Origin of the sequence: Pantoea sp. ACRSC (assembly GCF_022346785.1) — a bacterium.
GTDB lineage: Bacteria > Pseudomonadota > Gammaproteobacteria > Enterobacterales > Enterobacteriaceae > Pantoea > Pantoea alvi.
On sequence record NZ_JAKRNN010000013.1, the window covers coordinates 1 to 113,927 of the forward strand.

Annotated in this window: 109 protein-coding genes and 3 pseudogenes; 77 read left to right on the top strand and 35 right to left on the bottom strand. The window is 57.1% G+C overall.

The window, feature by feature from the left end; genetic code table 11:
* Window positions 1-188 precede the first annotated feature (188 nt).
* From fliB to MHZ97_RS13675, 9 genes are all read left to right on the top strand, one after another.
* Window positions 189-1,256 carry a flagellin lysine-N-methylase gene (gene fliB / locus MHZ97_RS13635; RefSeq protein WP_239315607.1) on the top strand — a complete coding sequence of 356 codons (1,068 nt, stop codon included), beginning with the start codon at window positions 189-191 and terminating at the stop codon, window positions 1,254-1,256.
* 294 nt (window positions 1,257-1,550) lie between these two features.
* A complete protein-coding gene (locus tag MHZ97_RS13640) occupies window positions 1,551-2,519 on the top strand; it encodes an HNH endonuclease signature motif containing protein (RefSeq protein WP_103796161.1) in 969 nt (322 codons plus the stop codon).
* 143 nt (window positions 2,520-2,662) lie between these two features.
* Window positions 2,663-3,385 (top strand): RNA polymerase sigma factor FliA, encoded by a 723-nt coding sequence (locus tag MHZ97_RS13645; protein WP_103796160.1) that lies wholly within the window; start codon window positions 2,663-2,665, stop codon window positions 3,383-3,385.
* Window positions 3,386-3,434: 49 nt separating this feature from the next.
* Complete coding sequence (fliZ, locus tag MHZ97_RS13650) at window positions 3,435-3,938, top strand: flagella biosynthesis regulatory protein FliZ (protein ID WP_033749773.1); 504 nt, start codon at window positions 3,435-3,437, stop codon at window positions 3,936-3,938.
* A 249-nt stretch (window positions 3,939-4,187) separates the two neighbouring features.
* Window positions 4,188-5,174: a D-cysteine desulfhydrase gene (locus tag MHZ97_RS13655; RefSeq protein ID WP_239315608.1), complete on the top strand. Its 987-nt coding sequence runs from the start codon at window positions 4,188-4,190 to the stop codon at window positions 5,172-5,174.
* Window positions 5,175-5,281: 107 nt separating this feature from the next.
* Entirely contained in the window at window positions 5,282-6,082 is an 801-nt protein-coding gene (gene tcyJ / locus MHZ97_RS13660) for a cystine ABC transporter substrate-binding protein (protein ID WP_103796158.1), read from the top strand.
* On the top strand, window positions 6,082-6,750 hold the full coding sequence (gene tcyL / locus MHZ97_RS13665) for a cystine ABC transporter permease (RefSeq protein ID WP_103796157.1): 669 nt from the start codon (window positions 6,082-6,084) through the stop codon (window positions 6,748-6,750). Before tcyJ ends, tcyL begins: the two co-directional genes overlap by 1 nt.
* Window positions 6,747-7,499, top strand: coding sequence for an L-cystine ABC transporter ATP-binding protein TcyN (gene tcyN / locus MHZ97_RS13670; protein WP_103796156.1), 753 nt, complete (start codon window positions 6,747-6,749; stop codon window positions 7,497-7,499). Before tcyL ends, tcyN begins: the two co-directional genes overlap by 4 nt.
* 452 nt (window positions 7,500-7,951) lie before the next feature.
* The gene (locus MHZ97_RS13675; RefSeq protein ID WP_239315609.1) at window positions 7,952-9,034 is read left to right on the top strand and encodes an acyltransferase family protein; all 1,083 of its coding nucleotides are present in this window, start codon (window positions 7,952-7,954) and stop codon (window positions 9,032-9,034) included.
* A 65-nt stretch (window positions 9,035-9,099) separates the two neighbouring features.
* On the opposite strand, the gene msrA is transcribed toward MHZ97_RS13675, so the two are convergent.
* The 4 genes from msrA to hpxD all read right to left on the bottom strand — a co-directional run bounded on the left by msrA (window position 9,100) and on the right by hpxD (window position 12,343).
* Entirely contained in the window at window positions 9,100-9,633 is a 534-nt protein-coding gene (gene msrA / locus MHZ97_RS13680) for a peptide-methionine (S)-S-oxide reductase MsrA (protein ID WP_103796154.1), read from the bottom strand.
* A 92-nt stretch (window positions 9,634-9,725) separates the two neighbouring features.
* Window positions 9,726-10,292, bottom strand: coding sequence for a flavin reductase family protein (locus MHZ97_RS13685; protein ID WP_239315610.1), 567 nt, complete (start codon window positions 10,290-10,292; stop codon window positions 9,726-9,728).
* Between the two features lie 41 nt (window positions 10,293-10,333).
* Window positions 10,334-11,299: a PDR/VanB family oxidoreductase gene (locus MHZ97_RS13690; RefSeq protein WP_103796153.1), complete on the bottom strand. Its 966-nt coding sequence runs from the start codon at window positions 11,297-11,299 to the stop codon at window positions 10,334-10,336.
* 12 nt (window positions 11,300-11,311) lie between these two features.
* Complete coding sequence (gene hpxD / locus MHZ97_RS13695; RefSeq protein ID WP_103796152.1) at window positions 11,312-12,343, bottom strand: molybdenum cofactor-independent xanthine hydroxylase subunit HpxD; 1,032 nt, start codon at window positions 12,341-12,343, stop codon at window positions 11,312-11,314.
* 115 nt (window positions 12,344-12,458) lie between these two features.
* Between hpxD and MHZ97_RS13700 the strand changes: the two genes are divergently transcribed.
* Both MHZ97_RS13700 and MHZ97_RS13705 read left to right on the top strand, forming a co-directional pair.
* Window positions 12,459-13,370 carry a LysR family transcriptional regulator gene (locus tag MHZ97_RS13700; RefSeq protein WP_103796151.1) on the top strand — a complete coding sequence of 304 codons (912 nt, stop codon included), beginning with the start codon at window positions 12,459-12,461 and terminating at the stop codon, window positions 13,368-13,370.
* Between the two features lie 162 nt (window positions 13,371-13,532).
* Entirely contained in the window at window positions 13,533-14,093 is a 561-nt protein-coding gene (locus tag MHZ97_RS13705) for an NlpC/P60 family protein (protein WP_374044250.1), read from the top strand.
* 70 nt (window positions 14,094-14,163) lie between these two features.
* Here the strand turns inward: MHZ97_RS13705 and MHZ97_RS13710 are convergent, their stop codons facing one another.
* Both MHZ97_RS13710 and pdxK read right to left on the bottom strand, forming a co-directional pair.
* The gene (locus MHZ97_RS13710) at window positions 14,164-14,985 is read right to left on the bottom strand and encodes a substrate-binding domain-containing protein (RefSeq protein WP_103796149.1); all 822 of its coding nucleotides are present in this window, start codon (window positions 14,983-14,985) and stop codon (window positions 14,164-14,166) included.
* A 60-nt stretch (window positions 14,986-15,045) separates the two neighbouring features.
* A complete protein-coding gene (pdxK, locus tag MHZ97_RS13715; protein WP_239315611.1) occupies window positions 15,046-15,888 on the bottom strand; it encodes a pyridoxine/pyridoxal/pyridoxamine kinase in 843 nt (280 codons plus the stop codon).
* Window positions 15,889-16,358: 470 nt separating this feature from the next.
* Here pdxK and otsB point away from each other — a divergent pair, with 470 nt between their 5' ends.
* From otsB to MHZ97_RS13805, 18 genes are all read left to right on the top strand, one after another.
* Window positions 16,359-17,138: a trehalose-phosphatase gene (gene otsB / locus MHZ97_RS13720; RefSeq protein WP_103796147.1), complete on the top strand. Its 780-nt coding sequence runs from the start codon at window positions 16,359-16,361 to the stop codon at window positions 17,136-17,138.
* A gap of 5 nt (window positions 17,139-17,143) precedes the next feature.
* The gene (gene otsA / locus MHZ97_RS13725; RefSeq protein WP_239315612.1) at window positions 17,144-18,580 is read left to right on the top strand and encodes an alpha,alpha-trehalose-phosphate synthase; all 1,437 of its coding nucleotides are present in this window, start codon (window positions 17,144-17,146) and stop codon (window positions 18,578-18,580) included.
* Window positions 18,581-19,541: 961 nt separating this feature from the next.
* A complete protein-coding gene (gene flhD, locus MHZ97_RS13730; protein ID WP_103796145.1) occupies window positions 19,542-19,892 on the top strand; it encodes a flagellar transcriptional regulator FlhD in 351 nt (116 codons plus the stop codon).
* Window positions 19,893-20,471 (top strand): flagellar transcriptional regulator FlhC, encoded by a 579-nt coding sequence (flhC, locus tag MHZ97_RS13735; RefSeq protein ID WP_033749746.1) that lies wholly within the window; start codon window positions 19,893-19,895, stop codon window positions 20,469-20,471. It abuts the gene before it with no gap.
* A gap of 133 nt (window positions 20,472-20,604) precedes the next feature.
* The gene (gene motA / locus MHZ97_RS13740; protein ID WP_103796144.1) at window positions 20,605-21,492 is read left to right on the top strand and encodes a flagellar motor stator protein MotA; all 888 of its coding nucleotides are present in this window, start codon (window positions 20,605-20,607) and stop codon (window positions 21,490-21,492) included.
* Window positions 21,489-22,436 carry a flagellar motor protein MotB gene (gene motB, locus MHZ97_RS13745; protein WP_103796143.1) on the top strand — a complete coding sequence of 316 codons (948 nt, stop codon included), beginning with the start codon at window positions 21,489-21,491 and terminating at the stop codon, window positions 22,434-22,436. Before motA ends, motB begins: the two co-directional genes overlap by 4 nt.
* A 10-nt stretch (window positions 22,437-22,446) precedes the next feature.
* Window positions 22,447-24,450, top strand: coding sequence for a chemotaxis protein CheA (gene cheA / locus MHZ97_RS13750; protein WP_239315613.1), 2,004 nt, complete (start codon window positions 22,447-22,449; stop codon window positions 24,448-24,450).
* A 22-nt stretch (window positions 24,451-24,472) separates the two neighbouring features.
* Window positions 24,473-24,970, top strand: a complete 498-nt coding sequence (gene cheW / locus MHZ97_RS13755; RefSeq protein ID WP_081142815.1) for a chemotaxis protein CheW — start codon at window positions 24,473-24,475, stop codon at window positions 24,968-24,970.
* 157 nt (window positions 24,971-25,127) lie between these two features.
* Window positions 25,128-26,801 (top strand): methyl-accepting chemotaxis protein, encoded by a 1,674-nt coding sequence (locus tag MHZ97_RS13760; RefSeq protein WP_239323771.1) that lies wholly within the window; start codon window positions 25,128-25,130, stop codon window positions 26,799-26,801.
* 191 nt (window positions 26,802-26,992) lie between these two features.
* A complete protein-coding gene (locus tag MHZ97_RS13765; protein ID WP_103796140.1) occupies window positions 26,993-28,651 on the top strand; it encodes a methyl-accepting chemotaxis protein in 1,659 nt (552 codons plus the stop codon).
* Between the two features lie 192 nt (window positions 28,652-28,843).
* Window positions 28,844-30,520 carry a methyl-accepting chemotaxis protein gene (locus tag MHZ97_RS13770; RefSeq protein ID WP_239314908.1) on the top strand — a complete coding sequence of 559 codons (1,677 nt, stop codon included), beginning with the start codon at window positions 28,844-28,846 and terminating at the stop codon, window positions 30,518-30,520.
* 85 nt (window positions 30,521-30,605) lie between these two features.
* The gene (gene cheR, locus MHZ97_RS13775; RefSeq protein ID WP_103796138.1) at window positions 30,606-31,478 is read left to right on the top strand and encodes a protein-glutamate O-methyltransferase CheR; all 873 of its coding nucleotides are present in this window, start codon (window positions 30,606-30,608) and stop codon (window positions 31,476-31,478) included.
* Entirely contained in the window at window positions 31,478-32,527 is a 1,050-nt protein-coding gene (locus MHZ97_RS13780; RefSeq protein ID WP_239314909.1) for a chemotaxis response regulator protein-glutamate methylesterase, read from the top strand. The genes cheR and MHZ97_RS13780 overlap by 1 nt, the downstream gene beginning before the upstream one ends.
* 39 nt (window positions 32,528-32,566) lie before the next feature.
* Complete coding sequence (gene cheY, locus MHZ97_RS13785; RefSeq protein ID WP_033749727.1) at window positions 32,567-32,956, top strand: chemotaxis response regulator CheY; 390 nt, start codon at window positions 32,567-32,569, stop codon at window positions 32,954-32,956.
* Window positions 32,957-32,965: 9 nt separating this feature from the next.
* Window positions 32,966-33,607, top strand: coding sequence for a protein phosphatase CheZ (cheZ, locus tag MHZ97_RS13790; RefSeq protein WP_103796136.1), 642 nt, complete (start codon window positions 32,966-32,968; stop codon window positions 33,605-33,607).
* Window positions 33,608-33,790: 183 nt separating this feature from the next.
* Entirely contained in the window at window positions 33,791-34,942 is a 1,152-nt protein-coding gene (flhB, locus tag MHZ97_RS13795) for a flagellar biosynthesis protein FlhB (RefSeq protein WP_103796135.1), read from the top strand.
* The gene (flhA, locus tag MHZ97_RS13800; RefSeq protein WP_239314910.1) at window positions 34,935-37,028 is read left to right on the top strand and encodes a flagellar biosynthesis protein FlhA; all 2,094 of its coding nucleotides are present in this window, start codon (window positions 34,935-34,937) and stop codon (window positions 37,026-37,028) included. Before flhB ends, flhA begins: the two co-directional genes overlap by 8 nt.
* Window positions 37,028-37,432, top strand: a complete 405-nt coding sequence (locus tag MHZ97_RS13805) for a flagellar protein FlhE (protein ID WP_239314911.1) — start codon at window positions 37,028-37,030, stop codon at window positions 37,430-37,432. The genes flhA and MHZ97_RS13805 overlap by 1 nt, the downstream gene beginning before the upstream one ends.
* A gap of 189 nt (window positions 37,433-37,621) precedes the next feature.
* Here the strand turns inward: MHZ97_RS13805 and argS are convergent, their stop codons facing one another.
* Both argS and MHZ97_RS22305 read right to left on the bottom strand, forming a co-directional pair.
* Window positions 37,622-39,352, bottom strand: a complete 1,731-nt coding sequence (gene argS, locus MHZ97_RS13810) for an arginine--tRNA ligase (protein ID WP_239314968.1) — start codon at window positions 39,350-39,352, stop codon at window positions 37,622-37,624.
* Window positions 39,353-39,551: 199 nt separating this feature from the next.
* Entirely contained in the window at window positions 39,552-39,674 is a 123-nt protein-coding gene (locus tag MHZ97_RS22305; RefSeq protein WP_255729570.1) for a hypothetical protein, read from the bottom strand.
* 308 nt (window positions 39,675-39,982) lie between these two features.
* On the opposite strand from MHZ97_RS22305, the gene MHZ97_RS13815 reads away from it, so the two are divergent.
* Window positions 39,983-40,549 carry a VOC family protein gene (locus tag MHZ97_RS13815; RefSeq protein WP_103796131.1) on the top strand — a complete coding sequence of 189 codons (567 nt, stop codon included), beginning with the start codon at window positions 39,983-39,985 and terminating at the stop codon, window positions 40,547-40,549.
* Here the strand turns inward: MHZ97_RS13815 and MHZ97_RS13820 are convergent.
* A complete protein-coding gene (locus MHZ97_RS13820) occupies window positions 40,546-41,691 on the bottom strand; it encodes a MalY/PatB family protein (RefSeq protein ID WP_103796130.1) in 1,146 nt (381 codons plus the stop codon). The genes MHZ97_RS13815 and MHZ97_RS13820 overlap by 4 nt on opposite strands.
* A gap of 85 nt (window positions 41,692-41,776) precedes the next feature.
* On the opposite strand from MHZ97_RS13820, the gene cutC reads away from it, so the two are divergent.
* The 3 genes from cutC to MHZ97_RS13835 all read left to right on the top strand — a co-directional run bounded on the left by cutC (window position 41,777) and on the right by MHZ97_RS13835 (window position 44,236).
* Window positions 41,777-42,529, top strand: a complete 753-nt coding sequence (cutC, locus tag MHZ97_RS13825; RefSeq protein ID WP_103796129.1) for a copper homeostasis protein CutC — start codon at window positions 41,777-41,779, stop codon at window positions 42,527-42,529.
* Between the two features lie 167 nt (window positions 42,530-42,696).
* Window positions 42,697-43,542 (top strand): hypothetical protein, encoded by an 846-nt coding sequence (locus MHZ97_RS13830; protein WP_103796084.1) that lies wholly within the window; start codon window positions 42,697-42,699, stop codon window positions 43,540-43,542.
* 67 nt (window positions 43,543-43,609) lie between these two features.
* Window positions 43,610-44,236, top strand: a complete 627-nt coding sequence (locus tag MHZ97_RS13835) for a LysE family translocator (RefSeq protein WP_239314912.1) — start codon at window positions 43,610-43,612, stop codon at window positions 44,234-44,236.
* Window positions 44,237-44,238: 2 nt separating this feature from the next.
* On the opposite strand, the gene cmoB is transcribed toward MHZ97_RS13835, so the two are convergent.
* The 4 genes and pseudogenes from cmoB to MHZ97_RS13855 form a co-directional block, all read right to left on the bottom strand.
* Entirely contained in the window at window positions 44,239-45,207 is a 969-nt protein-coding gene (gene cmoB / locus MHZ97_RS13840; RefSeq protein ID WP_239314913.1) for a tRNA 5-methoxyuridine(34)/uridine 5-oxyacetic acid(34) synthase CmoB, read from the bottom strand.
* Window positions 45,204-45,932 carry a carboxy-S-adenosyl-L-methionine synthase CmoA gene (gene cmoA / locus MHZ97_RS13845; protein WP_103796081.1) on the bottom strand — a complete coding sequence of 243 codons (729 nt, stop codon included), beginning with the start codon at window positions 45,930-45,932 and terminating at the stop codon, window positions 45,204-45,206. Before cmoA ends, cmoB begins: the two co-directional genes overlap by 4 nt.
* 80 nt (window positions 45,933-46,012) lie before the next feature.
* Window positions 46,013-46,408 (bottom strand): MAPEG family protein, encoded by a 396-nt coding sequence (locus tag MHZ97_RS13850; protein WP_103796080.1) that lies wholly within the window; start codon window positions 46,406-46,408, stop codon window positions 46,013-46,015.
* Between the two features lie 22 nt (window positions 46,409-46,430).
* Window positions 46,431-46,772, bottom strand: a pseudogene (locus tag MHZ97_RS13855) (hypothetical protein); the annotation flags it as partial.
* A 15-nt stretch (window positions 46,773-46,787) separates the two neighbouring features.
* Here MHZ97_RS13855 and MHZ97_RS13860 point away from each other — a divergent pair.
* From MHZ97_RS13860 to MHZ97_RS13910, 11 genes are all read left to right on the top strand, one after another.
* Entirely contained in the window at window positions 46,788-47,558 is a 771-nt protein-coding gene (locus tag MHZ97_RS13860) for a hypothetical protein (RefSeq protein ID WP_239314914.1), read from the top strand.
* Window positions 47,559-48,201: 643 nt separating this feature from the next.
* The gene (locus tag MHZ97_RS13865) at window positions 48,202-49,071 is read left to right on the top strand and encodes a hypothetical protein (protein ID WP_239314915.1); all 870 of its coding nucleotides are present in this window, start codon (window positions 48,202-48,204) and stop codon (window positions 49,069-49,071) included.
* A 51-nt stretch (window positions 49,072-49,122) separates the two neighbouring features.
* On the top strand, window positions 49,123-49,410 hold the full coding sequence (locus MHZ97_RS13870; RefSeq protein ID WP_239314916.1) for a hypothetical protein: 288 nt from the start codon (window positions 49,123-49,125) through the stop codon (window positions 49,408-49,410).
* 455 nt (window positions 49,411-49,865) lie between these two features.
* Window positions 49,866-50,279 (top strand): hypothetical protein, encoded by a 414-nt coding sequence (locus MHZ97_RS13875; protein ID WP_239314917.1) that lies wholly within the window; start codon window positions 49,866-49,868, stop codon window positions 50,277-50,279.
* A gap of 139 nt (window positions 50,280-50,418) precedes the next feature.
* Window positions 50,419-51,033 (top strand): recombinase family protein, encoded by a 615-nt coding sequence (locus MHZ97_RS13880; RefSeq protein ID WP_239314918.1) that lies wholly within the window; start codon window positions 50,419-50,421, stop codon window positions 51,031-51,033.
* 258 nt (window positions 51,034-51,291) lie between these two features.
* Complete coding sequence (locus MHZ97_RS13885; RefSeq protein WP_239314919.1) at window positions 51,292-51,504, top strand: hypothetical protein; 213 nt, start codon at window positions 51,292-51,294, stop codon at window positions 51,502-51,504.
* A gap of 405 nt (window positions 51,505-51,909) precedes the next feature.
* Entirely contained in the window at window positions 51,910-52,257 is a 348-nt protein-coding gene (locus MHZ97_RS13890) for a hypothetical protein (RefSeq protein WP_239314920.1), read from the top strand.
* Window positions 52,254-52,544 (top strand): hypothetical protein, encoded by a 291-nt coding sequence (locus MHZ97_RS13895; protein WP_239314921.1) that lies wholly within the window; start codon window positions 52,254-52,256, stop codon window positions 52,542-52,544. The genes MHZ97_RS13890 and MHZ97_RS13895 overlap by 4 nt, the downstream gene beginning before the upstream one ends.
* A complete protein-coding gene (locus MHZ97_RS13900; protein WP_239314922.1) occupies window positions 52,544-53,350 on the top strand; it encodes a hypothetical protein in 807 nt (268 codons plus the stop codon). Before MHZ97_RS13895 ends, MHZ97_RS13900 begins: the two co-directional genes overlap by 1 nt.
* Before the next feature lie 79 nt (window positions 53,351-53,429).
* Window positions 53,430-55,628: a hypothetical protein gene (locus tag MHZ97_RS13905; RefSeq protein ID WP_239314923.1), complete on the top strand. Its 2,199-nt coding sequence runs from the start codon at window positions 53,430-53,432 to the stop codon at window positions 55,626-55,628.
* A gap of 448 nt (window positions 55,629-56,076) precedes the next feature.
* The gene (locus MHZ97_RS13910) at window positions 56,077-56,454 is read left to right on the top strand and encodes a hypothetical protein (RefSeq protein WP_239314924.1); all 378 of its coding nucleotides are present in this window, start codon (window positions 56,077-56,079) and stop codon (window positions 56,452-56,454) included.
* A 50-nt stretch (window positions 56,455-56,504) separates the two neighbouring features.
* Here MHZ97_RS13910 and MHZ97_RS13915 read toward each other — a convergent pair whose 3' ends face one another.
* The 4 genes and pseudogenes from MHZ97_RS13915 to MHZ97_RS13930 all read right to left on the bottom strand — a co-directional run.
* Window positions 56,505-57,014: a hypothetical protein gene (locus MHZ97_RS13915; protein ID WP_239314925.1), complete on the bottom strand. Its 510-nt coding sequence runs from the start codon at window positions 57,012-57,014 to the stop codon at window positions 56,505-56,507.
* 15 nt (window positions 57,015-57,029) lie between these two features.
* Complete coding sequence (locus tag MHZ97_RS13920; RefSeq protein WP_239314926.1) at window positions 57,030-57,230, bottom strand: hypothetical protein; 201 nt, start codon at window positions 57,228-57,230, stop codon at window positions 57,030-57,032.
* Complete coding sequence (locus tag MHZ97_RS13925; protein ID WP_239314927.1) at window positions 57,227-58,840, bottom strand: recombinase family protein; 1,614 nt, start codon at window positions 58,838-58,840, stop codon at window positions 57,227-57,229. Before MHZ97_RS13925 ends, MHZ97_RS13920 begins: the two co-directional genes overlap by 4 nt.
* Before the next feature lie 55 nt (window positions 58,841-58,895).
* Window positions 58,896-59,378, bottom strand: a pseudogene (locus MHZ97_RS13930) (DUF72 domain-containing protein); the annotation flags it as partial.
* Window positions 59,379-59,587: 209 nt separating this feature from the next.
* Here MHZ97_RS13930 and aspS point away from each other — a divergent pair.
* The 6 genes from aspS (at window position 59,588) to ruvB (ending at window position 65,059) form a co-directional block, all read left to right on the top strand.
* Window positions 59,588-61,369 (top strand): aspartate--tRNA ligase, encoded by a 1,782-nt coding sequence (gene aspS, locus MHZ97_RS13935; protein WP_239314928.1) that lies wholly within the window; start codon window positions 59,588-59,590, stop codon window positions 61,367-61,369.
* Entirely contained in the window at window positions 61,369-61,797 is a 429-nt protein-coding gene (gene nudB / locus MHZ97_RS13940) for a dihydroneopterin triphosphate diphosphatase (protein WP_103796078.1), read from the top strand. Before aspS ends, nudB begins: the two co-directional genes overlap by 1 nt.
* A gap of 231 nt (window positions 61,798-62,028) precedes the next feature.
* Window positions 62,029-62,772 carry a YebC/PmpR family DNA-binding transcriptional regulator gene (locus tag MHZ97_RS13945; RefSeq protein WP_103796077.1) on the top strand — a complete coding sequence of 248 codons (744 nt, stop codon included), beginning with the start codon at window positions 62,029-62,031 and terminating at the stop codon, window positions 62,770-62,772.
* Between the two features lie 37 nt (window positions 62,773-62,809).
* Window positions 62,810-63,337, top strand: coding sequence for a crossover junction endodeoxyribonuclease RuvC (ruvC, locus tag MHZ97_RS13950; protein WP_103796076.1), 528 nt, complete (start codon window positions 62,810-62,812; stop codon window positions 63,335-63,337).
* A 94-nt stretch (window positions 63,338-63,431) separates the two neighbouring features.
* Entirely contained in the window at window positions 63,432-64,046 is a 615-nt protein-coding gene (gene ruvA / locus MHZ97_RS13955; protein WP_033746510.1) for a Holliday junction branch migration protein RuvA, read from the top strand.
* An 8-nt stretch (window positions 64,047-64,054) separates the two neighbouring features.
* On the top strand, window positions 64,055-65,059 hold the full coding sequence (ruvB, locus tag MHZ97_RS13960) for a Holliday junction branch migration DNA helicase RuvB (protein WP_103796075.1): 1,005 nt from the start codon (window positions 64,055-64,057) through the stop codon (window positions 65,057-65,059).
* 10 nt (window positions 65,060-65,069) lie between these two features.
* Here ruvB and znuB read toward each other — a convergent pair whose 3' ends face one another.
* Window positions 65,070-65,855, bottom strand: a complete 786-nt coding sequence (gene znuB / locus MHZ97_RS13965) for a zinc ABC transporter permease subunit ZnuB (protein WP_239314929.1) — start codon at window positions 65,853-65,855, stop codon at window positions 65,070-65,072.
* Window positions 65,852-66,607: a zinc ABC transporter ATP-binding protein ZnuC gene (gene znuC, locus MHZ97_RS13970; RefSeq protein WP_239314930.1), complete on the bottom strand. Its 756-nt coding sequence runs from the start codon at window positions 66,605-66,607 to the stop codon at window positions 65,852-65,854. The genes znuB and znuC overlap by 4 nt, the downstream gene beginning before the upstream one ends.
* 77 nt (window positions 66,608-66,684) lie before the next feature.
* Between znuC and znuA the strand changes: the two genes are divergently transcribed.
* From znuA to lpxM, 3 genes are all read left to right on the top strand, one after another.
* Window positions 66,685-67,644, top strand: a complete 960-nt coding sequence (gene znuA, locus MHZ97_RS13975) for a zinc ABC transporter substrate-binding protein ZnuA (protein ID WP_239314931.1) — start codon at window positions 66,685-66,687, stop codon at window positions 67,642-67,644.
* Between the two features lie 13 nt (window positions 67,645-67,657).
* Complete coding sequence (gene mepM, locus MHZ97_RS13980) at window positions 67,658-68,989, top strand: murein DD-endopeptidase MepM (protein WP_239314932.1); 1,332 nt, start codon at window positions 67,658-67,660, stop codon at window positions 68,987-68,989.
* A gap of 120 nt (window positions 68,990-69,109) precedes the next feature.
* Window positions 69,110-70,084: a lauroyl-Kdo(2)-lipid IV(A) myristoyltransferase gene (lpxM, locus tag MHZ97_RS13985; protein ID WP_103796070.1), complete on the top strand. Its 975-nt coding sequence runs from the start codon at window positions 69,110-69,112 to the stop codon at window positions 70,082-70,084.
* Window positions 70,085-70,349: 265 nt separating this feature from the next.
* Here the strand turns inward: lpxM and MHZ97_RS13990 are convergent, their stop codons facing one another.
* Both MHZ97_RS13990 and pyk read right to left on the bottom strand, forming a co-directional pair.
* The gene (locus MHZ97_RS13990; protein WP_103796069.1) at window positions 70,350-71,585 is read right to left on the bottom strand and encodes an MFS transporter; all 1,236 of its coding nucleotides are present in this window, start codon (window positions 71,583-71,585) and stop codon (window positions 70,350-70,352) included.
* Window positions 71,586-71,665: 80 nt separating this feature from the next.
* Entirely contained in the window at window positions 71,666-73,108 is a 1,443-nt protein-coding gene (gene pyk / locus MHZ97_RS13995; protein ID WP_239314933.1) for a pyruvate kinase, read from the bottom strand.
* 489 nt (window positions 73,109-73,597) lie between these two features.
* Between pyk and MHZ97_RS14000 the strand changes: the two genes are divergently transcribed.
* The 4 genes from MHZ97_RS14000 (at window position 73,598) to MHZ97_RS14015 (ending at window position 79,038) form a co-directional block, all read left to right on the top strand.
* Entirely contained in the window at window positions 73,598-74,872 is a 1,275-nt protein-coding gene (locus MHZ97_RS14000) for a tyrosine-type recombinase/integrase (RefSeq protein WP_239314934.1), read from the top strand.
* A 1,530-nt stretch (window positions 74,873-76,402) separates the two neighbouring features.
* On the top strand, window positions 76,403-76,963 hold the full coding sequence (locus tag MHZ97_RS14005; protein ID WP_239314935.1) for a BRO family protein: 561 nt from the start codon (window positions 76,403-76,405) through the stop codon (window positions 76,961-76,963).
* A gap of 415 nt (window positions 76,964-77,378) precedes the next feature.
* Window positions 77,379-77,792 carry a DUF6971 family protein gene (locus MHZ97_RS14010; RefSeq protein WP_239314936.1) on the top strand — a complete coding sequence of 138 codons (414 nt, stop codon included), beginning with the start codon at window positions 77,379-77,381 and terminating at the stop codon, window positions 77,790-77,792.
* A 103-nt stretch (window positions 77,793-77,895) separates the two neighbouring features.
* Entirely contained in the window at window positions 77,896-79,038 is a 1,143-nt protein-coding gene (locus tag MHZ97_RS14015; protein WP_239314937.1) for a hypothetical protein, read from the top strand.
* Between the two features lie 719 nt (window positions 79,039-79,757).
* On the opposite strand, the gene hexR is transcribed toward MHZ97_RS14015, so the two are convergent.
* Window positions 79,758-80,636 (bottom strand): transcriptional regulator HexR, encoded by an 879-nt coding sequence (gene hexR / locus MHZ97_RS14020; protein WP_239314938.1) that lies wholly within the window; start codon window positions 80,634-80,636, stop codon window positions 79,758-79,760.
* Between the two features lie 369 nt (window positions 80,637-81,005).
* On the opposite strand from hexR, the gene zwf reads away from it, so the two are divergent.
* Window positions 81,006-82,481: a glucose-6-phosphate dehydrogenase gene (gene zwf, locus MHZ97_RS14025; RefSeq protein WP_033746536.1), complete on the top strand. Its 1,476-nt coding sequence runs from the start codon at window positions 81,006-81,008 to the stop codon at window positions 82,479-82,481.
* Between the two features lie 176 nt (window positions 82,482-82,657).
* Complete coding sequence (locus tag MHZ97_RS14030) at window positions 82,658-83,296, top strand: bifunctional 4-hydroxy-2-oxoglutarate aldolase/2-dehydro-3-deoxy-phosphogluconate aldolase (RefSeq protein ID WP_103796192.1); 639 nt, start codon at window positions 82,658-82,660, stop codon at window positions 83,294-83,296.
* 51 nt (window positions 83,297-83,347) lie between these two features.
* On the opposite strand, the gene purT is transcribed toward MHZ97_RS14030, so the two are convergent.
* Window positions 83,348-84,526 carry a formate-dependent phosphoribosylglycinamide formyltransferase gene (purT, locus tag MHZ97_RS14035; protein ID WP_239314939.1) on the bottom strand — a complete coding sequence of 393 codons (1,179 nt, stop codon included), beginning with the start codon at window positions 84,524-84,526 and terminating at the stop codon, window positions 83,348-83,350.
* A 152-nt stretch (window positions 84,527-84,678) separates the two neighbouring features.
* Here purT and MHZ97_RS14040 point away from each other — a divergent pair, with 152 nt between their 5' ends.
* The gene (locus tag MHZ97_RS14040) at window positions 84,679-85,332 is read left to right on the top strand and encodes a tellurite resistance TerB family protein (RefSeq protein ID WP_103796065.1); all 654 of its coding nucleotides are present in this window, start codon (window positions 84,679-84,681) and stop codon (window positions 85,330-85,332) included.
* A 113-nt stretch (window positions 85,333-85,445) separates the two neighbouring features.
* Window positions 85,446-87,509, top strand: a complete 2,064-nt coding sequence (locus MHZ97_RS14045) for a prolyl oligopeptidase family serine peptidase (RefSeq protein ID WP_103796064.1) — start codon at window positions 85,446-85,448, stop codon at window positions 87,507-87,509.
* Here MHZ97_RS14045 and exoX read toward each other — a convergent pair.
* Together exoX and MHZ97_RS14055 are read right to left on the bottom strand one after the other, a co-directional pair.
* Window positions 87,503-88,171: an exodeoxyribonuclease X gene (gene exoX / locus MHZ97_RS14050; protein WP_103796063.1), complete on the bottom strand. Its 669-nt coding sequence runs from the start codon at window positions 88,169-88,171 to the stop codon at window positions 87,503-87,505. The two genes, MHZ97_RS14045 and exoX, sit on opposite strands and share 7 nt — an antisense overlap.
* Window positions 88,172-88,174: 3 nt before the next feature.
* Window positions 88,175-88,405, bottom strand: a complete 231-nt coding sequence (locus MHZ97_RS14055; RefSeq protein WP_239314940.1) for a DNA polymerase III subunit theta — start codon at window positions 88,403-88,405, stop codon at window positions 88,175-88,177.
* A 151-nt stretch (window positions 88,406-88,556) separates the two neighbouring features.
* On the opposite strand from MHZ97_RS14055, the gene copC reads away from it, so the two are divergent.
* From copC to MHZ97_RS14080, 5 genes are all read left to right on the top strand, one after another.
* On the top strand, window positions 88,557-88,922 hold the full coding sequence (copC, locus tag MHZ97_RS14060) for a copper homeostasis periplasmic binding protein CopC (protein WP_103796061.1): 366 nt from the start codon (window positions 88,557-88,559) through the stop codon (window positions 88,920-88,922).
* Between the two features lie 3 nt (window positions 88,923-88,925).
* Window positions 88,926-89,801, top strand: coding sequence for a copper homeostasis membrane protein CopD (gene copD, locus MHZ97_RS14065; protein ID WP_239314941.1), 876 nt, complete (start codon window positions 88,926-88,928; stop codon window positions 89,799-89,801).
* Window positions 89,802-89,836: 35 nt separating this feature from the next.
* Window positions 89,837-90,184: a YebY family protein gene (locus MHZ97_RS14070; RefSeq protein WP_103796060.1), complete on the top strand. Its 348-nt coding sequence runs from the start codon at window positions 89,837-89,839 to the stop codon at window positions 90,182-90,184.
* Window positions 90,185-90,828: 644 nt separating this feature from the next.
* Complete coding sequence (locus MHZ97_RS14075; protein ID WP_239314942.1) at window positions 90,829-91,719, top strand: benzoate transporter; 891 nt, start codon at window positions 90,829-90,831, stop codon at window positions 91,717-91,719.
* 346 nt (window positions 91,720-92,065) lie between these two features.
* Window positions 92,066-92,923 (top strand): manganese catalase family protein, encoded by an 858-nt coding sequence (locus tag MHZ97_RS14080; RefSeq protein WP_103796056.1) that lies wholly within the window; start codon window positions 92,066-92,068, stop codon window positions 92,921-92,923.
* A gap of 237 nt (window positions 92,924-93,160) precedes the next feature.
* Here MHZ97_RS14080 and MHZ97_RS14085 read toward each other — a convergent pair whose 3' ends face one another.
* Window positions 93,161-93,367: a hypothetical protein gene (locus tag MHZ97_RS14085; RefSeq protein ID WP_103796055.1), complete on the bottom strand. Its 207-nt coding sequence runs from the start codon at window positions 93,365-93,367 to the stop codon at window positions 93,161-93,163.
* Window positions 93,368-93,762: 395 nt separating this feature from the next.
* On the opposite strand from MHZ97_RS14085, the gene MHZ97_RS14090 reads away from it, so the two are divergent.
* Window positions 93,763-94,410: a metallophosphoesterase gene (locus MHZ97_RS14090; RefSeq protein WP_103796054.1), complete on the top strand. Its 648-nt coding sequence runs from the start codon at window positions 93,763-93,765 to the stop codon at window positions 94,408-94,410.
* Between the two features lie 3 nt (window positions 94,411-94,413).
* Here the strand turns inward: MHZ97_RS14090 and rsmF are convergent, their stop codons facing one another.
* The 3 genes from rsmF to yebS all read right to left on the bottom strand — a co-directional run bounded on the left by rsmF (window position 94,414) and on the right by yebS (window position 99,945).
* Window positions 94,414-95,832 carry a 16S rRNA (cytosine(1407)-C(5))-methyltransferase RsmF gene (gene rsmF / locus MHZ97_RS14095; RefSeq protein WP_293649131.1) on the bottom strand — a complete coding sequence of 473 codons (1,419 nt, stop codon included), beginning with the start codon at window positions 95,830-95,832 and terminating at the stop codon, window positions 94,414-94,416.
* A 263-nt stretch (window positions 95,833-96,095) separates the two neighbouring features.
* Complete coding sequence (locus tag MHZ97_RS14100) at window positions 96,096-98,732, bottom strand: PqiB family protein (RefSeq protein WP_103796052.1); 2,637 nt, start codon at window positions 98,730-98,732, stop codon at window positions 96,096-96,098.
* The gene (gene yebS, locus MHZ97_RS14105) at window positions 98,701-99,945 is read right to left on the bottom strand and encodes a membrane integrity lipid transport subunit YebS (protein WP_239314943.1); all 1,245 of its coding nucleotides are present in this window, start codon (window positions 99,943-99,945) and stop codon (window positions 98,701-98,703) included. The genes MHZ97_RS14100 and yebS overlap by 32 nt, the downstream gene beginning before the upstream one ends.
* Before the next feature lie 233 nt (window positions 99,946-100,178).
* Here yebS and MHZ97_RS14110 point away from each other — a divergent pair, with 233 nt between their 5' ends.
* The 4 genes from MHZ97_RS14110 to htpX all read left to right on the top strand — a co-directional run bounded on the left by MHZ97_RS14110 (window position 100,179) and on the right by htpX (window position 104,616).
* Window positions 100,179-100,679, top strand: a complete 501-nt coding sequence (locus tag MHZ97_RS14110) for a GAF domain-containing protein (RefSeq protein WP_103796050.1) — start codon at window positions 100,179-100,181, stop codon at window positions 100,677-100,679.
* Window positions 100,680-100,775: 96 nt separating this feature from the next.
* A complete protein-coding gene (gene proQ, locus MHZ97_RS14115) occupies window positions 100,776-101,462 on the top strand; it encodes an RNA chaperone ProQ (protein ID WP_103796049.1) in 687 nt (228 codons plus the stop codon).
* A 19-nt stretch (window positions 101,463-101,481) separates the two neighbouring features.
* Complete coding sequence (gene prc, locus MHZ97_RS14120) at window positions 101,482-103,527, top strand: carboxy terminal-processing peptidase (protein WP_239314944.1); 2,046 nt, start codon at window positions 101,482-101,484, stop codon at window positions 103,525-103,527.
* A 207-nt stretch (window positions 103,528-103,734) separates the two neighbouring features.
* Window positions 103,735-104,616 carry a protease HtpX gene (gene htpX / locus MHZ97_RS14125; protein WP_033746579.1) on the top strand — a complete coding sequence of 294 codons (882 nt, stop codon included), beginning with the start codon at window positions 103,735-103,737 and terminating at the stop codon, window positions 104,614-104,616.
* Window positions 104,617-104,669: 53 nt separating this feature from the next.
* Here the strand turns inward: htpX and MHZ97_RS14130 are convergent, their stop codons facing one another.
* Window positions 104,670-106,049 (bottom strand): MFS transporter, encoded by a 1,380-nt coding sequence (locus tag MHZ97_RS14130; RefSeq protein ID WP_239314970.1) that lies wholly within the window; start codon window positions 106,047-106,049, stop codon window positions 104,670-104,672.
* A 188-nt stretch (window positions 106,050-106,237) separates the two neighbouring features.
* Here MHZ97_RS14130 and kdgR point away from each other — a divergent pair, with 188 nt between their 5' ends.
* Window positions 106,238-107,029, top strand: a complete 792-nt coding sequence (kdgR, locus tag MHZ97_RS14135; protein WP_103796047.1) for a DNA-binding transcriptional regulator KdgR — start codon at window positions 106,238-106,240, stop codon at window positions 107,027-107,029.
* A gap of 70 nt (window positions 107,030-107,099) precedes the next feature.
* Here the strand turns inward: kdgR and MHZ97_RS14140 are convergent, their stop codons facing one another.
* Window positions 107,100-107,336, bottom strand: a complete 237-nt coding sequence (locus MHZ97_RS14140; protein ID WP_103796046.1) for a YobH family protein — start codon at window positions 107,334-107,336, stop codon at window positions 107,100-107,102.
* A gap of 208 nt (window positions 107,337-107,544) precedes the next feature.
* Between MHZ97_RS14140 and MHZ97_RS14145 the strand changes: the two genes are divergently transcribed.
* The 5 genes and pseudogenes from MHZ97_RS14145 to rlmA all read left to right on the top strand — a co-directional run bounded on the left by MHZ97_RS14145 (window position 107,545) and on the right by rlmA (window position 110,672).
* Window positions 107,545-107,811, top strand: coding sequence for a YebO family protein (locus MHZ97_RS14145; protein ID WP_103796045.1), 267 nt, complete (start codon window positions 107,545-107,547; stop codon window positions 107,809-107,811).
* 26 nt (window positions 107,812-107,837) lie between these two features.
* Window positions 107,838-108,848 carry an MBL fold metallo-hydrolase gene (locus tag MHZ97_RS14150; protein WP_239314945.1) on the top strand — a complete coding sequence of 337 codons (1,011 nt, stop codon included), beginning with the start codon at window positions 107,838-107,840 and terminating at the stop codon, window positions 108,846-108,848.
* Between the two features lie 523 nt (window positions 108,849-109,371).
* Window positions 109,372-109,505: pseudogene (locus MHZ97_RS14155) on the top strand (DUF2627 domain-containing protein).
* A gap of 21 nt (window positions 109,506-109,526) precedes the next feature.
* Window positions 109,527-109,736 (top strand): transcription antiterminator/RNA stability regulator CspE, encoded by a 210-nt coding sequence (gene cspE / locus MHZ97_RS14160; RefSeq protein WP_003852684.1) that lies wholly within the window; start codon window positions 109,527-109,529, stop codon window positions 109,734-109,736.
* A gap of 138 nt (window positions 109,737-109,874) precedes the next feature.
* Window positions 109,875-110,672 carry a 23S rRNA (guanine(745)-N(1))-methyltransferase gene (gene rlmA, locus MHZ97_RS14165; protein ID WP_103796043.1) on the top strand — a complete coding sequence of 266 codons (798 nt, stop codon included), beginning with the start codon at window positions 109,875-109,877 and terminating at the stop codon, window positions 110,670-110,672.
* Here rlmA and MHZ97_RS14170 read toward each other — a convergent pair.
* The 4 genes from MHZ97_RS14170 to manX form a co-directional block, all read right to left on the bottom strand.
* Window positions 110,669-111,127 (bottom strand): DUF986 family protein, encoded by a 459-nt coding sequence (locus tag MHZ97_RS14170; protein ID WP_103796042.1) that lies wholly within the window; start codon window positions 111,125-111,127, stop codon window positions 110,669-110,671. The two genes, rlmA and MHZ97_RS14170, sit on opposite strands and share 4 nt — an antisense overlap.
* Before the next feature lie 69 nt (window positions 111,128-111,196).
* The gene (locus tag MHZ97_RS14175; protein ID WP_103796041.1) at window positions 111,197-112,042 is read right to left on the bottom strand and encodes a PTS mannose transporter subunit IID; all 846 of its coding nucleotides are present in this window, start codon (window positions 112,040-112,042) and stop codon (window positions 111,197-111,199) included.
* A gap of 15 nt (window positions 112,043-112,057) precedes the next feature.
* The gene (locus tag MHZ97_RS14180) at window positions 112,058-112,858 is read right to left on the bottom strand and encodes a PTS mannose/fructose/sorbose transporter subunit IIC (protein ID WP_103796189.1); all 801 of its coding nucleotides are present in this window, start codon (window positions 112,856-112,858) and stop codon (window positions 112,058-112,060) included.
* Between the two features lie 60 nt (window positions 112,859-112,918).
* Window positions 112,919-113,893, bottom strand: coding sequence for a PTS mannose transporter subunit IIAB (gene manX / locus MHZ97_RS14185; RefSeq protein WP_103796040.1), 975 nt, complete (start codon window positions 113,891-113,893; stop codon window positions 112,919-112,921).
* Window positions 113,894-113,927: the final 34 nt, after the last annotated feature.

The window sequence follows — 113,927 nt, forward strand, 5'->3', positions numbered from 1 at the left end:
CTGAGCGGATTCGCGTTTAAACTCTGCGCTGAAATTTCTTTTTTTCATTGAGGCACCTGTAATGTTCTGAGGTGAGCATATCACCTCTGTTCAGGTGGCCAAATTCAGTAAACCACTTCACTGACTGCTGATAGGCTGGTGGCTGACAATGTGTTTTTACCGTTTTAACGCCATCAACAGGTAAGATCATGAAAGAGATTTCTGTAGTTGAACCGCTATTTTTCAGCGAATTTAAGTGCGCCGGCAGCGAATGCCTGGACCATTGCTGTAAAGGCTGGGATATCTATTTAGATAAGCCCACCGTCAACCGCTATTTAAAGAGCGGGGACATTAAGGTGCGCCAGCTGGCGGAAGAAAATATTATCAAAACCAAAAAAAGTTTTGATAACTGGGGCACCATGAAGTTCTCCGCCAGTGGAAACTGCAGTTTCCTTGATGAGAACAGCCTCTGCACTATCCATAAAAAAATGGGTGAGAAGGCGCTGAGCCCCACCTGTTCCACTTATCCTCGCGCGCAGAAAAAAACCAAATATGAGATCAGGAACAGCCTGACGCTCTCCTGCCCGGAAGCGGTAAAAGGCCTGCTGGCCAGCCCTGAGGCGATGCTACTGAATGAACATAAATCGCTGCGTATCTCCGCCCTGAACGCGCCGGAGATCGATCAGCCGTCGCGCTTTATTAATCTGCTGTGCAGCAATCTGCTGCTGGCCAGCGGCGCCAGTATTGAGCAGGGGCTTTACGGCATTGCGATGCTGTTTCTTTTTGCCGAGAAAACAGGCGACAGCGCGGATAAATATACCCGGCTTGAAGAGTACTTTTTCTCTGTTCTGAATCTTATCCAGCAGGGGGAGATGGCGGCCAATATCGACAGCATCAAGCCTGACTATCAGCTGCAGTGGGCCTTGCTGCTGCGTCTGCAGGCCTATCTGGGGAGCCACAAGGCGATTCGCGGGTCGGCAACGCTCTATCATTACGTCAATAAGCTGATTTACATCCAGAGCGATGTCGCTGAGGGCAACGACGTCACGGTATCGATGAAGCGTCTGGCCAGCGTCTGGCAGGATAAACTTAAACCCTGGCTGGCGGAGCGCCCGCATATTATGGGCAATTATCTGCAGTACCGGATGTATCACGACAGTTTCCCCTCCCACAACGGGCAGAGCGCACTCGCTACCCTCTATCTGTTAACGGCGGAGTGGTTCCTGCTGAGATCGCTGCTGTCAGCCAGCATGGAGCTGGTGGGCACCATCAGCTAACAAGACGTCATTAATATTATTTACAGCTACCACTCAGTCACGAAACACGATCAGATTTCCGATAAAGCTTTTATGCGTGAAATTGAAAAAAGCAAAGTTAACGACGATCTCTCGCTGCTTCATCTGCTGCGATAATTGCGGCAGGCGTACTGTCTGAATCAGTACGCCTGACCTTAGCCCTTCTCCTCTCCTGGCGCCGGCACTTTGCTTGTTGCGTTACAGATCCCCGCGCGCCTGCCGATAACTCTCTGCAGAACAACACACTACTTTCAGAACGACTTTTCTGGAGTGTCTATGCGCTTCAATTATGACTTGTTACCCGGCGAGCAGCTGACCTTCGACGAGATCGCGCTGCGTTACGCGCGGCAGCATCCCGACGAGAAGGCGCTCACCGTGCGCGGGTTGCTGAGCCCGTCCACCAGCTATCGCACCTTACGCATCCGCGCGGTATTCGCCAGCGAAGAGAGCAACAGTCCACTGGCGGAGCTACTGTTTATCTCTGACGACAACGAGCGCAAAAACTACCTGCGCCGCTTTGAGCACTATCTCAAGTCGCAGCAGCCTTTTGCCTATTTCCGGCGTAGCAGCGAGGCGCAGCGCGACAACCTCTGGCAGGTGATGGGCGAAAGCCGCGTCTATGCGATGATCGATCCCCATTCCGCCGCCGCGCAGAACCTGCTCGCCAGCCGTGGCTATCAGCTGGTGTTGATGCGGGAGGATGAGAGCGAGGCCTGCTGGCAGCTCTTCGATCCCCAGTCGAACCCCTGTTTTCCGCTCTCGCGTCCTGTTCAGTTCATCGTGGTGCTGAGCACGCCGCAGCATAAGGCCCCTGCAGCGGTCATGGCGGGCATGGAGGTGGGGAGGCGGGTCAAGGCGAGCCTGCTCCAGCGCGCCAGTCAGGCCGAGTTTCTGGCGGCCCTGAAAGCGCGCTACGGCGGCTGCGTGATGACCGGCACGCGCCTTACCGACCGTCATAGCTGGCCCTGGGTAGAGGCCTGCCATATCGATACGCGGGAAAACGAAGAGGGCGGCCTTGCGGATAACAGCGCCGACAACGGCCTGTTTCTGCGCAGCGACCTGCAGCGACTGTTTCTCAATAAACTGATAAGCATCGATGGTGAATCGGGCCAGATACGCTTTCATCCCGACGCGGAAACCCGGCAAAGCATAAGCCCCTATTACCAGGATCTTGAGGGCCAGGTGTGCGCGCTATGGGAAGCGGTGCCGCTCGCCACGCGGCAGCGGCTGCGCGCGTCTGATTAAGCGGCGTCACGAGAGCGGGGCGATCCGCTCTCTGACATAACAAAAATGAAATAACCTCGCTTTTGCCCGCCTATTCAGCCAATCGATCCCCCTACAGAATTGGATAATCCTGCCGATAACTTCATTAACGCAGGGTAGTCAACGTGAACGATTTCTATACCGCCGAAGGCGTGATGGATAAACATTCTCTCTGGCAGCGCTACGTCCCGCTGGTGCGCCATGAAGCGTTGCGTCTGCAGGTGCGTCTGCCAGCCAGCGTTGAGCTTGACGATCTGCTGCAGGCCGGGGGAATTGGCTTGCTGAATGCTGTGGAGCGTTACGACGCCCTGCAGGGGACAGCATTTACCACCTACGCCGTGCAGCGCATCCGAGGCGCAATGCTGGATGAGCTTCGCAGCCGGGACTGGGCGCCGCGCAGCGTGCGACGTAACGCACGCGAAGTGGCGGGCGCAATGCACCAGGTCGAGCAGACGATGGGGCGTGCGGCCACCGAGCAGGAGGTAGCCGATCGGCTGAATGTTTCGATGGAAGAGTACCGGCAAATTCTGCTGGATACCAACAACAGCCAGCTTTTCTCCTACGACGAGTATCGGGAAGAACACGGCGACAGCGCGGAGCTGGTGACGGATGGCCATGAAGAGGCCAACCCGCTGCATCAGCTACTTGAAGGGAATCTGCGTGAACGCGTCATTGAAGCGATCGAAGCGTTACCCGATCGCGAAAAAATGGTGCTGACACTGTACTACCAGGAAGAACTGAACCTGAAAGAGATTGGAGCGGTACTCGACGTGGGAGAATCACGCGTCAGCCAACTGCACAGTCAGGCGATTAAACGCCTGCGTGCCCGACTTACGGGAGCGCGCTGACGGCCTCAGTTCCTGGCGATCTAAAAATAATAAAACCGGGGACTCAGCAATGGGAGCCAAATCCAAGGCCAGACCTTTAAGCCGTTATCTTAAAGACTACAAACATAGCCAGAGCCACTGTTCACACTGTGGCAAAGTACTGGACCGCATGGCGTTGGTCTTTCGCGGTCAGATCATCAATAAAGAGGCCATTGCGCGCATGGACCAAATGATTGATGAGCAGCTGTGGCTGAAATTACAGCCAGAACTGACCGCGCTGTGCCGTTTCTGTAGTGATATTTTTTGCAATACGCATCCTAATTACTTCGACATTATGGCATTCAAGCAGTACCTGTTTGAGCAGACGGAAATGAGCCACAGCACTATCCGCGAATATGTGGTAAGGCTGCGTCGTCTGGACGATATGCTTAAGGCCAAAAATTTCCCGGCTGACCGCTTAAGCGGCAACAGCTGGCACGCCTGCCTGGAGAATGATTTGCCCGATGCGGGAAATAACAACTACCGGATTGCGCTGCGCAAATACGATCAGTTTCTGGGGTGGCAGCGCAGCTAGCTGCTAAAGCGCTGGCAGGGTGACGCGTTCTGTACAGGGGGAGCGCGTCAGAGCGTGCCAGCAACGCGTTAAGTATGCCGCCGCCGCGCATTCAGCAGGCGGCGCATTGCTAAGCAGGCACCGCTCACCCTGACGGTGAGCGAGCGGTAGCAGGCCGCTCGCCCCTTTCTTTTCTGCGCGATGGCAGATGATCCTGCGCGCAACTTCTGCAACACTGTAAAGATTACTGTGACTGCCCTGGAGGCCGCATTGTCTTTACATCTTGTTCATCAGTATCCGCGTCTTGAACTGCTCGGCGCGCCCACGCCGCTGGAGCACCTGCCGCGCCTCTCCGATTACGCCGGCCGCGATATCTTTATCAAACGTGACGATGTCACGCCCATCGCCCTGGGCGGCAACAAGCTGCGCAAGCTGGAGTTCCTGGCGGCGGAGGCGCTGCGCGAAGGCGCAGACGTCTTGCTCACGGCGGGCGCTATCCAGTCCAACCATGTGCGTCAGACCGCCGCCGTCGCCGCGAAACTCGGCCTGAAGTGCGTCGCGCTGCTGGAAAACCCAATCAACACCCAGGCGGAAAACTACCTCAGCAACGGCAACCGGCTGCTGCTGGATCTGTTTGACTGCGAAATCGTGCTGGTCGAGGCGCTGCACAATCCGGCGGCACAGCTGGCGGAGCAGGCAGAGCGGCTTGAGGCGCAGGGCTTTCGCCCCTTTGTGGTGCCGGTGGGCGGCTCTAACTGGCTCGGCGCGCTCGGCTATATCGAATGCGCGCAGGAGATTGCGCACCAGAGCGAAGGCGTGGTCGACTACGCCGCAGTGGTGGTCGCTTCCGGCAGCGCCGGTACCCATGCCGGACTGGCGGTCGGCCTTGAGCAGCTGCTGCCGCAAACAGAGGTCGTCGGCGTCACCGTCTCGCGCAAAGCGGAGCAGCAGCTGCCGGTGGTGGACAGCCTGCGTCAGCAGCTGGTGGCCAGACTAGAGCTGACCAGCACGGCGCCCGTTACCCTGTGGGACGACTACTTCGGCCCGCGCTACGGCGAGCCAAACGAAGAGGGAATGGAGGCGGTAAAACTGCTGGCGCGGCTGGAGGGCATCCTGCTGGATCCGGTCTACACCGGCAAAGCGATGGCCGGACTGCTGGACGGCATCAGCCAGAACCGTTTCCGCCGCGACGGGCCGCTGCTCTTCATACACACCGGCGGCGCACCGGCGTTATTTGCTTATCATCCTTCGGTCTGAGCAGTCAGAAGAAAAACGTTTATACTTCGCGGGTTAATACCGCAGTACCGGGCGGCGCAGACGCCGCCTGACAACACACACATCACATACTAATAAATGGGGTAGATATGATTTTTTCTCGTGTTGGTCGCCATCTGGCGATGGGCGTGATGGCGGCGGCGCTGATTGCCGGCGTTAACCTGAAGACGCACGCAGCGGAAAACCTGCTGGCAAAGGTCAAAGATAAAGGCGAGCTGCGCGTGGGTCTCGAGGGCACCTATCCGCCGTTCAGCTTTCAGGATGAAAACGGCAAACTCACCGGATTTGAAGTGGAGTTCGCGCAGCAGCTGGCGCAGCATCTGGGCGTGAAGGCCAAACTGCAGCCGACCAAATGGGACGGCATGCTGGCGTCGCTGGACTCAAAGCGCATTGATGTGGTGATCAACCAGGTGACCATCTCCGACGAGCGCAAGAAGAAGTATGACTTCTCTACGCCGTATACCATCTCCGGCGTGCAGGCGCTGACGATGAAGGCGAAAGCGGGCACCATCAGCAAGCCGGACGATCTGGCGGGTAAAAAAGTCGGCGTTGGCCTGGGCTCTAACTATGAGCAGTGGCTGCGCGACAACGTTAAAGGCGTCGATATCCGTACCTATGACGACGACCCGACAAAATATCAGGATCTGCGCTCTGGCCGTCTGGATGCGATCCTCGTCGATCGTCTGGCCGCGCTGGATCTGGTGAAGAAAACCGGCAACACCATGGCGGTTGCAGGCGCGCCGTTCTCCCGTCTTGAGTCAGGCGTCGCGCTGCGTAAAGGCAACGACGATCTGCTCAACGCCGTTAACCAGGCGATCGCCGCCATGCAGAAAGATGGTTCGCTGACCAAACTCTCTGAAAAATGGTTCGGCGCGGATGTGACTAAGTAATGCAGGAAAGTCTCCAACTGGTGCTGGATTCAGCACCTTTTTTATTAAAAGGCGCGCTGTTTACGCTGCAGCTCAGCATCGGCGGCATGTTTTTCGGGCTGGTGCTGGGCTTTGTGCTGGCGCTGATGCGGCTGTCGCACTTCTGGCCGGTTAGCCTGCTGTCACGCTTCTACGTATCGGTGTTTCGCGGCACGCCGCTGATCGCCCAGCTGTTTATGATCTACTACGGTCTGCCGCAGTTCGGCATCGAGCTCGATCCCATTCCCTCCGCCATGATTGGCCTGTCGCTGAATACCGCCGCCTACGCCTCGGAATCGCTGCGCGGCGCGATTGCGGCTATTGAGCGCGGTCAGTGGGAAGCGGCGGCGAGTATCGGCATGACGCGCTGGCAGACGCTGCGCCGCGTTATTCTGCCCCAGGCGGCCCGTACGGCGCTGCCGCCGCTCGGCAACAGCTTTATCAGCCTGGTGAAGGATACCTCGCTGGCGGCGACCATCCAGGTGCCGGAGCTGTTCCGCCAGGCGCAGTTGATCACTTCGCGCACGCTGGAGGTTTTCACCATGTATCTGGCGGCCTCGCTGATCTACTGGGTTATGGCGACCGTTCTGTCGGCGCTGCAAAACCGGCTGGAAAAACGGGTCAATCGTCAGGATGAGGAGGCGAAATGAGCGCCATCGAAATCAGCAAGCTGGTGAAAACCTTTAACGGCCAGAGGGTGCTGCACGGCATTGACCTTGAGGTCGCTTCCGGCGAAGTGGTGGCGATTATCGGGCCGAGCGGATCGGGGAAAACCACGCTGCTGCGCTGCATCAACCTGCTGGAAACGCCGGACAGCGGCACCATCAAGGTTGGCGAGATCGCTATCGACGCCACGCTGGCGCAGACGAAGCAGAAAGAGCAGGTGCGCAAGCTGCGCCAGCAGGTCGGCTTTGTGTTCCAGAACTTCAATCTGTTTCCCCATCGCTCGGTGCTGGAAAATATCATTGAAGGGCCGGTGATCGTCAAAGGCGAGCCGAAAGGGGAAGCCGAAGCGCGCGCGCGTGCGCTGCTGGAGAAAGTAGGACTGCAGGGCAGGGAGAGCAGTTTCCCGCGCCGGCTTTCCGGCGGCCAGCAGCAGCGCGTCGCTATTGCTCGCGCGCTGGCGATGCGTCCGCAGGTGATCCTGTTCGACGAGCCGACGTCGGCGCTCGATCCCGAGCTGGTGGGCGAGGTGCTTAACACCATCCGCGCGCTGGCTCAGGAGAAGCGCACCATGGTCATCGTTACCCATGAGATGAGCTTTGCCCGCGATGTGGCGGACCGGGCGATTTTTATGGACCAGGGCCGCATCGTTGAGCAGGGCGCGGCGAAAGCACTGTTCAGCAATCCTCAGCAGGCGCGCACCCGACAGTTCCTCGAGAAATTTCTCAATCAGTAATCAATACGCCTCTCAGGAGGCGTATTTCTCTTTCCTGCTGCGCACGGGCCAGCGCTGGACATTATTCTCTTATTCGCCCTACCACAGCTAATTATTTATGCTTAACCCATTTGGTGCAAAAGCTTTAAATTTTTTTGCGCTTATGAATATTGCTCTGGTTTTACTGCTTCAGGTTTTCTCCTATTTACTCAGCTAAATAAGCTTTGCCAGCGCTGACCGATTTCCTTGCTTAGTCTTTACCAGCTAACTAAAAAAGTGCTGCATAAAAGAAATGTAAAGAAAAAGCGAGACGAGTAAAGCCTTGTTAATTCAGGGCCAGCTAAAAACTTTTAAGACTTTCGCTAGAGTCAGCGGCAGGGGAATGGCGAATAATCGCCAGATAATCCTAAAAGTATCATTTCGCTTATTCTCCTTTCCTTTTAAATTCTGACCTACACAGCAGGAGTCAAATTATGAACAAGGCTAAGTCAGAGGAAATATCCTGGGTTAATACCCTAAAGGGGGCCTGCATATTGCTGGTGGTGCTCTATCACACGGTGCTGCCCGGCTTTGAAGGCACGCTAAAGTATCTCTCCGCAGGCTGGCTCCCGGCGGAAATATGGGTGCAGTTTAATACCATACTCTCGCCGCTGCGCATGCCCGCCTTTTTCTTTGTCTCTGGCCTGCTGGCGACCAATGGCATTCTTAATCGCCCCTGGAAACAGGTTTTCACCAGCCGTATCACTAATCTCTTTTATCTCTACATTCTGTGGGGGTTTATTCAGTGGTGGTCGATTGTCGGCATCTCTACTGAAATTACCGGCCAGCGTATTTCGCAAAATCTTAACGCCGCCTATGCCGGCTCGCTGCTTGAGTTTTTAAAGCTGACCTTTATGGCGATGAGCACCTCCTGGTATCTCTACGGGCTTGGCTTATATTTCCTCTGCGCCAAACTCTTTCGCCAGCATAAAGTGGCCCTGCTGGCGGTTGCAGTGCTGCTTAATTACCTTGCGGTAGAGAAGATTATTCCCTTCTGGGGGCCGCAAAGCGTGGCGCAATATTTTCTGTTTTTCCTGCTGGGGGTATTCTGGAGTCCGATGATGCTGCGGCTGAGCGAATGGCGCCGGGAAAATATCGTGCCCTGGGCGATCCTGGCGGCGCTGGCGGGCATCCACGTTATTTTCGGCCTCGACAGAAGCCTGTTTATGTGTGTGCTCGCCGTGCTGGCGAGCGTGGCGGCCTGCCGCTGGCTTAATCAGCGCTTCAACATGAGCTATATGAACTGGATAGGGCGTAACACGCTGCAGATTTACGTGATTCACCGCATCTTTATCGAGTTCTTCGGCATGTCGGCGATTCTGTTCGCCCAGCGCCACCATCTGTTTGAGCAGGCCTGGTTTTCGTTTCTGTGGGCCTGCCTCTATCCGGTGGCGATAGTCGGCCTCTGTTCACTCTGTTCGGTGGCGGTATGGTCGGTAACCAACCGCGGCCTGGGGCAGTCGCTGTTTATCTTCCCGACGCTGATTGGCCTGAAGCGCACCCGTTCCGCCGCCTGAAAAAAAGCCCCGCACGGGCGGGGCTGAGTCAGTATGCGGCAGCGGGCGCGACGCCCGCTGCTGGCTTAGTTCTTCACGCGGTTAGCGAAGCTTTTGCGCAGCTTCTGCAGCTTCGGCGGGATAACCGCCATGCAGTAGCCGTTGCGCTGGCCCGCGCCTTCCCAGTAATCCTGATGATAAGCCTCGGCGGGATACCACTCTTTCAGCGGCTCGATGGTGGTGACCACCGGGTCCTGATGATCCTGCTGCGCGCGCGCAATGGCGGCAACCGCCTCCGCTTCCTGCTCCGGCGTGGCCGGGAAGATGGCAGAGCGGTACTGCGTGCCGATATCGTTGCCCTGGCGGTTAAGCTGCGTCGGATCGTGGGTGGCGAAGCTGATATCCAGCAGATCGCCGTAGCTCACTTTTTCAGGGTCAAATCCGATGCGAATCGCTTCTGCATGACCGGTCGCGCCGCTGCAGACCTGCTCATAGGTCGGATTAGGACGCGCGCCGCCTGTATAGCCGCTTTCAACCGACTCCACGCCGATCACATCTTTAAAAACCGCTTCGGTACACCAGAAACAGCCGCCTGCGATCACTGCGTATTCGATTGTCATAATGCTTAACTCCTGTCGAGGTCGAGTATGAGAGAGTAGGGACGGCGGCGATCCTTTTCAACCCGCGCACGGCGAGATTCGTCGGCGACAGGCTAAATCAGCATCTCAGGTTTAAACTGGCCGCTGCGATCCAGCACGCGGTCGCCCATAATGGTAAAGCGGCCTTCGCCAGTGTAGTGCAGGGTCGGCGGGAATTCCGGCTCGTCGGCGACGTGGGCCTTTACGATCTCGAAGATAAACAGGTTGTAGTTATCCACCATCGAATCGTCATAGAGCTGGCACTCAAAGCTGGCGAAACACTCACTGATAAGCGGGGCGTTTACCACGCTGGCGGGTTCGGCGGTCAGGCCGAAGGCGTCGAACTTATCCAGTTTGTCGCCGTGGCTGTTGCCGATAGCGACCACTTCATCGATTAAATCCGCCGAGGGGACGTTAAGCACGCACTGGCCGCTGTCGCGGATCAGTGCATGGCTGTGGTTCATGCTGGAAATCATGCAGCCGACCAGCGACGGCGAGAATTCCAGCACCGTATGCCAGCCGAGCGTCATGATGTCGCTGTGCGTGTCGAACTGCGAACTGAGCAGCAGCACCGGGCCTGGCTCGAGATACTTGCGCGCCTTGCTGACCGGAAAGGCGGTTTTGTGCAGACGTTGACTCATGACATCTCCTTGTTTCGGGGCGATGTCTTTAAGTGTAGAAGCTACAGGTCGATCACCAGCGCTTTACTGCGGCTGCGCGAGCAGCAGAGCGCGATTTGTTGAAGCGGCGCAGACTTTTCCGTCTCCGTCTGTACGGTGTCGCGATGGTCCGGCTCCCCGGATACCACCGGCGTAAGGCAGGCGCCGCACAGCCCCATTTCGCAGGAGAGCGGCACCTCGACGCCGTTTTCCAGCAGCACGCGGGCGATGGTCTTATCCGCAGGCACCGGCCAGCTGGCGCCGGAAGAGGCCAGGGTAACGGTAAAGCACTCATCGTCACCCTGCGCCGGCGTCGGCGCGGCGGCGCTAAAAGCTTCCGTATGCAGCTGTTCCTCACGCCAGCCGAGCGCCTGCGCCCGCTGCTGCAGGTGCGTCATAAAGCCCTGCGGCCCGCAGAGGTAGAGATGCGTTCCCGGCTCAGGCGCACGCAGCGCCTCGGGCAGATGCTGGCGCGGGCTATGCCCCTCGGCGCTGCAGAGGATCTCGCCGTAGCCGTGGCGGAACGGCTGCAGCAGCTGGCGCGTCAGGGCGGCGTCCTGACGCTGCTTCACATAGTAGTGCAGCGAGAAGGGCACCGCATCCGCCTCAAGCTGCGCCGCCATCGCCAGCAGCGGCGTCAAACCGATACCGGCGGCGATAAGCACCACGCGCTGCGCCGGCACCAGCGGAAAGAGGTTGCGCGGCGCGGAAATGGTCAGCTGCTGGCCGAGGCGCAGCTGCTGATGGATATAGCGCGAGCCGCCGCGCGAGTCGGCGGCCAGCCCGACGCAGATCAGATAGCGATCCTGGCGCAGCGGCGAGCCGGTAAGCGAATATTGCCGCATCAGGCCGTTGCCCAGCTGCAGGTCGATATGGGCGCCCGCCTCCCAGCGCGGCAGCGGCTGCCCGTCGTCGCGCACCAGGCTCAGCGCAACGGCGTGGCGTCCCTGACGCGACAGGCCATCAATGGTTACCGTAAAGGTTGTCATCTCATCTCCTCGCTAAACCAGGAAAAAGTCGCCGTAGCCCTGTTTTTTCAGGCCGCGGCGATAGGCGATCGAGCTGCGGTCGGCGGGAATATGCGCCTCCAGCGTCAGGTCGAGGGGCAGGCGCTCCGGCATCTGCGTCTCAACCATCAGCCGATCCTCTTCGAACACCCGGTGGTTGAAGGCGTGAACCTCCTCGACCGGAATATGCAGGTCAAAGTTGCGCGCGATGGGTGCGAACATGCGCGTTTTACGCGCCGAGACCGGCGAGGCGGCGTTCATAATGACCAGGCGCGCGGCGTCAGGGAAATGCACCGTCAGCGTGGCGGTAAAGGGCAGATGCATCTCAAAATGGCGCAGCCACTGGAAGCCCTCCGGCGCCTGCTGTTCGGCACCCGCCGCGAAGTTGGAAACCGAACTCCAGTAATCCACCGCAAAGCCATACTCGGTTTCAACCGGATTGTAGGGCGGCACCTCCTGGTTATCGGGATCGGCGAAGGTTTCGCTGTGTACCCAGGCGAAATGGGCGACGTCGAGAAAGCCCTCTACCTGACGCCCGGCAAAGCCGGCGACGTCGAAAGGAGGACAGACGATCTGCTGAAAACCGGCGTCTTGCCAGTGCGGCATCTGCGGCAGCGCGGCAGGATTGTCCGCGTCCGGCGCGAGACAGACCCACACCAGGCCAAAGCGCACCTCAACCGGAAAGCTAATAAGATTGAGTTTGGCGGGCACCGGCTGGTTGGGGCTGGAGGGAATACGGTTGCAGCGGCCATCCTCGCCGAAGCGCAGCCCGTGATAGGGGCAGATAATGCCGTGCTCGTCGTGAAAGCCGAGCGTCAGCGGCACGCCGCGGTGCGGGCAGACATCTCTGGCGGCGACGATCTGCTCATTAATTCGGTAGATCACCAGCTGCTCGTCAAGCAGCACCGCTTTCATCGGCGCGGGGCCTACGTCGCACAGGCGCGCCACCGGATGCCAGCAGCGCGCCAGCCGCAGCCAGTCGTCAGGTTCAAAGGTACAATGAGCGGGAGGCGTAGGTTGTTTCATGGCGATTACCTGTCTGGGGCGCGAAAGAAGATAGCGACATTGTGGACAAAGAGGGGTGTAACGATCCATCATCGTTTTTTCAGCAAACTGTTGCATTAAACAGTACAGGTCACCCATGCTTCCTTTTTCACGGTTCTCTCACTACTTTCTGGAGCTGGCGCGCAGCGGCAGCCTGCGTAAGGCGGCGGAGCGGCTGCACGTCTCCGCCTCGGCGATTAACCGGCAGATTTTGCAGGCGGAGGAGGAGCTTGGCATGCGGCTGTTCGAGCGGCTGCCGGACGGTATGCGCCTGACCAGCGCCGGCGAGCTGCTGCTGGACGACCTGCGTCGCTGGCAGCGGGAGTACCAGCGCACCCGCCAGCGCTTCGATGAGATTCAGGGGCTGCGGCGCGGCCACGTCAGCCTCGGCCTGATCCAGGCGCTGAACGAAGGGGCGATTGCCGATGCGCTGTCGCAGATCGCGCAGGCGCACCCCTGGCTGCGGCTCGATCTCAGCGTCCACGACAGCGCGCAGATTGGCGAGCAGGTGCGGCTGGCGGAGCTGGACGCCGGACTGGTGCTGGATCCGCAGGCGCAGGCCGGACTGAGCGTCATGGCCTTCGCCGAGCTGCCAGTTGGCGTGGTGCTGCCCGCCGGGCACGCGCTCAGCGGGCGGGAGACGCTCTCTACCGGCCAGCTCAGCGCGGAGCGGCATATTATTCCCGGCGCGCCGCTGGTGGTGCATGAGCGGGTCGAGATGCTCTACCGGCGGCACAGCCTGCAGCCGGAGAACCTTATTACCTGTAACGATATTCGCCTGATTAAATCGCTTATCAAGCAGGGCAGCGGCATCAGCATTCTAAGCCTGCTCGACGTGATGGATGAGGTGGAGCGGGGCGCGCTCAGCTTCGTTCCGCTGCGCGATCCCAACGTGCGGCCATTAACCCTGGCATTATGCTGCGCGCCTGCGCGACAGCTGTCACGCGCTGCACAGCAGGTGATCCAGCATCTTACCGGCGTTATCGAGTCGCTTAATGCGCCACGCTAGAGAGTAATATTTGTCTTAAAATCAGCATATAGCGCGCCACTACCGCACTTTTTGTAAATTAACGTAAAGCGAGCGCCAGCCTGGTTTAGCGGAAAGCGTAATTAGGCTATAAGTCCTCTACCGTGCCAACCTGCTCAGGCCTCACCCTACACGATGATGACTCTGCGACCTCTGCTGACGCTTGTGTTAGCTTCTGCTTTTCTGCTTGGCGGCTGCTCGCGCCATTCGACTGATACCTCCGCACAAAACGATACGCAGGTCATTGATGAGAGCCAGGGCGATCAGGGCGATCTGATTCCGGTCGTCGCCGCGCTGCACGATCAGATGCATACCTGGCACGGCACGCAATATCAGTGGGGCGGCACCGAGCTTTCCGGCGTCGACTGCTCAGGTTTTGTCTGGCGCACCCTGAAGGATCGTTTCAATCTGCCAATGGATCGCGTGACCACCACCGAACTGCTGAAGATGGGCAAACGCATCGCGCCGCGCGATCTGCAGCCGGGGGATCTGGTCTTTTTCCGCATTAAAGGCGGCATGCACGTCGGCTTCTATGATACCGATCGACACTTCTTCCACGCCTCGGTCAGCCAGGGCGTCGTGCGCTCCGAGCTGGACAATCCCTACTGGCAAAAAGTTTTCTATCAGGCGCGGCGGCTGCCGAAAGAGTACAACGCGCAGATCACCCTCAATAAAGGCAGCGGCATGACGCTGGCGCGTAAGTAGTTTTTTCCGGGCGTGAACGGCCCGGCAGAACGCTAAGGGATAAAGCCCGCCTCACGGCGGGCTTTTTTTATCAGTGCCGGATGGCGCAGCCGCACTGGCCCATTTCGCCCAGTGCCGCCTTGCCCTGATGGGAGTGGCGCACCCGCAGTTCGCCGCGACGCCATGCGCCATCCTCCTGCGCGCGATTAAGCAGCAGCCGGTTTAGCGCCTCGGTTATCCGCAGCGCGTGCGGCTGCGCCCAGCTGGTCAGGTGCCAGGTCGAGGTGCCTGCCTCGTGGCAGTCGCCGAACCCTACGACGGCAACGTGCGCGCCCTGGCCAAAATCCCGCACCGCCTGCAGCGCACCGAACGCCAGCCGATCGCTATCGCAGAACAGCGCCTGAATGCGTTCCGAGGCGCGGGCGCGTTTCAGATAAGCGAGCATCGCCTGATAGCCGCTGTCGCGCTCATCGCCCGTGTCGCAAGCGATCAGCGAGTGGCCGAGGGGTTTATCCGCCGCCGCCAGAACGCTGCCAAAGCCATCAAGGCGCGCGGGATCGGCGCAGGAGGCGAGCTGCAGATAGCCGAAGCGCTGGTGGCCCTGCGCCAGCAGCAGCCGACCCATCTCTTCGCCGGCGGTAAAGCCGTCCTGATTAAGCGTATCCAGCGCAACCAGCGGAATCGGCCCGGCAGCGGCGCGAAAGGCGTCGCTAAAGCGTCCGGAAAGATGCAGCGCGGCGCTCAGCAGCGGCGCCAGCTGGCGCGCACGCTCCTCCGCGGCGGCGTCGATAAGCAGCGCCGCGCAGCCGCGCGCGTTAAGCTGCCGGTTAACCTCCTGCAGCAGCATTGCCGTCTGCGGATGGCTGAAATCATGGCTCAGCACGCCAATGGTTTTACAGGTGTTGTTATACATTCAGAAGACCCTGTTGAGGTGAGTAGAGGTCTCCTTACCATAAAGGAAGCGGCCCGCGTTTCACAGCGGCGCTGAGGTCGCCAGCTGCAGTTCGCGCCTGCCCAGCGTGCGGGTCGCCAGCACCGACTGCTGGGCGAACAGGCTCGCCTGCTCAACCGCCTGGCTGAGAGGCACGCCGCGCAGCAGACGGGCAGTCAGCTCGGCGGTAAAGAGATCGCCGGTGCCTTTAGGCGGATTATCGTAGCGCGGATGCTCGGTAATAAAGGTCTCTTGCGCCGTCACGCAAAAGACCTGCATGCTGCGACGCGTGCTGTCGTGGGTGGCACTGGTGACCACGACCCATTCGGTCTGTGCGCCGAGCAGCGAGCGCGCGGCGTCGATGATCTCATCGTCGCTCTCCAGCGGCGCGTCGCACAGGCAGCTCAGCTCAAAGCGGTTCGGCGTCAGGCCGGTCGCCAGCGGCGCAAGATGTTGACGATAGTGCATTGCCAGCTGCGGATCGACGTAGAAGCCGCTGTCGTCATCCCCCAGCACCGGATCGATAATCACTGGCATCCGGGGATTTTTCTCACGCATCAGCCGCAGCCAGCGCGCCAGCGACGCCGCCTTATCGGTGGATTTCAGATAGCCCAGCACCACGGCGCGCGCGGCACCGTCCAGATTCCGCTCCGCCAGCGCGGTCAGGTAGCCCTCAAACCAGGGCTGCGGGATCTCGCCGCCGTAGCAGCTGGCATAGTGCGGCGTGTTGCTCAGCAGCACGGTCGGCACCGCCACAACCTGTAATCCGTGGCGACGCAGGGCGGGCACGGCGATGCTGTTACCTACGCTGCCGTAAACCACCTGAGATTGTATAGATATGACGTCGATGATTTCGCCGTCTGAGGCGTCAGATACCTGAAACACAGGGCGCTCCTTATTAGCACTTTCTCGCCAGTATACCCCCTGTGCAGCGCGATGCGATCGGCGGCGGCTCGCCGCGCCGCTTCCCTTAACTGCTGCAGCCCTTGCGGGACAAAGGATGGCGCAGAGGTAAGCGAAGCGTTAAAGGCAGAATAATCTGCTAAGAACAGTCAAATAATGGTGTGCCGACTGGCAAATTCGGCCGGGCCGTCTACACTTAATCGCGACGATGTTTTCAGTCAGGTTGATATGTCTGTGATGGTTTTAAAACGTAGTGGCGTTTTATCTGAGTTAACTTGCTGGTATCCGCAGTTTTTGCCCTGCACTTTACCCCGCGTTCAGCCGTTCCGGCTGCCGATCCCGCAGACGTTCATCCTCGCGAAAACATCCTGCAATGGCGCGTTGACGAGCCAGGCCTCTGACCTGACAAGCCGCGAACCGTACGCGCCCCAATCAACTACAGGAGAAGACACGTGACCCAAGCGGCGAATGAACATGCCTCGCTTCCTGCGCTAAGCGGCGGTCTTTATGCCTTCTTTTTTGACGTAGACGGCACGCTTGCCGCTATTCAACCGCAGCCTGACGCGGTCTTTATCCCGGAAAAGATCCGTCAGCAGCTGCAGCAGCTCACCTCCCTCTGCCACGGCGCGCTGGCGCTGGTATCGGGACGGCCAATTGCCCAGCTCGACGCGCTGGCCGCGCCGTTAATCGCGCCTGCCGCGGGCGTACACGGCGCAGAGCGGCGCGATGCGCAGGGCGAGCAGCACCTTATCAGCCTGGACCCCGACGTCGCCGAGGCGTTGCGGCAGCAGCTGCAAGAGGCGATGTCGCGCTGGCCAGGTACGCTACTGGAGGCCAAAGGCATGGCCTTTGCGCTGCATTACCGCCAGGCGATGCAGCATGAGCAGGATGTGCTCAATCTGGCCGAACAGGCCGTGAAACGCTTTCCGGCGCTGGCGCTTCAGCCGGGGAAATGCGTTGTGGAGATTAAACCGCAGGGAGTCGATAAAGGCGAAGCAGTACGCGCCTTTATGCGCGAAGCACCCTTTGCCGGTCGTATCCCGGTATTTGTCGGAGACGATCTGACGGATGAGAAAGGATTTATCGCTGTAAACGCCATGCAGGGCATTTCCGTGAAGATTGGACAAGGTTCCAGTCAGGCGCGCTATCGGCTGCCAGACGTCGAGGCGGTTTACGCGTGGCTGGAGCGATTACTATTACAAATAAAACAAGACAATGTCGGTAAGGAGTAAAGGTTATGAGTCGTTTAGTGGTCGTATCTAACCGAATCGCCATTCCTGATGGGAAAAAAGCCAGCGCAGGCGGCCTCGCCGTTGGTATTCTTGACGCGCTGAAAAGCACCGGCGGCCTGTGGTTTGGCTGGAACGGGGAAATCAGCGAATTTTCCGGAGAAGAGGAAGACGAACTGGTGCAGGTAGAGCATGACGGCATCTCCTACGCCGCGCTGCCGCTGAGCCAGAACGATTACGATCTGTATTACTGCCAGTTTTCCAATACCGTTATCTGGCCCGCGTTCCACTACCGCCTTGATCTGGTCCAGTTCCAGCGCGAAGCCTGGGAGGGCTACTGCAGCGTCAATGAGATGCTGGCGCAGCGCCTGAAGCCGCTGATCAAGCCGGACGACACCCTGTGGATCCACGATTATCATCTGCTGCCGTTTGCGGCCGCGCTGCGTAAGGCGGGCATCAATAACCGCATCGGCTTCTTCCTGCATATCCCGTTCCCGACGCCGGAAATTTTCAACGCGCTGCCGCCGCATAAAGAGCTGCTGGAGATGCTGTGCGAGTACGATCTGCTGGGCTTCCAGACCGAATCGGATCGCGTCGCCTTCCTCGACTGCCTCAGCCAGCTGACGCAGCTGCAGAACAAAGGCGAGAAAAAGCATCGCGCCTTTGGCAACACCTTTATGACCGAGGTCTATCCGATCGGCATCGAGCCGGACAGCATCAAAGAGATGGCCGAAGGCCCACTGCCGCCGAAAATGGCGGCGATGAAACGCGAACTGGGCGATGCGAAAAACATTATCGCCTGTGAGCGCCTCGACTACTCGAAAGGGCTGCCGGAGCGATTCCTGGCCTATGAAGCGCTGCTGGAGAACTTCCCTGAGCATCGCGGTAAAATCCGCTATTCGCAGATTGCGCCCACCTCGCGCGGGGATGTGCAAGCCTATCAGGATATTCGTCATCAGCTGGAAACCGAGGCTGGACGCATCAACGGCAAGTACGGCACGCTGGGCTGGACGCCGCTCTACTATCTCAACCAGCATTTCGACCGCCGTCTGCTGATGAAAATCTTCCGTCTGACCGATGTCGGGCTGGTGACGCCGCTGCGCGACGGTATGAACCTGGTGGCGAAAGAGTATATTGCTGCGCAGGACCCGGACGATCCGGGCGTGCTGGTGCTGTCACGCTTTGCCGGTGCCGCCAACGAGCTGACCTCGGCGCTGATCGTCAACCCGTACGATCGTGACGAAGTGGCGGCGGCGTTGAATCAGGCGCTGACCATGCCGCGCACCGAGCGTATTTCGCGCTACAACGATATGATGGCCGTGCTGCGCAAGCATGACATCACCCACTGGCGCGAGAGCTTCCTGAAGGATTTGTGGGCGATTCCGCCCCGCAGCGAAGATCACAGCACAGTAAATAAAGTGGCGACCTTCCCGAAACTCGCCTGATTATCACGGCGGCCTGCCTGTGCGGGCCGCCGTTTTTACGCCTTTCCGCCTTTGCTCGCCTCTCTCCAGTACCGCTAAAGCGTTGGGTTGTCGCTTGACAACACCATTTGCCGTTTTATGCATCAGTCGCTAAAAAAAACGCTTTTTTTCTGCACGCAGCTCTAAAGTCTGACGCTGAACTGCCGATAGTTGTGACTCATCAAAGTGTCAAATGTACTATTCATTCATATTCCTAATGTAACATCCTGTTACATTCGCTTTCTTCTCACTTACACCCATTCTAAATCGTTAACGCTTCGTTGTTAAAACGCGACGAATATGCGCGATCGTTCTTTACGCTTCGCTTACTCACTCTAAAAAATATTTGCCCTAAGTAACTAATTTTTCAGTGGTTAACAGATCGTCGTTTCAGCATTTTGTGCTGGCTTATCGTGCCCCAGTAGCGCCTTATAGGGTGCTAAAAGGAATGTTAAAAATAATAGATCGATCGTAACACTTAGGGAAAGATACATCTGGTCCATAAGGGGAATAAGCACTTTGTTAGGACAAAATATTAATGAAACAGAGATAATTTGTGCAAAAAACAGACAATCCAAAAGCGTATCTGAAGGGTTAGCGAAAAAATTTGCCTTAAAAGTGTGACGCAGATCACACTTTATCTAAAATTTCGCCTCCCTGTCGTTGTATGTGCAAATCAGACGGGATAGATTTGCGTTGTTTTAGGAATAGTCTTAAAAGAATGTAAAAAGACGTCACGGAAGAGCGCAATAATTTAAAAAAGAATGGCCCTGGGGTTTTGACTAACACTGTAATTATGTCGTTCAGGACATGAGGCAGACTTCAGAGTACGTTTGGTTTTTGGCTGTAAATTTTTGCCATCTTTAGATTCAACAACCAGCAACCCGTAACGCAGAGGGTTTTTCTGCGATGCTCTTAAGTCGCGTCTGTCAGGATGGAAAAAATGGGTACATCTGATTTACTAAAACATATTTATGATATCAATCTGTCGTATTTACTGCTTGCACAGCGATTAATTAACCAGGAAAAAGCTTCTGCAATGTTTCGTCTTGGAATTGATGAAGAGATGGCTAACGCATTGTCGCAATTAACTCTGCCGGAAATGGTAAAGTTAGCGGAAACCAATCAGTTGGTTTGCCAGTTTCGCTTTAACGATCACGCCATTATTAATCGCCTGACGCAGGAGTCTCGCGTGGATGATTTACAACAAATCCACACGGGAATTTTATTATCCAGCCGTTTACTGCGTAATGTTTCTAAAGAAGAGACGCCGGCGAAGAAGAGGGCGATGTAAATGTCGGAAAAGAGCATTGTTCAGGAAGCGCGTGATATTCAACTCGCGATGGAGTTAATTACGCTGGGCGCGCGTTTGCAAATGCTGGAAAGCGAAACCCAGTTAAGTCGCGGCCGTCTGATTAAACTTTATAAAGAGCTGCGCGGCAGCCCGCCGCCGAAGGGCATGCTGCCTTTTTCAACCGACTGGTTTATGACGTGGGAGCAGAATATCCACGCCTCTATGTTCTGCAACGCCTGGCAGTTTATGCTGAAAACCGGCATGGCGACCGGCGTTGACGCGGTAATCAAAGCTTACCGCCTCTATCTCGAACAGTGTCCGCAATCGGACGAGGGCCCGCTGTTGGCGCTGACGCGCGCATGGACCCTGGTGCGATTCGTTGAAAGTAATATGCTGGAACTGGCCGACTGCAAAAGCTGCAACGGCAGTTTTATTAACCATGCGCATCAGCCGGTTGGCAGCTTTGTCTGCAGCCTGTGCCAGCCGCCGTCGCGCGCGGTAAAAAGACGTAAACTTTCTGCAGATTCTGCCGATACCTTTCCACAACTGCTGGATGAACAGGTTAAACACGCCGTTTAAGTTTGTTCGCATCGTGGAAAGTCATCCAGCAGCGGGTAACCCCCGCTGCTTTTTTTTTGCCCACGATTTGAATAGCGCCTGCGGCTCTCTGGCTTAACTTCCACCAACACGTTACGGACGTAAGGATGTTCTTGTGCTGATCTTATTGGGTTATATCATTGTTGTCGCATCCGTGTTGGGCGGATATGCGCTGGTGGGCGGTCATCTCGGTGCTCTTTATCAGCCTTCCGAGCTGTTAATTATCGGCGGTGCTGCCCTTGGCGCTTTTTTCGTCGGCAACAACGGTAAGTCGATTAAAAAGACGTTAAAAGCGCTGCCGAAGCTGATGCGCGGCTCAAAATATAATAAAGCCCTCTATATGGATTTGATGGCGCTGCTCTATCGCCTGATGGCCAAATCACGCCAGCAGGGCATGCTGTCGCTGGAACGCGATATTGAAGATCCCACGCAGAGCGAAATTTTTGCTAATTATCCGCGCATTCTCGCCGATAAACAGCTTGTGGATTTTATTACCGATTATTTGCGTCTGATGGTCAGCGGCAACATGAACGCCTTTGAGATTGAGGCGCTGATGGATGAAGAGATCGAGACCTACGAACATGAATGCGAAGTGCCAGCGCAGAGCTTATCTGCCGTCGGCGACGGCCTGCCTGCTTTCGGCATCGTGGCGGCGGTAATGGGCGTGGTACACGCGCTGGCATCGGCCGATCGTCCCGCCGCCGAGCTGGGCGCGCTGGTGGCACACGCGATGGTGGGGACCTTCCTTGGCATTCTGCTGGCCTACGGTTTTATTTCGCCGCTGGCGTCGGTGCTGCGTCAGAAGTGCGCTGAAACCACCAAGATGATGCAGTGCATCAAGGTAACGCTGCTCTCCAGCCTGAACGGCTATGCGCCGCAGATTGCGGTGGAGTTTGGCCGTAAGACGCTTTACTCCACCGAGCGCCCGTCGTTCAGCGAACTGGAGGAGCACGTACGTAACGCGAAGAATCCGGCGAAACAGACCTCGGACGAAAATGCATGAAGAACAGTAACCGGCCCATCATCGTCGTCAAAAAGCGCAAGCATAAAGGACACGAGGGCGGCCATGGCTCCTGGAAGATCGCCTATGCCGACTTTATGACGGCGATGATGGCCTTCTTTATGGTGATGTGGCTGATCTCTATCTCCAGCCCGCAGGAGCTGGTGCAGATCGCCGAATATTTTAAAACGCCGCTGAAGGTAGCGATGACCGGCGGCAAGCGCAGCAGCGACAGCGAAAGCCCGATCCCCGGCGGTGGCGACGATGCGACGCGCATCAAGGGAGAGGTGAAGAAAGTCGTCGATATGGATGCGCAGAAGCGCAAGCTGGACGATATTCGCCTCAATCGCCTGCGCGAAAAGCTGGACCAGCTGATTGAGGCGGATCCGCGTCTGAAGGCGCTGCGTCCGCACCTGATTATTAATATGGTGGAAGAGGGGCTGCGCATTCAGATTATCGACAGCCAGAACCGGCCGATGTTTAAGACCGGCAGCGCCGAGGTCGAACCCTATATGCGCGACATCCTGCGCGGCATTGCGCCGCTGCTAAACAATATTCCGAACCGCATCAGCCTGGCGGGCCATACCGACGACTTTCAGTACGCGAATGGCGATCGCGGCTACAGCAACTGGGAGCTTTCCGCCGATCGCGCCAACGCCTCGCGTCGCGAGCTGGTGATGGGCGGGCTCGACGGCGGCAAAGTACTGCGCGTGGTCGGCATGGCCGACACCATGAAACTGAAAAATCGCGTCGGCAACGACGCGGTTAACCGCCGCATTAGCCTGCTGGTGTTGAACCATGACACCGAAGCGGCGATTGAAAAAGAGAACGCCGAGAGCGACGCCGTCCAGGTGAGCGATCCGGCGGCAATAGAAAAGATTACCGCGCCGCCTGTGCCGCAAAGCAGCAGCCCGGTAACCACAACAGCCCCCTCACAGCCGAGGTGACCCCGTGAGCATGGACATCAGCGATTTTTACCAGACGTTTTTCGATGAGGCCGATGAGCTGTTAGCCGATATGGAGCAGCATCTGCTGGGACTCGATCCCCAGGAGCCGGACTCCGAGCAGCTAAATGCCATCTTCCGCGCCGCCCACTCGATAAAAGGCGGAGCCGGAACCTTTGGTTTTACGGTTTTGCAGGAAACAACCCACATTCTGGAAAATATTCTGGATGGTGCTCGTCGCGGCGAGATGCAGCTCAGCACCGACATCATCAACCTGTTTTTGGAAACCAAAGATATTATGCAGGAACAGCTCGATGCCTATAAAACCGCGCAGGAGCCGAACGCGGAAAGCTTTAACTACATCTGCGAAGCGCTGCGCCAGCTGGCGTTAGAGGCGAAAGGCCTGCCGGTCGCCGCGCCGGTCGTCGCCGCCGTGCCGGCGGAGCCTGCCGTGCAGAGCGCATCGGCCGCCAGCAGTGGCCTGCGCGTGAAGCTGATTGACCTGAAAGAGAAAGAGGTCGATCTGATGCTGGAGGAGCTGGGCAATCTCGGCGGCCTGAGCAACGTGGTTAAAGGCCCTAATTTCCTTGAGGCGAGCATCGACGGCGTCAGCAAAGACGATATCGTGGCGGTGCTCTGCTTTGTGATTGAAGAGGCGCAGATTCGCTTCCCGGAGGCTGACGCAGAAAGCGCGCCTGCTGTTGCAGCCGCCCCGGTCGCCGAAGCGGCGCCGGTCGTCGAGGCCGCGGCGGTGCAGAGCGCCAGCGTCAGCGAACTGCCGGTGGCGAAGCGCGAAGCCAAACGCGCCGCTGCGCCCGCTAAAAGCAGCGAATCAAGCAGCATCCGCGTTGCGGTAGAGAAGGTCGATCAGCTGATCAACCTGGTCGGCGAGCTGGTGATCACCCAGTCGATGCTGGCGCAGCGTTCGGGCGAACTCGACCCGGTGGCGCACGGCGACCTGCTGAACAGCATGGGTCAGCTGGAGCGCAACGCGCGCGACCTGCAGGAGTCGGTGATGTCGATTCGTATGATGCCGATGGAGTATGTCTTTAGCCGCTTCCCGCGCCTGGTGCGCGACCTGGCGAGCAAGCTGGGCAAAGAGGTGGAGCTGACGCTGCTCGGCAGCTCTACCGAACTCGACAAGAGCCTGATCGAACGCATTATCGATCCGTTAACGCATCTGGTACGTAACAGCCTGGATCACGGCATCGAATCGCCGGAAAAACGCCTGGCAGCAGGCAAGGTTGCCACCGGCAACCTGACGCTGTCGGCGGAACACCAGGGCGGCAATATCTGTATTGAAGTCTCTGACGACGGCGCTGGCCTGAACCGCGAGCGCATCCTCGCCAAAGCGCTCTCCTCTGGCCTGCCGGTCAGCGAAAACATGAGCGACGAAGAGGTCGGCATGCTGATCTTCGCTCCGGGCTTCTCTACCGCCGAGCAGGTAACCGACGTATCGGGCCGCGGCGTCGGCATGGATGTGGTCAAGCGAAACATTCAGGAGATGGGCGGCCACGTAGAGATCGCCTCGAAGCAGGGCAAAGGCACCACCATCCGTATCCTGCTGCCGCTGACGCTGGCTATCCTCGACGGCATGTCAGTACGCGTAGCGGACGAAGTCTTTATCCTGCCGCTCAACGCGGTAATGGAGTCCCTGCAGCCGCGCAGCGAAGAGCTGAAGCCGCTGGCGGGTGGCGAATGCGTGCTGGAAGTGCGCGGCGAATACCTGCCGCTGGTCGAGCTGTGGAATGTGTTTGACGTGCAGGGCGCGAAAACCGAGGCGACGCAGGGCATCGTGGTGATCCTGCAGAGCGCGGGCAAACGCTACGCGCTGCTGGTCGATCAGCTTATTGGCCAGCATCAGGTGGTAGTGAAAAACCTCGAGAGCAACTATCGCAAGGTGCCTGGCATCTCCGCCGCCACCATCCTCGGCGACGGCAGCGTCGCGCTGATCGTTGACGTGTCGGCGCTGCAATCGCTCAACCGTGAAAAACGTGTGGCCGGCGCGGCCGCCTGACTGATAACAAAAGGGTAGAAACATGACTGGAATGGCAACCGTGACCAAAATCGCCGGCGAAACCGTCGGCCAGGAGTTCCTGGTATTTACGCTGGGAGACGAAGAGTACGGTATCGATATTCTTAAGGTGCAGGAGATCCGCGGCTACGATCAGGTGACGCGCATCGCCAACACGCCTGAGTTTATTAAGGGCGTTACCAATCTGCGCGGCGTTATCGTGCCGATTATCGATCTGCGCGTGAAGTTCTCACAGCCGGACGTCGAGTATAACGACAACACCGTGGTGATCGTGCTGAACCTGGAGCATCGCGTGGTTGGTATCGTGGTGGACGGCGTTTCTGACGTGCTGTCGCTGACGCAGGATCAGATCCGTCCGGCGCCGGAATTCGCCGTCACCATGTCGACCGAATATCTGACCGGTCTCGGCGCGCTCGGTGAGCGTATGCTGATTCTGGTGGATATCGAGAAGCTGCTGAGCAGCGAAGAGATGGCGCTGATGGATACGCTGCGCAGCGCGTAAGCCGCTTTTTTCACGAGCCGGCATAAATCCCGGCTCGTGACTATTTCCTTTTAAAATCAAAAAGAAACCCCTTTTAATTCTCCTGCCTTGCTCTAAATATATCCAGCGCGCGGTCGATACCTGTACTGCTTGATCTTCTACTTTTCCAGGGCCTCCTATGTTAACCAAAATTCGTGTCGTCACCAGCTTGCTGCTGGTGTTACTGATGTTCGGCCTGTTCCAGGCCTTCTCCGGGGCGGTGTTTTTCTCTGCCCTGAGCGACGATAAAACCAGCTTTAACGTCTCCCAGCTCGCCGGTAAGAATCTGCAGGCGCTTAACGATGCCTATATGAGTCTGAACCAGAGCCGCGTGGTGCTGACGCGTATCCAGCTGCGTATCGCCACCAGCAAGCTGGATGGTAAGACGCCGGATATTGCAACGCTGTTCACCGACAGCGAGCAGTTCCAGAAAACAGCGGCCACCAACTTCGAGCTGTTTAAAGCCACCCCGGACACCCCTGGGCAAGACGCAGCGCTGAATGAGCGTCTGATGAATGCCTACGGCACCTATGCTGCGGCGCTGGCACAGCTGCACACTGCGCTACTGGGCAACAATCTCGACGAAGCGGGCAAAGCGCCGGTGGCGCCGAGCCAGAGTGCCTTCCTGAAAGTCTATACCGAGTGGCGCGCTAATCAGGCGCATCTGACCGAGCTGGGCGTGGAGAAAAACGCTAACGCCTATACGCGCATGATCTGGATCCTCGGAACCATTATGGTGCTGGTGGTGCTGGCTATCGCGCTCTGCTGGGTCGGCCTGCGTCGCGTGCTGATCAACCCGCTCAACGCCAGCATCACGCACATCCAGCAGATTGCGCAGGGTGACCTGACGCAGCGTATCCAGGTGGAAGGGCGTAACGAAATGAGCCAGCTGGCCGCCAGCCTGCATGAGATGCAGCAGGCGCTGGTCAGCACCGTCAGCAACGTGCGCGACGGCTCCGACGCCATCTTTACCGGCGCCAGCGAAATCTCTGCGGGCAACAACGATCTCTCCGCCCGCACTGAAGAGCAGGCGGCGTCGCTGGAGCAGACCGCCGCCAGCATGGAGCAGCTGACTGCCACCGTGAAGCAGAACGCCGAAAACGCCCGTCAGGCGTCGCAGCTGGCGCTGAGCGCCTCGGAAACCGCGCAGAAGGGCGGCAGCGTGGTGGATGGCGTGGTGAAGACCATGAGCGACATCGCCGGCAGCTCGAAGAAGATCGCTGACATTACCGGCGTTATCGACGGCATCGCTTTCCAGACCAATATCCTGGCGCTTAACGCGGCGGTGGAAGCGGCGCGCGCTGGGGAACAGGGCCGCGGCTTTGCCGTGGTGGCGGGCGAGGTGCGCAGCCTGGCACAGCGCAGCGCGCAGGCGGCGAAAGAGATTAAATCGCTGATCGAAGATTCGGTGAACCGCGTTAATACCGGCTCGCAGCTGGTGGGCACCGCGGGCGAGACCATGAGCGATATCGTCAATGCAGTCACGCGCGTCACCGACATTATGGGCGAAATCGCCTCGGCGTCGGACGAGCAGAGCCGCGGCATCGACCAGGTGGGTCAGGCGGTAACGGAGATGGATCGCGTTACCCAGCAGAACGCCTCGCTGGTGGAGGAGTCTGCGGCGGCGGCCGCCTCGCTGGAGTCACAGGCGAGTCGCCTGAGCCAGTCGGTAGCGGTCTTCAGGATCCCGCGCGCGGCAGCGGGCGGCACCCGACACGTCCAGATTGCGGCACCTGCCGTCAGCACGGCCTCTGTCGCGCCGCGTAAAGCGCTGGCCGCCCCCGGCAGCGACGCCAACTGGGAAACATTCTGATTTGGCTTGCCGCCAGCACACCCTTTAACAGGCCGGGCATCCGCCCGGCCTGTTATTTTCTCTGCACTATTCAGCAACAAACCGCACTTTTAATAACTACATAACTGTAAAAACCGTTAATCAGGCTCAAATCTGGCGGTCGCACGCCGATAGAGAGCCTGAACGTTTATTTATGACTCTCGGGAAAATATATGTTGAAACGAATCAAAGTGGTGACCAGCCTGATCGCCGTGCTGGCTATCTTTAGCCTGCTGCAGCTGACGTCGGGCGGACTGTTCTGGTCCGCCCTTCAGAAAGATAAAGACGCCTTCGCACTGGCGCAGGTCTCCACCGGCAACGTAACGGCGATGACTGACGCCTGGATCGCGCTGAACCAGACGCGCATTACCCTGAACCGCGCCATGCTGCGGCTGCAGAGCACGACGGCGACGCAGATGAACGGCGGCCCGTTAGATGACCTGGTGAAGCAGACCGAGCAGCAGCTGGCGCAGGCCGACCGCCACTTCAAGATCTATTACGATCTTCCTTCAACGCCGGGCCTTGATACCGCGCTGCGTGACCGTCTTGAAGCCGAGTACGCCCGCTATCACGACGGTCTGGCCGGTATGCTGGAACGTCTGAAGGCGCGCGATCTGCAGGGAATGTTCCGCCTGAATATTGAGCAGGCCCAGAACAGCATGCAGGACGCCTACGGCGAATGGCGTGCGAAGCAGACCATGCTCGCCGCGCAGGGCGCAGAGCAGAATCAGCGCGCCTTTACGCAGATGATGTGGCTGCTGGCGGCGATAGCGCTGCTGGTGATCGCCGTGGTGACCGCCTGCTGGTTCGGCCTGCGTCATGTACTGATCCAGCCGCTGCGCCTGCTGCTGACCCACATTCGCGCCATTGCGGCGGGCGATCTTACCCAGCCGATTGTGGTGGAAGGACGCAATGAGATGAGCCAGCTGGCAAACGGCCTGCATGAGATGCAGCAGGCGCTGGTCAGCACCGTCAGCAACGTGCGCGACGGCTCCGACGCCATTCTGAGCGGCGCCAGCGAAATTGCCGCGGGCAACAACGATCTCTCCGCCCGCACTGAAGAGCAGGCGGCGTCGCTGGAGCAGACCGCGGCCAGCATGGAGCAGCTGACGGCTACCGTGAAGCAGAACGCCGAAAACGCCCGTCAGGCGTCGCAGCTGGCGCTGAGCGCCTCGGAAACCGCCCGCAAAGGCGGCGACGTGGTGGATGGCGTGGTGAAGACCATGAGCGACATCGCCGGCAGCTCGAAGAAGATCGCTGACATTACCGGCGTTATCGACGGCATCGCTTTCCAGACCAATATCCTGGCGCTTAACGCGGCGGTGGAAGCGGCGCGCGCTGGGGAACAGGGCCGCGGCTTTGCCGTGGTGGCGGGCGAGGTGCGCAGCCTGGCACAGCGCAGCGCGCAGGCGGCGAAAGAGATTAAATCGCTGATTGAGGATTCGGTAAATCGCGTTAATGCCGGCTCGCAGCTGGTGGGCACCGCGGGCGAGACCATGAGCGAGATCGTCGGCGCGGTAACGCGCGTGACCGACATTATGGGCGAAATCGCCTCGGCGTCGGACGAGCAGAGCCGCGGCATCGACCAGGTGGGTCAGGCGGTGACGGAGATGGATCGCGTTACCCAGCAGAACGCCTCGCTGGTGGAGGAGTCCGCCTCGGCGGCCGCCTCGCTGGAAGATCAGGCGAGCCGTCTGAGCCAGTCAGTCGCGGTATTTAACATCCCTCGCGCCGCGCAGGCGGTTCGCGCGACGGGGCGCGCGGTGCCGGTTGCGCCGGTACGCAAGGCGCTGGCCGCGCCCGTAAGCGGTGATAACTGGGAAACCTTTTAACCCGTAATGCATTGCCCGCAGGGAAGCGGGCCTGTTCTGTTCGCCACGCCCGCACGCCCGCACGCCCGCACGCCAGCACGCCAACACGTCAACACGCCGCTGCATCTTTGCTGCTTGACTCCGCGTTCCCTGCATAAAGATCTCATCGCTCAGGCCGATAAAGAGTGAGTTCCGCCAACCAATGAGGTGTTTATGTTTAATCGAGTACGCGTTATTTCCGGGCTGCTGGGTGTGCTGGCGCTCTTTGTTCTGCTACAGCTGATTTCCGGAAGCGCTTTTTTCAGTACGGTGAAAGCCGACAAAGAGAATTTTGCTTATAACCAGCGTCTCGCGACGCTACAGCGGGCGATGGGCACCTCATGGGTCTCCCTGGTTCAGGCGCGCAACACCCTGAACCGCGCCGGGATCCGCTATCTGCTCGACAGCCAGCAGGCGGGTTCAGGCGCAACCGTACAGGATCTGGTGGCGCTGGCCAACCGGGAGCTGAAGGTCGCCGATCAGGGCTTCGCCGACTTCAACGCCAACCTGTCGGAAAAAGGCAAGACCGCCGAGAACGTACTGACGCTGCAGGCGAACTATAAAGCCTACCGCGACGCGCTGACCGAGCTGACCGGCTTCCTTGGCACAGGCAACTTCAAGGGGTTCGTTGACCAGCCGACGCAGAGTTTTCAGGATAAGTTTGAAAACGATTACAACGCCTGGCAGAGTCAAAACCAGCTGCTGGCGCAGCAGGGCATCGACGCCAATAACACCGCCTATCGACACGCCATTATGATGGCTGCTGGCTTGGTCATCGGCTCACTGCTCATCAGCCTGCTGGTCTGGACGGTATTGCGCAGCGCGCTGTTCGGTCCGCTGAAGCAGAGCATCGAGCATATCCGCCATATCGCACGCGGCGACCTGACGCAGCCGATTACCTGTAGCGTACGCAACGAGCTGGGCGACCTGCTTGCGGCCCTGCAGGATATGCAGCAGGAGCTGGCGCGCACCGTCAGCACCGTGCGCGACGGCGCGGACGCCATCTACACCGGCGCCAGCGAAATCGCCATCGGCAATAACGACCTCTCATCCCGCACCGAAGAGCAGGCGGCATCGCTGGAGCAGACCGCCGCCAGCATGGAGCAGCTCACCGCCACCGTGAAGCAGAACGCCGAAAACGCCCGTCAGGCGTCGCAGCTGGCGCTGAGCGCCTCGGAAACCGCGCAGAAGGGCGGCAAAGTGGTGGATGGCGTGGTGAAAACCATGAGCGACATCGCCGGCAGCTCGAAGAAGATTGCCGATATCACCAGCGTCATCGACGGCATCGCCTTCCAGACCAACATTCTGGCGCTTAACGCGGCGGTAGAAGCGGCGCGCGCTGGCGAACAGGGCCGCGGCTTCGCCGTGGTAGCGGGCGAGGTGCGCAGCCTGGCGCAGCGCAGCGCGCAGGCGGCGAAAGAGATTAAAGCCCTGATCGAGGACTCGGTGGCGCGCGTTGATACCGGCTCGGTGCTGGTAGAGAGCGCCGGCGAAACCATGAATGACATCGTCAGCGCAGTCACGCGCGTGACCGACATTATGGGCGAAATCGCCTCGGCGTCGGACGAGCAGAGCCGCGGCATCGATCAGGTCGGCCTGGCGGTAACGGAGATGGATCGCGTCACGCAGCAGAACGCCGCGCTGGTGGAAGAGTCTGCTTCAGCGGCTGCCTCGCTGGAAGATCAGGCCAGCCGACTGAAACAGGCAGTTTCTGTGTTCAATATTGGTAAAGAATTTGTCGCCCAGGCCGTTAACAGAACTACGGCGTCGAAAAGTTTACGGCTGGACGCGCCGGCTGCGGCCTCACGCGCACCGCCGGCTCGCAGCGACGACAACTGGGAAACCTTTTAATCGCCTGGATGGTCGGGCTGGCGGCAGCGCCGCCCGACACAGCAGCAGAATTTAATCAGTGAAGTACAGTGCCAGGTGACCTGAAATGAAGAAATCGACGTTACTGGATCAAAACGAAGCGACAACGCTGCTCTCGCAGATGGTGCAGCGCCTGCCGCTCTCGGATACACACTTTCGTCGTATCAGCCAGCTGATCTATCAGCGCGCTGGCATTGTGCTGGCCGACCACAAGCGCGAAATGGTCTACAACCGACTGGTGCGCCGTCTGCGTACGCTGAACATTGATGACTTTGGCCGCTATCTGGCGCTGCTGGAGAACGACGTCAACAGCGCAGAGTGGCAGGCCTTTATCAACGCGCTGACCACCAACCTGACGGCGTTTTTCCGCGAGGCGCACCACTTCCCCATTCTGGCGGAACATGCGCGCAAGCGCGCGGGCAGCTTTAACGTCTGGTGTGCGGCGGCCTCAACCGGCGAAGAGCCTTACTCCATCGCTATGACGCTGGCGGAAACGCTCGGCACCGGGCCGGGCAAGTTTCAGGTTCACGCCAGCGATATCGACACCCAGGTGCTGGAGAAGGCGATTTCCGGCGTCTATCGCCAGGAAGAGCTGCGCACCCTGTCGCAGCAGCAGATGCAGCGCTTTTTCCTGCGCGGCACCGGCCCGCACAGCGGCATGGTGCGCGTGCGTCCGGAACTGGCGAACAGCGTTAACTTCGCCCAGCTCAACCTGCTGGCGAACGAGTGGGCGCTGCCGGGGCCGTTCGATGCAATCTTCTGCCGCAACGTAATGATCTATTTCGATAAAGAGACGCAGGAGAAAATTCTGCGCCGTTTTGTTCCCCTGCTGAAGCCGGGCGGACTGCTGTTTGCCGGTCATTCAGAGAACTTTAGTCAGATCAGCAAAGAGTTCTGGCTGCGTGGACAAACCGTCTATGGACTGACGAAGGAAAGATGATGAGCAAAATCACCGTAATGTGCGTGGATGATTCCGCGCTGATGCGCCAGTTGATGACCGAAATCATTAACAGTCATCCCGATATGGAGATGGTGGCTACGGCACCCGATCCGCTGGTCGCCCGCGATTTAATTAAACAGTATAACCCGCAGGTGCTGACGCTGGACGTGGAGATGCCACGTATGGATGGCCTCGACTTCCTGGAGAAGCTGATGCGTCTGCGCCCGATGCCGGTGGTGATGGTGTCGTCGCTGACCGGTAAAGGCTCGGAGATTACGCTGCGCGCGCTGGAGCTGGGGGCGGTGGATTTCGTCACCAAGCCGCAGCTCGGTATTCGCGAAGGGATGCTGGGCTACAGCCAGACGATCGCCGACAAGATCCGCGCGGCGGCGCGTGCGCAGCTGCACGCCCGTCCAGTGATGGCGGCGCCGGTGACCCTGAAGGCGGGTCCGCTGCTCAGCAGCGAAAAGCTGATTGCCATTGGCTCTTCGACCGGCGGCACCGAAGCGATTCGCCACGTGCTGCAGCCGCTGCCGCCGACCAGCCCGGCGCTGATGATCACTCAGCATATGCCGCCGGGCTTTACCAAATCTTTCGCCGATCGCCTTAACAAGCTCTGTCAGATCACCGTGAAAGAGGCGGAGGACGGCGAGCGCATCCTGCCCGGGCATGCCTATATCGCCCCTGGTGCGATGCATATGGAGCTGGCGCGCAGCGGTGCCAACTATGTGGTGAAACTGAATGAAGGGCCACCGGTAAACCGCCACAAGCCCTCGGTGGATGTGCTGTTCAGATCGGTGGCCGTCAATGCCGGACGAAATGCGGTGGGCGTCATCCTCACCGGCATGGGTAACGACGGCGCGGCGGGCATGCTGGAAATGCATCGCGCCGGCGCCTGGACTATCGCGCAGAGCGAAGCCTCCTGCGTGGTCTTTGGAATGCCGCGAGAAGCCATCGCCAGCGGCGGTGTGAGCGAAGTCGTGGATTTAGGCAACATCAGCCAGCATATGCTGGCAAAAATTAGCGCCGGACAGGCACTGCGTATTTAACAGGCCCGTCCTGCCGGGCGAGATAACACAGGAGTAATTATGGCTGATAAAAACATGCGCTTTTTGGTGGTGGACGACTTCAACACGATGCGTCGTATTGTGCGTAACCTGCTGAAAGAGCTGGGCTTCAATAACGTCGAAGAAGCGGAAGATGGCGTAGACGCCCTCGGCAAGCTGAAAGCGGGCGGTTTCGACTTCGTCATTTCTGACTGGAACATGCCGAACATGGATGGCCTGCAGCTGCTGCAGACCATTCGTGCGGACGCCGCGCTGGGCAAGCTGCCGGTACTGATGGTCACCGCTGAAGCGAAGAAAGAGAACATTATCGCCGCCGCGCAGGCGGGCGCCAGCGGCTACGTGGTGAAGCCATTCACCGCCGCCACGCTGGAAGAGAAATTAGGCAAGATCTTCGAAAAACTGGGCATGTAAGGAGATGTGATGAGCGACCTTCCGAAATCAACTGAGGATGCCTCGGCACACGATATCATTGCTCGCATTGGCTCTCTGACGCGCATGCTGCGCGACAGTCTGCGCGAGCTGGGGCTGGATAAAGCCATTGCCGATGCGGCTGAAGCCATTCCCGATGCCCGCGATCGTCTGGATTATGTGGTACAGATGACGGCGCAGGCTGCCGATCGTGCGCTGAACTGCGTCGAAGCGGCGCAGCCGCATCAGGATAAAATGGAAGCCGGGGCGACCCAGCTGAAAGGGCGTTGGGACCAATGGTTTGAGAACCCGATTGAGCTGGCCGATGCGCGAGAGTTGGTGACGGATACGCGCGAATTCCTCAGTGCAGTGCCAGAGCATACCGCCTTTACCAACAAGCAGCTGCTTGAAATTATGATGGCGCAGGATTTCCAGGACCTGACCGGTCAGGTGATCAAGCGCATGATGGATGTGATTCAGGAGATTGAGCGCCAGCTGTTGATGGTGCTGCTGGAGAACATGCCGGAAGTCAGCGCCGAGAAGCGTCAGGAGGGCACCAGCCTGCTGAACGGTCCGCAGATCCACGCCGATGCGCCGGGCGTGGTAGCGAACCAGGATCAGGTTGATGACCTGCTGGATAGCTTAGGGTTCTGACCCTGCGCCGCCGGCCGCCAGGCTGGCGGCATTCTGTTTTCAGCGGGACTGCCAGCCGGCGGTCCCGTTCCCCTTTGCCTGCTCATCCGCCAAAAAACGCCTGTTTTCTTCTTCTTATCTTCGCTTTAACCAAAGCCAAATTTGGCATTCTATGCTCAGAATTCCTACCCACAGAGGTTTGTCGTGGCTGAAGAGAGCGACGAGGACAAAACAGAATCGCCCACACCCCACCGACTTGAAAAAGCGCGTGAAGAGGGGCAGATCCCGCGTTCCCGCGAGCTGACGTCGGTGCTGATGCTGCTGGCCGGCCTGATGATCCTCTGGCTGGGCGGCACGCTGATGGCGCGCCAGCTGGCCGCGATGGTCGCTTCCGGGCTGCGCTTCGACCACAGCATGGTAAACGACAGCAAGCTGATTATCGGCCATATCAGCAGCCTGATCGGCCAGGCGGTGATGGCGCTGCTGCCGCTGATGGGCGGGCTGGTGCTGGTGGCGATCGCCGCGCCGATGCTGCTGGGCGGTATCGTCATCAGCGGCAAATCGATCAAGATGGACTTTAAAAAGCTCAATCCGCTGCCCGGCTTCGCCCGCATGTTCGCCGCGCAGGCCTGGACCGAACTGTTCAAGGGGATCCTGAAGGCGATTCTGGTGGGCTGCGTCGGCGGCTGGTACATCTGGTCGCACTGGCCGGAGATGCTGCGGCTGATCGCCCAGTCGCCGAGCAGTGCGCTGATGCACGGCCTGGGAATGGTCGCCGCCTGCTGCGCGCTGGTGATCCTCGGCCTGATCCCGATGGTGGGCTACGACGTGTTCTGGCAGCTCTACAGCTACTACAAAAAGCTGCGCATGTCGCGCCAGGAGATCCGCGACGAATTTAAACAGCAGGAAGGCGACCCGCACGTTAAAGGGCGCATTCGCCAGGCGATGCGCGCCGCCGCACGCCGCCGCATGATGTCTGACGTGCCCAAAGCGGACGTTATCGTGACCAACCCGACGCACTACTCGGTGGCGCTGCAGTACAACGAAAACAAGATGAGCGCGCCGAAAGTGGTGGCGAAGGGCGCAGGCGAGGTGGCGTTAAAAATCCGCGAAATCGCCGCAGAGCACCGCATTCCGCTGCTGGAGGCGCCGCCGCTGGCGCGCGCCCTCTACCGGCATACCGAAATTGGCCAGCAGATCCCCGGCGCGCTCTATGCGGCGGTGGCGGAAGTGCTGGCCTGGGTCTGGCAGCTGCGCCGCTGGAAGCGCGAAGGCGGCCTGATACCGAACAAACCGAAGAACCTGCCGGTCCCGGCAGAGATGGACTTTGCAGGAGAGAAGCGAAACGATGGCTAACCTGGCCGCAAAACTGCGTTTACCGAACAATCTGAAAGATACACAGTGGCAGGTGCTTGCCGGCCCCGTGTTGATCATGATGATCCTGTCGATGATGGTGCTGCCGTTGCCCGCCTTCATCCTCGATCTGCTGTTCACCTTTAATATCGCGCTCTCGATTATGGTGCTGCTGGTGGCGATGTTCACCCAGCGCACGCTGGAGTTCGCCGCCTTTCCCACCATTCTGCTCTTCTCGACGCTGCTGCGTCTGGCGCTGAACGTCGCCTCGACGCGTATCATCCTGATGGAAGGCCATACCGGCGCAGGCGCGGCGGGGCGGGTGGTCGAGGCGTTCGGCCACTTCCTCGTTGGCGGCAACTTCGCCATCGGTATCGTGGTGTTCGTTATCCTGGTGGTCATCAACTTTATGGTTATCACCAAGGGTGCGGGGCGTATCGCGGAAGTTGGCGCGCGCTTCGTGCTCGACGGCATGCCCGGTAAACAGATGGCGATCGACGCCGACCTTAACGCCGGTCTGATCGGCGAACAGGAGGCGAAAAAGCGCCGTACCGAGGTGAGCCAGGAGGCGGACTTCTACGGCTCGATGGATGGTGCCAGTAAGTTTGTGCGCGGCGACGCCATCGCCGGCATTCTTATTATGGTGATCAACATTATCGGCGGCCTGCTGGTGGGCGTGGTGCAGCACAGCATGGATATCGGTCATGCCGCTGAGACCTATACGCTGCTGACCATTGGTGACGGCCTGGTGGCGCAGATCCCGGCGCTGGTGATCTCCACCGCAGCGGGCGTAATCGTAACGCGCGTCGGCACCGATCAGGATGTCGGCGAGCAGATGGTGGGGCAGCTGTTTAAGAACCCGCGCGTTATGCTGCTGAGCGCCGGCGTGCTCGGCCTGCTGGGTCTGGTTCCGGGGATGCCGAACTTTGTGTTCCTGCTGTTTACCGGCGCGCTGCTCGGTCTGGCCTGGTGGATGCGCGGCCGCGAGATGGAGGGGCAGAAGAACCCGGAAGCGGCCAGCAGCACGATAATGAAAGCGGCCGATACCCCGGCCAATACCGAAGCCTCCTGGACCGACGTGCAGCTGGAGGACACGCTGGGCATGGAGGTCGGCTACCGCCTGATCCCGATGGTGGACAGCACCCAGAACGGCGAGCTGCTGGGCCGTATCCGCAGCATCCGTAAAAAGGTGGCGCAGGATGTCGGCTTTCTGCCGCCGGTGGTGCATATCCGCGACAATATGGAGCTGCCGCCTGCGCGCTACCGCATTCTGATGAAAGGGGTCGAGATCGGCAGCGGCGACGCCTATCCTGGCCGCTGGATGGCGATCAACCCCGGCACGGCGGCGGGCACGCTGCCGGGCGAGGCGACGGTGGATCCCGCTTTTGGCCTGGCGGCCATCTGGATCGACAGCGCGCTGAAAGAGCAGGCCCAGATCCAGGGCTATACCGTGGTGGAAGCGAGTACCGTGGTGGCGACCCACCTGAACCACCTGATTGGCCAGCACGCCAGCGAGCTATTTGGTCGTCAGGAGGCGCAGCAGCTGCTCGATCGCGTCACTCAGGAGATGCCGAAGCTGACGGAAGATCTGGTGCCGGGCGTTATCACCCTGACCACGCTGCACAAGGTGCTGCAGAACCTGCTTACCGAGCGCGTCTCTATCCGCGATATGCGCACCATTATTGAAACCCTGGCGGAGCACGCGCCGGTGCAGAGCGATCCACAGGAGCTGACCAGCGTGGTGCGCGTGGCGCTGGGCCGCGCCATTACGCAGCAGTGGTTCCCTGGCAATGACGAAGTGCAGGTGATCGGTCTGGATGCCACGCTGGAGCGTCTGCTGCTGCAGGCGCTGCAGGGCGGCGGCGGGCTGGAGCCGGGCCTGGCCGACCGACTGCTGGAGCAGGCGCAGGCCGCGCTGCAGCGTCAGGAGATGCTGGGCGCGCCGCCGGTGCTGCTGGTTAACCATCCGCTGCGAGCGCTGCTGGCGCGCTTCCTGCGCCGCAATCTGCCGCAGCTGGTGGTGCTCTCCAATATGGAGCTGACCGATAACCGTCATATCCGTATGACCTCTACCATCGGAGGCAAGTAATGCGTCGCTGGTGCTGGGGGCTGGCGCTGCTCTCGCTGACGGCACAGCCGCTTTACGCCGCCTCGGGCGCATGGCACGCCAGCGTCAGCGGCCCGCCGCTGAGCAATCGCGGCGGCTGGGTGACCTCAAAGCCGTTGCGCGCGCCGCCGGGCGCTACCGGCGCGGTGAGCCTGATTAGCTGGCGCTATCAGCTGACCGGTGCTGCGCCGTCAGGATTACAGGTGAAGCTGTGCGGCGCGCAGCGCTGCGCCTCGCTGGAGGGCGGCAGCGGCACCACGCGCGAGCTGGCCTCGCTGGACGCGGGCGAGACGCTGCATATGGTGTTCGGCGTAGCGGGCAAGGGGGCGCTGCCGCCGGGTCTGCGGGTGCTGAGCAGCGAAGTGATGGTGAATTATCAGAATTAAAAGCGGGGAAGGGGGAACCTGAAGCGCGCGCACAAGTTAACTGTACGGATAGTCTGGCCCGAAGAGCCAGGCGTCCCGCCGCGGGCCGAGCGCGTATGGATGCCTTGAGCGACGTTGCGATCGGGCCAGACTATCTGTCCCTGCACAAGCCGTAACAAAAAACCCCGCTTTGGCGGGGTTTTTTGTTTGTTACATACGCTCGACGGTTTTGATGCCGAGGGTATCCAGACCCTGCTTCAGCGTCTTCGCCGTCAGCGCGGCCAGCTGCAGGCGGCTCTGGCGCGTTGCCTCGTCCTCTGCGCTGAGAATCGGACAGTGCTCGTAGAAGCCGGAGAAAAGACCCGCCAGATCGTAAAGATAGGCGCACATTACGTGCGGCGTGCCGTCGCGCGCCACCTGGGTAATGGTCTCTTCGAACTGCAGCAGGCGCGTCGCCAGCTGCGCTTCGCGATCCTCGGTAATTGCCAGCGGCCCGTCGATGCTGTCGACGTCGACGCCCGCTTTACGGAACACAGAGAGCACGCGGGTATAGGCGTACTGCATATAGGGCGCCGTATTGCCCTCAAACGCCAGCATATTGTCCCAGTCGAAGATGTAATCGGTGGTGCGGCTCTTGGAGAGATCGGCATACTTCACCGCGCCGATACCGACCACTTCCGCCAGCTGCTGCAGCTCCGCTTCGCTCATTTCCGGGTTTTTCTCGCGCACCAGCGTCAGCGCGCGATCGTGCGCCTCTTCCAGCAGATCGGCGAGCTTGATGGTGCCGCCGCTGCGGGTTTTAAACGGACGGCCATCTTTGCCCAGCATCATGCCGAAGGCGTGATGTTCCAGCGGAACCGATTCCGGCACGTAGCCCGCTTTGCGGACGATAGTCCACGCCTGCTGCAGGTGCTGATGCTGGCGCGAATCGATGTAGTAGAGCACGCGATCGGCCTTCAGCGTCTCATAGCGATATTTGGCGCAGGCGATATCGGTGGTGGTGTAGAGGTAGCCGCCATCCTTCTTCTGAATGATGACCCCCATCGGTTCGCCTTCTTTATTTTTGAACTCGTCGAGGAACACCACGGTCGCGCCTTCGCTGGTCACCGCCAGCCCTTTGGCGCGCAGATCTTCAACGATGCCCGGCAGCATATCGTTATAGAGGCTCTCGCCCATGACATCTTTGCGCGTCAGCGTCACGTTCAGACGATCGTAGATCAGCTGATTCTGGCCCATGGTGATATCGACCAGCTTCTTCCACATAGTGCGGCAATATTCATCGCCGCCCTGCAGCTTGACCACATAGGCGCGCGCGCGCTCGGCGAAGGCTTCATCTTCGTCATAGGTGCGTTTCGCTTCGCGGTAGAAGGCTTCCAGATCGGCCAGCGCAATCGCCTCATGATGCTCGTTCTGCTGCTTTTCGAGGTAGGCGATCAGCATGCCGAACTGCGTGCCCCAGTCGCCTACGTGGTTGGCGCGGATAACGTTATGGCCGAGAAACGACAGGGTGCGCACCGCAGCGTCGCCGATAATGGTGGAGCGTACGTGGCCAACATGCATCTCTTTCGCCACGTTCGGCGCGGAGTAGTCGACGACAATGGTTTGCGGCTCAACGGTGGCAACGCCCAGACGCGGCTGCGTCAGCGCCAGCTTCGCCTGCGCGGCCAGCCAGTCGCGATCGAGGTAGATATTGATGAAGCCCGGCCCGGCGATCTCTACCTTGCTGGCGATGCCGTTCAGGTCAAGATGCGCAATCACGCTTTCAGCCAGCTGTCGCGGCGCCTGGCCCAGCTTTTTCGCGACGGCCATAATGCCGTTCGCCTGATAGTCCCCAAACTGAATCCTGGCGGACTGGCGAACCTGGGGTTCACAGTCGGCCGGCGCACCGGCTAAAATCATCGCCTGACTGACTTTTTCGGAAAGAAGAGCCTGAATATTCACCGCATTACCTTCATGTGCTAAAAGGCTCATCTGCCGCGCAGAGAGCCGTTGTCCTCACCCTGCCGACGCGCCCGCAGGCCGCGCAGAATGGAAAAAAGAAGAGGGGAAGTATACGTGAATTGTCGCGTTGCGTCAGCAGCCGCCGCGCAAGAGAGAGTGCGGGGAAACGGCGTGAGGCCGGTTTCCCGAAATAAAGCGATCAGCGACGGCGAAGATGGCGACGAGGATTTTTGACGCTTTTGTCTTCACGCACCTTCCAGTGGCGGGAAATTGCAAATCCCATCAGTGCGATCAGGACTGCGACAACAATGAGCATGAACATAGAGCCATTCCTTGTAGTTGTGTTAGGTCAAATTTATAAGAAAGGCGGTTTGGCTGCAATTGTTTGGCGGGCAAATAAGAGTTATCTTATTGTATTAATGAATATCATAAATATCAGTAAGTTAACTAACTTTCATCCAGCAACTACTGGACCTGAAGAGGGAATAAATCCGAATTAAAAGGGCAAATTACGTGGTTTTGCTGCAAAATTACGGCCAAATCGGATGATTCTTATCATTTTGCCCCGTTCAAAGCAGTGCTGACGGGGCTTTGCATTTGTTAAAAACCTTAAATAAACAGAGACGTTTTATGAGCTTAAACCCGGAATTCCCCTCTGAATTACAGGACTTAGAGAGAGATTTGGCGCGCTTCAGCGCGTCGCTGCAACAATTCGCTGAACGCCTCGGATTAAACTTAGCGGCCCTTGAGGCGGACCATATTGCGGTGCGTTGCCACCAGAACAGCACCGCCGAGCGCTGGAAGCAGGGACTGCTGAAAATCGGCACGCAATTCTCCGAAGCGATGATCAACGGGCGGCCAATCTGCCTGTTTAAGCTGCACCAGCCGCTGCGCCTCAACGGCTGGGCGCTGGACGTTATCGAGCTGCCCTGGCCGGGCGAAAAGCGCTATCGCCATGAGGGATTTGAGCATGTGGAAATTGTGCTGCGCGGCGATCATCAGACGCTGGGCGTGCGCGCCATGGCGCTGCTCAGCGACGACGCGCTGACGCAGCCGGGCATCTCTTTTAAGACCAGCTCGCCTAAGGGCGAAAATGAGCGGCTGCCCAATCCGACCCTGGCGGTCACCGACGGGCAGACCACGATAAAATTTCATCCGTGGCGACTGGAGGAGATTGTCGCCAGCGAGGCGGATTAAGCGCGCGCGTCCACGGCGGCGCGCAGCCGCGCGATCGCCTCTTCCAGCGTGGCGTGGGTGCAGCCAAAATTCATACGCACGAAGCGGTCGTCGCCGAAATCGCGACCGGGAGAGAAGCCTAATCCCCACTTCTCAAAATAGAGCGCCGGGCTGGCGACATCCAGCCCGCTGCAATCTATCCAGCCTAAATAGGTAGCCTCCGGGCTGGCCATTGACAACCCCGGCAGCGCGTTAACGGCGGCATGCAGCCGATTGCGGCTGACGCGCAGGTAGGCGAGCTGCGCCTCCAGCCACGCGTCGCCGCCGCGCCAGGCCGCCTCGGCGGCGACCAGCGCCAGAATATCGGCATCGGGCACGATGCCGTAGCGCGCCTGCTTAAAGCGCGCCCGCAGATCGGCGTTGGGGATAATCGCCAGCGACGCGCCGAGTCCGGCGATGTTAAAGCTCTTCGAAGGGGAAATCAGCGTGACGCTGCGCTGCGCGGCGTCTTCGCTCAGGCTGGCGAAGGGTATATGCCGTACGCCAGGCTCCAGCAGCAGATCGCAATGGATCTCATCGGAACAGACGATCAGATCGTGCTGGCGGGCAAAGGCGAGCTGCGCCTCCAGCTCGTCGCGGCGATAGACGGTGCCGCCGGGGTTTTGCGGGTTGCACAGCAGCAGCAGTTTCTCTTTACCGTTAAGCAGGGAAGGCGCCTGAGTGAGATCGACCACCCAGCGCCCCGACTGCAGCGTCAGCGGCAGGGCGATCTGCTCGCGCGCCGCCAGCTTCGCCGCGCCGCGAAACGGCGGATAGATAGGCGAAGGTGTAACAGAGCGCTCGTCGGGCGCGGTAAGCGCGCGCACCGTCAGATTCAGGCCGCACACCACGCCAGGCAGTACCACTATCCATTCCGGCTCTACTTTCCACTGGTAGCGTTGTTCGAAGCGCGCAATGGCGGCGTCGATCAATCCCGTCGGTCGGTCGCCGTAACCAAAAACACCATGTTCTGCGCGGGTTTTTATCGCGTCGATAACGCAATCAGGCGAGCGAAAATCGGTGTCCGCTACCCACAAAGGAAGGACGTCGCGGTCACTGTATTTGTTCCATTTGAGGCTATCGGTGTGACGACGGTCTATCCCTTGGTCAAAATTAAATGTCATGTGCTGGTTTCCACGTAAACTCAGTTTGTAGTCAGACTAACTTATCGCCCTGTGTCGAGCCAGACGTCATGTAAAGGAGGAATAGATGACCTTACTGGAAATTTGCTGCTACGGCGTCGATTGCGCGATGACGGCGCAGCAGGCCGGTGCCGACCGCGTTGAGCTGTGCGCCGGACCGCGCGAGGGCGGCCTGACGCCTTCGGCCGGCTCGCTGGAGGCAGCGCGCCGTGAAATATCGATTCCGGTTCATCCTATCGTCCGACCGCGCGGCGGTGATTTCTGCTACACCGCGCGGGAATTTGAGATAATGAAGTCCGACGTGGCGAGAATACGCGAGATGGGCTTTCCCGGCCTGGTGATCGGCATGCTTGATGAAGAGGCGCATATCGACCGCTCGCGCATGCGGCAGATTATGGCGCTGTGCGACGGGATGCAGGTGACCTTTCATCGCGCCTTCGATCTTTGCCACAGTCCGAATCGCGCGCTGGAGGAACTAACCGCGCTGGGGGTGGCGCGTATCCTGACATCTGGCCAGCAGCAGAGCGCGGAAAACGGAATTGCACTATTAAAGGAACTTAATGAACAGAGCGAAGGTCCAATCATTATGGCTGGTGCTGGCGTACGTTTGAGTAACCTGCAAAAGTTCCTGGATAGCGGACTTAGCGAGGTTCACAGCTCAGCCAGCCGCCTCGTGACGTCACCGATGCGTTATCGTAAAGCCGGTGTCTCCATGTGTTCCGAAGCCGAAATGGATGAGTTCAGCCGCTACTGCGTGGATAGCGATGTGGTGGAAGCCATGAAAAGCGTGATGCAGCTTAATACCGTCAGGGTAGCCTGAATCACCACAGATTTTGCCGCGCAGCACGCCTTATGACGTGATGTTTGCAAGTACCAAACCCCAGTTATCTTGCTGGGGTTCTTTTTGTCCGCACTATTTCAGCAGGCCGCGCCAGATGCCGCCAATAGGGTTACACTCAGGTTATTGAGATCTCTGGGAGTTACACCATGAAACGCTCTCTGATTACGGCGCTTGCTCTGGGTGCGCTCTGCCTCTCTCCCGCGCTGTGGGCCGCCACCTGCGGCCCGCACAGCAAAGCCGTCGCCAGCAGCAACAGCTGGATTATGCTGGGCGGCAGCGCGAAAGGCGCGGTGCGCCAGGTGATCGCCGGCGAGTTCGGTAAAGATGTCGATTCGCAAAAGCGGGTGCTGGGGCAGTTCGATCCCTGCGGCATCCTGCTGGTGGCGGACGTCTCCTTTGATAAAAAAGAGCACAACGTCGTTCTCAGCATGGAGCAGCATATTGCGCGGGTGCAGGGCGGCTGGGTGGCGGAGTACGCGTACCTGGTGAAGGTGCTGAAAGAGGGCAAAGAGCAGGTGATCGATAATCGGCAGGGCACCATCAGCTGGCTCACCGGTCGACACGGCAATATCGTCACCGCCTCCGATAAATTCACCAGCATGGGCAAAAGCGGCTTTACTGACACCACCTACCGCTATGACGCGCAGCTGCGGCTGACGAAAAGCGTCTCGCGCGGCACCGACGCGCTAACCAACGGCGAAAGCAGCTGGCGCTGGAACCCGCAGGGGCAGGTGATCAGCGCGGTGACGGCGCGCAGCAAGGACCGCTATACCTACGATAAAGATTTTCGCGAATGGCAGCTGCACGGCACGGCAACTACGCCGGTCAGTTCGCTGCGTTCGGTCGATGAGTGCCAGCTGTGGGATGAGGTGGGCAACTGCACCTTAAGCTATCTGCACGAAACGGAAGTGTTTGATAAAGGCACCATTGAGCGCCATCTCAGCGCCGCCTATAAATATCAGTACTGGGATCGTCCTGCGGAGGCGGAGTAGCGCGCAAAACAGCGCGCCCGCGTTAAAAATTTGTTAATGTAGGCGGCACCATATCAGGGAGATAATCATGACCGCCACGCTGCTCTTCTCGTTTTTATTCGCTATTACTATTTTGACGCTGACGCCCGGCTTCGATACCGCGCTGGTGCTACGCACCGCCGCCGCGCAGGGCTGGCGACGCGGCAGCGCGACGGCGCTGGGCATCAACCTCGGCTGTCTGGTGTGGGGCGTCGCGGTGGGATATGGTCTGGGCGCGCTGCTGCTGGCGTCTGAAATGGCCTATAACCTGCTGAAGTGGGCTGGCGCGGCCTATTTGCTCTGGCTGGGCGTCAGGCTGCTGCTCAATCCGCGCACGCAGCCGCAGGAAGAGGCGCCGAATGAAACCGCGCCGCAAAGTTATCTCAGCTGCTTTAACCGCGGCCTGTTCGGTAATTTACTTAACCCCAAAATGGGCGTGTTCTACGTTACCTTTCTGCCGCAGTTTATTCCGCCGGGGGCATCGGTGCCGCTCTGGTGCAGCCTGCTGGCACTGATGCATATTGCCATTGGGCTGCTGTGGAACGCTATCCTTATCGGCGGCAGCCACTACTTCGCCGCACACCTGCGCCGTCCGGCGGTGCTCAAGGTGATGGACCGCCTGACGGGCATGGTGTTTATCGGCTTTGCGGCGAAGCTGGCGCTTTCGCGCCGCTAGCCTCAGGGTTTGGTGGCGACCAGCACGGCGCGCAGCGGCGCCGGATAGCCTTCCACCGTTTTGCCGGCGTCCTGCGGATCGAGGAAGTCGGCCAGCGATTCGCTGGTCATCCAGCTGGTGCGGCGCTGCTCATCAGTGGAGGTGACCGCATAGTCGACGATCTTCACGTCAACAAAGCCGCACTTCTCCAGCCAGTTTTTCAGCGCCAGGGCCGAAGGAATAAAGTAGACGTTGCGCATCTGCGCGTAGCGTTCGCCCGGCACCAGCACGTCCCGCTCATCTCCCTCAATAACCAGCGTTTCCAGCACCAGCTCGCCGCCGCTGACCAGCTGATTTTTCAGCTGCAGCAGATGATCGAGCGGCGAACGGCGATGGTAGAGCACGCCCATGGAGAAAACGGTGTCGAACGCCTGCAGCGTCGGCAGCTGTTCTATGCCGAGCGGCAGCAGATGGGCGCGTCGATCGTCGCCCAGCAGCTTGCGCACCGCTTCGAACTGGCAGAGAAAGAGCTGCATTGGGTCGATACCGACCACCAGCTGCGCGCCTGCGCCAACCATACGCCACATGTGATAGCCGCTGCCGCAGCCGACGTCCAGCACGGTGCGGCCCGACAGCGACGAGATATGGGGCGCAACGCGCTGCCATTTCCAGTCGGAGCGCCACTCGGTATCGATCTCGGTGCCGTAGAGCGAGTAGGGGCCTTTACGCCAGGGCATCAGATTGCGCAGCAGCTTCTCAATGCCCTGACGCTGGCGATCGCTGAGGTCGTCGCGCTGCGCGCTGACGCTGTGCAGCAGGTCGAGCTGCTGCGGCTGCAGCAGCGGCAGATGCTCAACCGACTTCTCCCAGTTGCGAAACAGGCCATGCAGATTCTCTTTTTGCCAGGCGGCGATCTGCGCCGGCAGCACCTCCAGCCAGCTGGCGAGCGGACCGGTGGCTATTTGCTGATAAAAACGGCCAAACTCAATCATTTCAACGCCACCAGCGAGCCAAAGTTAAAGCACTGGAACCAGAGTTCCGCGTGAGAGAAGCCCGCCTGCTTCAGGCGCGCCTTGTGCGTCTCGACGCTGTCGGTCAGCATCACATTCTCCAGCATGCTGCGCTTCTGGCTGATCTCCAGCTCGCTGTAGCCGTTTGCGCGCTTGAAATCGTGGTGCATGTTGAACAGCAGCTCGCCTACCTCGGCGTCTTCGAAGCTGAACTTCTCCGACAGCACCAGCGCGCCGCCGGGCTTCAGGCCCTGCCAGATCTTCTCCAGCAGCTGCAGCCGCGCGGGAGGATCGAGAAACTGCAGCGTAAAGTTCAGCACCACCATCGAGGCGTTTTCGATGGCGATATCGCGGATATCGGCTTCGATGACGTTCACCGGCGTCTCGGCGCGAAAGGCGTCGATATGGCGGCGGCAGCGCTCAACCATCGCCGGTGAATTATCTACGGCAATGATGGTGCAGCCGGGCGCCTTGATATTGCGGCGAACCGAGAGCGTGGCGGCCCCCAGCGAGCAGCCCAGATCGTACACCTGGCTGTCGGGCGTGACGAAGCGCTCGGCGAGCATGCCGATCATGGAGATGATATTCGAGTAGCCGGGCACGGAGCGCTGAATCATATCGGGGAAGACTTCAGCCACGCGCTCGTCAAAGGTCCAGTCGCCCAGTTTATCGATGGGCGCGGAAAATAGCGTATCGCGGTCAGACATAGTAAATCCGGAAAGACAACGGAAAGGGCGCTATTCTGGCAGAAAGTGCGGCGGGCTGCACCCATTACGCCCGCAGCCGCTTAATGCAGCGTCAGCACCAGCTCCCAGGGCAGATAGATAAGGTTAAATACCGCCATGCCGCACAGCGCGAACAGCGTCAGCATCATGCCATATTTTCGTCCGGCGAGCGCGCTGCGGCGCAGCCCCTGCGCGTGAAGGAGACGGCCGACAAAAAAGATCAGGGCGGTGAGATGCACCATCCATATATCGGCGCCGTTCATCTCCATCATTACCAGCAGCAGCAGCGCCAGCGGAATGGTCTCAACCGCGTTGCCGTGAATGCGTATCGCCACGCGCAGATCGTGAAACCCGCCGTCGCCAAAGGCGACTCGATAGTGGCGGCGGAAGCGCACCACGTCCAGCGCGAACTTCATCACCATCAATACGCCCACTACCACATATAACGCGCTTACCATGCTTATCCTCTTTGATCGTCTGTCAGAACAGCGACGCCTGCTGCGGCCAGGCGGGGCCGCTGCCGATACCGGCGTCAATCGCCTGCAGCTGCGGCCATAAGCGCTGCACCAGCGGGAAGACCTGGCCCATATCGGGCGTATGAATAAAAAACAGCGTGTCGCCTTCCGCCTGCCATTGTGCCAGCTTTTCACGCCAGACCTGAAAAAAAACCTCGCTCTCGTCCACGTCGTCGCTGCCGATAAAGCGCACCATCGGCTGCTCGCCGGTGCGCACCGCGTGGGGCGGCACGCGCGGCTTTTGCTGGCGCGCGTGCAGGGCGGCGGGGCTTTGTGAGGTAGAGGCGTGCGCCGGACGGCTGTCTAAGAATTCAACCTTCCAATGATACACCTGATTGATTTCATGTGTGGTCGTAAGCGCCTGGATCATTCTGAAGACTGTTCTAAAAGAGGTTTTATCACTACTATTGGCTGGATTTTCAAGCTGATCGCAGAGAGCACAATGTCAAACACAATCAGGAATAAAAGCACTTGGGTCACAGCATTTTTCAGCTTCGTAGTTGGGTGTGTTACTGGAGCTAGCGGGTTCTTGGATGGGCTTAACAAGATTCCTGAATCATACGCTCAGTTCAAAAAAGTATATCTGTACGACTCTGAGTTTCTGAAAGGTGATTGGTCTACGAACGCTGAATATGTTGTCAACTCGCACGATCTTGGCCTGGATTTTGAACAGCCCAAAATTGTCATGAGTATGGAAACAGACAAGGATGGCAGTATCTCAGGTGCAATAATGAGTGAACAAATCTGTGATGCCTTACCCCTGACATGGTACATAAATTTTCAGAGCGAGACACCTTCACTATTGAACATCTTCACAGACAGAAGGTTTTATATCACTCAGTTGCATAATGGAGAAACAGAGACAGTAGCAACCTTAAAACTCATCAACGAAAACAAGAAATATGGTTCTCTAACGTTCAAAGTAATCAGTGACGAGACCAGAGTGCTACCTGAAAAAATTACTTTCGGTAAAAACCTCCCTGCCTTCAAAGACGACAAAAAACAGCTTCGAGACTATTGCGGTGACTCATCACGAAAGTTCTGGAGTCAGTATTTTGGGAAAGAAATACCTAAACCCTCAGCTAATCATTAATGCCTGTTAAGAAGGGGCAGGGTGCATATTCTGTCACCTTAACCAGCTTATGCTCGTACTGCTGTTTAGACAAGACAATCAGCTTAAAATAATTGTTGACAAAATATGATTTATACCCATATATGGCAGGATGATCTTGTGAAAAATTTGAGCCGATTTGTCAATTTTCCGTTATTAATCAAACACATTAAAACGCAGTAGTAGTAAGTATCTTAATGATCTGTAAAGTGGAACTGTTAAATGGTGGAGCAATCTGGATTGCGACGAGAGCAACGGCACAGCGAAGCAAGTTGCTATGTTAACATTACCCTCAAGATTAACTGATCAGAACCCTATCACAGTTGATGGCTCCCTTATGGGATACGCCATAGCTCACGCATAAATAACACTGTGACACGCCCCTTAACATAAGATCAATCAATCGTAAAGTATTAATTGACAATCCTTGTAATAATTGTTATGATGTGTGTATCAGTTAGGCATGAAGCCAACTAAAAGAAAATCAACTCGAAAATTAACTAAGCCAGCCTATCCCCTTCGATAGTCGTTCAATTCAAGCAGTTCTACGCCCTGTAGACATCTAACTCAAAATCAACTTAACCCCGCTTTGTGCCTCATTCTTAACAGATTTTGAGGCTACCAGATGAACGACCGCGAATTTAAACTGTGGATGAACCGCACCTCTGAAGAAAAGAAACGTGAATCACGTATGAGTAAGCGTGACATCAATCTTCAATACGGTTTGCCAGCAGATTACAAAGCACCTACTGATAAAGATGTTGCTCGTGCTGTTGAAGCAGTTTCACCTACTCCTAAGAACAAACAAACCAATGTTAAAAGGTCTGGACTCGTTCGTCGTCAGGGACGGGTTATCGTCAACCCTTGCACTGTCTATTTTAAGCTGTGGGCAAGTTATGGTGATATGCCTTCAAGGTCTGAAGACATTTTTACCGGCTGCTGCAAACAGTCTGATAGTGCAACAGATAACACAAAGGTTAACCCTCGCACTGTGTTTGCTGTGCTACGTTCAATTCCATTTATCACCACTGAATCTGTCCTGGAATTCCTGAACCGTAAACGTGACGTTCTGCAAGATGCAGGCGGTGCCAATGAGCGATATGCACAGTACATCTGTTTAATCTGCGAACGTGTGATCCGTGTATTCCAGCATCATAAATTGTTTGTTGAACATGTACGGGTAAGTGCTGGTTCACGTGTGATGGTATGGGAAGAACTGCCAACAGAAGGAGATTTTCAGCTTTGCACACTGCCAGAGTTCGAACCCTACGAACAGGATTACGTTAACAACACGATGTCAGATGCGATCAGTAGCAACAGAAGCAAGCGAAGCTCTTACTCTCACCATGCTTTCAACATGGCACATATTGAACCTAAATTTGTTGAAGGCTGGTGCGCTTATCGAGGTGTAACCCGTCTCCCCTGTGGAGTACATACGCTGTCACGTTTGGTTAAGTGCAACCAACCATTAAAACAACTTTTAAACACCATATAAGTGATTCTCGTTGGCTATATGTCGACGTGTCGCCACAAGGTATCCCACCAAATGTACGAACTCTTACCCACACCAGAAGTGCAACACTTCTTAGCACTGATCCACTCTGGACAGACACCTTCTCAGGCTGCTAAACAGGCTGGTCTGAACCCACACGAATCAATCCTGATCCGTAAACTTGCTGGACTACCTGTCAGCAGCCATCAACAGAAAATCCCTGAAAAGGTCATCAACCTACGATCTCAGGGACTCGCCCATAAGCAGATTGCTCAGCAACTCGGTATCTCCCAGAGCTATGTGAACCTCTGCTTATGTCGTCATCGTAAACAATCCCGGTAACTAACCATGCAACATTTTATCTTCCATTTTCTATATGATATTGCACCATGCGGTGTGTTTACAGCCCTAATTCTCAAGGTTCTTCCCAATGCTGAAGACTAACCAGTGTATCGGCCTCCAAGCCCTGTTGACTCAGGTTCACAGTGATAACCAGTCTGGACAGTTCTATGACTTCATCCAGAACAAGATGCTGTTCGGTTCCCGTTACAACGTCTATTCACCAGTCCCACGGATGCCCATTGCTTCCCAGAACACTAAACCTGCTGGTGTCTTAACGATTATTTCACAGCCAGCGGTTGTGCAGAAAACTGTCAGAAAGTCTTCATCAAAGGCTAACTAATTGATCTGTAAAGGTGTATTTGACCATTTGCCTGTGTATACGTTATGCAGGGATGTCGATACAGCCTCCCAGCTATCCATTGCCCACTTCCGGGGAAAAAACTAAAGGTACTAAAATGACTACTCTCAGCAGTCCGATCCCATTATCAACGCCATCAGAACAAGCCCTTGCTTATTTCACCGCCAAACTCAACCGAGACCACGTAACACTCATGCGTGATTTCAAGTGGACGCTTGAAGAGTGTCAGGCTCTTGATGTCGAGCAACAGGATCACGCAGCAAATAAACTTCTTGCCGCAGGTAATATCCTTAACCGTAAGACACCACAGCCTGTTGCTGCTCCGGTAAAAGCCGAATCGCCTATGGGTAACACTGACCAGCCAGACACAGACTCAGACGTTACAACATCCACCAGTGTGACTACTGCTACACCATCAGCCCGAACTAAACCGCTGTTCTTTACATCAGTGGCAACAGCGCAAAACCACCTAGTAGCACAGCGTGCAGCAGCAGCTAAAGCGGTCGCTTAATCGTTCACATAGGGTATACCTGAGTTGAAAACAGGTTTCGTGAAAAATGTTGTTCACATAGGATTATTATTGTTTACTCTACATAGCGTTTTCACGTAGAATAGTTACATTGAAACCCATTGTGAACATCAGGCCAACTATGAAGACAACAGCCCATATCTATCTGCGTGCATCGACCTCTGACCAGGATGCTACTCGTGCTCTCCAGACTGTTAATCAGTTCGCTGAAAAGCACCAGCTAAAGAACGTGGTTCACTACGTTGAAAACTTCTCTGGTGCAAAGCTGGAACGTCCTGAACTGTCCAAACTTCTTAACAGCGCTGTGGCGAATGACCTTATCCTGGTTGAAAGCATCGACCGTTTGACTCGTTTACCAGCAGCACAATATGAAGAACTGAAAGCAATCATTGCTCAACGTGGTTTACGTGTTGTCGTGGTTGACCTGCCAACATCACACGGTGCATTGAAAGCATCAGCAGATGACAGGATCATTCAGTTGATAAATGGTCTGATGATGGATATTGCTGCTCACTATGCCCATGAAGACTACACCAAACGTCGTGAACGTCAGTCACAAGGTATTGCGAAAGCAAAAGAAGAGGGCAAGTATCAGGGGCGTCCAGCAGACACAGCATTACGTGACAAGATTGCTCGTTATCTGGTTAAAGGTGGCTACACATACGCAGAGATAGCGAAACTATGTGAGTGCTCTGTGGGAATGGTGGCAAAAGTGAAGAAGCTCACGAGTGAGTAATGTTACCGATAGCTATCTATGGTCGGATCAAGTGGTTATGTGACCAGATCTGACCGTAATTCTTCTCCGCTCTCACAGCGCATCTCCGCAGATATTTTTGGGTCCCTCTGCGAAAGCAAGGTAACTCAACTTTCTGAACCTCTAAACACCCCTGTTTAGACGCTACAGATATTTTATTCAGACCCTCCCCATACCCCCTGTTAATTCATCTCCCCATTTTTTCAGAAGAAAAAAAATTTAAATAAGGCCCACCAGCAAATGTCCAGCAAACCAACCCGTTCAGAAATTCTCTATAACAAGCGTCTGTCAGAGGAAGATCGACAACGCGAACGTAGACGCCAACAGGCTTATCGTGACGTGAAGGCAACAGCCAGCCTTTACCGCAAACTGCCAGTTGACCCCAAGCACAGCTATCAGAATGCAGAAGGTTATAGCGTGACCTGCGACAGCTTGCCTTTATCACTTTTATGACGAGAATGCAATCAATATTATTGACAATTTTGTTAAATTCTGTTACTATATCTCTTGTGGGCTGTTGAGAAAGATAGTTTCTTTTAAGAGGGTTGTTATCATCTCTCTGCTCACATTCTCGTTGTATCCGCAAAAACTTCTCCTCTCAAAATCCTGTAGGTTCACCGCTTCTCCAACGGTTCAGACCGCAGGTGCAGAAACCACTTCTCTTCCTTGCAGGGTAAGCGGTCTCAGTGGTTTTTGCGGATATGTCTTGTCATTTCAGTATCCGATCCTGATTCGCTCGCCCCTGATAATCGGGGGCGGGTATTTTTAATGAGAGACCCTAATAATGCTTCCTGTACTCATATTAACCCTTCTCGCTGTGCTTCTGTGCCGCGCTGATTCCTACTGGAGAAAAACGCAATGCTTGAAGTAAACGAACTCCTAAAGCTTATGGAATCACAGCAGCAAGAATCCACCAGCGTGACCATTGACCAGCATACCCAGCACACAGACCGCCTCTCAGAACTTGAAACAGAGTTGGTAACGGTCAATCGAAAACTAACGACTACACGCAAGAACATCGGGCACTACCAGCAACTGGCTGCACAAATGCTCAGAACTAACCCTGAAAGATTCGGGCCTGAAGTGGTAAAGCTGCTGGAAAACATCATCACTGCAAAGGTGATGCATGACCATCCAGAGTTATTCGCTGAGCTACACCAGCTCGAACAGCGCGCTGAAGAAATTAGTAAAGAGGTGGGTAAATGACAGACCACATTATCAAATGGCGCGATAGTAACGATCTCTCGAAAGGTTTCCTTATCGACCTAGACAACGGAACAGCCGGTCAGGTATTCCGCTGCATCTACACACAGCCTCACCTTCTGGTTAACGCCTTTTCCGATGCGTTTTTGCTCATGCGTTACTCCCCAGAAGAGGCCGAAGAACTTGCCCGAGAGCTATATGCACAGACACGTGACCAGATGGATCAGTTTATTGATCGGATGCGTGCAACTCCTTACTTACATACTCCTGCAACCACGAGACCACAATAATGCTTACTCCAAGAATTGAAGACGCTGTTATTCAACAGCACATTGGCCCCGTCAACGAATACAACGTTGAAGTACGTCAGACAAATGGAACGACCCTCATTAAGCAAAATGCCCCAAAACCTGCTGAGGTCGATGAAGCACAAGTTGATCGCCTTCAACGTATTGCTGATGAAGAATTACTCAAAGCCAAAGCGGATACTGTCCTAGAGGAAACGGAAAAGCAGATCGCTTTCTCTGAAATGGTTCCAACAGAGCAACGTATTCATATCGAGAAATACTGGACTCCAATTATCCAGCAACTCGCAAAAGAGCATGAAGATGCATGTAGTGTCGTGACCGATTTTGAAGATGACCAACACAACTTTCGCCAAGGTCTGCAAAGAGATTACGCGTATGAACTGAAGCATCCAGCGGTGAAAACTGTCCTCTGTAACGGAGAAACACAATTCAACCAGATGCTGTCCAGCGGTTCTCTTCATATCGAAGGGTATAAGCTTGTTGAAAAGCGTTCGATGGGCAAGAAGATCCAGATGATTGCTGGTCAGGTTGTGCCAGTAGGTGATGGCCCGTCAAAGCTGGTTTACATTCCTGTTGATGTCCCGACTCTGATGCACCTTATGGACTCTGACGAGGCTAAACAGCATTCTCAGCAGCTTTATGACTCACAGTTGGAACGTCTTATCAGTCGCCGCAAGAAATCCGCTTTAAAGCTTACAGAAGCCAAACGGCGCGCTCGTGACCAACTCGCAGCAATCCCAACGTTTGAACAGTTAATCTCTGACGCGGTTAAACGTGCGAAGAAATAACACAGACAATTAAGATCCCTCTGTAAAGCTCACGTATCGCACGTGGGCTTTTTCTTTATATATATAAGGCCCACAAATAATGTCGAATCAAATCACAGTGGATAGTTTTGTGATCGAGATGTCCCTACAGGAGACTGTTCTGAAGGGGCTAACACGCCTCGAAAAGCAGATTCTGCCCGTAGCCAAGCGTATCGAGGCAAACCTTGACCAAGTTTTTTCTAAAAACCGGGCAAAGTTAGCTGAACCCGCTTTCAAAGCACTGGAAAAGCGTGCTGCTCTTGCTGGACGTAACATCAACAAAGCTCTGACTGATTCTTTCCATATCAGAGGCGCTGACACTGGCCTTTTTACCCGCTATCAGCGTGAAGGTCAGAATGCTGCACGTGAAGTAGGGCGAGCAATTCGTGATGCCTACCGTGTACGCAGTTCAATCAATCCGCCTTTACCGCCGCTCCCTCGTCCTGGTCAGCCACGTTCAAGAGCTAACCCTCGTCAGGTGATCGAAGACATCCACCAGCGGCAGCTAACATCGGGCTTTTACGGTCAGATGCAGCTCCGTGATTCAAATCGCGCAGCAGAATACCGTTCACGCCTAGAACGTCTCCGCATGGAACACACTGCATCGCAAGACATGCGTGGATTCAGAAATAGTATCCGCGCTCTCAACTATGAGTTTGCACAGGGGCAACGTTTAGCATCACAGCAGCGTGCCTCAGCCCGTCTACAGGCTCTCGAAGCATCTAACGCTGGTGCAGGGTTATCACGTCTAACAGATGGCGCAACAGGCTTAATCGGTGGATTCTTTGCACTAAACCGTGCGCTGTCATCTCTTCAGGAAACAATCACTATCGGTGGTAAGTATCAGCAGGCCCACACGATGGGCGTTGTCGCTTATGGTGATGAAGCTGAAAACCAGCGTATGACCCAGAAGGCTGACTCTGTTTCTCGTGCCTATGGTCTTGACCCTTTGCAAACACGCGAGCAAATGGCTCAACTTAGAATGACCATGCCAGATAATTTTAAGAATGATCAGATTGCTGAACTGTTCGAAAACGAATCTGTGTTTGCCCACACAACGGGAATGGATCCGCAGGCAGTGGGACGCTTGAACTATGCTTTCCAGCAGATCGCCACCAGCGCCCACCTCATGGGACAGGACTTCCTACAGGTGGTAAACGCGAGTCCTGCGCTAATCCGTGGGCTTCAAAAACTTCACGGATTCACTAACAGTAGCCAGTTAAAGGAATATTACAAAACTGTTCCAGGCAGTGCATTCGTCTCAGACAGTCTCAAAGTTATGAAGCCCACTGAGCAACAGAAGACTATGGCGCAGGAGAACATCATAGCTGCACAAGGTCGATTAGCGGGTTCAATCCAGTTTGCTCAACGTGACTTTTACGACAACATGTCAAAGCCAATGGTGCGCTTCTTCAAAACGCTTACTGACAGCGCAGACAATCTTGGGAGTACCCTTACACCTGTTGCAAAAGCTGTGGGGTATTTTGCTGACCGTCTGTCTGACATTGGTGAGAATGCCAACGTAGCCGCCCAAAACCTCTCCGGTTACTCTTCACTCGCTTCAGAACACTGGTCAGATTTTTACAGTAACCTTGACAAAGATACACAGAGTAATCTCCAGAAGCTTTCGGGTGTGTTTAACGAGTGGTTCGACGTTTTGATCGCTGTTGTAGCAGGTAAGCTGGCTCTGGCTGGTATCTCGAAATTCGGTAAGATGACTGGTATCGGGACAGGTGAGATGATGGGCGCAGCAGGACGCACGTTCGGGGTTGCGGCTGCCGTGGTGATGGGCAAGGAGTTAGGCGATCTGCTGTTCGATAAATTCATCCCACAGTTCCAGAAGTTCGCCCATGACAAATGGGGCTGGGGTGGTAAGGATGGCACTGAGACCACACACGGAGGTAATGTGATTAAGGATTCTGCACTGGACAAGATCCTGAACTTCTTTGGTGACAACGCCAAATTTGCAGGAGCACAGTTCCAGCAGGTTACCTATCCATCATTGCTAAACCCTTCACAGTATCTTCCACAAGCGCAACCAATCGTTATGAAACAGGAGCCTCTTCAGATCCTGCCATTCAGGATCGATATTCCTATGCCAAACGGTGAAACCTACAGTCAGATGATCACGCCCATCGTTCAGCAGCAGATCGCAAGCCAACACGAACTTCAGATGATGTCTGCAACTGGTCTTGCTGGTGGCTGGCAATCACCAGGGGACAATGCTGGCTGGAACCCTTCACTACTGAAAAGAAAATAAGACTGACCAAATATCTGAAATAAGATATATGCTTTTGATTTTATTTGACTTTAATCGTTGACTCCTTTGTGATGTCCCGGTAGTGTTGTTCATGGATTAATCAACCAAAGAGGTTTTTATGAACAGCACTGTGTCTTACCGATACTCAAGCAAGGCAGAAGTAGAAGACATGCTTCAGGAGATGGCGAAAGTGGATTCACTGTGGAATCTGGAAGAGGTGACACGCAGGACACATCAGCACCTTTTCGATTCTGATGAGCTACGGGCTTACTTTCTGAGCAAAGGGAAAGAAATGCTTTCTACAGCATGTTGATAACAAGATCCCCGCTGGCTGCGATAGCTGACGGGGATTTTTTTTTATTGCTTCAACCGCAAAACGCAAATAGCATCAACTGACCGAAATCGAGGTGCAAGAAACTTTCAATTGTTTGAATAAAAAGGATAAATTATGGCTACATGCAATATCTGTGGATTGACTTATGACGAGAATGAATCAGGCGACCGCAAAATTCACGCCGATAGACACGTAGAACTCGCAAACGGTGTTTTACCACACAAAGTAAGAGAGTTTATGAAAGCATTCGGTTTTGCTGTGGCTCACAATGATGGCGGCTTAGAACGTCTTCAAGATCGGTATGACCCTGAATTAGGAAAGCTCGTTGTTGCGTTTTCTTGGTGGACTCGTGCTCTGTCTCATGGTGTCCCCAAAAAGGATTTTGACGCCTATATGAAAGCCCACCTTCAATTTGCTGACTCGCTTGTATCAGGAATTGGTGAGAAAGAAGCACGCTTAGCAATCCAGAAATGGAGCCAGTACGCTGGCTGATACTTGGTGACCCCGTTAGCCACTAACGCCAACGGGGATTACTGATAAGGTCAAAACTGTGGCGGGATGGTTACATAAAAACTGCTGCCGTCATCTTGCTCCTTGATCGCAATATTCAACTCACGACCATTATCAAGAGTTGCCCTTGCTTTCGAAAAGTTATCTGTAACCTTTTCAGTGATAGTGACCTTTACACATTTTGCGGTGGCGTTGTTCTTCTCCATTATTTCAGTCACAGTGCCACATGCCGCTGTTTCTAAGCGCGCTTGGTTCATCTGGTGATCTGCCCAAAAGTAAGAAGCAAAGATAATCAACACCCACACGACCACCTGTAGCATATTGCTATCTGTCAGTATTGCACGTCTCCTGAGATAGATAGCGGGAATTAACACCCCAAAAATTGAAGGTGCCATCCAACCTTGCTTAACAACTTCTTTTCTATCCATGTAAGCAGCAATAATCACTACAGCCCAATAGACGATTAGGACCATTGTCCAGTTAAAAGGTAAAAAGAAGATCAGAGGTGAAACAGCTAAGATCCATGCCCAAATGTTTTTCATGCTATGTAGTCCAATTTAATTGTTAAGTTCTGAATCTAGTACGCTGAAACTGCAATGACCATTGAAACCCACGTTTACATACACACTGTGACCGTGGCTGTCGTATACGCAGATCAGATCATTGTTCTTATCGCGGTGCTTTTCCTGCAATTGTGCAGCAGCGGTAACAGCATTCACACCCACCAGCAGCAAAATCCCGATCAGTATGCTTTTCATTCTTCTGCATCCTTCACCCATTGTGGGGCATCAGCCATCAATACGTGATTCGGTGTGTGATGATTTCCTTTCCCGAATCTGATTTCTGTGTACCCCATGACAGGCAGCAGTTCCAGATCCCTGGCCCCATCAATAATTCTGTCCAGTGGGTAATCATGGAACACAAGACCATTGTAGAACTCGATCTTACAAACCTTCTTTGCTGTATCGACTAATATACTACGGATCATACGCTTGATGATAATCTGCGCCTCGATTCTGTCCTTTTTCACAGTCAGATCCAGATGGTTGATCGTATCCAGCTTACTTGACTGGTCACGCTGGTGGGCTTCAGCAATAGCCTTTTCAGCTTCCTTGATCTGCTTGTTCAGCCCACGTAATTCACCAGCAATGGCTTCAGTGTCATCTGTCAACATCGCCAGCTTTACAAGCCTCTCTCGCTGCTTCTGTAGCGTTTCTAGCTCAGATTGAAGGCTACCTATTACTTTTCCGTTATCGCTGCTTATATTGAGCCTGTGGGCGTTGTACAGCAGCCCCTGCACCAATGCTCTGTCAGTTTGTAACCGGGATATGCCCATAGCATCACAGCGGCCCTCATACTTCATCGAACAGCGATAGTTACCCGACCGCTTTGCAGTAACGCCACTGACAATCATGATGAAACCGCACTTAGCACAGCGCATAACGCCTTTGAACAGGTTTGTCAGCAATGGCCTGTCAGATGATGGTCTACGGCCTGCGCCTGTCTTCAACTGCTGGACAGCGTAAAATTGTTCTTCTGTCAGAATGGCCGGATAGTAGCCGGGGATCTCCTGCACACCTTTGACTACCATTGACTTAGAAGGGACTTTGAAGCCAATCACCGCACGATTACTCAGAAGTTCGGTAACCGTAGACTGTGACCAGACACCAGCCTTTGACCTGAACTGATTGAGTGTGACGAAACCTTCTTCGTTCATGGTTTTGGCTATCTTCACATGAGACAGTCCATCCAGACGCAACTGGAAGACACGCTGCACAGCTTTCACGTTGTCAGGTATCTCTTCAAACGACTTACCATCTTCAGAGACCTTCAACCACGCTACACAACGTCTTGACATAATCTTGCCCGTTGATTCTGCTTCTTTGCGCTTGTTAGCCCATGCAGAACGCAGACGCTTCGACTTGGTGAGGCTCTCTTCGTGTGCTCGCTCCATCACCAGCATGGCTTTGATCATCGACAGGCTGTCTCTCAGGGATTCTTCCTTGTACCAGCTACCGTCTACCAGTGTGACCACTTCAACGCCCGCTCTCAGTATCTTCCTGAGTTGTTCGCCAGCCTTATCAATATCCTGTCTGGAAACCCTGTCCAGTGATTCCACCAGCAACACGGAACCGGGTTCGATATAGCCAGACTCGACAGCAGCCAGAAACTCGCCGAAAGCGCCAGATTTAGCATTGGCCCCGGAATAACCGCTGATTCCCAGATCCTGAAAACGCATGTTTTCGTCAAGATGATAGTGCGGATTGTCCTCTAACCACTTGTGGATCAGCTTACTTTGTCGCTTGGTTGAGTCGCCGATGGTCTGGCTTTTTGTTGAAAACCGTATGTAAGAAATCGCCTTTGGCATAGTTGCCACACCTAAAAGTTACACTGTTCGAAAGTGTATCATAAGGCTGTTAACTTAAAATCACCCGGTTAACGCCGCGCGTCTGCAGCCCCTGGTTCAGGGCGCGCTCCGCCTCGCCCTTGGCAAAAAAGGCGGGGTGGCGCACTTCAACGCCATAGCTGAAGCGGCGCGGCAGCCCGTCGAGAAAGCGCCAGAGGTCGGCGAGCTGCGCGGGGGTAAAGGTGGCGGGCAGCTGCAGCCAGTACTGTCCGATGCGGTCGGCCAGCGGGTCGAGCAGCCGCAGAAAATCGTTCAGCAGCTCGTCGGTGTGCTGCAGCTGCGCCTGGTGGCTGATGGTCTGCGGAAACTTAAAGCAGAAGCGAAAGTCGTCATGCGTCATATCGCGCCAGCGCTGTACGGTGTCGGGCGCGGGCAGCGCATAAAGCGTGGTGTTGCCCTCCACGCAGTGGAACAGACGGGCATAATCAGCCAGACTCTCAATGCCCCAGCGTTTCCAGTGCGAATGCTGCCACTGCGGCAACCCAATACGAAGCGTCACGGCCTCTCCTTTAGTGATGGTTTTACGCTATAGCCTGGCCGGGTTGTCCGGAGAGGGAAAATCCGGCGGCGAAATGCGCAGTTTGGCGCGGCTCTACTTATCCTGCCTGCCTTTTTCCATTATAATGGCCGCCTTTTTTGCGGCAGCATCTTATAAGGTTACGCGGCCTGATGCTGCAGGCAGCAGCGGCGAAGTTAAAAGGATACGTTATGCGTACAGAATATTGCGGACAGCTCAATCTGTCTCATGTAGGTCAGCAAGTCACTCTTTGCGGCTGGGTCAACCGCCGTCGCGATCTGGGGAGCCTGATTTTTATCGACATGCGCGACCGTGAAGGCATCGTGCAGGTCTTCTTCGATCCCGATCGTCAGGAGGCTTTCCAGCTGGCGTCTGAGCTGCGCAACGAATTCTGCATCCAGATCACCGGCACCGTGCGTGCGCGCGACGAGAAGAACAAAAACGCCGAGATGGCGACGGGCGAAGTCGAAGTGTTTGCGCAGGCGCTGACCATTATCAACCGCGCCGAGCCGCTGCCGCTCGACTCCAATCAGGTCAACAGCGAAGAAGCGCGCCTGAAGTACCGCTATCTCGATCTGCGCCGTCCTGAAATGGCACAGCGCCTGAAAACCCGCGCGAAAATCTCCAGCTTCGTGCGCCGCTTTATGGACAGCGAAGGCTTCCTGGATATCGAAACGCCGATGCTGACCAAGGCGACGCCGGAGGGTGCGCGCGACTATCTGGTGCCGAGCCGCGTGCACAAAGGTAAGTTCTATGCGCTGCCGCAGTCGCCGCAGCTGTTCAAACAGTTGCTGATGATGTCCGGCTTCGATCGCTACTACCAGATCGTGAAGTGTTTCCGCGATGAAGATCTGCGCGCCGACCGCCAGCCGGAATTTACCCAGATCGATATCGAAACCTCGTTCCTCACCGCGCCGCAGGTGCGTGAGATCAACGAGCGCATGATCCGTCAGCTGTGGCAGGAAGTGAAAGGGGTCGATCTCGGCGAGTTTCCGCAGATGACCTTTGCCGAAGCGATGCGTCGCTACGGTTCCGACAAGCCCGATCTGCGCAACCCGATGGAGCTGGTGGACGTCGCCGATCTGCTGAAAAACGTCGAGTTCCAGGTGTTCGCCGGTCCGGCTAACGACGCCAAAGGGCGCGTCGCCGCGCTGCGCGTGCCGGGCGGCGCACAGCTGAGCCGCAAGCAGATTGATGAATACGGCAAGTTTGTTGAGATTTATGGCGCGAAAGGCCTGGCCTGGATGAAGGTCAACGCGCGCGCCGACGGCTTCAGCGGCGTACAGAGCCCGGTAGCCAAGTTCCTGAACGAAGAGATTGTGGAAGCGATTCTGAGCCGCACCAGCGCCGCCGACGGCGACCTGATCTTCTTTGGCGCCGACCGTGCCAAAGTGGTGGCAGACGCGCTGGGCGCGCTGCGCCTGAAAGTGGGCCGCGATCTGCACATCACCAACGAAGACGCCTGGGCGCCGCTGTGGGTGATCGACTTCCCGATGTTCGAAGAGGATGACGAAGGCGGTCTGGCGGCGATGCACCATCCGTTTACCGCGCCGAAAGAGATGTCGGCGGAAGAGCTGGCGGCCGATCCGCTGAGCGCGGTGGCCAACGCCTACGATATGGTGATCAACGGCTATGAAGTGGGTGGCGGCTCCGTGCGTATCCACAGCGGTAAAATGCAGCAGGCGGTGTTTAGCATTCTGGGCATTGAAGAGCACGAGCAGCGCGAGAAGTTCGGCTTCCTGCTCGACGCGCTGAAATATGGCACGCCGCCGCACGCGGGCCTGGCCTTCGGTCTGGATCGTCTCACCATGCTGCTGACCGGCACCGAGAATATCCGCGACGTTATCGCCTTCCCGAAAACCACCGCGGCGGCCTGTCTGATGACCGAAGCGCCAAGCGAAGCCAATCCGGCGGCGCTGGCGGATCTGGGCATTCAGATCGCGCCAAAGAAAGAAAAGGCCGAGAATAAGTAATGTATAAACATCCGGTATCGGTTCTGGTGGTGATTTTCGCGCAGGATACCGGCCGGGTGTTAATGCTGCAGCGGCGCGACGACAGTGATTTCTGGCAGTCGGTGACCGGCAGTCTGGAAGCGGGGGAAACCCCGCATCAGGCGGCGCGGCGCGAAGTGCTGGAAGAGCTGGCTATCGATGTCGTGAGCGAAAAGCTGATGCTGGAAGATTGCGGCAAAGAGATCGAATTCGAAATCTTTCCGCACTATCGCCATCGCTATGCGCCCGGCGTAACGCACAACCGCGAACACTGGTTCCGGCTGGCGCTGCCCGCCGAGCGGCAGCCGACGCTCAGCGAGCATCTCGCCGCGCGCTGGCTCGATCCCGCCGCCGCCGCAGCCCTGACCAAGTCCTGGAGCAATCGCCAGGCGATTGAAGAATTTATTTAGCTGCCGGCCGTCGTTCTGGTGGCAGTCTGGATTGAAGAAAATTGGTGCAGCTCCCACAGAACTGCGCCTTAAAACTTAACGCGTCGGGCGTTATCGGCGCAGCGAGGTCGGCTGCCGCCAGCGCGCAGCAACCGGAGCGTACTCTTGTACGTGAGGATTGCGAGCACTGCCGGAAGGCGAGATTGCCAGCAAGATAGCCCGTGCGATGTCAAAGATCGGAGAATATGCAAGATGGCTGGTCATAGTAAGTGGGCGAACACCAAACACCGTAAAGCGGCACAGGACGCCAAGCGCGGTAAAATCTTCACCAAAATTATTCGTGAACTGGTTACCGCTGCTAAGCTGGGCGGCGGCGACCCCGCCTCCAACCCGCGTCTGCGCGCCGCAATGGACAAAGCCCTGTCCAACAACATGACGCGCGACACCATGAACCGCGCTATCGCGCGCGGCGTGGGCGGTGAAGATGACTCCAATATGGAAACCATCATCTACGAAGGCTACGGCCCTGGCGGCTCGGCCGTGATGGTGGAGTGCCTGAGCGACAACCGTAATCGTACCGTGGGCGAAGTGCGTCACGCCTTCACCAAAACGGGCGGCAACCTCGGCACCGACGGCTCTGTCTCTTACCTGTTCAGCAAGAAGGGCGTGATCTCCTTCGCACCGGGCCAGGATGAGGACAGCGTGATGGAAGCGGCGCTGGAAGCGGGCGCGGAAGATGTGGTGAGCTATGATGACGGCGCCATCGACGTCTTTACCGCATGGGAAGAGCTGGGCGCGGTGCGCGACGCACTGGAAGCCACCGGCCTGAAAGCGGACTCCGCCGAAGTCTCCATGATCCCGTCGACCAAAGCTGAGCTGGACGCCGAAACGGCACCGAAGCTGCTGCGCCTGATCGACATGCTGGAAGACTGCGATGACGTGCAGGAAGTCTACCATAACGGCGAGATCTCCGATGAGGTCGCGGAAACGCTGTAATGGCGTTTCTCTTTAGCCCGCGCACCGGAGAGTCGGCATGGCGATAATTCTGGGCATCGACCCCGGCTCGCGCGTGACCGGCTACGGTGTGATCCGTCAAACCGGCCGCCAGCTCAGCTATCTGGGCAGCGGCTGTATCCGCACCAATACCACCGAGCTGCCGGCGCGTCTGAAGCTGATCTATGCGGGCGTAACGGAAATCATCACCCAGTTTTCGCCGGACTATTTCGCCATTGAGCAGGTCTTTATGGCGAAGAACGCCGATTCAGCGCTTAAGCTGGGGCAGGCGCGCGGCGCGGCAATTGTCGCGGCGGTCAACCTTGACCTGCCGGTCTTTGAGTATGCCGCCCGCCAGGTGAAGCAGACCGTCACCGGCACCGGCGGCGCGGAGAAGAGCCAGGTGCAGCATATGGTGCGCACGCTGCTTAAGCTGCCCGCCAACCCGCAGGCGGACGCCGCCGATGCGCTGGCGATCGCCATTACGCACTGCCACGTCAGTCAGAACGCGACGCGCATCAGCGACAGCAAACTGCTGCTGACGCGCGGGCGTCTGCGCTCAGGCTAGGCGACTGCACCGCGTTACGTATCAGGCTGGATATTCATCCAGCCTTTTTTATGTTATAAATCCCGCCACATTCGTTTATTAAGGAAGCGTTCAGGTGATAGGTCGTTTACGGGGCAACATTCTGGAAAAGCAGCCGCCGCTGGTGCTGATCGAAGCGCACGGCGTGGGTTATGAAGTGCATATGCCGATGACCTGTTTTTATGAGCTGCCTGAACTGAACCATGAAGCGGTGATTTTTACCCACTTTGTGGTGCGTGAAGACGCGCAGCTGCTGTTCGGCTTCAACAACAAACAAGAGCGCGCGCTGTTTCGCGAGCTGATTAAAACCAACGGCGTCGGGCCTAAGCTGGCGCTGGCGATCCTCTCCGGCATGTCGGCGCAGCAGTTCGTGACGGCGGTGGAGAAAGAGGAGATCGCCGCGCTGATCAAGCTGCCGGGCGTTGGCAAGAAAACCGCCGAGCGTCTGGTGGTTGAGATGAAGGACCGCTTTAAAGGGCTGCATGGCGACCTCTTCTCCGGCGAATCCGCCTTTACGCTTACCGCGCCGCATGCCGAGCCGGAAAGCAACGACGCCGAGGCCGAAGCGGTTGCGGCGCTGGTGTCGCTGGGTTATAAACCGCAGGAAGCCAGCCGTATGATAAGCAAGGTTGGCAAACCTGACGCAGACTGCGAAACCCTGATCCGAGAAGCTCTGCGCGCCGCCATTTGAGGTAAGTCATGATCGAAGCCGACCGTCTGGTCTCTGCTGCCAGCTATAACGAAGAAGAGAGTCTTGACCGCGCTATCCGCCCTAAGCTGCTCTCGGAGTACGTGGGCCAGCCGCAGGTGCGCGAGCAGATGGAAATATTCATCAAGGCGGCGAAGTTGCGCGGTGATGCGCTGGATCACCTGCTGATTTTCGGCCCGCCGGGGCTGGGGAAAACCACGCTGGCCAATATCGTCGCTAATGAAATGGGCGTCAATCTGCGCACTACCTCCGGGCCGGTGCTGGAGAAGGCGGGCGATCTGGCGGCGATGCTCACCAACCTTGAGCCGCACGACGTACTGTTTATCGATGAGATCCACCGTTTGTCACCGGTGGTGGAAGAGGTGCTCTATCCGGCGATGGAAGATTACCAGCTGGATATTATGATCGGCGAAGGCCCGGCCGCGCGTTCGATCAAGCTCGACCTGCCGCCGTTTACCCTGATCGGTGCCACCACGCGCGCCGGTTCGCTGACCTCGCCGCTGCGTGACCGCTTCGGCATCGTACAGCGCCTGGAGTTCTACAACGTGCCGGATCTGCAGCATATCGTCAGCCGCAGCGCCGCCTGTCTGGGCCTGCCGCTGAGCGAAGAGGGCGCGCGGGAAGTGGCGCAGCGCGCGCGCGGCACGCCGCGTATCGCTAACCGCCTGCTGCGCCGCGTGCGCGACTTCGCGGAAGTGCGCGCCAACGGCGAAATGAGCGGCAACGTCGCGGCCAGCGCGCTGGATATGCTTAACGTCGACAGCGAAGGCTTTGACTATATGGATCGCAAGCTGCTACTGGCGATTATCGACAAGTTCACCGGCGGTCCGGTAGGGCTGGATAACCTCGCGGCGGCTATTGGCGAAGAGCGGGAAACCATCGAGGATGTGATTGAGCCCTTCCTGATCCAGCAGGGCTTTATTCAGCGCACGCCGCGCGGCCGTATGGCCACGCAGCACGCTTATCGTCACTTCGGCATGGCGCGCGACGAGTAAGCCGGGTCCATCAGACGGCGGGTCTGCGCGCCATGCTGAGAATAAACAGCAGCGCGGCGCACAGCACCACCGACGGACCGGCCGGGGTATCGTAGAAGGCGGAGAAGGTGAGGCCGCCCGAGACGGCAACGATGCCGACTACCACCGCCAGGCCCGCCATCTGCTCCGGCGAACGCGAAAAGCGGCGCGCCGTGGCGGCGGGAATGATCAGCAGCGATGTGATGATCAGCGCGCCAACGAACTTCATCGCCACGCCGATGGTCAGCGCCGTTACCAGCATCAGGATCAGGCGGGTACGCTGAATATTCACCCCGTCGACCTGCGCCAGCTCCGGGCTAATGGTCATCGACAGCAGCGCGCGCCACTGCGACGCCATTACCGCCAGCACCACCATCACGCCCGCGCCCATCACCCATAAATCCTCCGGCGTCACCGCCAGCAGATCGCCAAACAGATAGGCCATCAGATCGACGCGCACGTTAGACATCAGGCTCACCACCACCAGACCCAGCGACAGCGCGCTGTGCGCCATAATCCCCAGCAGCGTATCGATCGCCAGATGCGGACGGCGTTCAAGAAACACCAGCCCCAGCGCCAGGCAGACGGTCACCAGGATAACGGCGTAGTAGGGATTCACGTTCAGCAGCAGGCCAAACGCAACCCCCAGCAGCGAAGCGTGCGCCAGGGTATCGCCAAAATAGGACATCTTGCGCCAGACCACGAACGACCCCAGCGGACCGGCCGCCAGCGCCAGCATCACGCCGCCCAGCCAGCCCGGTAGTAACAACTCAATCATGATGGACCCTGTCCTCTGCGTAAAACGATACGTCCCTGAAGGTCGTGACGGTGATTATGGTGATGACGGTAGATAGCGAGCTGCTGCGCGCCGCGCGGGCCGAACATGGCGATAAATTCGGGATGCTGCGATACCGCTTCCGGCGTGCCGGAGCAGCAGATATGGTGATTCAGGCAGAGCACCTCGTCGGTTTTCGCCATCACCAGATGCAGATCGTGAGAGACCATCAGCACGCCGCAGTTAAGCTCGTGGCGCAGCTGGTCGATCAGATCGTAGAGCGCGACCTGGCCGTTAACGTCGACGCCCTGCGTCGGTTCGTCCAGCACCAGCAGCTGCGGCTGATTGAGCAGGGCGCGCGCCAGCAGCACGCGCTGCGTTTCGCCGCCTGAGAGCTTCTGCAGCGGGGCATTCAGCAGATGGCCCGCCTGCACGCGCTTCAGCGCCGGCAGCACATCGGCACGCTTCGCGCCGCGCGTCAGCAGCATAAAACGCTCGACGGTAACCGGCAGGGTCGGGTCGATATGCAGTTTTTGCGGCACGTAGCCGATGCGCAGATCCGGATTGCGCTCGACCTGACCAGCGGTCGGCGCCAGCAGCCCCAGCACCACGCGCACCAGCGTAGATTTGCCCGCGCCGTTGGGGCCGAGCAGCGTAAGTATGCGTCCAGGCAGTAGCTTCAGGCTGATGCCTGAGAGCACAGGACGTCGTGCAAAATGCACGGAAATGTTTTCAAGTGTGACGAGTGGGGTCATGATATTTACAGGTTGCACAGAATTTCGAATGTTATAATATCACATCCCATCCCCAGGTCACGATGGAATGATGCATTATGTTACACATTAAAAAGAGTACGGTTTTTACCCTTTCTGCGCTGGCGCTCGCAACCCTTTCCGCCCTTCCTGCGCAGGCTAATGTTGTCGCCTCGGTGAAGCCGCTTGGTTTTATCGCCGCCGCTATTGCCGACGGCGTAACGCCGGTGGATGTGCTGCTGCCGGATGGCGCGTCGGAGCATGACTATTCGCTGCGTCCTTCTGACGTAAAACGCTTAAAAAACGCAGACTTAGTTGTGTGGATTGGCCCAGAGATGGAAGCCTTTATGACTAAACCGGCCGCCGAATTACCCGCCGCTAAAAACCTTCAGATCGCCGATATGCAGGCGGTAAAGCCGCTGTTGCTGAAGGGGGGAGATGACGACGATCACCATGATGAAGAGGCGGCTCACCAGGGCGACAGTGGGGATGAGGAAGCGGAACATCATCACCACCATGGCGAGTTTAATATGCATCTGTGGTTGTCGCCGCAAATATCCAGGCTAGCAGCGGTTGCAATCCATGGAAAATTATTGGAACTTATGCCCGAAAGCAAAGCCAAACTTGACGCTAATCTCCAGCAGTTCGAAAGCGAACTGGCGGTTACCGACAAGCACATTAGCGCGCAGCTCGCGCCGGTCAGCAACAAAGGGTATTTCGTTTTTCATGACGCTTACACCTATTTTGAAAAACACTACGGCCTTTCGCCCAGCGGGCATTTTACCGTAAACCCTGAAATTCAGCCGGGCGCTCAGCGTCTACATCAAATACGAACACAGTTGGTTGAGCAGAAGGCCGTTTGCGTCTTTGCTGAGCCACAGTTCAGGCCAGCCGTCATCGATGCGGTTGCCCGTGGAACTAACGTGCGTAAAGGCACGCTGGATCCGCTGGGGACGAATATCAGCCTAAGTCAGGACAGCTACGTGAAGTTCCTTTCACAGCTGTCAGGCCAGTATGCGAGCTGCCTGAATGGAGCATGAGGAATAGGTAAAAGTGCAGCAGATAGCCCGCTCTGTCGCCCTCGCATTTAATAATTTGCCGCGCCCCCACCGCGTTATGCTGGGGTCTTTAACCGTTGTGACGCTGGCCGTTGCCGTCTGGCGTCCCTACGTTTACCATCCCGCCGATGATGCGATGCCGATTGTTAAAAGCATCGAACTCGATAAAAACCAGCTGCGTACGCTGCTGCCTGAGGCCAGCGAACCCATCGATCAAACCACTTCCGAACCGGAAGAGGAACTGCCTGCCGACGACATCGACAGCGATGTGCCGGACGTGGCGGGCACCCACGAATACACCGTCTCTTCCGGCGATACGCTGAGCAGCGCCCTGAATCAGTATGGCATTGAGCTGGGCGATATCAACGCGCTGGTAAGCAGCGATAAAGCGCTGCGTAACCTGCAGGTTGGCCAGCAGCTGAGCTGGACCCTGACCGAAGATGGCAGCCTGCAGTCTCTCACCTGGGAGATAAACCGTCGTGAAACGCGCACTTATCAGCGCGGTAATAACGGCGCGTTTACCATGAAGTCCGAGATGCAAAAAGGCGAGTGGCAGAACAGCGTGCTGAAAGGCGAAGTGCGCGGCAGTTTCGCCGCCAGCGCGCAGCGCGCCGGCCTGACCAGCAGCGAAGCCAGCGCGGTGATTAAAGCGCTACAGTGGCAGATGGATTTCCGCAAGCTGCGCGCCGGCGACCAGTTTAGCGTGCTGATGTCGCGCGAAATGCTCGATGGCAAAAGCGCGCAGAGCCAGCTGCTTGGCGTGCGCCTGCGCTCCGGCGGCAAAGACTACTACGCTTTCCGCGCCGAAGACGGCAAGTTCTACGACCGCAACGGCTCCGGGCTGGCGCGCGGGTTTATGCGCTTCCCGACCGTGAAACAGTATCGCGTCTCCTCTAACTTCAATCCGCGTCGTCTGAACCCGGTAACGGGCCGCATTGCGCCCCATAAAGGGGTCGACTTTGCGCTGCCGGTCGGCACGCCGGTGCTGGCGGTTGGCGACGGCGAAGTGGTCATGGCGAAAAACGGCGGCGCGGCGGGCAACTATGTCGCCATTCGTCACGGCCGCCAGTATATGACGCGCTATATGCACCTGAAGAAAGTGCTGGTGAAGCCGGGCGAGAAGGTGAAGCGCGGCGACCGCATCGCACTGTCGGGCAATACCGGCCGCTCCACCGGGCCGCATCTGCATTTTGAAATCTGGATCAATAACCAGGCGGTCAATCCGCTGACGGCGAAGCTGCCGCGCATGGAAGGGCTGACCGGTAAAGATCGCAGCGACTATATGGCGCAGGTCAAAACCAGCCTGCCGCTGCTGCGCTTCGAGTAAGCCTGACGACACGCCACCAGACCGACGCATAACGCGTCGGTTTTTTTTTCACTCCGCGCCGGGGATTGCAAATTTACCTGTCGCCACTATCATTAGCGCGTCATTGATTGAGGCGAGTGCATGGAAACCCCGAAAAAAAAGAATATTGAATTTATTCCCGTTTTTGAACGTTCTTTCCTGAAACCGAAATACTGGGGCAGCTGGCTGGCGATAGGCGCGCTGGCGGGTATGGCGCTGCTGCCGGCGCAGGTGCGCGATCCGCTGCTTGGCCGGCTGGGAAGAATGGCGGGGAAACTGGCAAAAGGCGCTCGCCGCCGCGCCCTTATCAATCTTTACTACTGCCTGCCGGAGCTGAGCGAAGCGCAGCGCGGTGAGATCGTCGATGAGATGTTCGCCACCGCGCCGCAGGCAATGGCGATGATGGCGGAACTCGGCATGCGCGATCCGGCGCGCGTGCGCCAGCGCGTAGACTGGCACGGCCGCGATATTATCGATCGGCTGCAGGCGGAGAAGCAGAACGTTATTTTTCTTGTGCCACACGGCTGGGCGGTGGATATCCCCGCGATGCTGCTCGCCTCAGAAGGGCAGATGATGGCGGCGATGTTTCATAACCAGAGCGATCCGCTGCTCGACTACGTCTGGAACAGCGTGCGTCGCCGCTTCGGCGGCCGTATGCACGCCCGCAACGACGGCATTAAGCCGTTTATCAGCTCAGTGCGTCAGGGCTACTGGGGCTACTATCTGCCCGATCAGGATCACGGCGCCGAACACAGCGAATTTGTCGATTTCTTCGCGACCTACAAAGCGACGCTGCCGGCGCTTGGCCGCCTGATGAAGGTATGCCGCGCGCGCGTGGTGCCGCTCTTCCCGGTCTACAACAGCGAGACGCACCGGCTGGAAATCTTTGTGCGTCCGCCGATGGACGATCTGCTGGACGCTGACGACCGCACGCTGGCGCGCCGCATGAATGAAGAGGTGGAGGTCTTTGTGCGGCCCCATCCCGAGCAGTATACCTGGATTCTGAAGCTGCTGAAGACGCGCAAAGAGGGCGATATCGAGCCCTATAAGCGCAAAGAGCTTTATCCGCGTAAATAGCAAAAGGGCCGCAATTGCGGCCCTTTTTACTGATAGTGTGCTGACGCGGGAAGGGTCTGGCTCGATGGCAACGCCCAGTGCATTCATGCGCGCCCGGCCCGCGCAAACGGGCACCTTACCCTGAGGTGCGCCCGGAAAGGGTCCAGCGTGCGGCGTGGTTCAAAACGCTCCCGGCGTTTAGTCCCTGTCGCGGGACGCCTGGCGCCCTGGACAAGCCGTTCGCTTATTTCCGGTTCGCAAACGGCTGGGCGTGCTGCCCCAGCGTTTATGACAGCGCCGTTACCCGCGCGCGGCGCTTGCGTTCGCGCAGGAACAGCGTCACCAGCACAAACCAGAGCACGCCGCTGATAAAGTTGATCAGGCTAAACCAGGGCGTGCCGCCGCTGAAGTAGCCGCTTTTCGCCAGTTCGATGCCAGTCGCCAGCGTCAGAATACTGATCATCCCCAGCATCGCCGCCACGCTGCCTTTGCCCGCGTCGCTGGCGTAAAGCGTCAGGCGATAGAGCCCGGCGTTAACCATGCCCGCGCCAAAGGCGTAAAGACTCAGCCCGGCGGTCAGGAAGAGATAGCTGTGGCTGTCCAGCAGGTTCGCCAGCAGCGCGATGCCCAGGCCCGTCAGGATCGGCCAGGCGGCGAACACCACCGGCTGCTCAATGGGCACGCGTCCCGCCAGCTTGCCCAGCGTAATATTCCCGGCGATCATCGCCAGAAACACCGGCAGCTGCAGCAGCGCATAGTGCATCCGCGACAGCTGCTCTTCATGCATCAGGATCACCGGCGAGAGCGCCACCCAGGTCAGGATGGGGATAAACACCAGCCCGATCGCGAACGATCCCAGCATCACCATTCGGTCGCGCGCCAGCCTGCGGTAGGTGCGCGCCAGCTGCGGCAGCGCAATGGAGTGGCTGCGGTCGCCGGCGGTTTCAGGCATCACCCGCCACAAAATAATAAAGGCGAGGGCGCTGAGCAGGGCGAACAGCCAGAACATGCTGCGCCAGCTCGCCACCGTCAGCCAGGCGGCGCCCGCCAGCGGTCCAGCCAGCGGCGCCAGCAGCGCGACGTTTGCCATCAGCGCCATCACCCGCACCGCCAGCGCCTCGTCAAAGGCTTCCTGAATCGCCGCATAGCTGACCGCGCCGATAAAGCAGAGGCTGATGCCCTGAATAAAGCGCAGCGCAACAAACTCTCTGATCGAGCCGACCCAGGTGGTCAGCACGCAGGCCAGAATAAAAAAGAGAATGCCGCCCAGCATGACCGGACGGCGGCCGAATTTATCGGAGAGCGGGCCCAGCAGCCACTGCAGCACCACGCCGCCCAGCAAATAGGCGGTGAGCGAGGTCGAGACCCACTCTGGCCCGACGCTGAACTCCTGCGTCACCAGCAGCATGCCGGGCTGGATCATGTCGTGGGCGATATAGGTGGCAAATTCAAACAGCACCAGCGCCAGCGGAAACAGCAGCAGACCTGCTGTCAGTTTGCTGACCGGTTGATAGCGGGGCATCCAGACTCCTTTTAAGAAAAATAAAACGCGACCGCCAGGCAGTCGCGTTATTTACAGCGTGGGTTACAGCGAGTGCGGCGTTAGTCGACGCGCAGCACCCGGCTGGTATTGGTGGTGCCGGTCGCGCCCATTACGTCGCCCTGGGTCACGATAACCAGATCGCCGGAGACGAGGAAGCCCTTGTCGCGCAGCAGATTGATCGCATCGTGCGCCGCCACCACGCCGTCGTTGTCGCTGTTGAACATGACCGGCGTTACGCCGCGGTAGAGCGCCGTCAGGTTCAGCGTGCGCTCATGACGCGACATGGCGAAAATCGGCAGGCCGGAAGTGATACGCGAGGTCATCAGCGGCGTACGGCCGGACTCGGTCATGGTAATAATCGCGGTTACGCCCTGCAGATGGTTCGCTGCATACATTGCCGACATGGCGATCGCCTCTTCGATATTGTCGAAGGTGACCTCCAGACGGTGTTTGGAGACGTTGACGCTTGGGATCTTTTCCGCGCCCAGGCAGACCTTCGCCATTGCGGAAACGGTCTCGGCCGGATATTGACCGGCGGCGGTTTCCGCCGAGAGCATTACGGCGTCGGTGCCGTCGAGCACGGCGTTGGCGACGTCCATCACCTCGGCGCGCGTCGGCATCGGGTTAGTGATCATCGACTCCATCATCTGCGTCGCGGTAATGATAGTACGGTTCAGCTGGCGAGCGCGGCGGATCAGCGCCTTCTGAATGCCAACCAGCTCAGGATCGCCGATTTCAACGCCCAGGTCGCCGCGCGCTACCATCACGACGTCGGAGGCGAGAATGATATCGTCCATCGCTTCCTGCGTCGCGACCGCTTCGGCGCGCTCCACTTTCGCCACCAGCTGCGCTTCGCAGCCCGCTTCACGCGCCAGGCGACGGGCGTAGTTCATATCTTCGCCGCTGCGCGGGAATGAGACCGCCAGATAGTCGACGCCGATTTTCGCGGCGGTAATAATATCCGCTTTGTCTTTCTCGGTGAGCGCTTCTGCCGACAGGCCGCCGCCGAGCTTGTTAATGCCTTTATTGTTGGAGAGCGGGCCACCGACGGTGACTTCGGTGAACACCTTCATGCCCTGGACTTCCAGCACCTTCAGCTGCACGCGCCCATCGTCAAGCAGCAGGATATCGCCCGGCACCACATCTTCCGGCAGGCCTTTATAGTCGATGCCGACTTTCTCTTTATCGCCTTCGCCTTTGCTCAGGCTGGCGTCGAGCAGGAAGCGGTCGCCCACGTTGAGGAACACTTTGCCCTCTTTAAATGTGGAGACGCGAATTTTTGGTCCCTGCAGGTCGCCCAGAATCGCCACGTGACGACCCAGTTTCGCCGCGATTTCGCGCACTTTGTTCGCGCGCAGCTGATGATCTTCCGGTGTGCCGTGAGAGAAGTTGAGTCGCACAACGTTTGCGCCTGCGGCGATGATTTTTTCCAGATTATTATCGCGGTCTGTTGCCGGGCCGAGGGTTGTAACGATTTTGGTTCTTCTGAGACGTCGAGTCATTGAGGTTGTCCTTAAGTGGTGATAGCAGTGTGCTAAGGGTCTCACCACTATATGTAGTGTTTTGGTGGTCCTTAAGCCACTATATGTGGGTCTCTCTGTGTCCCTATCTGTTTGTCCTCTCTGAGTCAATCCATACGACTCACTAACTGAGAAGACAGTAAGTGACACAAACAGCGCCCCAAAGATGACACAAGGTAATCATCATCATAAGGTGGACACAATGACAACTCAATGTCTGACACTCAAAGACCCGCTTACTGGTATAGAGGGTGGTTGCTAATAATGATTATGACCACCACACCTACAGTCCACACAGAGACCGCTGTAAGCCTCTCTAAGGCTATCTCCCTGAGTTCCCTTGCTGTCCCTCAGTTAGTGCGCCGTAAGTCCTCTGGACGCTATACGATGCGGCTACGTAGAGTCGGCTCAGTGGTTCCTTTAATATCTATTGGTCTCCGCACTACGAATAGGCAGGAAGCTATGACGCGAATGAAAGAACTTGCAGCGACCGCTAAGGCGTTCCTGTTGGATAACAATGAGGCGACCACTGAGGAACTCAATGGACACCTTAAGTCTATGGCCTTAACGTTACTCACTGACAAGGTGGGTGACTATTGGTCTGGTCTGGAGGTTGACCATTTGGGAGACGCTAAGGCAGACCTTAAGACTCTGGCTCAGGGTTCTCTGTCAGTCCACCAGCAAGAGCACATAGTGAAAGCGCTGGAGGTTATCACAGCGGCACAGGCGAGGGTCCATAGTGGTGACACTAAGCCGCTGCTCTCTATATTGTCTCAGTTAGATAGTACAACAGACAACGCTACAGCGATTCTGAAAGATGAGCAGGGTGATAGTCCTACAGAATCCACAGAGGAGCGTCTGTATTGGGATGAATTATCATCAATCTATAGAGGTGAGCACAGCATTAACCTAAAGCCAGCCTCACAGGCAGACATTAACAGCGCCCATAAGACGCTCACTCGGTTCACTCAGGGTGTTGACTGGAAGACCCACACGAGAGCACAGGTAGTGACTATCCGTGACGCTATGATTGCTGAGGGTCTCGCATTGTCTACGGTTAATAAGCTACTGGCTAAGCTCTGTGCTTGCATCAATTGGGCCAGACTGAATGGACATATCAGCCACGACTACACAAAGGGTCTCAAGGTTAAAGGCGTTGAGTCTTCACGGAGAGCATTCTCAGAGGATGAACTGTCTAAGGTGGTGGTTACCATTACCAACGAGAGAGAACTCAATAAGAAGCTATTCGGACAGCTTGCGGTTATCACTGGTGCTCGATGTGGGGAACTCACTCAGTTAACCAGAGAGGATATCGTAGAGGTTGAGGGTGCTGGTCTGTGCATCGACATTAACGACACCGGAGAGAAGACCCTCAAAACTAAAGCGTCTGCCCGCATCGTCCCGCTCATTGATGGTGCTCAGGGTTTCAGCCTCAAAGAGTTCCGGGAGTTTGTCGCTGAGGTCCCTGCTGGTGTCCCTGTGTTCTCAATGAGTCGTGATGTAGCAAGTAAGTGGTTCAATGAGAAGGTACTGCCTAACGCACTACCAGACCGCACAGGTGATCTTGTGTTGCACTCACTGAGGCACACACTGGCTACCCTATTGAAACAAGCAGGTGTCTATGAGAGTGTCGCTCAGGACGTGTTAGGCCATGCCAATCAGTCTATTACTTTTGGTCTCTATGGGAAGGCTAAGAGTGTGGGACTCATGAGGGAAGCCTTAGAGAAGACCCTGACGAATCGCTGAGTGTCAACAAGTTTCCATGCGACTCACTATTGGAAGGACAGACAGAAAACTTTCTGTTCTCACCACATGACCGAATCAGAAGGTCACTAAATGAAATCTGAATACCTCGATACGTTGGACTCAGGGGTGTCCACACTTGCTACGACAAGCGACTATATGTTGCCTCTGTCTATAGAGCACGGTGAGTATCGACGGTATGCCAATCACTGGCTTAAACTGTGAAGGGGTTTAACGCTCAGACCTCAGCCTAACTTAAAGATAATCCTTTGGTTAAAACTCTGAGTTATTCTTAGGGTTAAGACCAAAGGTTATTCTTAAAGACTCTAATAGTTTAGATTGATTGTAATTATAATTATCAATCTTCTCTAAGAGTAAACATCAAGTATATCTCTAAGTTATCTTTTAGTTTCACTTAATGTTTATCTCTTTAAGATTGGATGGTCGTTATCATTATTACCCATCCTCATTAAGTAACACTTTGAGATGCCCTGTTGTTCTTTATCGAGGGGTCGCTAAGTATTGCCGTTAGTTTACAGGAGGTCATATTAATGGCTGTCAGAAAGTTTAAAACAGTTGAGCACTCTATGCGACAGGGTGAGCGCAATGCCCACTCAAAGCTATCAGAGGGTGCTGTCCGATATATTCTCGACAGTGTGGGCCATAAGAGCGGCTCAGAGTTAGCCCGTGAATTAGGAGTAACTCGACAACTGGTCTCAGCTATCCGAAAGGGTAAAGCATGGTCACATGTCCAGTGATTCCACCCTGTCAAATCCATGCGACTCACTATTGGGAGACAGATAAATTTCAGCGTATTTATTCCCATCGCTTAAAACTTGAGAACGTAACTCAAGGGAACCCACGTAGTTAACTTTTGTCGGTCGCTAAGTGGGTGACCCTTTATGATACGTTGTTATGATGTGTCGCTCTCCTTTCAGATTGGTTTCTTGTATCAATGTCGCCTCTGTCATAGCTAACTGATTAGCTCACTGTCACGCGACCTCTTGATAGTCATCATTGTGTGGTCCCTCAGTCCTCCTGTAAGCGCCTCTGTAAGCCTCGCCCTGTGTCCCTCGTGGATTCAGTAAGCCAGACACAAGCGCATTAACAGGAGGGCTGTAGGTGGTCTTATAGTGGTGACTACAAAGAGAAGGGGAAACTTTGGAAGGTAGCCCTACGATGTGCAGTAAGTGGCGTTAGATGAATAATGTGTGGACCCGTAATCTATTGTGAATCTACGAGTAATATCAACCCACATTCTCAGCGAAGCCAATTAAATAAGACCCGCCTCTGTAACACTATCAGGGTGACAAGCGGGCCTCTTTATTAATACCCGTCCAGTAGACACCCTTTATTCAAACCGGGTGAAATAGACGCTATGAGTATTCAACCGTGTCACCGCAAGACACTTATCATCAATCACAAAGTCATTCTAAATGTGCACCCTTTGTCCTGCTGGTCTCCCTTGTGTGGGGTCTTTGTGTAGGTCAGTGGGGTGCGGCTTAGGGTGCATATTTAAAAGGAAATCACACTATGAGTAATTCAATTATCACCAACGTATTTGAATCTAACGAGGTACGCTCAGTTATTATTGATAATGACCCGTGGTTTATCGCTAAAGATGTTGCTAAGGCTCTTGGGTATAAACGACCGGACCAGGCAGTAGCAAAACACTGTGAGGAAGCAGCCAATCTATCCCCCGAAATGAGGGGTAGTTTAGATAGCCGCCTTAAGGTCATCAACGAGTCCGATGTGTATAACCTTGTGTTTGGCTCTAAGCTGGAATCCGCACAGCGTTTCCGTAAGTGGGTCACAAAGGAAGTCTTACCATCTATCCGTAAGTCTGGAGCGTTTATCTCTGGTGTCTCTGATAATCACTCAATCGACTCTGAGTTACGCTCACGTATCACTGAAGAGTTTGCCCGTAAGGGTAAGGACCTACTGTCCGATATCGACCGCCACATTCTCTATGGGAACCCTAAGCGCCACGAAGTGCTTAACCTGTGTGATGTGCTGAGTAAGCGACACGGTGTCCCTGCGTCTCTTGTAGAGGCCATGCTGTTCAACGGCATGAAAGCATTGGGGGATTTTTAATCATGATTACTGTCCCTCAACTCTTAGAGATTCTACAGGCAGTGTTAACCCTCGGATTCATTGGAGGCGCCTCATGTCTGAACTAAAGGATGCGGCGAATCGCGGGGGTATTATTTCGTTACCTCACCAGTTAGACACAAAGACACCTGTAGGCCGTAAGGCTCTTGGGTGGCTCTCTGTGCCTACCGCTGAGATGGTCAGTATGCTGGGCCTACCGCCACTTGATGAAAGCAACAGGAGCCGCTACAGCCGCGCTCAGTTAGCACAGGCATGTGTCCTCTCTGGTCTTAAGCGACCGCTGATTCACTAAGAACACTTTAACTCATTCTGGCTTGACTGATGCGGAGAGACCGTAGGGCTAACCCTGCGCGACCGATAAGAGCCTACCCTAATTCAAAACTTAAGGAGGCCCATCATGCCTATTAAATATCTGATTACCAAACATAACGCCCTGAGCTATGACGCTGAGGCAAAGGAAGTAACTCTGTATGGTCACTCAATGACTGAGGAGTATTTCCGTGAGATTCAAGTAGTGACCATGCTGAACGCTGCTGGCACTAACCACGGGGCCATTGTGTCTGTCTTAGAGCCAATGCATATCGCTGGAATGTCTACACAGGGTTATGGCGAGTACAGCCGTATCTTTGCTGAGCACTTACAGGCGAACCGTCAGGCTATCGCACAGCGTCAGGCAGAAGCTAAGGCCCATCAAGAGCGCATCGATTCTATCTTTGCGAGTCCTGAAGAAATCGAAAAGGCTGTTGCTGAACGCAAAGCCCGTCAAGCCCGTAACATTGCTGCATTCCGTAAGGGTGACGCACTGTTCTAATCACGCTGGACAACACAAGAACACACACACAAAGGGACCCGCAAGAGTGGGTCTCAGTTAATCAATTCGTATAAGGCCAGTAAGCTGGCAAGGAGAACACAACATGAGCAACATTAAAGGTCAATCAATCGGTCAGGGTAACGGTAAAGGTGCATCAATGGCAGACGCTAACGGCCTCTTTCTGAACTCTGAACAGAAGAAACGTAAAGAGCAGGCGCTGGCTAATATCCAGTTACAGACCGCACATGCAACCACAGCGGCACATGAAGACTCTGGCTGGAATCAGGTGCAGATGGCTTCTGTTGCCCCTGTAGGTCCTGTTGAGGGTGCTGTAGATGGTGGCGGTGAAGTGCTGGTAACTTCATTCACTGACGCATCGGCATACGCTGAGGCTTTCGCTGGGTCTCTGGATGACTCTCTGAATGACCCTGAGTTTATCCACCGTCTCAATGAGTGCTTAGGTGCTGAGGCCCGTCCTTATCGCACTGAGCCAACTCCTCTGATGCTGGCTTCTCTGGCTGACAACTCAGTGAAGTTTAAGCCGACCTCTATCTATAACGAGACCAAAGATAAGCCAAAGACTACCGTTAAGTTTGGTGAGATGATCACTGTCGATAAAGCACAGTCTGCCGTGATGTTCAATCACTCAGTGCGTCTGTACGATATCCACATGGAGACTTCAGGTTTCACTTACTTCTCACTGCAACAGGCCATTGAGCAAGCTCTGGTGGATATCGTGTCTAACATGGCGTCTCACTCCGCTGAACTGCTGGACACTGCTGGTCTGACTGAGAAGGTCACTGTAGAGAAACCTACAGGTAAGCCGATGGATATCGCTGAGGACATTATTGACCTGCTGGCGGTGAACATGAAGACTGCTTATGGCTCAGGCATGAGTGATTATACTCTACTGATTCCGACCTCTCTGGAGCCTATTCTGGACCGTGCCGCACAACGTGCAGGCGTAGAAGACACTGAAGCACTATTTGGCTGCTCTGTGCTGCCTTACAGTGGCGCTGACCGTGGTCTGTTCCTCGTGCCTCGCCGTTTCACCATGCTGTCATTCCGTACTGCATCCACTGGCGATATCTTCCCGGTCTCTATGAGTCGTGATGCTGCCCGTTCTGCGTGGGTGATTGAGGCTCGCGGTGTGCTGGATATCGTCGCTGATGCGAAAGCAGAAGACAAAGACGGCGTAGAGGTGAAACTCCCCGTCATCGTCCAGTTGGTCTGGAAGACTGCGTAAGAAACTAATGAGTAACCGTAAAGGTATTCATTTAATGCCTGATGGACGCTTAAGGGCTTATATCTGGTGTGGTGATAAATTAAGACGAAAGATTGTGGAGAGCATACAACATGCCCACAATTGGTTAGACCACATAGAGGCCCTACACTTAGCAGGTGAACTCAAAGGGCGCGGACAGTTCTCTCTATGACGCGCCTCGCAGATATAACACAAGGCCAGTAAGTGCTGGCAAGGAGGTAAATCATGTTGGCTATCGTACAGACCATCCATGAGTATCACCTTGTGTTAGCTGCGGTGAATCTCTTGCTGGCCTACTTACTGAAACGGGTCGGTACTTAGGGAGACCCTTAAGAATCTGCCAGAAAAATCTGAGAGGGTATGTAATATAATGATACCCGAAACATCCCCCATAGGCCCCGCTGAGTTGACCAGAAAGGGGACCCTCAGTCTCCTTTTGTAATGCCTATGGTCTCTAAGCGTGAGGCTATTCAGCGACAGTTGCGACACAAAGAGAGCAACAAGAAGTGACACAAAGAGATTGACACATGGTCTAACCCTATGATCTCCTAAGGTCACACCACCTATGGAATGTCCTTCTGAGACGTCTTGACATGAAGGACTCCGTTGACAAATTTGCGTATCCCCTAAAGTGGACAGGGCGTGATCGTTATTCTAACTGAAGCAGAGCCTGTGATACGACTCACATTGTGAATGTGATGTTAATTTTTTTGTTGCGCTGCGTTTTCCTGGGTGAAGGGCTTATCGAAACGCGACTCTTTTAAGGCCTCTTTTACTCGCTTCAGGTTTTCCCGAAACGCGGCACCGCGCGCGAGAATAAATCCGGTTGCCAGCACGTCGATAACGGTGAGTTGCGTCAGGCGGGAAACCATTGGCAGATAGACATCGGTATCTTCCGGGACATCAAGCGTGAGCGCCAGCGTGGCGACCTCTGCCAGCGGCGAAGCGGGAGAGGTGACGGCTATCACGGTGGAACCGTTTACACTAGCGAGGCGAGCCAGTTCTACCATATTTTTCGTGCGGCCAGTATGCGAAATCAAAACAAAAACGTCCCCGGCGCGACTATTTATACAACTCATGCGCTGGATCACAATATCCTCTGACCAGACCACCGGCAGATCAAAGCGCAGAAACTTAATAAAGGCGTCGTGCGCCACCACCGCCGAGGCGCCGAGGCCAAAGAACGCCACTTTCTGCGCCTGCGACAGCGCCGTTACCGCCTGCTGCACCACCGCAAGGTCGAGCTGGTCGCGCACCTGCTGCAGCCCCGCCAGCGCCGAGTCGAAAATCTTATGGCTGTAGCCGCGGGTGTCGTCATCGTCATTAACGTCGCGGCTGACCCAGCTTGCTCCTTTCGCCAGGCTCTGCGCCAGCTGCAGTTTAAAGTCCGGGAAGCCGCGCGTGCCGAGCCGATGGCAAAAGCGGTTAACGGTGGGTTCGCTCACCTCGGCGGCGCGCGCCAGCCGGGCGATGCTGGAGTGGATCGCCTCCTGCGGGGCGGCGAGGATGCGCGCGGCGACCTTGCGTTCCGATTTACTGAGGGTGGCCAGCTGCGCCTCGATTTGTTCCAGAGTATTCATAACCTGATGACCGTTATCGCTTTTATCGATGCCAGCAATGGCTGGCAGAGAGGGGATAAAAGCGTGAATATACCCTGTTCGCCTTGACTGCGCGCAAGTACGGATAAGTTGGCGCGGGAAATTTTTGTCATAATTTGACCCGGATTCGATTTTGTTGCCCATGGGCCGCAAGGCTACAGTGGGTTAAAGCGCACGCACTATCACATCGGCACACCTTATTCCGTTCAGAGTGAACTCTGCGGACCAGCACAGAGTCGGTTTACCTGACTCCCTGAAATAAGTACATTGTGCTGAAAGAAAATTACAACATGGACCCGGTGGATGAGGATGCAAACGCCAACGGGATCATCCTGCAACGAGGAGAGGAAAATGGCGGTAACACAAACAGCCCAGGCATGCGATCTGGTGATTTTCGGTGCCAAAGGCGATCTTGCACGCCGGAAACTGTTGCCTTCACTGTATCAGCTGGAAAAAGCGGGACAGATCCACGAGGAAACCCGCATCATCGGCGTGGGACGCGCCGACTGGGACAAAGCAGCTTATACCAAAGTGGTGCGTGAAGCGCTGGAAACCTTTATGAAGGAGAAGATCGACGAAGCGCTGTGGGACAAACTCAGCAGCCGCCTCGACTTCTGCAACCTCGACGTCAACGACACTACCCATTTCCCTAAACTGGGCAAGATGCTCGATCAGGCAAAGCGCACCACCATCAACTATTTCGCCATGCCGCCAAGCACCTTCGGTGCCATCTGTAAAGGCCTGGGCGCGGCGAAGCTGAACGCTAAACCGGCGCGTGTGGTAATGGAGAAGCCGCTCGGCACCTCGCTGGAGACCTCCAAAGAGATCAACGACGCGGTCGGCGAGTTCTTCGACGAAAGCCAGGTGTTCCGTATCGACCACTACCTCGGCAAAGAGACGGTGCTCAACCTGCTGGCGCTGCGCTTCGCTAACTCTATTTTCGTTAATAACTGGGACAACCGCACCATCGATCACGTGCAGATCACCGTGGCCGAAGAGGTTGGCATTGAAGGTCGCTGGGGCTATTTCGACCAGGCGGGCCAGATGCGCGATATGATCCAGAACCACCTGCTGCAGGTGCTGACCATGATCGCCATGGCACCGCCGTCTGACCTCAGCGCCGACGCCATTCGCGACGAGAAGGTCAAAGTGCTGCGCTCGCTGCGCCGTATCGATCAGACCAACGTGCGCGAAAAAACGGTGCGCGGCCAGTACACCGCGGGCTTCGTGCAGGGGAAAAAAGTGCCGGGCTATCTGGAAGAAGAGGGTGCCAATAAATCCAGCTCGACGGAAACCTTCGTCGCCATTCGCGTCGATATCGACAACTGGCGCTGGGCGGGCGTGCCGTTCTACCTGCGTACCGGCAAGCGTCTGCCGACCAAATGCTCTGAAGTGGTGGTTTACTTCAAGAACCCGGAGATGAACCTGTTCAAAGACTCCTACTCTGAACTGCCGCAGAACAAGCTCACCATTCGTCTGCAGCCGGACGAGGGCGTGGATATTGAGATCCTGAACAAAGTGCCGGGGCTGGATCACAAGCATAAGCTGCAGACCACCAAGCTCGATCTGAGCTACTCCGAAACCTTCAACCAGTCGCACCTGGCCGACGCCTATGAGCGTCTGCTGCTGGAGAGCATGCGCGGCATTCAGGCGCTGTTCGTGCGCCGCGATGAAGTGGAAGCGGCCTGGACCTACGTCGACTCTATTATCGACGCCTGGGCTGCCGACGGCGACTCCTCCAAGCCTTATCAGGCGGGGACCTGGGGGCCGGTGGCCTCCGTCGCGATGATTACGCGAGATGGCCGTTCCTGGAACGAGTTCGAATAATCCTGAAAATAGCCCGCCCTGTGCGGGCTTTTTTGTGCCTTGCCGCAGGAAACTGAACCGCAGTTTCAAAAATAGCGCCGGGCGGATAGACGATGCGGAAGGCGATCCTGTATGGTAGTGGCGCATTGATGGCGCGCCGCGCGGCTGACGCCGGTATGGATAAGCAAGGGGAACTGATGAAGAACTGGAAGACAAGTGCGGAAAAGATTCTGACCACTGGCCCTGTAGTGCCGGTGATCGTGGTGAACAAGCTGGAACATGCGGTGCCGATGGCGAAAGCGCTGGTGGCTGGCGGCGTTCGCGTGCTGGAAGTCACGCTGCGTACGCCGGTGGCGATGGAAGCGCTGCGCCTGATGATTAAAGAGGTGCCGGACGCCATTGTCGGCGCAGGCACGGTGATCAACACCCAGCAGCTGCAGGAAGTCACCGAAGCGGGCGCGCAGTTCGTTATCAGCCCGGGCATTACCGAGCCGCTGCTGAAGGCGGCGGTGGACGGACCGGTGCCGCTTATTCCCGGCATCAGCACCGTTTCCGAGCTGATGACCGGCATGGATTACGGCCTGCGCGAGTTTAAGTTCTTTCCCGCGGAAGCGAACGGCGGCGTCAAGGCGCTGCAGGCGATCGGCGGCCCCTTCCCGCAGGTGCGCTTCTGCCCGACCGGCGGCATTTCGCCCGCCAACTATCGCGACTATCTGGCGCTGAAAAGCGTGCTCTGCATTGGCGGCTCCTGGCTGGTGCCGAACGACGCGCTGGAGTCGGGCGACTGGGATCGCATTACGCGTCTGGCGCGTGAAGCGGTGGAAGGCGCGAAATAAGCCTCAGCGGTGAGCAGGGCGCTCACCGCATTATGATTTCCCGCGGCTTTATTACCCTTCGACCGTTACCGCCGCCGCGCTGGCGATAGCCCGCGCAACAGCGTCATCGACGTTTTCGCCGCAGGCCAGCGCGACGCCAAGGCGGCGCGAACCGGCGATTTCAGGCTTGCCAAACAGGCGCAGCTGCAGGCCCGCGCCCAGCGCCGCCTCAACGTTGACGAACCGCACATTCTGGCTGTGCAGCTGCGGCAGAATAACGGCCGACGCTGACGGGCCATACTGGCGCACGCCGCCGATCGGCAGGCCGAGAAAAGCGCGTACGTGCAGGGCGAACTCAGAGAGATCCTGCGAAATCAGAGTCACCATGCCGGTGTCGTGCGGACGCGGCGATACTTCGCTAAAGATCACCTCATCGCCGCAGACAAACAGCTCGACGCCAAACAGGCCGTAGCCGCCCAGCGCTTTCACCACCTCGCCGGCGATCGCCTGCGCGCGCTGCAGTGCAATGTCGCTCATCTGCTGCGGCTGCCAGGACTCGCGGTAGTCGCCATCTTCCTGGCGATGGCCAATCGGCGCGCAGAAGTGAAGGCCGTCGACCGCGCTCACGGTGAGCAGCGTAATCTCAAAATCGAATTTAACCACGCCTTCGACAATCACGCGGCCGGCACCGGCGCGTCCGCCCTGCTGGGCATATTCCCAGGCGCTGTCGAGCTGGCTCGCTTCACGGATAAAGCTCTGGCCTTTGCCTGATGAACTCATCACCGGCTTAACGATGCAGGGGAAGCCGATCTCCGCCGCGGCCGCTTCGAAGCTCGCCTTGCTGTCGGCGAAACGGTAGCTGGAGGTCGGTAACGACAGCTCTTCCGCCGCCAGACGGCGAATGCCTTCGCGGTTCATGGTCAGGCGCGCGGCACGCGCGGTCGGCACTATGCGCTGGCCCTGCTGCTCAAGCTCAATCAGCTTATCCGTGGCGATCGCTTCGATTTCCGGCACCACATAATCGGGCTTTTCCTGCGCAATCAGCGCGGCCAGCGCCTCGCCGTCAAGCATGTTAATTACGTGGCTGCGGTGCGCCACATGCATCGCGGGCGCGTCGGCGTAGCGGTCTACCGCAATCACTTCCACACCCAGTCGCTGGCACTCCAGCGCCACTTCTTTACCCAGCTCACCCGAGCCTAACAGCATGACACGCGTCGCAGCCGGACGCAGCGCAGTTCCAAGAGTCGTCATAATTTCACCTGTGAGTCAAAACGCGCGCGCAGTATAAACGAAAACGTTTGCGTTCTCATCCCTCGCTGCTTTGCCTCTCTTTTCTCACCTTGACGTTAACTGACGCCCGGTAAGGCAGAGTAGAGGCCTTATCGCAAAAAAAGGAGTAAGCCATGAACAACCTGTTGCAGCAGCTTCAGTCGCTTTTGACAAAAAAAGGTCACAGCGGCGGCAACGGAGGTTTACAGGATATGCTGGCACCCGGCGCGCTGGGTGGCCTGGCAGGTTTGCTTATCGCCAGTAAAAAGTCGCGCAAACTGCTAACCGAGTATGGTGGCAAGGCGCTGATTATCGGCGGCAGTGCGGCGGCCGGTGCGGTGCTGTGGAACAAATATAAACAGCGCGTGCGCGACACGCATCAGGCCGATGCTGGCTTCGGTGAGCTGCAAACCCCTGCGGATCAGCGTGCCGAGCGGCTGGTGACGGCGCTGGTTTTCGCCGCAAAAAGCGATGGCCATATCGACGATCGCGAGCGCGCCGCCATCGAGCGCAGCATCCATGAGTCGGGCTACGGAGAGGAGGCGGAAGCGCTGATCCAGAAGGCGATCAATCGACCGCTCGATCCCGCCTGGCTGGCTGCCGACGTGAAAAACGAGGATGAAGCGCTGGAACTCTACTTCCTGAGCTGCGCAGCAATCGACGTCGATCACTTTATGGAGCGCAGCTACCTTACCGCCCTCGGCGACGCGCTCAAGATCCCCCAGGACGTGCGTGACGGCATTGAAAACGACCTGCGCGAGCAAAAAGCGCGCATCCCAGCCGATTAAGCCCACCGCGGCCGCGCCGCGCGGCCGCAATAACAAGGCGTTACCGACAAAAATTTGGCTTCCCCGCCACCTGATGCCACCCTTAAAGGATATTAATAACAGGGAGACGGAGCATGCAGGCCCCCATTGCGAAAAAAATTCCTTATGAAATGCGCCTCCACGGCGAAACGCGCGTGGATGATTACTACTGGCTGCGCGACGACAAGCGCGAAAATGAAGAGGTGCTGGACTATCTGCGCGCCGAAAATAACTACGGCAAGCAGATCATGGCGACTCAGCAGCCGCTGCAGAACCGGATTTTAAAAGAGATTGTCGATCGTCTGCCGCCGCAGGATCATTCCGTTCCCTACGTGCATAACGGCTATCGCTATCAGAGCCGCTATGAGAGCGGCAACGAGTATGCCGCCTACTATCGCCAGCCCGCCGGGCATGCCGTGACCGATGAGTGGACGCTGTTGCTGGATGCTAACCAGCGCGCCTCGCACAGCGAGTTCTACACTATGGGCTCGCTTAATATCAGCCCTGACAACAGGGTTATGGCGCTGGCGGAAGACTTTCTCTCCCGGCGTCAGTACGGCATCCGCTTTCGCTGCCTGGAGAAGGGGAGCTGGTATCCAGAAGTGCTGAATAACACCTCCTCCAGCTTCGCCTGGGCGAACGATTCACGCACGCTCTACTACGTGCGCAAGCATGAGCAAACGCTACTGCCTTATCAGGTGTGGCGCCATGAGCTCGGCACGCCGCAGAGCGCCGACCAGCTGGTGTATGAAGAGCAGGATGATACCTACCACCTCAGCGTGCACAAAACCACCTCCGAGCACTTTATTCTGATTGCGCTGTTCAGCACCAACAGCAGCGAGATCCAGCTGATCGACGCGGGTTTCCCCGACGCGGTGCCGCAGGTCTTCCTGCCGCGGCGCAAAGATCATGAATACAGCCTGGATCACTACCAGCATCAGTTCTATGTCCGCTCTAACCGGGAAGGGAAAAACTTCGGCCTGTACCGCACGCGCTGGCTGGAGGAGTCGCGCTGGGAAACCCTGATTAAGCCGCGCGACCATGTGGTGATGGAGGACTTCCAGCTGTTTCGCGACTGGCTGGTGGTGGAGGAGCGTCAGCGCGGTCTCACCAGCCTGCGCCAGATCCACTGGGAAACCGGGGAGGTGACCGGCATCGCCTTTGACGATCCCACCTATGTTACCTGGCTGGCGTTCAATCCGTCGCCGGAAACCAGCAAGCTGCGCTACGGCTATGGCTCAATGACCACGCCGACCACGCTGTTCGAGCTTGATATGGACACCGGCGAGCGGCGAATCCTCAAGCAGAGCGCGGTGGGCAATTTCGACCCCGACAACTACAAAAGCGAACACCACTGGATCACCGCGCGCGACGGCACGGAAGTACCGGTGTCGCTGGTCTATCACCGCAAATATTATCAGCCGGGTAAAAACCCGCTGCTGGTCTACGGCTACGGCGCCTACGGCAGCAATATGGAGGCGGATTTCAGCGTCAGCCGGCTCAGCCTGCTCGATCGCGGTTTTGTCTACGCGCTGATCAACGTGCGCGGCGGCGGCGAACTGGGGCAGAGCTGGTATGACGGCGGCCGCCTGTTCAACAAAATGAACAGCTTTACCGACTTTATCGACGTGACCCAGGGGCTGGTGAAAAAAGGATTCGGCCAGCCTGGGCAGCTCTACGCCATGGGCGGCAGCGCAGGCGGCCTGCTGATGGGCGGGGTGATTAATATGGCGCCGTCGCTGTTCCACGGCGTGGTGGCGCAGGTGCCTTTTGTTGACGTGGTCACCACCATGCTGGATGAGTCGATCCCGCTAACCACCGGCGAGTATGACGAATGGGGCAACCCCAACGACGCCGACTATTACGGCTATATGCGTCAGTACAGCCCCTACGATAACGTCGAGGCGAAGGTGTATCCGCATATGCTGGTGACAACCGGGCTGCATGATTCTCAGGTGCAGTACTGGGAGCCGGCGAAGTGGGTGGCGAAACTGCGCGCGCTAAAGACCGACAACCATCTGCTGATGCTCTGCACGGATATGGATGCCGGTCACGGCGGCAAATCGGGGCGCTACAAATCCTATGAGGGCATCGCGCTGGAGCTGACGTTTCTGATCGCGCTGGCGCAGGGCAGCCTGCCGCCGCAGCGCGATTACTGATCGTCGCTCACGTATTTGCGCAGCGCCTGCCGCAGCGGCGGGCGCAGATCGCGCACGTTTTCCAGTACCCAGCGCAGATAGCGCGGATCTTTGCGCGCGATAGCGGCAACGCTCTGGCCGCGGTATTTACCAAAGGGCAGCACGTCGCCTGCCACGCTGGCGGGCTGGCAGTGCTGCGCCATCTGGCCCGCATCCCAGCCAGAAATCTCCATAATGCGGATCAGCAGGGCGGCGGTGACGTAGCAGTCGTACAGCGCGCGGTGGGCGTGCAGATCGGCGGGCGGCGTGACCTCCAGCTTAAGGCTGTGGCGCAGCGCCTGGTTGCCGTACTTTATGCCTGGCCACAGCTTGCGCGCCAGCGTCATGGTGCAGATCCAGTCGCCGTGCATCTCCGGCAGCATACGGCGATCGAAGCTGGCGTTATGGGCGACATAGAAAGGGCTGCCGTGATAGCGGCCAATCGCCTCTTCAATCGTGGGTTTGCCTACCACCATCGCTTCGGTGATGCGGTGTACCGCCATCGCCTGGCGGCTGATGGGGCGGTCCGGCAGGATCAGATCGCTCATTGGATTGACGATTTGTCCGTCGATAACGTCGACCGACGCCACTTCCACTACGCCGCCCTGAAGCCCGCAGGTTTCGGTATCAATTACGCGTAACATGATTTACTTCAGCTTGGGTTCGTAGGGCAGGCGCGAGAAGTTCAGCGACGCCTGGCGATAGTGCATCAGGCGCTGGCGAAACCAGTCGCGCAGCGCCGCTGGCTGCTCAGATTCAACCATTTCAGCCACCACCGGCATATTGTAGCGCTCTTTGAACGCCACGCCCGCTGCGGCCAGTTCAACGTTGATTTTATCTTTCTCTTCCTGAGAAAGCAGGGCGAGGTTTTGACTCATGGGTATCTCCTGAAGACAGGGGGCAAAAATAATGCTTATCCCGGCCTGAATCAAGGGCAAAGGATAGCATTGCTGGCCCTCGACACCTGAAAAGCCAGCGCGTATCCTTGCCCGGGTTTGACGCTAATGCGATGGCTAAAAGGATGATCCTATGTACAAAAGAACGATCTTGTCAGGCGTTGCCCTCTCGCTGTTGTTAGTGAGCCAGGGGGTGCTGGCGCATGCTCACCTTAAATCATCCCAGCCGGCCGCCGATGCCGCGCTTACCGCCTCGCCGCAGGCGCTGACGCTGAGTTTTAGCGAAGATGTGGAGCCCGCTTTCAGCGGCGTGACGCTGCTTGACGCCAGTCAAAAACCTGTTGCCAGCGAGAAGGCGCAGCAGGATGCGCAGCAGCACAGCCGCCTGATTGTGCCGCTGAAGACACCGCTGGCGGCGGGCGACTATCAGGTTAACTGGCATGTGCTGTCGGTTGACGGCCATAAAACTCAGGGCAGCTACCGCTTTAGCGTGAAGTAACGCGTGTCCTCGCTGTGGATCCTGCTGCGCGCGCTCCATTTCGCCGCCGTTATGCTGCTGGCGGGCAGCGCCTTTTATACGGCGCTGTTGGCCCCAGGACGCTACCGCCGCGCGCTGGGGCGGCGTCTTGGTGCGATGATGCGCGGTTGCGTCTGGCTGGCGCTGGTCAGCGCATTGCTGATGCTGGCGACCCAGCTGACGCTGATGAGCGGCGACTGGCGCAACCTTGCCGACGCTGAGATCTGGCGCGCCGTGCTGAGCACCCGTTTCGGTGCGGTGTGGCAGTGGGAGATCGGTCTGGCCGGCTTTACGCTGCTGGCGAGCCTGCTGAGAGATGAACGACAGCAGCAGGCGTGGCTGATCGGCGCCTTGCTGCAGCTGGCCTGTATGGCACTGACCGGCCATGCGGCGATGCGCGAAGGACTTGCGGGCGCGCTGCAGCAGGCTAATCATGCGCTGCATCTTATCGGCGCGGCCTTCTGGGCGGGCGGTTTGTTACCGCTGCTGATCCTGATGCGCGAGGCGCGGCAGATCGACCGCCGCAGCGACGCTATCCGCGCTATGATGCGCTTTTCGCGCTATGGACACCTGGCCGTGGCGGTAACGTTATGCACCGGCGTGGTGAATGGGCTGCTGATCGCAGGCTGGCCAGGCGAGTGGAACGGCAGCCTCTACAGTGAGCTGTTAGTGGTCAAGGCGGTGCTGGTGGCGCTTATGGTCGCTATCGCGCTGTTCAATCGTTACGTGCTGGTGCCGCGCTTTCGCCTGGCGGGCAAGGGCGCGCAACAAAATTTTATCCGTATGACGCAGCTTGAACTGCTGCTGGCATGCGCAGTGGTTGGTCTGGTCAGCGTCTTCGCCACGCTGTCGCCAGCCTGAGTATGACCCGTCTGGAATGAGTAAAAAGGTAGGCTATTTTGCTGAAGAAAGTGATCCCTGCAATGCTGTTGTTATCCCTCTGTGGCCAGGCGCTGGCGTCAGAAATTATTACCGTCAGCCGTTTCGAAATCGGTAAGGCGGCATGGCCCTTTAGCCGTGAAGAGGTGATGCTGAGCTGTGAGAAAGATGGTTCGCTGTTCGCTATTAACCCCAGCACGCTGATGCAGTATCCGCTTAACGATAAAGCGGAAGCGCGCGTAAAAGCGGGGCAGGTGAAGGCGCAGCCGATCTCTGTGATTCAGGCGGAAGATAAAGCGCACCCGGGCCAGATGATGAGCCTGCAGCCGATTATCGAGCGTACCCAGGCGCTGTGCGATAAATAATCCTGTCCAGGCGCGAGCCGTTTTCGCGCCTTATTTTGCTGATTCTGCCGTCAGGATCACAATCTGATCCTGCGGATCTCCTCTGCCCGGCCGTTCGCTGGCATTTCCCCAGACGTGGACTAACCTTAAGTTGCAAGGCGTCATCGCCTGCATTAATGCCAACTTTTAGCGCACGGCTCTCAAAGAGCCATTTCCCTGGACCGAATACAGGAATCGTGTTCGGTCTTTTTTTATTTATTAATTTTTAACGTTGCCTGAAATAACAGCCGTTACCGTATGCTGTGAATTTCACTCGCGCCTTTCTGGTTATCTCTCTGCACGCTCGAGGTTGTGCTTCTTTAAACGCCCTGATGACGCTCGCTGCGTTATTTTAAGAAGCAAAATTTATTTCACCTGCGTCAACATTATGCTGCCGCTTTTTGTGAAACGCAGCCTCGCTCAACCGAACGCGCTATCCGCACTGACTCACGGCGATAAGGCGGCAGTAGCAGGCTGCGTCTGGCACTAAACCGTTAAAAATCCAGTATGAGAACAGTCTTCGATCCGTTAAAAAAAGTAAACGTAAGTAACATTTTAACTTTTTGTGCTCGCCTGAATCTGTTAATCTGACGGGGTTAAAAAAACGCCTTCAGGTCGCTAGTGCAATGATATATGACTGCTTTTTATACTATGACGAAGATATGCTTCTGGAGCTACGCCTCAACACCCTTTACCAGCACGTTGATAAATTCGTCATTGTCGAATCGCTCTATACCTTTACCGGCAAGCGCCGGGAAAAACTAAAGTTTGATATCGAAAAGTTCGCCCCTTTTCGCGATAAAATCATTTATGTGGTTAACGACGCCGTTCCAAAAATCTATGCGCATAGCTTTTATTCCAACAGTTCGCTGGTGAAGGCTGGCGAATCCGACGCCTGGGAAAATGAAACTATCGCGCGCAATGCCATTATGCGGGGATTAACCAACGCTCGGGACAGCGATATTATTATCGTGTCGGATGTTGACGAAATTCCGCGCCCTGAAGCGCTGCGGAAGTTTAGCTCCGCCTGTTTATGCACCACGCTTTACCAGAATTTCTATAATTTCAAGTTCAACCTTCAGGTATTGAACGAGGATGGATCACCGCGGCTGTGCAGGCTGCCTAAAATGACCACCTATAAACACCTGAAAGGCTTCTTTCGAGGCCAGCCTGAACTGCTACGCAACGTGAAGCGTAAAGGCACGCCCATTCGGGATTGCTGGTGGCGCTGGAAATGGCTAAAACTGCGTACGCGAACCGTTAAGGATGCAGGCTGGCATTTTTCATGGGTCATGGACGATGCGCGTATTAGCGAAAAGATGGCGACTATTTCGCATACCGAACATAATTTGCCGGAGTTTAACAATCCCGATCATATCCGGCGCTGCGTTGAGCAGAATGTCGACATCTGGAATCGACCTCGTAAGATGGTGATCCGCCCTATGACCGACGAATATATGCCTGAATGGCTGGTCAGGAATCAACATCGTTTTGCCGACTACATTAAATCCGTTTAATCGCGCGCTGCTCTGGCGGCTCGATTTGCTCTGCGCCAGTCTCAGGCTCGCGGCCTGATAAGCGAAGGCGCTAAAAGAGAACGCCGGCGCTTCGCCTGCTGTCAGGTGTAGGGTAATAGAATCCTTCTCTTTTAACCTTATTGTTATTAATACTACTGCCCCGGCGTTAAATATCGCCGGGCGAAGCGGCAATAATATTTTGGTTTTCTAACTGACTAATATCTCTACAGGCGCCGCTTTTCTGCCGCTTATATTTGCCGCCGAAATTTACGGGCGCGCTTTCATTTTTCGTTAACCTCTTCCAGGCTTGTCTGGCTTATTCTTTTCAACAAGCCAGGAGATAACTATGTTTCACCATTCTTCAAAGCTTCAATACCCTGTTCGCGTCGACAAGCCAGATCCGGAATTTGCCATGCTGCTGCAGCAGGCGATTGGCGGCGTAGAAGGGGAGATCCGTGTGGCGATGCAGTACTTCTTCCAGGCGATGGGCGCGCGCGGCGATGCGCGTATCCGTGATTTGCTGATCTCTACGGCAACCGAAGAGCTGGCGCATATCGAAATGCTGGCGCATGCCGTTGCGCTCAATCTGGAAGGCGCGCCGCTCTCCTATCAGGAAGCCTCGGCGAAAGATCCGGTGGTCAATGCGGTACTGGGCGGCATGAACCCGCGCCACATTCTTTCATCAGGCCTGGCGGCGCTGCCGGTCAACGCCAACGGCGTGCCTTTCGATATGAGCCATATCTACGCCTCAGGCAACGTGGCGGCCGATATGATCTCCAACGTCGCCGCAGAGGCCACCGGGCGCGTACTGGCGACCCGTCTCTATAATCTCACCGAAGATACCGGCATGAAGGATTTCCTCTCATTCCTGATCGCCCGCGACACCATGCATCAGCAGCAGTGGCTGGCGGTTATTGAGGAGATGGGCGGTCTGAGCGCGTCGCTGCCAATCCCGAACAGCTTCCCGCAAAGCGAAGAGGCCAGCGAGCACTCTTACTACGTGCTTAACACCTCGCTGGATAAGCCGCTACCGAAAGGACGCTGGTGTGAAGGCCCCTCCTTTGACGGCAAAGGGCAGTTTACGGCGAAAGAGGAACCTGAGCTGCTGGGTGATGAGCCGCAGCTGGGCTATGCCCGTCCCGGCTCGGGCGCGCAAAGCGAGCAGGAGCTATCTGGCACCGTACCGCCAGCGCTAAAACCCTGATTGCAACCTGTCCAGGGAGGGACGTGTACCCTACATAGCATCCGACGCGTTTCACGTATCCTCTGATGCTTGTCAGAAAATGAACTATCGCATCAGCGGCAGCAACCGCTCTGGTACCAGTCTAAATCAGGGCGCCAGAAATATTTTTTTTCGGCGTGAGGCAAACCAGCAAAATCGGGCGGCGTCGGCGGCCTAAAAATGAAAAACCCCGGCCTGGGCCGGGGTCAACTGAATCACTCATTCAGTATCCAGAACCTGCTGCAGCCAGACCAGTTCGTCATCGAAACCAGACTCGCGTAACAGCTGGAAATAGGATTGCTGAATCTCTGTTGAAACTGACGCCAACAGCATGCCCAGCATTCCTTTGGTTTTACAGATTTCTAGTGCTGCGTTTTCGAGAGAATCAAGGTTAAAACTTACGTTATCAAGCGTTTCAGCGACCATTCTTATTCTCCTGACCGGAGGTAATCAGCCATCCCTCCTTTGCTGTGTGTATCTGCTCCACATCGTGGACGGGCTGAGATCCCACACTAGCGCAGTTTCGTCTGTCGGAAACATCCTGATATCTGAACAGTAATCGCCATTCGCTGGCGCTTTTAGCGATAAAATGTACGGAAAATCTGAGTAGATGTCAGAAAGCATCGCGTCTGGGCGGTCAGCCGACAAACAGCAGATGCACGAGGCGCGCCAGCGATTCCAGCAGCAGCAGGCTGCCGATAAAAATAAGCACTAACACGCTGATAAATTGTTTCCGACTATTCATCACGCCTCCCTGAAGATGTAACCGGCTATACTTTAACCCGCCCTGAGTAAACCTGTTCTTAACAAGCGGAATCAAAATGCACTACCAGTATCTCAACGGTGAAAACTGGCAAAACATCTGGATCGTCGGCGATCTGCACGGCTGTCGGCGACAGCTGGACGCGCTGCTGCTGGAAAACGGCTTTGACAAGCAAGCCGATTTGCTGATTTCCGTTGGCGATTTGATCGATCGCGGGCCCGACAGTCCCGGCTGCTTAGCGCTGCTGGACGCCCCCTGGTTCCGCTGCGTGCGGGGAAATCATGAAGAGATGGCGCTGCGTGCGTTACAGTGTCACGATTCGCAGAACTGGATAATGAACGGCGGCGACTGGTTTTACAAGCTGACCGGCGAGAGGCTGATTGCGGCGCGTCATGCGCTAAGGCGTCTGGAAGATCTGCCGCTGGTATTACACCTGCAGTTGGCGGATCGCACTGTGGTGGTGGCGCACGCCGACTATCCCGCAGAGCGCTACGCGTGGGAGCAGCCGCTGGACTGGCATAAAGTAGTCTGGAATCGGGAGCGCATCACCCGGCTGCAAACAGGTGATGCGGGAAAAATCGAGGGTGCCGACGCCTTTTACTTCGGCCATACGCCGCTGCAGCATCCGCTGGCGTCAGGCAATCTGCACTATATCGACACCGGCGCGGTGTTCGGCAACCGGCTGACGCTGGTGCAGCTGCAGTAAGGCTTAGCGGAACAGGCGGCCGTCGCGCACCAGCTCGCGCGGGTAGCTGTTTTTGATGCGGCTGCCGACGCGTTTCGCCAGCCCGATCGGCTGCTGCTGGTAGGTAACAATCACCTCATCACGCTGCGGCGGCGTATCGGGGTAGATATCCCGGCCGCGATACCACTCCAGCGCCTCGTCGGCGCTCAGCTCAAACGCGCGCTCCGCGTCTGGCTGCGCCAGCGCTATTACCGCTTCATGCTGCCAGCGATAGCCTTTAGCAAAGGTTTCGGCCAGCTTGATGCCGATGCGGGAGAAGCGAACGCTGCCCAGCAGCGGCGTAATCGCCTCGGGAAACAGCCAAATCTCTTTATCGCGCTGCCACAGCGTCAGATCCTCACCCCACTGCAGGCAAACCGACGCCGCGGCGTGAGCCACCTCCGCCGCCGCCTTTTTATTCAGTGGGGCAAAGGGCAGTTTGCCTGGCTTGTAGCCGGGCTGCGGCAGCGGCGGTACCGAGCCGGTTTTACGCAGACGCGCCACGAAAAAGCCTTCGCTGTCGAACAGCTGCGGAAACACATGCAGAAACCCTTCCGGCGTCAACGCCTGGGCGGCGCCCGCGAAAAGCGTATCGAGCGGAACGATCTCCACCGCCTGCGGATAGCGCGCCAGCAGCCAGGCGATCACCTGCTGATTCTCTATCCGGTTAAGGGTGCAGGTGGAATAGACCAGTATGCCGCCGGGCTTCAGCGCATGAAACGCGCTCTCCAGCAGATCGCGCTGGGTGGCGGCGATAGCCTCAGTGCTGCTCAGCGACCAGTTCTTCAGCGCGTCGGCATCTTTGCGGATGACACCTTCGCCCGAGCAGGGGGCGTCCAGCAGCACGGCGTCGAAGCGCTCCGGCAGGGCAGGACCAAAGACGCGCGCGTCAAAGTGGGTCAGCGCAACGTTGCTGACGCCGCAGCGGCTAATGTTGGCGTGCAGAACCTTGATGCGGCTGGAGGAGAATTCGTTAGCGAGGATCGCGCCGCGGTTGTGCATGCGCGCCGCTATCTGCGTGGTTTTCGAGCCAGGCGCCGCCGCCATATCCATTACCGTCTGCGCCTCGGGCGCGGCGTCGAACAGCGCGCTGACCGGCAGCATGGAGCTCGCCTCCTGGATGTAAAACAGGCCGCTGAGATGCTCCGCCACGCTGCCGAGCGGCAGACTTTCGTCGTCTCGCTCAATCCAGAAGCCTTCTGCACACCAGGGCACCGGCGTCAGTCGCCAGCCGTAGTGAGACGTCTGGGCAAGAAAATCCGCCACGCTAATTTTAAGGGTATTGACGCGAAGGGTGCGGCGCAGCGGCTGCTGGCTAATGGCGATAAAGCGCTGCAGTTCGGCGTCATCGGGCAGCGCGGCGCGCATCAGATCAAGGAAGTCAGAAGGGAAAAGGTCAGCCACGGCAGGTTCCAGTTAAGGCGTTGAGATCAAAAAACAGGGCGGCAGTGTAGCATAGAAAAAGAGGCGGGCAGATAAGGGGCTGGCGCCGGTGTTACCGACCAGTCGCAAAGACGCAAAAGCCGGCACCGTTGCCGGCCCGGCCTGCGCAAACAGGCACCTCATCCCTGAGGTGCGCCCGCAAACGAAGCGTTATCTGCAAACGCTGGCGGCGTGTCCCTGCGCTTTTCAGCCGTCTGAAAAAGATTTCAGACGGCCCGGCCGCGCTACTGCTGCGGCTCGGGGATCGCTGTCCCCCAGCTGCGCCAGTTTTTCGGCGCTTCATCCTGCAGCAGGAAGTGCTTGTCCGCGCCCGCCTGCGGCGCCAGCGGCACCGTTGGCGGGGTGGCGAACTGAATACCGCCGCGAATAAACTGCTGGAAGGTGCCGGTTTTCACCACGCCGCCGATCAGGCCGAAGTCGAGGTTATAGCCGGACGCCAGCCAGAACACCGAGTTGTTGCGCACCAGATGCTGATACTTCTTGCTGATGCGCAGCGCAATCTGCACGCGATCCGCCATATTGCCCAGCGTCGTGCCGGTTACGGTGCCTACCTCGATGCCGCGGAACAGCACCGGCGTGCCGATTGAAAGCGATCCCGCCTCAGCGGCATCGACATAGATCGTCAGCCCGTTCAGGTAGCGTGAATCGGTAATGGTGCTCTCCTGCAGCTCAAAAATACGCGCCGGACGCCCCTTGCCGGGATCGACGTTAACGTAAGGCTGCAGCAGCGTCTCCAGATGATTGACCCCAGCCGGGGAGATCTCCGGCGACACCACCGAGAAGTGGCTGCCGCTGCGCGCGAAGTCCTGCACATACTCGGGATAGAGCACCGCCTTCGCCACCACCTGATTGTTATCCTGGCTGAGCGACAGCGACTCGACCTGACCGATATTGATACCCAGATAGCGAATCGGCATCCCTTCCGACAGCTTGCTGGCGTCATAGGTATGCAGCGTTATCTGGCTGCCGACCGCGCGCGCCGCCGTCTCTGAAGGGTAGAGCGTGCGCTTGCTGCCTTTGGCGTTCGCCGCGCCGCTCATATTGTCGAAGCTGATGGCGCCGCGCAGCGCGCGGTTCAGCGGCGACGCCTGAACGGTCAGGCCGCTGCCGTTAAGCTGCACGCGCGCGCCGCCTTCCGCCCAGAACACGCTCTCGCTGGTCAGCAGCTTGCGGTACTCCGGCTTGATATGGACGGCGATATCGAAGGCGCTGGCGCGCGGCGTGACGTCGACGATTTCACCGACTTCATATTTGCGGTAAAGCACCACCGAACCCGCCTGTACGTCCGGCAGGCTGTTGGCGGTCAGGGTCAGCGTAGTAGAGGGGCGATCGCCAGTAATGCCTTCCTCCGCCTTTTCAGCGTCAGCAAACAGCGGATAAGCGGATTTAACCGCCCCCTGATTGCCCGGCTCCAGGCGGATGCCGCCATCAACCCATTCACGGGCGCTGGCGCCGAGCACTTTCATGCCGTCGAGTCCGAACTTCACGTCGAGTCGGCTGTTGACGATAAACTTGCTGTCGCCGTGCACCAGGTTGCGATAGGCCGGCTCAATCGCCACCACAAACTGAATGCCTTTCTCATTCAGCTCGCGCGAAATCACCTGGCCAATCTTCATGCCGTGCAGCATTACCGGCTGACCAGCGTCGATGCCGTAGCTCTCCGGCGCGCTGAGCTTCACCGTCAGCACGTCGGGCTTCTGCAGCAGCGACTCGTTGGCGGGCAGCACGGTAAAGTGGCTTTGCGGCTCGCCGTCGCCCGGTACCAGCTCCAGCGTATTGCCGGTCAGCAGGCTGCTGAGGTTGGTATCGGTCAGGCTCACTTTCGGGCTGCGCATCTCAATGCGCGTGCCGCTGCGCATCAGGCTGACCACGGAAGGGTCGAGGGTCAGCTCGCCGGTCACTTTCCCGCCGCTCAGCAGGTTGAGTTTGGTCAGGCTGCCGACCTCCAGCCCCTGATAGATCAGCGGCGTGCGGCCCGCCTTCAGGTTATTGCCGTCGGGCAGATCGAGCGTGACCACCACGCCGCGCTGGCTGCGCGCCAGATCGGGATAGAGCCTGTAGTTCTGGTCCGTTTTCGCCGCCGGCGAATCGTCCGGCGAGTCGAAGGCGATAGCGCCGTTCACCAGCGCCGCCAGGCTCTCCAGCTCGACCTTCGCGCCGCTCAGGCTGACGTCGGCGCTCAGCCCGGAGACGTTCCAGAAGCGGCTGTTGGTCTTGACCAGGTTATTGAAGCGGCGCTCGATCAGCACATCGATAGTCACGCCGTCCGTCTTGCTGTTGATGCTGTAGTCATAGACGCGGCCCACCGGGATCTTGCGGTAGTAGACCAGCGAGCCGGAGTTAAGCGCGCCGAGGTCGGGGGCGTGCAGATGGATCAGCAGCTCGCCGGTGTTAACGCGATACTTCGGCTGGGTATCCTGCGCGACGAAGTTTTCGCGCGGCTTGCCGCTGCCCGGCATCATGCCAATATAGTTGCCGCCCACCAGCGCATCGAGGCCCGAGACGCCCGCCAGCGACGCTTTTGGCGTCACCAGCCAGAACTGGGTGTTCTCGCGCAGCGCATCTTTCATGTCGCTCTTGATGCTCGCCTTGATCTGAATGGTGCGATAGTCGTCACTCAGGTTGATGCCCTGCACGGTGCCAACCTCCACGCCCTGATAGCGGATCGGCGTGCGGCCCGGCACGATGCCGTCCGCCGACTGGAAGTTAATAGTGATCACCGTGCCGCGCTCTTCGTAGTTGGTCCAGAGCAGCCAGCCGGCGATCAGCATCGCGATAATCGGCAGAAGCCAGAATGGAGAAACCTTACGTTTGCTGCGCAGCGTCGCGTTAGTCGATGTAGTCGGCGTTTCCTGTTGCATGTGCATCCCAAAGCAGGCGGCTGTCTAGCCACTCAACGGCCATAATCGTCAGGATCACCGCCGCGCCGAAGTAAAACGCGGCGGGTCCCATGGTAAAAGCCAGCAGCTGATCGCGATTGACCAGCGACATGGTTAAAGAAATCACAAAGAGGTCGAGCATAGACCAGCGGCCCACCCAGGTGACGACCCGCAGCAGGCGAATGCGGGTTTTTAGCCCTTGCTCGCAGCGGAAGTGAATGCTGAGCAACAGCGTCAGCATCACCAGCACCTTGGTGAACGGCACCAGAATACTGGCGATAAACACCACCGCCGCCACCGGCACATTGCCGGAGGCCAGACCGAGGATACCGGAGAAGATGGTGTCCTCGCGTCGCGAGCCGTTCAGGTAGACCACGGAAATGGGCAACAGATTGGCGGGGATCAGCAGCACGATCGAGGCGATCAGCGCCGCCCAGGATTTTTGCAGGCTGTGGCGGCGACGGAAGTCGAGCGGCGTATGGCAGCGCGGACAGCGGCCGCGCGCGTCCGGCACGCCGGTATTGTGGCAGTTAAGGCACACCTGAAGTTCGGCGCGCGCGGTCGCATACTGCTTCTGCGGATAGAAATGCTCCCACAGCTGCTCGACGTTAAGGTGGATCAGCGTCAGCAGGCTCAGCAGCGTTAGCGTCAGGTAGGCGGCCAGCCCGTAGCCGACCTCCAGCGAGGCGTAATCCTGCACTTTAATCGACGCCACCGCGATGCCCACCAGGTAGATATCGAGCATCACCCACTCTTTGACCTTCTCCAGCATCAGCAGCACCGGGCGCAAATTCATCCCCAGCCGGTGTCCGATAGTCAGATAGCCGATGCCGGCCCCCAGCGCCACGGGCGCGCCGATGGTGCAGAACGCTACCATCGAGGCGGTCAGCACATTGCCCTGTTCTGCCATCTGGATAACGCCGCCCAGCAGGCTGGCGTTTATGCGCATACCGAGCAGGCGAATATCCACCAGCGGCAGGGTAAAGGCGAAGGGCATCAGCACCATAATCATCGCCGCCATCACCGTCAGCCGGGTCATCGACCAGTCGCGTCCGCTGATAATTTGCGCATGGCAGCGTGGACAATAGGCAGACTGATGCGATTTCACATCCGGTAAGGAAAAAAGGGTATCGCATTGCGGACAACGCTGATAACGTGCGTGGGGCAATGGCTGGCTGATAGCGTGAATTTTCATAGGGTGATGCAGGTTTCGCCCAGATATTTGTCGCTGTGACCGGATGCGGTTGTGGGGCAAAAGAACGTTTTCACGTTTCCGGCATACCCGCACGGGGCCCACGTTTCGATCCACAAAAATCTAAGGTTATAGCAACTAACGCTATGATTCACCTTGTGGCGGTGGATATTTAGTGCTTATTTTAACGGGCGGCTGATTAAAGCCGCTCTGTTGTTAATGTTAATGGTTAAACAATGAACAAAACTGCCTTTTACGATGATCTGAATCGCGATATGCGCGCGCTGCTCGCAGGCGAGAGATCCTTCCTCGCCGCGCTGGGCAATTTCAGCGCGCTGCTGTATGAACGCCTTGAGGGCGTCAACTGGGCGGGCTTTTACCTGCTGACGGAAGCCGACACCCTGGTGCTGGGGCCTTTTCAGGGCAAAATCGCCTGCGTGCGCATCCCGGTAGGTAAAGGCGTATGCGGCACGGCGATGGCGCAGGATAAAGTGCAGCGCGTCGATGACGTGCACGCCTTTCCCGGCCATATCGCCTGCGACGCCGCCAGCAACGCCGAGATCGTGATTCCTCTGAAAGTAAACGGCGCGCTGGTCGGCGTTCTGGATATCGACAGCACGGTGTTCAATCGCTTCGACAGCGAGGATGAGACAGGGCTGGTTGCTCTGACTGATGGGCTTTGCGACGTGCTGGCGGACAGCGATCTCGAAAAATTTTTGCAGCTGACGCGCAGCTAATCGACTGGATCGAATGGTATTTGGCGATGTTGTCATTATAATGTCGCCTGTTCATGCCTGCTCTGGTCGGCAAATCCGTTGTAATCAGGAAATTTCATGGAAAATCAACCTAAGTTGAATAGCAGTAAAGAAGTGATCGCCTTTCTGGCGGAACGTTTTCCAAACTGCTTTAGCGCCGAAGGTGAGGCGCGTCCGCTCAAAATCGGCATCTTTCAGGATCTGGTAGAGCGCGTTCAGGGCGAAATGAGTCTTAGCAAGACCCAGCTGCGTTCAGCGCTGCGTCTCTATACCTCCAGCTGGCGTTATCTCTACGGCATCAAAGCGGGCGCAACGCGCGTCGATCTCGACGGCAATGCCTGCGGCGTGCTTGACGAGCAGCACGTGCAGCATGCGCGTCAGCAGTTGGAAGAGGCGAAAGCGCGCGTTCAGGCGCAGCGCGAGCAGCAGAAAGCCGCGAAGCGCGAAGCAGGCGAAGAGGGCGCAGAACCCCGTCGTCCGCGTCGTCCGGCCGCCCGTAAGCCAGCCGAAGGCGATGCGCCGCGTAAAGCGCGTCCTCAGTCGCCGCGTCCGGCCACTCAGGATCGTAAACCGGCTCCGCGTCCTGCAGCGCAGGCGAAACCCATCACCGATACCTCAACTTTGCAACCTGGCCAGAATATCAAAGTCAAAGCAGGCAAAAGTGCGATGGACGCTACCGTTCTTGAAGTTTCAAAAGACGGCGTTCGGGTACAGCTCGCTTCCGGCATGGCAATGATTGTGCGCGCAGAACACTTGCAGTTCTGAAACGGAGGCTGACCCCGGCATGAACACCCTGTTAAAAATCGGTATGATTGCGGGCCTGCTACTGGCAGGCCCTTCATTTGGCGCAGAGAACATCACCCGCGCCGATCAGATCCCCCAGCTTCATGAAGATCCGCAGGATCCGACCGTCAGTGAACGGGTGACCTCTCGCTTTACCCGCTCTCACTACCGCCAGTTCGACCTCGATCAGGCCTTTTCGGCGAAGATTTTCGACCGATACCTGAACATGCTCGACTACAACCATAATGTGCTGCTGGCATCGGATGTCGCGCAGTTCGCCGACAAAAAAACCACCCTCGGCGACGAGCTGCGCAGCGGCAAGCTGGATGTGTTCTACGATCTCTACAATCTGGCGCAGAAACGCCGTTTCGAGCGCTATCAGTATGCGCTCGAGGTGCTGAAACGCCCGATGAACTTTACCGGCAACGACACCATCGATATCGACCGCGCGAAAGCTCCCTGGCCGAAAGATCAGGCGGAGCTGAATGCGTTATGGGACGCCAAGGTGAAGTATGACCAGCTCAGCCTGAAGCTGACTGGCAAAGATGAAAAAGAAATTCGCGATGTGCTGACCAAGCGCTACAACTTCGCTATTCGCCGCCTGGCGCAGAGCAACAGCGAAGATGTATTCCAGCTGGCGATGAACGCCTTCGCGCACGAAATCGATCCGCACACCAACTACCTGTCGCCGCGCAACACCGAACAGTTCAACACTGAAATGAGCCTGTCGCTGGAAGGCATCGGCGCGGTGCTGCAGATGGATGACGACTATACGGTGATCAACTCCATGGTTGCCGGTGGTCCTGCGGCGAAGAGCAAATCGATCAGCGTCGGCGACCGCATTGTCGGCGTCGGACAGCCGGGCAAGCCGATGGAAGATGTTATCGGCTGGCGTCTTGACGATGTCGTGGCCAAAATCAAGGGGCCGAAAGGCAGCAAAGTGCGTCTTGAAGTGCTGCCTGCGGGCAAGGGCACCAAAACCCGTACTGTGACCCTGACGCGCGAGAAGATCCGCCTTGAAGACCGCGCGGTGAAGATGAGCGTACATAACGTCGGCAAGCAGAAAGTCGGCGTGCTGGATATTCCGGGCTTCTACGTTGGTCTGACCGATGACGTTAAAGTGCAGCTGCAGAAACTGCAAAAGCAGAACGTTGACAGCGTGGTTATCGACCTGCGCACCAACGGCGGCGGCGCGCTGACCGAGGCAGTTTCTCTCTCTGGCCTGTTTATTCCCAGCGGTCCGGTGGTGCAGGTGCGCGACAACAACGGCCGCGTGCGTGAAGACAGCGACAACGACGGCGTGGTCTACTACAAAGGCCCGCTGGTAGTGCTGGTAGACCGCTTCAGCGCCTCGGCGTCGGAAATCTTCGCCGCGGCGATGCAGGACTACGGCCGCGCGCTGATTGTCGGCGAACCGACTTTCGGTAAAGGCACCGTGCAGCAGTATCGCTCCCTGAACCGCATCTACGATCAGATGTTGCGTCCAGAGTGGCCTGCGCTCGGCTCCGTGCAGTACACCATCCAGAAGTTCTACCGCATCAACGGCGGCAGCACCCAGCGTAAAGGCGTCACGCCCGATCTGCTGATGCCGACCGGCGTGGAAGCGGCGGAAACCGGCGAGAAGTTCGAAGATAACGCGCTGCCGTGGGATAGCATCAACGCTGCCACCTACACCAAAACCGGCGACGTGAAGCCGCTGGTGGCGCAGCTGACGAAGCAGCACGAAGCGCGTATCGCCGAGGATCGTGAGTTCCAGTACATCATGAAGGATATCGCCCGCTTTAATGCGATGAAGGAGAAGCGCAATATCGTGTCGCTCAATCTCGCCCAGCGCGAAAAAGAGAACCACGAAGAGGATGCGCTGCGTCTGGAGCGGATTAACGCGCGCTATCAGGCGGAAGGCAAAAAGCCGCTGAAGAGCCTGGACGATCTGCCGAAGGACTACAAAGAGCCCGATCCTTACCTCGACGAGACGGTGAGAATCGCTAACGATCTGGCGCAGCTGGATAAGTCCCAGCCCACCTCATCGTCCCCCGCCGCGCAGTAAGCGCAGGGGAGTAAAAAGCACCGCCTCGCGGTGCTTTTTTTTGTCCTGAGGGGGCGAAAACCCGGCCGCACGGCGAAAGCGTGACTAAATGTAAAGTTATGTCTTTTTAGGCACTTAAAGGTTAAGGTCGCTTGAAATGCGCTGCGATGACCCTAGGATAGGGATCCGCGCAGTCAGCGCATGAACAACTGAGGAAGATTAACTTTTATGATGCGTATTGCTCTTTTCCTGGTGACCAACTTAGCTGTGATGTTGGTCTTTGGGCTGATCCTCAGCCTCACAGGGATCCAGTCAAGCAGTGTTCAGGGCCTGATGATCATGGCAGGCCTGTTTGGCTTTGGCGGTGCGTTTGTTTCACTGCTGATGTCGAAGTGGATGGCGCTGCGTTCGGTCGGCGGTGAGGTGATTGAACAGCCGCGTAATGAAACAGAGCGCTGGCTGATGCAGACCGTGGGCCGTCAGGCGCAGCAGGCGGGCATTGCGATGCCGCAGGTCGCTATTTACCATGCGCCCGACATCAACGCCTTCGCCACCGGCGCGCGTCGCGATGCGTCGCTGGTCGCTGTCTCAACCGGGCTGTTGCAGAACATGAGCCGCGACGAAGCGGAAGCGGTGCTGGCGCACGAGATTGCCCACATCGCCAACGGCGACATGGTGACCATGACGCTGATTCAGGGCATCGTGAACACCTTCGTGATCTTTATCTCCCGTATTATCGCGCAGGTGGCGTCGGGCTTCCTTTCCGGCAACCGCGACGGCGAAGAGAGCAGCAACGGCAATCCGCTGGTCTACTTTGCCGTGGCGACGGTGCTGGAGCTGGTGTTCGGCATTCTGGCCAGCATCATCACCATGTGGTTCTCGCGCCACCGTGAATTCCACGCTGACGCCGGTTCGGCGAAGCTGGTGGGACGCGAGAAGATGATCGCCGCGCTGCAGCGCCTGAAAACCAGCTACGAACCGCAGGAGCCGAGCAGCATGATGGCGTTCTGCATCAACGGCAAAAACAAGTCGCTGAGCGAACTGTTTATGTCGCACCCGCCGCTGGATAAGCGCATCGAAGCGCTGCGCAGCGGTCAGTATCTCAAGTAGCCGTTCAGGCGTGAAAAGGCGACTCCCCGGAGTCGCCTTTTTTATGGGCGCGATTACTGCGCCGTGGCGCGCTTCTGCGACAGGCGCGACAGGCTGAACAGCGCGGCGACGCTGGAGAAGAGGCCGGCGAGGATCAGCGACGCGTGCGTGCCGCCCTGGTCGAACAGGGTGAACATCAGCGCCACCAGCGCCGCGCCGCTGCTCTGGCCCAGCAGACGCGCCGTGCCCAGCATGCCGCTGGCGCCGCCGCTGCGGTTGCGCGGCGCGGCAGAGATGATGGTGTGGTTATTCGGCGACTGGAACAGGCCGAACCCGGCACCGCACAGCGCCATACGCCAGATAATATCCCAGTCCTGCGGCTGCGCAGGCAGCAGCGCCAGCAGAAACAGCCCCGCCGCAAACAGCGCCAGGCCGATGCCGCCGAGCAGCCCGGCGTGAATATGCTCAATCAGGCGGCCAGCAATCGGCGCCAGCACCATGGTCGCCAGCGGCCAGGGCGTCAGCAGCAGGCCGGTCGCAACCTCGTCGCGTCCCAGCGCGTTCTGCAGGTAAAAGGGCAGCGACACCATCGCCAGCATCTGTGCGCAGAAAGAGCAGATCGAGGTGCAGAGCGACAGGCTGAACAGCGGAATACGCAGCAGATCCACCGGCAGCAGCGGCACCGCCATGCGCTGCTGACGACGCACAAAGAACCAGCCGACCACCGCCAGCACCGCTACTTCAGCCAGCGCCAGCATCCGGCTGCCGCCCTGCGCAAACCCGGTCAGCGTATAGATCAGCAAACCGAAAAACAGCGCGTTCATAAGCGCACTCGGCACGTCGAACTTTTGCGCCTTCGCTTTCTGGCTGTTCTCCGGCAGGAAGCGCAGCGCCAGCCAGAGCGAAATCACCCCCAGCGGCACATTAATCAGAAACAGCCACTTCCAGCTGGCGAACGACAGGATCGCCGCCGCCACCGTTGGCCCGGCGGCGCTTGAGGCCGCCACCACCAGGGAGTTGATCGCCATCCCCCGTCCCAGATAACGCTGCGGATAGATAATGCGGATCAGCGCAGTGTTGACGCTCATCAGCGCCGCGCCGCCAAACCCTTGCAGCACGCGCGCCAGCGTCAGCATCGGGAGCGATGATGAGAGGGCGCAGAAAACCGAGGTGAGGACAAACAGGCCGAGCCCGACCTGATAGACCCGGCGATAGCCAAGCATATCGCCGAGAAACGCGAGCGACAGCAGCGAGGCGACGATAGCGATTTGGTAGCCGTTGACGATCCAGACCGACTGCGCCGGACTGGCGTGCAGCTCGCGCGCAATGGTCGGCAGCGCCACGTTGGCGATAGTACCGTCCAGCACCGCCATCATAATGCCCAGCGCAATGGTAAAAATTGCGCCGTAGCGCTGCGGAACGGGCAGCCCATCCTGAGAATTTATCGGGGACATAGAGAGAAAAGTAAAGTGGGTGAATATCAACATGCTAATGAATCCGCTGCTGAAACGCACCGTCTTTAGCGCAAAAAACGCGGGTAAAGTATGTCGCGCGGTGACAGGCAATGGTGCAGCGCGCAGCGACGCGCTATATTGGTCATCTGTTCCGATTTTATTAAAACAATTTCAAAAAAGGGTTCGTGATGGCCACCAGTGAAAACGATAAACAACCCGACGCCGTCTCTTCCGTAATGAAGGTGTTTGGCATCCTGCAGGCGCTGGGCGAAGAGCGCGATCACGGCATTACCGAGCTGGCGCAGCGCGTGATGATGTCGAAGAGCACCGTTTACCGCTTTCTGCAGACCATGAAGGCGCTTGGCTATGTCACGCAGGAAGGCGAGAGCGAAAAATACTCCCTGACGCTGAAGTTGTTTGAGCTGGGGGCGAAGGCGTTGCAGAACGTCGATCTCATCCGCAGCGCAGACGTGCAAATGCGTGAGCTCTCGCGTCTGACTAAAGAGACGATCCACCTCGGGGCGCTGGAAGAGGACAGCATCGTCTACATCCATAAAATCGACTCGCTCTATAACCTGCGGATGTATTCGCGCATTGGACGGCGCAACCCGCTGCACACCACGGCGATTGGCAAAGTGCTGCTGGCGTGGCGCGACCGGGCAGAGGTGAATGAGATCCTTAAAGAGGTTGAATTCAAGCGTAGCACCGCCAATACCATCGTCACGCGCGAAGCGCTGCTCGAGGTGCTGGATCAGGTGAAAGCGCAGGGCTTCGGCGAGGATAACGAGGAGCAGGAAGAGGGGCTGCGCTGTATCGCCGTGCCGGTTTTCGACCGCTTTGGCGTGGTTATCGCCGGTCTGAGCATCTCATTCCCCACTATCCGCTTCTCGGAAGAGGCGAAAAGCGACTATGTCGCCATGCTGCATCGCGCGGCGCGCACGCTCTCCGCTGAGATGGGCTATCACCACTACGGCTTCTGATAAAAAAAGCGGGCAGACGCCCGCTTGCTCTCCTGTAAGACTCCGCGCGGAACGATTCTCCGCCTGACCCTTAATTGTCGATCACTTCTCCGCTCTTCTTCAGCAGCGGGCAGTCGCTCACCCCGATAACGCCGCTGTCAGTATGCAGATACTGGGCGGTAATCACACCGCGCGCGGTAAGGTAGCTGCACTGCAGGCCCAGACCCGCGGCGTTTTTAGCGCTGCCGGTCAGCACGCCATAGCCGGTAAACAGCATGGCGACCCAGATAACGGCGAGCAGAACGATCGCCCGAATAAAGAGTTTCATTTGTTCTCCTTGTGATACATAACGCAGCTGTCCACCGTGTGCTGCCGCCCGTAATATTAACAGCTTGCCTCGCTTTGTCTGCCGAAGCGATCGGAGATTGCCGAAAGCGACGGGTCAGGGAATTCTGCATTCAGGCGCATAGCCTGGTCAGCCGGGCGCCCAGCAGGTAGAATCGACGCCATCAATATTTTCCGTTTTTGAGGCAGTTATGAACGAATTAGCCGCAACCTCCGATCCGCTGTTTAGCTATGGCGTAGTGGCGGTGATTATCATTGTGGCGTTTATCGCCTGGTTTTTCGTTAACCGGGCCAGCGTGCGCGCCAGCGAACAGATCCTGCTGCTGAGCCAGCTGCTGGAAGAGCAGAAAAAACAGAACGCGCTGCTGCGCCGGCTGGTTGAGAGCCAGAGCGGCGAGCAGGAGAAGCAGGAGCCGGAAGCGACGCGCGAATTTATCCGCATGATCCCGGAACGCTAACCTTTTTTACCCCGGCAAGGAGCGACATGGCCTGGCAAAACCCCTGGTATGACGCCAGCAAAGCGCATCATACCCCTGAAGGCTTTCGCAACCTGGAGCCGGATCTGAGCCAGCCTGGCGATCTCAGGCGCTGGCGTAAAGCGCGCAAAGCGGCGGGGCTGCCGCTCCCGCCGCAGGCGGGCTATGAGCAGTTCAGGGCGCGCTGGTGGCAGCCCGCCGATCTTGCCGGCGTGGACGATCGCGTCTGGTGGTTAGGCCATGCGGCGATGCTGCTGCGCCTTAACCAGCGCTATCTGCTGATCGATCCGGCGCTCTCGACGCGCGCCTCGCCGCTGCCCTTTGCCGGGCCAGAACGCAAAACCCCGCCGCCGCTGCGCATTAAGGATCTGCCGCGCCTCGACTATGTGCTGATCTCCCACAATCACTATGACCATCTCGATTCCGCCACCGTCAGGCGCATTCTCCGCCGTTTCCCTGACGTCACTTTTCTGGTGCCGCTGGGGCTGGAAGGCTGGTTCACGCGACGCGGCGCGCGTCATGTGCGCCAGCTCGACTGGTGGCAGAGCCAGCAGGAGGCGGGGCTGACCCTGACCGCCGTACCGGCGCGTCACTGGAGCATGCGCACGCCCTGGGATCGCAACCGTTCGCTATGGTGCGGCTGGGTAGTAAAAAGCAAGACGCTTAATTTCTGGTTTTCCGGCGATAGCGGGTTTTCCGATAACCTGGCGGAGATCCCCCGGCGGCTTGGTCCATTTAATCTGGTCGCGCTGCCGGTCGGCGCCTATGCACCGAAATGGTTCATGCGCAGCAGCCATATGGAGCCCGCTCACGCGGTCTCATTATGGCGGCTAACGGGTAAACCGTTAGCCCTGCCTATTCACTGGGGCGTATTCGAGCTGGCTGACGAATCACTGGATGAGCCGCCGGCTGAATTAGTGTGCGCCATTCAGCGCAGCGGAGAAGATAATGGCCGCTTTGCGCCGTGGAGAATAGGAGAGAGCCGCAGCCTGGAAAATATTAACCAGGAAAATTCCTAAAGCGCGGTGCTTATCCTCAGGCGGGTATTAGGTTTTGAGAGAACATTTATTCAGGATCAAAGAATAAATGGTAATAAGAAATAAGCATTGCTCTGCTTTTTATTGGGGCAGTACGGGTTTTTATTTTCCTGATTTTGGTGCAAAAGTATTTATTAACTGTGCCAGAGAGAAATCAGAGCCTGCGATCGCTTAAGAGAAAAGGGTGCCGCATTTTAGTTGTAGGGTGTCGCTTAACAAAAGCGAATGCCATAATACTGCAATAATCTATCCGTAAATTAATCCGTTACGGTGAACAAGGTTGGACAAATGCGCGGTTATCCGCTAGCGTTATTCGTATCATCCGCTGGTTGCTGGATAGCGCTTTTCGGCCTGGGCGTGGTCAGGTTATGTACCAAAATGAACAAAGTGCGCGACGGCTTTGCAAATTTTGTGCAGCACATCCACGGTCGATTAAAAATGCCTTGCCATTAATTTGCGGATATGTGATAACAATTCTTGGGTCAAACGAGGTACAGTTCTGTTTATGTATGGCATCTTCAGTAAAGAAGTTACGAGTAAAAACGTTGACGTTGAATACCGCTTCCTTGCCGAACCTTATTAGTGCCTCATTCAGTAACGTCTCTGGTTTCTCTGTAGGTCTGCCTCCGGGCAAAATAAACACTCTAAGGAATTTGCAAAATGGCAAAGATCAAAGGTCAGGTTAAGTGGTTCAACGAGTCTAAAGGTTTTGGTTTTATTACTCCTGCTGACGGTAGCAAAGATGTGTTCGTACACTTCTCCGCTATCCAGGGCAACGGTTTCAAAACCCTGGCTGAAGGCCAAAGCGTTGAGTTCGAAATTCAGGACGGCCAGAAAGGCCCGGCTGCAGTCAACGTAACCGCTATCTGATTTCGTGCCAGCTCGGTGCCATGCACCACTGAAAACGAATCCTGTAAAGCCCTGGTCATCTGACCGGGGCTTTTTCTTTGCGCTTTCGATACAACCGCGAACGGAGTACACTGCGGCGCTCTTGTTAATGGAGTTCGTATGTTGCTGATTTGCCCCCTCTGTCATCATCCTTTGCAGCCTGAAAACCGCAGCTGGCGCTGTGAAAACCGTCACCAGTTCGATCAGGCGAAAGAGGGCTACCTCAATTTGCTGCCCGTTCAGCATAAAGGCTCGCGCGAGCCTGGCGACAGCGCAGAGATGATGCAGGCGCGGCGCGAGTTTCTGCAGGCGGGCTACTATCAGCCGCTGCGCGACGGCGTGGTGACGCTGCTGCGCGAAAAGCTACGCGACGCGGGCGCGCTGCTTGATATCGGCTGCGGCGAAGGCTATTACACGTCGGCGCTCAGCGCGCTGGGCGCAGAGGTTTACGGCCTGGATATCGCTAAAAACGCCATTCGCCTGGCGGCAAAACGTTATCCTGACGTGCAGTTTTGCGTCGCCTCAAGCCAGCGTCTGCCCTTTGCTGACGCATCGCTGGACGGCGTGGTGCGCATCTACGCGCCCTGTAACGAAGCGGAGCTGACGCGCGTCGTGAAGCCAGGCGGCGTGCTGCTGACCGTTACCCCAGGGGCGCACCATCTGCAGCAGTTCAAGGCGCTGATCTATCGCGAGGTGCAGCTTCATGCGCCGGAAGAGAAGTGCTACAGCGGCTTTAGCGAAGAGAGTCAGCAGTCGCTGCGCTACGCGATGCAGCTGAGCGGCGATGCGGCGGCGACGCTGCTGCAGATGACGCCTTTCGCCTGGCGCGCGAAGCCGTCGGTGTGGGGGGAACTGCAGGCGTCGAAAACCTTCGAATGCGATGCTGACTTCCGCCTGACGCTATGGCGGCGCAATTAGCGCGCCTCCACCAGCGTATGATAGATGCGCTCAAGATCGTCGAGCTGCTGCACGGCGATCAGCAGGCGACGCTGCTCCAGCTGCATCACCAGGATGCCGTCTTCGGAGAGATTGATGCTCTGAATGCGTTCATAGGCGATCCAGACGCCGCCATAGAACAGCCCATCGCGCTTCATCAGCAGGGTTGGGCGGCGCAGCCAGAAGAGCCAGAAAGCGAGAAAGCAGAGCACCATCAGCAAGGTGGTGGTGAGCTGCGGCCCCTGATGCGTCACATTATTCCAGAGTAAAATCGCCAGCAGCCCGATAAATATCAGGCTGTCGATTTTGTGCCTGCGCCGCAGCGCCACGCTTAAGCGCGTCGGGCCGTTGCGGCGCGGCAGAATAAAGTCGTTATAGAGAGAAAAAAGCAGCAGCGCGGCGATACAGAGCGCGATGAGGCCGTCCGTTAGTGACATCACTTTCTCCTGTGGCGATGCGGCAGAAAAGCGGGGAAGAGGCCGGGCGCAGCGCGCCCGGCGAGAGAACTACAGGCCAAGCAGGCCGACCCAGTAGCCGAAAATCCCGATAACAAAGAAGCCAACGATAATCCAAAGCGCGTTGACCTTGCGACGCAGCAGCCACATACAGGCGAAGGTCAGCAGCAGCGGCACGATGCCCGGCATCAGCTGATCGAGAATGGTCTGAACCGTGGTGACGGTGGTTTTCCCGGTCTGGTCGGTAATGCGCGATACGACCAGCGGAATATTCACGTGCGTCCACTTGTTCACCAGCGCGCCCATCACAAACAGGCCAAGAATTGACGCCCCCTCCGTGAGCTTCTGCAGGAAGCCGCCGCCCATATCGCTGACGATATCGATCCCTTTGCGGTAGCCGTACGCCACGCCGTAATAGCGGGTCAGCAGACGCGCCAGATTGAACAGCACGAAGAACAGCAGCGGACCCAGCAGGCTGCCGCTCATGGCGATACCTGCGCCGAGGGCGGCGAATACCGGGCGTACGGTGCCCCAGAAAATGGGGTCGCCGACGCCAGCCAGCGGCCCCATCAGGCCCACTTTAATGCCGTTGATGGCGGCGTCGTCGATCGGGGCGCCGTTGGCGCGCTGCTCCTCCATCGCCATGGTCACGCCCAGCACCGGCGCTGCCACGTAGGGATGGGTGTTAAAGAACTCCAGATGACGCTTAATCGCCTGGCGGCGCGCCTCATTGTTTTCCGGATAGAGGCGGCGGATCACCGGCACCATTGAGAAACAGAAGCCTAGCGCCTGCATACGCTCGAAGTTCCACGACCCCTGGAACAGGTTCGACCGCAAAAACACGCCGCGGATATCCCCTGGGGTGAGTTTCTTTTGCGTTGTAGTTGTATCTACCATGTTGTCACCTGTTCCTTAGTCAAGTTCGTTATCGAGATCGTTATTTGCAGGAGCTGCCGCAGGCGCGCCCGCCACGCGGTTATATTTCGGCGCCAGCTGGATATAGAGCACCGCCATCACCACGCCGATGACGCCCAGCGCTACCAGGTTAAAGCTGGTGAAGGCCGCGGTGACGAAGCCAAGATAGAAAAACGGCATCAGATAGCCTGCGCGCATCATATTGATGACCATCGCGTAACCGACCACCACAATCATGCCGCCCGCAATGTTCAGGCCGCTGGTGACCACTTCAGGGATAGAGCTGAGCAGGGAGTGAACCGCGCTGGTGCCGACTGAAATCGCCACAATCAGCGCCGGAATGGCGATACGCATCGCCTGCAACACCAGCGCCGAGACGTGGATCCAGGATATCGCCGTCAGGTTACCTTTCTCTGCGGCCTTATCGGCCGCGTGCTGGAAAGCGACGGTGATGGTGCGCACGATAATCGTCAGCACCTGGCCCGCAGCCGCCAGCGGGATCGCCAAAGCAATACCCGCGCCGACGCTCTGACCGCCGGCAATAACCAGAATAGTGGAGATGATTGAGGCGAGAGCCGCATCAGGCGCCACGGCGGCGCCGATGTTCATCCAGCCGAGGGCGATCATCTCCAGCGTACCGCCGATAATAATGCCGGTTTTCATATCGCCGAGCACCGCCCCGATCAGGGTACAGGCCACCAGCGGTCGGTGAAACTGAAACTCATCCAGAATCGAGCCCATACCCGCAATACAGGCCACGATAAATATCAGGATGATTTGTAGCGAGGTTATTTCCATCATATCCCTTCTCCTCAGCAGGATAGCGTTAACTGGCCCGCAGGCGCAGCTGGCACCGTTTTACGCATTGACCTTCGCAATCAGGTCCATCATTTTCAGTTTTTGATCGCTGGAGACCTTACGCACTTCCAGCTCAATATTGCGTTCATTAAGCTTGCGGAACGCGGCGATATCTTTTTCATCGACCGAGACGGCGTTGTTAACCTGGGTTTTGCCCTGGCGAAACGCCATGCCGCCGATATTGACCGATTTAATCTCTACCCCTTGCTCGACCACGCGCAGCACGTCGGTGGGATTGGTGAACAGCAGCATCACGCGATCGCGGCCATATTTCGGGTTATTCCAGACGCGCACCATCTTATCGACGTCCACCACGTGTGCGGTTACGCCGGGCGGTGCTACCTGCGTCAGCAGGGTTTTGCGGACGTGATCTTTTGCCACCTCGTCGCTGACCACAATAATGCGCGAGACGTTGGTCTCTTTGGTCCAGCGCGTCGCCACCTGACCGTGAATCAGGCGGTCGTCGATGCGCGCAAGGCCGATTTTCATATGCTCACCCGGCGCCAGCGGCTGCGCCGGTGCTGGCGGCGCTTTGGCGGCAGGGGCAGGGGCAGCGGCAGGTGCAGAGGGCGCGGGAAGCTCGGTTTTCTGCGCCTTAACGCCTTCGCGGCCGGTCTCCACCGCGATGGCGACCAGTTCGGCAAAGCCAGGGTCGTCGTCGCGCGCCATTAAGGTTTCGACCAGCATCGGAATATTGACCCCGGCGATCACATCGTAATTTTCTTTATCGAGCACCACGCGGCTGGCGGCGTTAAACGGGCTTCCGCCCCAGGTATCAACTAAAAACAGCGCCCCTTTTGACGTGTCCAGCTTTGCCAGCTGCGCCTGATATTTTTCAATAAGCGTTTCTGCATTCTCGCCGGGCACAAAGTCAATCCATCCGACATTCTCCTGCTCGCCCAACAGCATTTCTGCCGTTTTCAGCAGTTGTTCGGCTGCCCAGCCGTGTGTACCAATTACTATCGCAATGGTCACTTGCTACCTCCGTTCGCTAAATAAATTCGTCTGG

Excerpts from the sequence above, each read along its gene's own strand:
- znuA (WP_239314931.1), top strand. The coding sequence starts at position 66,685 with ATGTTACACATTAAAAAGAGTACGGTTTTTACCCTTTCTGCGCTGGCG.
- MHZ97_RS14175 (WP_103796041.1), bottom strand. The coding sequence starts at position 112,042 with ATGGTAGATACAACTACAACGCAAAAGAAACTCACCCCAGGGGATATC.
- prc (WP_239314944.1), top strand. The coding sequence starts at position 101,482 with ATGAACACCCTGTTAAAAATCGGTATGATTGCGGGCCTGCTACTGGCA.
- MHZ97_RS14140 (WP_103796046.1), bottom strand. The coding sequence starts at position 107,336 with ATGAAACTCTTTATTCGGGCGATCGTTCTGCTCGCCGTTATCTGGGTC.
- MHZ97_RS14055 (WP_239314940.1), bottom strand. The coding sequence starts at position 88,405 with ATGAGTCAAAACCTCGCCCTGCTTTCTCAGGAAGAGAAAGATAAAATC.
- MHZ97_RS14100 (WP_103796052.1), bottom strand. The coding sequence starts at position 98,732 with ATGCAACAGGAAACGCCGACTACATCGACTAACGCGACGCTGCGCAGC.
- MHZ97_RS13760 (WP_239323771.1), top strand. The coding sequence starts at position 25,128 with ATGTTAACCAAAATTCGTGTCGTCACCAGCTTGCTGCTGGTGTTACTG.
- MHZ97_RS13675 (WP_239315609.1), top strand. The coding sequence starts at position 7,952 with ATGAACAAGGCTAAGTCAGAGGAAATATCCTGGGTTAATACCCTAAAG.
- cheR (WP_103796138.1), top strand. The coding sequence starts at position 30,606 with ATGAAGAAATCGACGTTACTGGATCAAAACGAAGCGACAACGCTGCTC.
- tcyJ (WP_103796158.1), top strand. The coding sequence starts at position 5,282 with ATGATTTTTTCTCGTGTTGGTCGCCATCTGGCGATGGGCGTGATGGCG.
- MHZ97_RS14075 (WP_239314942.1), top strand. The coding sequence starts at position 90,829 with ATGATATATGACTGCTTTTTATACTATGACGAAGATATGCTTCTGGAG.
- rlmA (WP_103796043.1), top strand. The coding sequence starts at position 109,875 with ATGTTGCTGATTTGCCCCCTCTGTCATCATCCTTTGCAGCCTGAAAAC.
- MHZ97_RS13685 (WP_239315610.1), bottom strand. The coding sequence starts at position 10,292 with ATGAGTCAACGTCTGCACAAAACCGCCTTTCCGGTCAGCAAGGCGCGC.
- nudB (WP_103796078.1), top strand. The coding sequence starts at position 61,369 with ATGTATAAACATCCGGTATCGGTTCTGGTGGTGATTTTCGCGCAGGAT.
- hexR (WP_239314938.1), bottom strand. The coding sequence starts at position 80,636 with ATGAATACTCTGGAACAAATCGAGGCGCAGCTGGCCACCCTCAGTAAA.
- MHZ97_RS13915 (WP_239314925.1), bottom strand. The coding sequence starts at position 57,014 with ATGAAAAACATTTGGGCATGGATCTTAGCTGTTTCACCTCTGATCTTC.
- MHZ97_RS13990 (WP_103796069.1), bottom strand. The coding sequence starts at position 71,585 with ATGCCCCGCTATCAACCGGTCAGCAAACTGACAGCAGGTCTGCTGCTG.
- MHZ97_RS14030 (WP_103796192.1), top strand. The coding sequence starts at position 82,658 with ATGAAGAACTGGAAGACAAGTGCGGAAAAGATTCTGACCACTGGCCCT.
- htpX (WP_033746579.1), top strand. The coding sequence starts at position 103,735 with ATGATGCGTATTGCTCTTTTCCTGGTGACCAACTTAGCTGTGATGTTG.
- aspS (WP_239314928.1), top strand. The coding sequence starts at position 59,588 with ATGCGTACAGAATATTGCGGACAGCTCAATCTGTCTCATGTAGGTCAG.
- kdgR (WP_103796047.1), top strand. The coding sequence starts at position 106,238 with ATGGCCACCAGTGAAAACGATAAACAACCCGACGCCGTCTCTTCCGTA.
- MHZ97_RS14145 (WP_103796045.1), top strand. The coding sequence starts at position 107,545 with ATGAACGAATTAGCCGCAACCTCCGATCCGCTGTTTAGCTATGGCGTA.
- MHZ97_RS13780 (WP_239314909.1), top strand. The coding sequence starts at position 31,478 with ATGAGCAAAATCACCGTAATGTGCGTGGATGATTCCGCGCTGATGCGC.
- MHZ97_RS13905 (WP_239314923.1), top strand. The coding sequence starts at position 53,430 with ATGTCGAATCAAATCACAGTGGATAGTTTTGTGATCGAGATGTCCCTA.
- purT (WP_239314939.1), bottom strand. The coding sequence starts at position 84,526 with ATGACGACTCTTGGAACTGCGCTGCGTCCGGCTGCGACGCGTGTCATG.
- MHZ97_RS13895 (WP_239314921.1), top strand. The coding sequence starts at position 52,254 with ATGACAGACCACATTATCAAATGGCGCGATAGTAACGATCTCTCGAAA.
- znuB (WP_239314929.1), bottom strand. The coding sequence starts at position 65,855 with ATGATTGAGTTGTTACTACCGGGCTGGCTGGGCGGCGTGATGCTGGCG.
- MHZ97_RS14000 (WP_239314934.1), top strand. The coding sequence starts at position 73,598 with ATGAAAGAACTTGCAGCGACCGCTAAGGCGTTCCTGTTGGATAACAAT.
- fliB (WP_239315607.1), top strand. The coding sequence starts at position 189 with ATGAAAGAGATTTCTGTAGTTGAACCGCTATTTTTCAGCGAATTTAAG.
- cutC (WP_103796129.1), top strand. The coding sequence starts at position 41,777 with ATGACCTTACTGGAAATTTGCTGCTACGGCGTCGATTGCGCGATGACG.
- cheY (WP_033749727.1), top strand. The coding sequence starts at position 32,567 with ATGGCTGATAAAAACATGCGCTTTTTGGTGGTGGACGACTTCAACACG.
- ruvC (WP_103796076.1), top strand. The coding sequence starts at position 62,810 with ATGGCGATAATTCTGGGCATCGACCCCGGCTCGCGCGTGACCGGCTAC.
- fliZ (WP_033749773.1), top strand. The coding sequence starts at position 3,435 with ATGGGAGCCAAATCCAAGGCCAGACCTTTAAGCCGTTATCTTAAAGAC.
- MHZ97_RS13890 (WP_239314920.1), top strand. The coding sequence starts at position 51,910 with ATGCTTGAAGTAAACGAACTCCTAAAGCTTATGGAATCACAGCAGCAA.
- MHZ97_RS13885 (WP_239314919.1), top strand. The coding sequence starts at position 51,292 with ATGTCCAGCAAACCAACCCGTTCAGAAATTCTCTATAACAAGCGTCTG.
- MHZ97_RS13945 (WP_103796077.1), top strand. The coding sequence starts at position 62,029 with ATGGCTGGTCATAGTAAGTGGGCGAACACCAAACACCGTAAAGCGGCA.
- copC (WP_103796061.1), top strand. The coding sequence starts at position 88,557 with ATGTACAAAAGAACGATCTTGTCAGGCGTTGCCCTCTCGCTGTTGTTA.
- MHZ97_RS14170 (WP_103796042.1), bottom strand. The coding sequence starts at position 111,127 with ATGTCACTAACGGACGGCCTCATCGCGCTCTGTATCGCCGCGCTGCTG.
- MHZ97_RS14130 (WP_239314970.1), bottom strand. The coding sequence starts at position 106,049 with ATGTCCCCGATAAATTCTCAGGATGGGCTGCCCGTTCCGCAGCGCTAC.
- MHZ97_RS13815 (WP_103796131.1), top strand. The coding sequence starts at position 39,983 with ATGAGCTTAAACCCGGAATTCCCCTCTGAATTACAGGACTTAGAGAGA.
- MHZ97_RS13765 (WP_103796140.1), top strand. The coding sequence starts at position 26,993 with ATGTTGAAACGAATCAAAGTGGTGACCAGCCTGATCGCCGTGCTGGCT.
- MHZ97_RS14045 (WP_103796064.1), top strand. The coding sequence starts at position 85,446 with ATGCAGGCCCCCATTGCGAAAAAAATTCCTTATGAAATGCGCCTCCAC.
- MHZ97_RS13710 (WP_103796149.1), bottom strand. The coding sequence starts at position 14,985 with ATGTATAACAACACCTGTAAAACCATTGGCGTGCTGAGCCATGATTTC.
- MHZ97_RS13920 (WP_239314926.1), bottom strand. The coding sequence starts at position 57,230 with ATGAAAAGCATACTGATCGGGATTTTGCTGCTGGTGGGTGTGAATGCT.
- hpxD (WP_103796152.1), bottom strand. The coding sequence starts at position 12,343 with ATGAAACAACCTACGCCTCCCGCTCATTGTACCTTTGAACCTGACGAC.
- cheW (WP_081142815.1), top strand. The coding sequence starts at position 24,473 with ATGACTGGAATGGCAACCGTGACCAAAATCGCCGGCGAAACCGTCGGC.
- cheA (WP_239315613.1), top strand. The coding sequence starts at position 22,447 with ATGGACATCAGCGATTTTTACCAGACGTTTTTCGATGAGGCCGATGAG.
- MHZ97_RS13700 (WP_103796151.1), top strand. The coding sequence starts at position 12,459 with ATGCTTCCTTTTTCACGGTTCTCTCACTACTTTCTGGAGCTGGCGCGC.
- cmoA (WP_103796081.1), bottom strand. The coding sequence starts at position 45,932 with ATGTCTGACCGCGATACGCTATTTTCCGCGCCCATCGATAAACTGGGC.
- lpxM (WP_103796070.1), top strand. The coding sequence starts at position 69,110 with ATGGAAACCCCGAAAAAAAAGAATATTGAATTTATTCCCGTTTTTGAA.
- MHZ97_RS13770 (WP_239314908.1), top strand. The coding sequence starts at position 28,844 with ATGTTTAATCGAGTACGCGTTATTTCCGGGCTGCTGGGTGTGCTGGCG.
- MHZ97_RS14090 (WP_103796054.1), top strand. The coding sequence starts at position 93,763 with ATGCACTACCAGTATCTCAACGGTGAAAACTGGCAAAACATCTGGATC.
- MHZ97_RS14015 (WP_239314937.1), top strand. The coding sequence starts at position 77,896 with ATGAGCAACATTAAAGGTCAATCAATCGGTCAGGGTAACGGTAAAGGT.
- MHZ97_RS14005 (WP_239314935.1), top strand. The coding sequence starts at position 76,403 with ATGAGTAATTCAATTATCACCAACGTATTTGAATCTAACGAGGTACGC.
- cspE (WP_003852684.1), top strand. The coding sequence starts at position 109,527 with ATGGCAAAGATCAAAGGTCAGGTTAAGTGGTTCAACGAGTCTAAAGGT.
- MHZ97_RS14180 (WP_103796189.1), bottom strand. The coding sequence starts at position 112,858 with ATGGAAATAACCTCGCTACAAATCATCCTGATATTTATCGTGGCCTGT.
- yebS (WP_239314943.1), bottom strand. The coding sequence starts at position 99,945 with ATGAAAATTCACGCTATCAGCCAGCCATTGCCCCACGCACGTTATCAG.
- ruvB (WP_103796075.1), top strand. The coding sequence starts at position 64,055 with ATGATCGAAGCCGACCGTCTGGTCTCTGCTGCCAGCTATAACGAAGAA.
- MHZ97_RS13640 (WP_103796161.1), top strand. The coding sequence starts at position 1,551 with ATGCGCTTCAATTATGACTTGTTACCCGGCGAGCAGCTGACCTTCGAC.
- tcyL (WP_103796157.1), top strand. The coding sequence starts at position 6,082 with ATGCAGGAAAGTCTCCAACTGGTGCTGGATTCAGCACCTTTTTTATTA.
- MHZ97_RS14150 (WP_239314945.1), top strand. The coding sequence starts at position 107,838 with ATGGCCTGGCAAAACCCCTGGTATGACGCCAGCAAAGCGCATCATACC.
- MHZ97_RS13860 (WP_239314914.1), top strand. The coding sequence starts at position 46,788 with ATGATACACCTGATTGATTTCATGTGTGGTCGTAAGCGCCTGGATCAT.
- flhD (WP_103796145.1), top strand. The coding sequence starts at position 19,542 with ATGGGTACATCTGATTTACTAAAACATATTTATGATATCAATCTGTCG.
- MHZ97_RS13820 (WP_103796130.1), bottom strand. The coding sequence starts at position 41,691 with ATGACATTTAATTTTGACCAAGGGATAGACCGTCGTCACACCGATAGC.
- MHZ97_RS22305 (WP_255729570.1), bottom strand. The coding sequence starts at position 39,674 with ATGTTCATGCTCATTGTTGTCGCAGTCCTGATCGCACTGATGGGATTT.
- pyk (WP_239314933.1), bottom strand. The coding sequence starts at position 73,108 with ATGACTCGACGTCTCAGAAGAACCAAAATCGTTACAACCCTCGGCCCG.
- MHZ97_RS13880 (WP_239314918.1), top strand. The coding sequence starts at position 50,419 with ATGAAGACAACAGCCCATATCTATCTGCGTGCATCGACCTCTGACCAG.
- MHZ97_RS13875 (WP_239314917.1), top strand. The coding sequence starts at position 49,866 with ATGACTACTCTCAGCAGTCCGATCCCATTATCAACGCCATCAGAACAA.
- MHZ97_RS13830 (WP_103796084.1), top strand. The coding sequence starts at position 42,697 with ATGAAACGCTCTCTGATTACGGCGCTTGCTCTGGGTGCGCTCTGCCTC.
- flhC (WP_033749746.1), top strand. The coding sequence starts at position 19,893 with ATGTCGGAAAAGAGCATTGTTCAGGAAGCGCGTGATATTCAACTCGCG.
- MHZ97_RS13835 (WP_239314912.1), top strand. The coding sequence starts at position 43,610 with ATGACCGCCACGCTGCTCTTCTCGTTTTTATTCGCTATTACTATTTTG.
- exoX (WP_103796063.1), bottom strand. The coding sequence starts at position 88,171 with ATGTTACGCGTAATTGATACCGAAACCTGCGGGCTTCAGGGCGGCGTA.
- otsA (WP_239315612.1), top strand. The coding sequence starts at position 17,144 with ATGAGTCGTTTAGTGGTCGTATCTAACCGAATCGCCATTCCTGATGGG.
- MHZ97_RS13690 (WP_103796153.1), bottom strand. The coding sequence starts at position 11,299 with ATGACAACCTTTACGGTAACCATTGATGGCCTGTCGCGTCAGGGACGC.
- zwf (WP_033746536.1), top strand. The coding sequence starts at position 81,006 with ATGGCGGTAACACAAACAGCCCAGGCATGCGATCTGGTGATTTTCGGT.
- MHZ97_RS14080 (WP_103796056.1), top strand. The coding sequence starts at position 92,066 with ATGTTTCACCATTCTTCAAAGCTTCAATACCCTGTTCGCGTCGACAAG.
- proQ (WP_103796049.1), top strand. The coding sequence starts at position 100,776 with ATGGAAAATCAACCTAAGTTGAATAGCAGTAAAGAAGTGATCGCCTTT.
- tcyN (WP_103796156.1), top strand. The coding sequence starts at position 6,747 with ATGAGCGCCATCGAAATCAGCAAGCTGGTGAAAACCTTTAACGGCCAG.
- cheZ (WP_103796136.1), top strand. The coding sequence starts at position 32,966 with ATGAGCGACCTTCCGAAATCAACTGAGGATGCCTCGGCACACGATATC.
- msrA (WP_103796154.1), bottom strand. The coding sequence starts at position 9,633 with ATGACAATCGAATACGCAGTGATCGCAGGCGGCTGTTTCTGGTGTACC.
- znuC (WP_239314930.1), bottom strand. The coding sequence starts at position 66,607 with ATGACCCCACTCGTCACACTTGAAAACATTTCCGTGCATTTTGCACGA.
- cmoB (WP_239314913.1), bottom strand. The coding sequence starts at position 45,207 with ATGATTGAGTTTGGCCGTTTTTATCAGCAAATAGCCACCGGTCCGCTC.
- MHZ97_RS13870 (WP_239314916.1), top strand. The coding sequence starts at position 49,123 with ATGTACGAACTCTTACCCACACCAGAAGTGCAACACTTCTTAGCACTG.
- MHZ97_RS14110 (WP_103796050.1), top strand. The coding sequence starts at position 100,179 with ATGAACAAAACTGCCTTTTACGATGATCTGAATCGCGATATGCGCGCG.
- MHZ97_RS13900 (WP_239314922.1), top strand. The coding sequence starts at position 52,544 with ATGCTTACTCCAAGAATTGAAGACGCTGTTATTCAACAGCACATTGGC.
- motB (WP_103796143.1), top strand. The coding sequence starts at position 21,489 with ATGAAGAACAGTAACCGGCCCATCATCGTCGTCAAAAAGCGCAAGCAT.
- MHZ97_RS14040 (WP_103796065.1), top strand. The coding sequence starts at position 84,679 with ATGAACAACCTGTTGCAGCAGCTTCAGTCGCTTTTGACAAAAAAAGGT.
- MHZ97_RS13910 (WP_239314924.1), top strand. The coding sequence starts at position 56,077 with ATGGCTACATGCAATATCTGTGGATTGACTTATGACGAGAATGAATCA.
- MHZ97_RS13805 (WP_239314911.1), top strand. The coding sequence starts at position 37,028 with ATGCGTCGCTGGTGCTGGGGGCTGGCGCTGCTCTCGCTGACGGCACAG.
- MHZ97_RS14010 (WP_239314936.1), top strand. The coding sequence starts at position 77,379 with ATGCCTATTAAATATCTGATTACCAAACATAACGCCCTGAGCTATGAC.
- MHZ97_RS13925 (WP_239314927.1), bottom strand. The coding sequence starts at position 58,840 with ATGCCAAAGGCGATTTCTTACATACGGTTTTCAACAAAAAGCCAGACC.
- MHZ97_RS13865 (WP_239314915.1), top strand. The coding sequence starts at position 48,202 with ATGAACGACCGCGAATTTAAACTGTGGATGAACCGCACCTCTGAAGAA.
- MHZ97_RS13850 (WP_103796080.1), bottom strand. The coding sequence starts at position 46,408 with ATGGTAAGCGCGTTATATGTGGTAGTGGGCGTATTGATGGTGATGAAG.
- flhA (WP_239314910.1), top strand. The coding sequence starts at position 34,935 with ATGGCTAACCTGGCCGCAAAACTGCGTTTACCGAACAATCTGAAAGAT.
- MHZ97_RS14085 (WP_103796055.1), bottom strand. The coding sequence starts at position 93,367 with ATGGTCGCTGAAACGCTTGATAACGTAAGTTTTAACCTTGATTCTCTC.